At 52.1% G+C, this 115,343-nt stretch carries 88 protein-coding genes and 1 riboswitch (2 of these 89 cut by a window edge); of the genes, 46 read left to right on the top strand and 42 right to left on the bottom strand.

The annotated features are described in order from the left end of the window. Window positions 1–518, top strand: the 3' portion of a protein-coding gene (locus tag LWL52_RS19115; RefSeq protein ID WP_242923366.1) for a NifU family protein. 91 nt of this gene lie to the left of the window's left edge; only the last 518 of its 609 coding nucleotides appear in the window; the start codon falls outside the window, past its left edge; the stop codon is at window positions 516–518. Window positions 519–1,563: 1,045 nt separating this feature from the next. On the opposite strand, the gene secDF is transcribed toward LWL52_RS19115, so the two are convergent. The 6 genes from secDF to LWL52_RS19085 all read right to left on the bottom strand — a co-directional run bounded on the left by secDF (window position 1,564) and on the right by LWL52_RS19085 (window position 7,946). Continuing rightward, window positions 1,564–4,557: a protein translocase subunit SecDF gene (gene secDF / locus LWL52_RS19110; protein WP_242923364.1), complete on the bottom strand. Its 2,994-nt coding sequence runs from the start codon at window positions 4,555–4,557 to the stop codon at window positions 1,564–1,566. Window positions 4,558–4,727: 170 nt separating this feature from the next. Continuing rightward, window positions 4,728–5,096, bottom strand: coding sequence for an RNA methyltransferase (locus tag LWL52_RS19105; protein ID WP_242923361.1), 369 nt, complete (start codon window positions 5,094–5,096; stop codon window positions 4,728–4,730). 42 nt (window positions 5,097–5,138) lie between these two features. Beyond that, window positions 5,139–5,831: a potassium channel family protein gene (locus LWL52_RS19100; RefSeq protein ID WP_242923359.1), complete on the bottom strand. Its 693-nt coding sequence runs from the start codon at window positions 5,829–5,831 to the stop codon at window positions 5,139–5,141. Continuing rightward, window positions 5,828–6,448, bottom strand: a complete 621-nt coding sequence (gene udk, locus LWL52_RS19095; RefSeq protein ID WP_242923357.1) for a uridine kinase — start codon at window positions 6,446–6,448, stop codon at window positions 5,828–5,830. The genes LWL52_RS19100 and udk overlap by 4 nt, the downstream gene beginning before the upstream one ends. An 82-nt stretch (window positions 6,449–6,530) precedes the next feature. Then, window positions 6,531–7,109, bottom strand: coding sequence for a non-canonical purine NTP diphosphatase (locus LWL52_RS19090; protein ID WP_242923355.1), 579 nt, complete (start codon window positions 7,107–7,109; stop codon window positions 6,531–6,533). Window positions 7,110–7,433: 324 nt separating this feature from the next. Then, on the bottom strand, window positions 7,434–7,946 hold the full coding sequence (locus LWL52_RS19085; protein WP_242923353.1) for a phosphoribosyltransferase family protein: 513 nt from the start codon (window positions 7,944–7,946) through the stop codon (window positions 7,434–7,436). Window positions 7,947–8,125: 179 nt separating this feature from the next. Here LWL52_RS19085 and LWL52_RS19080 point away from each other — a divergent pair, with 179 nt between their 5' ends. The 9 genes from LWL52_RS19080 to LWL52_RS19040 all read left to right on the top strand — a co-directional run bounded on the left by LWL52_RS19080 (window position 8,126) and on the right by LWL52_RS19040 (window position 16,679). Beyond that, window positions 8,126–8,371, top strand: a complete 246-nt coding sequence (locus LWL52_RS19080) for a type B 50S ribosomal protein L31 (protein ID WP_242923351.1) — start codon at window positions 8,126–8,128, stop codon at window positions 8,369–8,371. A gap of 78 nt (window positions 8,372–8,449) precedes the next feature. Then, on the top strand, window positions 8,450–9,658 hold the full coding sequence (locus LWL52_RS19075) for a GlmU family protein (RefSeq protein WP_242923341.1): 1,209 nt from the start codon (window positions 8,450–8,452) through the stop codon (window positions 9,656–9,658). A gap of 123 nt (window positions 9,659–9,781) precedes the next feature. Then, on the top strand, window positions 9,782–10,906 hold the full coding sequence (locus LWL52_RS19070; protein ID WP_242923339.1) for a DNA polymerase III subunit: 1,125 nt from the start codon (window positions 9,782–9,784) through the stop codon (window positions 10,904–10,906). Window positions 10,907–11,003: 97 nt separating this feature from the next. Continuing rightward, complete coding sequence (gene hemC / locus LWL52_RS19065; protein ID WP_242923338.1) at window positions 11,004–11,957, top strand: hydroxymethylbilane synthase; 954 nt, start codon at window positions 11,004–11,006, stop codon at window positions 11,955–11,957. 211 nt (window positions 11,958–12,168) lie between these two features. Then, window positions 12,169–12,819 (top strand): peptidylprolyl isomerase, encoded by a 651-nt coding sequence (locus LWL52_RS19060; protein WP_242923336.1) that lies wholly within the window; start codon window positions 12,169–12,171, stop codon window positions 12,817–12,819. Between the two features lie 3 nt (window positions 12,820–12,822). After that, window positions 12,823–13,740 carry an SDR family oxidoreductase gene (locus tag LWL52_RS19055; RefSeq protein ID WP_242923334.1) on the top strand — a complete coding sequence of 306 codons (918 nt, stop codon included), beginning with the start codon at window positions 12,823–12,825 and terminating at the stop codon, window positions 13,738–13,740. Between the two features lie 161 nt (window positions 13,741–13,901). After that, entirely contained in the window at window positions 13,902–15,554 is a 1,653-nt protein-coding gene (locus LWL52_RS19050; RefSeq protein ID WP_242923332.1) for a sodium-dependent transporter, read from the top strand. Between the two features lie 9 nt (window positions 15,555–15,563). Beyond that, window positions 15,564–15,725, top strand: coding sequence for a hypothetical protein (locus LWL52_RS19045; protein ID WP_242923330.1), 162 nt, complete (start codon window positions 15,564–15,566; stop codon window positions 15,723–15,725). Between the two features lie 9 nt (window positions 15,726–15,734). Next, a complete protein-coding gene (locus LWL52_RS19040; protein ID WP_242923328.1) occupies window positions 15,735–16,679 on the top strand; it encodes a ComEA family DNA-binding protein in 945 nt (314 codons plus the stop codon). Window positions 16,680–16,799: 120 nt separating this feature from the next. Here LWL52_RS19040 and LWL52_RS19035 read toward each other — a convergent pair whose 3' ends face one another. The 7 genes from LWL52_RS19035 to LWL52_RS19005 all read right to left on the bottom strand — a co-directional run bounded on the left by LWL52_RS19035 (window position 16,800) and on the right by LWL52_RS19005 (window position 23,527). After that, window positions 16,800–17,672: an NAD(P)-dependent oxidoreductase gene (locus LWL52_RS19035; protein WP_242923326.1), complete on the bottom strand. Its 873-nt coding sequence runs from the start codon at window positions 17,670–17,672 to the stop codon at window positions 16,800–16,802. A 114-nt stretch (window positions 17,673–17,786) separates the two neighbouring features. After that, window positions 17,787–19,103, bottom strand: a complete 1,317-nt coding sequence (locus LWL52_RS19030; protein ID WP_242923324.1) for a sensor histidine kinase — start codon at window positions 19,101–19,103, stop codon at window positions 17,787–17,789. Between the two features lies 1 nt (window position 19,104). Next, entirely contained in the window at window positions 19,105–19,779 is a 675-nt protein-coding gene (locus tag LWL52_RS19025; protein ID WP_242923322.1) for a response regulator transcription factor, read from the bottom strand. 30 nt (window positions 19,780–19,809) lie between these two features. Next, window positions 19,810–20,736, bottom strand: coding sequence for a hypothetical protein (locus LWL52_RS19020; RefSeq protein ID WP_242923320.1), 927 nt, complete (start codon window positions 20,734–20,736; stop codon window positions 19,810–19,812). A 66-nt stretch (window positions 20,737–20,802) separates the two neighbouring features. Continuing rightward, complete coding sequence (locus LWL52_RS19015) at window positions 20,803–21,834, bottom strand: hypothetical protein (protein ID WP_242923318.1); 1,032 nt, start codon at window positions 21,832–21,834, stop codon at window positions 20,803–20,805. Window positions 21,835–22,134: 300 nt separating this feature from the next. Continuing rightward, window positions 22,135–22,518 (bottom strand): NUDIX hydrolase, encoded by a 384-nt coding sequence (locus LWL52_RS19010; RefSeq protein WP_242923316.1) that lies wholly within the window; start codon window positions 22,516–22,518, stop codon window positions 22,135–22,137. Between the two features lie 112 nt (window positions 22,519–22,630). Further along, on the bottom strand, window positions 22,631–23,527 hold the full coding sequence (locus LWL52_RS19005) for an alpha/beta hydrolase (protein WP_242923314.1): 897 nt from the start codon (window positions 23,525–23,527) through the stop codon (window positions 22,631–22,633). 236 nt (window positions 23,528–23,763) lie between these two features. Between LWL52_RS19005 and LWL52_RS19000 the strand changes: the two genes are divergently transcribed. Beyond that, window positions 23,764–27,714, top strand: coding sequence for an AAA domain-containing protein (locus LWL52_RS19000; RefSeq protein ID WP_242923312.1), 3,951 nt, complete (start codon window positions 23,764–23,766; stop codon window positions 27,712–27,714). Here the strand turns inward: LWL52_RS19000 and LWL52_RS18995 are convergent. After that, complete coding sequence (locus LWL52_RS18995) at window positions 27,692–28,807, bottom strand: toxin-antitoxin system YwqK family antitoxin (protein WP_242923310.1); 1,116 nt, start codon at window positions 28,805–28,807, stop codon at window positions 27,692–27,694. The two genes, LWL52_RS19000 and LWL52_RS18995, sit on opposite strands and share 23 nt — an antisense overlap. Before the next feature lie 105 nt (window positions 28,808–28,912). Here LWL52_RS18995 and LWL52_RS18990 point away from each other — a divergent pair, with 105 nt between their 5' ends. Both LWL52_RS18990 and LWL52_RS18985 read left to right on the top strand, forming a co-directional pair. Continuing rightward, window positions 28,913–29,776 carry an NHL repeat-containing protein gene (locus LWL52_RS18990; RefSeq protein ID WP_242923308.1) on the top strand — a complete coding sequence of 288 codons (864 nt, stop codon included), beginning with the start codon at window positions 28,913–28,915 and terminating at the stop codon, window positions 29,774–29,776. A 129-nt stretch (window positions 29,777–29,905) separates the two neighbouring features. After that, a complete protein-coding gene (locus LWL52_RS18985) occupies window positions 29,906–30,781 on the top strand; it encodes an SDR family oxidoreductase (RefSeq protein WP_242923306.1) in 876 nt (291 codons plus the stop codon). A gap of 139 nt (window positions 30,782–30,920) precedes the next feature. Here the strand turns inward: LWL52_RS18985 and LWL52_RS18980 are convergent, their stop codons facing one another. Further along, window positions 30,921–32,363, bottom strand: a complete 1,443-nt coding sequence (locus LWL52_RS18980) for a hypothetical protein (RefSeq protein WP_242923304.1) — start codon at window positions 32,361–32,363, stop codon at window positions 30,921–30,923. Window positions 32,364–32,472: 109 nt separating this feature from the next. Here LWL52_RS18980 and LWL52_RS18975 point away from each other — a divergent pair, with 109 nt between their 5' ends. Beyond that, on the top strand, window positions 32,473–32,751 hold the full coding sequence (locus LWL52_RS18975) for a hypothetical protein (protein ID WP_242923302.1): 279 nt from the start codon (window positions 32,473–32,475) through the stop codon (window positions 32,749–32,751). Between the two features lie 462 nt (window positions 32,752–33,213). After that, window positions 33,214–33,405, top strand: a complete 192-nt coding sequence (locus LWL52_RS18970; protein ID WP_242923300.1) for a cold-shock protein — start codon at window positions 33,214–33,216, stop codon at window positions 33,403–33,405. Between the two features lie 79 nt (window positions 33,406–33,484). Here the strand turns inward: LWL52_RS18970 and LWL52_RS18965 are convergent, their stop codons facing one another. The 3 genes from LWL52_RS18965 to LWL52_RS18955 all read right to left on the bottom strand — a co-directional run bounded on the left by LWL52_RS18965 (window position 33,485) and on the right by LWL52_RS18955 (window position 36,585). Further along, window positions 33,485–34,579, bottom strand: coding sequence for an endonuclease/exonuclease/phosphatase family protein (locus LWL52_RS18965; protein WP_242923291.1), 1,095 nt, complete (start codon window positions 34,577–34,579; stop codon window positions 33,485–33,487). A 175-nt stretch (window positions 34,580–34,754) separates the two neighbouring features. Then, on the bottom strand, window positions 34,755–35,240 hold the full coding sequence (locus LWL52_RS18960; protein ID WP_242923289.1) for a gliding motility lipoprotein GldH: 486 nt from the start codon (window positions 35,238–35,240) through the stop codon (window positions 34,755–34,757). Continuing rightward, the gene (locus LWL52_RS18955) at window positions 35,233–36,585 is read right to left on the bottom strand and encodes a PSP1 domain-containing protein (protein ID WP_255749858.1); all 1,353 of its coding nucleotides are present in this window, start codon (window positions 36,583–36,585) and stop codon (window positions 35,233–35,235) included. The genes LWL52_RS18960 and LWL52_RS18955 overlap by 8 nt, the downstream gene beginning before the upstream one ends. 374 nt (window positions 36,586–36,959) lie before the next feature. On the opposite strand from LWL52_RS18955, the gene LWL52_RS18950 reads away from it, so the two are divergent. Further along, on the top strand, window positions 36,960–38,420 hold the full coding sequence (locus tag LWL52_RS18950) for a lipopolysaccharide biosynthesis protein (RefSeq protein WP_242923287.1): 1,461 nt from the start codon (window positions 36,960–36,962) through the stop codon (window positions 38,418–38,420). A 21-nt stretch (window positions 38,421–38,441) separates the two neighbouring features. Here the strand turns inward: LWL52_RS18950 and LWL52_RS18945 are convergent, their stop codons facing one another. Next, window positions 38,442–39,599 (bottom strand): zinc-dependent alcohol dehydrogenase, encoded by a 1,158-nt coding sequence (locus LWL52_RS18945; RefSeq protein WP_242923285.1) that lies wholly within the window; start codon window positions 39,597–39,599, stop codon window positions 38,442–38,444. Window positions 39,600–39,801: 202 nt separating this feature from the next. Between LWL52_RS18945 and LWL52_RS18940 the strand changes: the two genes are divergently transcribed. Continuing rightward, window positions 39,802–40,671, top strand: coding sequence for a GNAT family N-acetyltransferase (locus LWL52_RS18940; protein ID WP_242923283.1), 870 nt, complete (start codon window positions 39,802–39,804; stop codon window positions 40,669–40,671). 138 nt (window positions 40,672–40,809) lie between these two features. Beyond that, window positions 40,810–41,136: a DMT family transporter gene (locus LWL52_RS18935; protein ID WP_302467800.1), complete on the top strand. Its 327-nt coding sequence runs from the start codon at window positions 40,810–40,812 to the stop codon at window positions 41,134–41,136. Window positions 41,137–41,189: 53 nt separating this feature from the next. Here the strand turns inward: LWL52_RS18935 and LWL52_RS18930 are convergent, their stop codons facing one another. The 5 genes from LWL52_RS18930 to rsfS form a co-directional block, all read right to left on the bottom strand. Continuing rightward, window positions 41,190–42,002, bottom strand: a complete 813-nt coding sequence (locus tag LWL52_RS18930) for a hypothetical protein (RefSeq protein ID WP_242923281.1) — start codon at window positions 42,000–42,002, stop codon at window positions 41,190–41,192. Continuing rightward, a complete protein-coding gene (locus tag LWL52_RS18925; RefSeq protein ID WP_242923279.1) occupies window positions 41,992–42,762 on the bottom strand; it encodes a UDP-2,3-diacylglucosamine diphosphatase in 771 nt (256 codons plus the stop codon). Before LWL52_RS18925 ends, LWL52_RS18930 begins: the two co-directional genes overlap by 11 nt. Further along, window positions 42,746–43,396, bottom strand: coding sequence for a LutC/YkgG family protein (locus LWL52_RS18920; protein WP_242923277.1), 651 nt, complete (start codon window positions 43,394–43,396; stop codon window positions 42,746–42,748). Before LWL52_RS18920 ends, LWL52_RS18925 begins: the two co-directional genes overlap by 17 nt. A 13-nt stretch (window positions 43,397–43,409) precedes the next feature. Then, window positions 43,410–45,548 (bottom strand): ATP-dependent zinc metalloprotease FtsH, encoded by a 2,139-nt coding sequence (gene ftsH / locus LWL52_RS18915; protein ID WP_242923275.1) that lies wholly within the window; start codon window positions 45,546–45,548, stop codon window positions 43,410–43,412. A gap of 67 nt (window positions 45,549–45,615) precedes the next feature. Next, entirely contained in the window at window positions 45,616–45,990 is a 375-nt protein-coding gene (gene rsfS, locus LWL52_RS18910; RefSeq protein ID WP_242923273.1) for a ribosome silencing factor, read from the bottom strand. 54 nt (window positions 45,991–46,044) lie between these two features. Here rsfS and LWL52_RS18905 point away from each other — a divergent pair, with 54 nt between their 5' ends. The 5 genes from LWL52_RS18905 (at window position 46,045) to rlmB (ending at window position 52,953) form a co-directional block, all read left to right on the top strand. Then, on the top strand, window positions 46,045–46,791 hold the full coding sequence (locus LWL52_RS18905; protein WP_242923265.1) for a biotin--[acetyl-CoA-carboxylase] ligase: 747 nt from the start codon (window positions 46,045–46,047) through the stop codon (window positions 46,789–46,791). A 373-nt stretch (window positions 46,792–47,164) separates the two neighbouring features. Then, window positions 47,165–47,743, top strand: coding sequence for a T9SS type A sorting domain-containing protein (locus LWL52_RS18900; RefSeq protein WP_242923263.1), 579 nt, complete (start codon window positions 47,165–47,167; stop codon window positions 47,741–47,743). A 122-nt stretch (window positions 47,744–47,865) separates the two neighbouring features. After that, window positions 47,866–50,820, top strand: coding sequence for a glycosyltransferase family 117 protein (locus tag LWL52_RS18895; protein WP_242923261.1), 2,955 nt, complete (start codon window positions 47,866–47,868; stop codon window positions 50,818–50,820). Window positions 50,821–50,908: 88 nt separating this feature from the next. After that, complete coding sequence (locus LWL52_RS18890) at window positions 50,909–52,150, top strand: GWxTD domain-containing protein (RefSeq protein WP_242923260.1); 1,242 nt, start codon at window positions 50,909–50,911, stop codon at window positions 52,148–52,150. Then, complete coding sequence (rlmB, locus tag LWL52_RS18885; RefSeq protein WP_242923258.1) at window positions 52,123–52,953, top strand: 23S rRNA (guanosine(2251)-2'-O)-methyltransferase RlmB; 831 nt, start codon at window positions 52,123–52,125, stop codon at window positions 52,951–52,953. The genes LWL52_RS18890 and rlmB overlap by 28 nt, the downstream gene beginning before the upstream one ends. Before the next feature lie 118 nt (window positions 52,954–53,071). Here rlmB and LWL52_RS18880 read toward each other — a convergent pair whose 3' ends face one another. After that, window positions 53,072–54,148, bottom strand: coding sequence for a mannose-1-phosphate guanylyltransferase (locus LWL52_RS18880; protein WP_242923256.1), 1,077 nt, complete (start codon window positions 54,146–54,148; stop codon window positions 53,072–53,074). 4 nt (window positions 54,149–54,152) lie between these two features. After that, window positions 54,153–55,124: a KpsF/GutQ family sugar-phosphate isomerase gene (locus LWL52_RS18875; protein ID WP_242923254.1), complete on the bottom strand. Its 972-nt coding sequence runs from the start codon at window positions 55,122–55,124 to the stop codon at window positions 54,153–54,155. A gap of 66 nt (window positions 55,125–55,190) precedes the next feature. On the opposite strand from LWL52_RS18875, the gene recQ reads away from it, so the two are divergent. After that, window positions 55,191–57,371, top strand: a complete 2,181-nt coding sequence (gene recQ / locus LWL52_RS18870; RefSeq protein WP_242923252.1) for a DNA helicase RecQ — start codon at window positions 55,191–55,193, stop codon at window positions 57,369–57,371. Between the two features lie 243 nt (window positions 57,372–57,614). After that, window positions 57,615–58,904 carry a phosphoribosylamine--glycine ligase gene (gene purD, locus LWL52_RS18865; protein ID WP_242923250.1) on the top strand — a complete coding sequence of 430 codons (1,290 nt, stop codon included), beginning with the start codon at window positions 57,615–57,617 and terminating at the stop codon, window positions 58,902–58,904. A gap of 69 nt (window positions 58,905–58,973) precedes the next feature. Here purD and LWL52_RS18860 read toward each other — a convergent pair whose 3' ends face one another. From LWL52_RS18860 to LWL52_RS18835, 6 genes are all read right to left on the bottom strand, one after another. After that, window positions 58,974–59,387, bottom strand: coding sequence for a BrxA/BrxB family bacilliredoxin (locus tag LWL52_RS18860; RefSeq protein ID WP_302467802.1), 414 nt, complete (start codon window positions 59,385–59,387; stop codon window positions 58,974–58,976). 292 nt (window positions 59,388–59,679) lie between these two features. Continuing rightward, entirely contained in the window at window positions 59,680–61,938 is a 2,259-nt protein-coding gene (locus LWL52_RS18855) for a glycoside hydrolase family 20 protein (protein WP_242923246.1), read from the bottom strand. Between the two features lie 56 nt (window positions 61,939–61,994). Beyond that, the gene (locus LWL52_RS18850) at window positions 61,995–63,290 is read right to left on the bottom strand and encodes a sugar MFS transporter (RefSeq protein ID WP_242923244.1); all 1,296 of its coding nucleotides are present in this window, start codon (window positions 63,288–63,290) and stop codon (window positions 61,995–61,997) included. An 85-nt stretch (window positions 63,291–63,375) separates the two neighbouring features. After that, complete coding sequence (locus tag LWL52_RS18845; protein WP_242923242.1) at window positions 63,376–64,251, bottom strand: ROK family protein; 876 nt, start codon at window positions 64,249–64,251, stop codon at window positions 63,376–63,378. 132 nt (window positions 64,252–64,383) lie between these two features. Further along, window positions 64,384–66,303 (bottom strand): glucosamine-6-phosphate deaminase, encoded by a 1,920-nt coding sequence (gene nagB, locus LWL52_RS18840; RefSeq protein WP_242923240.1) that lies wholly within the window; start codon window positions 66,301–66,303, stop codon window positions 64,384–64,386. A 125-nt stretch (window positions 66,304–66,428) separates the two neighbouring features. Continuing rightward, window positions 66,429–67,499, bottom strand: a complete 1,071-nt coding sequence (locus LWL52_RS18835; protein ID WP_242923238.1) for an ROK family protein — start codon at window positions 67,497–67,499, stop codon at window positions 66,429–66,431. A 601-nt stretch (window positions 67,500–68,100) separates the two neighbouring features. Between LWL52_RS18835 and LWL52_RS18830 the strand changes: the two genes are divergently transcribed. From LWL52_RS18830 to LWL52_RS18810, 5 genes are all read left to right on the top strand, one after another. Further along, window positions 68,101–71,427, top strand: coding sequence for a SusC/RagA family TonB-linked outer membrane protein (locus LWL52_RS18830; protein WP_242923236.1), 3,327 nt, complete (start codon window positions 68,101–68,103; stop codon window positions 71,425–71,427). Between the two features lie 25 nt (window positions 71,428–71,452). Next, complete coding sequence (locus tag LWL52_RS18825) at window positions 71,453–73,210, top strand: RagB/SusD family nutrient uptake outer membrane protein (RefSeq protein WP_242923234.1); 1,758 nt, start codon at window positions 71,453–71,455, stop codon at window positions 73,208–73,210. A gap of 242 nt (window positions 73,211–73,452) precedes the next feature. Next, window positions 73,453–76,959, top strand: a complete 3,507-nt coding sequence (locus tag LWL52_RS18820; RefSeq protein WP_367615723.1) for a VCBS repeat-containing protein — start codon at window positions 73,453–73,455, stop codon at window positions 76,957–76,959. Window position 76,960: 1 nt separating this feature from the next. Next, window positions 76,961–77,506, top strand: a complete 546-nt coding sequence (locus LWL52_RS18815) for a hypothetical protein (protein WP_242923230.1) — start codon at window positions 76,961–76,963, stop codon at window positions 77,504–77,506. A 114-nt stretch (window positions 77,507–77,620) separates the two neighbouring features. Next, complete coding sequence (locus LWL52_RS18810; RefSeq protein WP_242923228.1) at window positions 77,621–78,571, top strand: FG-GAP repeat domain-containing protein; 951 nt, start codon at window positions 77,621–77,623, stop codon at window positions 78,569–78,571. Between the two features lie 116 nt (window positions 78,572–78,687). Here LWL52_RS18810 and LWL52_RS18805 read toward each other — a convergent pair whose 3' ends face one another. Continuing rightward, window positions 78,688–80,046 carry a vanadium-dependent haloperoxidase gene (locus LWL52_RS18805; RefSeq protein WP_242923226.1) on the bottom strand — a complete coding sequence of 453 codons (1,359 nt, stop codon included), beginning with the start codon at window positions 80,044–80,046 and terminating at the stop codon, window positions 78,688–78,690. Between the two features lie 505 nt (window positions 80,047–80,551). On the opposite strand from LWL52_RS18805, the gene LWL52_RS18800 reads away from it, so the two are divergent. Then, the gene (locus LWL52_RS18800; RefSeq protein ID WP_242923224.1) at window positions 80,552–83,827 is read left to right on the top strand and encodes a ThuA domain-containing protein; all 3,276 of its coding nucleotides are present in this window, start codon (window positions 80,552–80,554) and stop codon (window positions 83,825–83,827) included. An 86-nt stretch (window positions 83,828–83,913) separates the two neighbouring features. Here the strand turns inward: LWL52_RS18800 and LWL52_RS18795 are convergent, their stop codons facing one another. Together LWL52_RS18795 and LWL52_RS18790 are read right to left on the bottom strand one after the other, a co-directional pair. Further along, on the bottom strand, window positions 83,914–84,864 hold the full coding sequence (locus tag LWL52_RS18795; protein WP_242923222.1) for a sugar phosphate isomerase/epimerase family protein: 951 nt from the start codon (window positions 84,862–84,864) through the stop codon (window positions 83,914–83,916). A 104-nt stretch (window positions 84,865–84,968) separates the two neighbouring features. Continuing rightward, window positions 84,969–86,900 (bottom strand): glycoside hydrolase family 3 protein, encoded by a 1,932-nt coding sequence (locus tag LWL52_RS18790; RefSeq protein WP_242923220.1) that lies wholly within the window; start codon window positions 86,898–86,900, stop codon window positions 84,969–84,971. 134 nt (window positions 86,901–87,034) lie between these two features. On the opposite strand from LWL52_RS18790, the gene LWL52_RS18785 reads away from it, so the two are divergent. Both LWL52_RS18785 and LWL52_RS18780 read left to right on the top strand, forming a co-directional pair. Further along, on the top strand, window positions 87,035–87,790 hold the full coding sequence (locus LWL52_RS18785; protein ID WP_242923217.1) for an NUDIX hydrolase: 756 nt from the start codon (window positions 87,035–87,037) through the stop codon (window positions 87,788–87,790). Window positions 87,791–87,891: 101 nt separating this feature from the next. Beyond that, the gene (locus tag LWL52_RS18780; RefSeq protein ID WP_242923215.1) at window positions 87,892–88,413 is read left to right on the top strand and encodes a TlpA family protein disulfide reductase; all 522 of its coding nucleotides are present in this window, start codon (window positions 87,892–87,894) and stop codon (window positions 88,411–88,413) included. A 59-nt stretch (window positions 88,414–88,472) separates the two neighbouring features. Here the strand turns inward: LWL52_RS18780 and LWL52_RS18775 are convergent, their stop codons facing one another. Continuing rightward, window positions 88,473–89,234: a creatininase family protein gene (locus tag LWL52_RS18775; RefSeq protein WP_242923213.1), complete on the bottom strand. Its 762-nt coding sequence runs from the start codon at window positions 89,232–89,234 to the stop codon at window positions 88,473–88,475. A 336-nt stretch (window positions 89,235–89,570) separates the two neighbouring features. Here LWL52_RS18775 and LWL52_RS18770 point away from each other — a divergent pair, with 336 nt between their 5' ends. Both LWL52_RS18770 and LWL52_RS18765 read left to right on the top strand, forming a co-directional pair. Then, window positions 89,571–90,440 (top strand): creatininase family protein, encoded by an 870-nt coding sequence (locus LWL52_RS18770; RefSeq protein ID WP_242923211.1) that lies wholly within the window; start codon window positions 89,571–89,573, stop codon window positions 90,438–90,440. A gap of 125 nt (window positions 90,441–90,565) precedes the next feature. After that, window positions 90,566–91,747: an acyltransferase family protein gene (locus LWL52_RS18765; RefSeq protein ID WP_242923209.1), complete on the top strand. Its 1,182-nt coding sequence runs from the start codon at window positions 90,566–90,568 to the stop codon at window positions 91,745–91,747. A 124-nt stretch (window positions 91,748–91,871) separates the two neighbouring features. Here the strand turns inward: LWL52_RS18765 and LWL52_RS18760 are convergent, their stop codons facing one another. From LWL52_RS18760 to LWL52_RS18740, 5 genes are all read right to left on the bottom strand, one after another. Further along, window positions 91,872–92,492 carry a DapH/DapD/GlmU-related protein gene (locus tag LWL52_RS18760; RefSeq protein WP_242923201.1) on the bottom strand — a complete coding sequence of 207 codons (621 nt, stop codon included), beginning with the start codon at window positions 92,490–92,492 and terminating at the stop codon, window positions 91,872–91,874. 51 nt (window positions 92,493–92,543) lie between these two features. After that, entirely contained in the window at window positions 92,544–93,512 is a 969-nt protein-coding gene (locus LWL52_RS18755; RefSeq protein WP_242923199.1) for a nitrilase family protein, read from the bottom strand. A 119-nt stretch (window positions 93,513–93,631) separates the two neighbouring features. Then, on the bottom strand, window positions 93,632–94,540 hold the full coding sequence (locus LWL52_RS18750; protein ID WP_242923197.1) for a ChbG/HpnK family deacetylase: 909 nt from the start codon (window positions 94,538–94,540) through the stop codon (window positions 93,632–93,634). A gap of 237 nt (window positions 94,541–94,777) precedes the next feature. Beyond that, entirely contained in the window at window positions 94,778–96,139 is a 1,362-nt protein-coding gene (locus LWL52_RS18745) for a RagB/SusD family nutrient uptake outer membrane protein (protein WP_242923195.1), read from the bottom strand. Between the two features lie 102 nt (window positions 96,140–96,241). Beyond that, window positions 96,242–99,253: a SusC/RagA family TonB-linked outer membrane protein gene (locus LWL52_RS18740; protein ID WP_242923187.1), complete on the bottom strand. Its 3,012-nt coding sequence runs from the start codon at window positions 99,251–99,253 to the stop codon at window positions 96,242–96,244. Window positions 99,254–99,683: 430 nt separating this feature from the next. After that, a riboswitch (SAM riboswitch) is annotated at window positions 99,684–99,786 on the bottom strand. Window positions 99,787–100,085: 299 nt separating this feature from the next. Here LWL52_RS18740 and LWL52_RS18735 point away from each other — a divergent pair. From LWL52_RS18735 to LWL52_RS18710, 6 genes are all read left to right on the top strand, one after another. Then, window positions 100,086–100,502, top strand: coding sequence for an RrF2 family transcriptional regulator (locus LWL52_RS18735; RefSeq protein ID WP_242923185.1), 417 nt, complete (start codon window positions 100,086–100,088; stop codon window positions 100,500–100,502). A gap of 110 nt (window positions 100,503–100,612) precedes the next feature. Continuing rightward, window positions 100,613–100,903, top strand: coding sequence for a DUF2061 domain-containing protein (locus LWL52_RS18730; protein ID WP_242923183.1), 291 nt, complete (start codon window positions 100,613–100,615; stop codon window positions 100,901–100,903). Then, entirely contained in the window at window positions 100,869–101,585 is a 717-nt protein-coding gene (locus LWL52_RS18725) for a phosphoadenylyl-sulfate reductase (RefSeq protein WP_242923181.1), read from the top strand. Before LWL52_RS18730 ends, LWL52_RS18725 begins: the two co-directional genes overlap by 35 nt. Window positions 101,586–101,592: 7 nt before the next feature. Next, window positions 101,593–102,498: a sulfate adenylyltransferase subunit CysD gene (gene cysD / locus LWL52_RS18720; protein WP_242923179.1), complete on the top strand. Its 906-nt coding sequence runs from the start codon at window positions 101,593–101,595 to the stop codon at window positions 102,496–102,498. Window positions 102,499–102,501: 3 nt separating this feature from the next. Further along, window positions 102,502–103,749, top strand: coding sequence for a sulfate adenylyltransferase subunit 1 (locus LWL52_RS18715; protein WP_242923177.1), 1,248 nt, complete (start codon window positions 102,502–102,504; stop codon window positions 103,747–103,749). Window positions 103,750–104,296: 547 nt separating this feature from the next. Beyond that, the gene (locus LWL52_RS18710; protein WP_242923175.1) at window positions 104,297–105,604 is read left to right on the top strand and encodes a tyrosine-type recombinase/integrase; all 1,308 of its coding nucleotides are present in this window, start codon (window positions 104,297–104,299) and stop codon (window positions 105,602–105,604) included. Window positions 105,605–105,739: 135 nt separating this feature from the next. Here LWL52_RS18710 and LWL52_RS18705 read toward each other — a convergent pair whose 3' ends face one another. After that, entirely contained in the window at window positions 105,740–106,747 is a 1,008-nt protein-coding gene (locus LWL52_RS18705) for a LacI family DNA-binding transcriptional regulator (protein ID WP_242923173.1), read from the bottom strand. Window positions 106,748–107,000: 253 nt separating this feature from the next. Between LWL52_RS18705 and LWL52_RS18700 the strand changes: the two genes are divergently transcribed. From LWL52_RS18700 to LWL52_RS18680, 5 genes are all read left to right on the top strand, one after another. Then, entirely contained in the window at window positions 107,001–110,024 is a 3,024-nt protein-coding gene (locus LWL52_RS18700; protein ID WP_242923171.1) for a SusC/RagA family TonB-linked outer membrane protein, read from the top strand. Between the two features lie 6 nt (window positions 110,025–110,030). Next, window positions 110,031–111,536 (top strand): hypothetical protein, encoded by a 1,506-nt coding sequence (locus LWL52_RS18695; RefSeq protein ID WP_242923162.1) that lies wholly within the window; start codon window positions 110,031–110,033, stop codon window positions 111,534–111,536. Window positions 111,537–111,581: 45 nt separating this feature from the next. Beyond that, window positions 111,582–111,986 carry a hypothetical protein gene (locus LWL52_RS18690; RefSeq protein WP_242923160.1) on the top strand — a complete coding sequence of 135 codons (405 nt, stop codon included), beginning with the start codon at window positions 111,582–111,584 and terminating at the stop codon, window positions 111,984–111,986. Between the two features lie 177 nt (window positions 111,987–112,163). Continuing rightward, window positions 112,164–113,234 (top strand): hypothetical protein, encoded by a 1,071-nt coding sequence (locus LWL52_RS18685; RefSeq protein ID WP_242923158.1) that lies wholly within the window; start codon window positions 112,164–112,166, stop codon window positions 113,232–113,234. 48 nt (window positions 113,235–113,282) lie between these two features. Continuing rightward, window positions 113,283–115,343: the 5' portion of an amylo-alpha-1,6-glucosidase gene (locus LWL52_RS18680; RefSeq protein ID WP_242923155.1), read on the top strand. The gene runs 642 nt beyond the window's last position; the window shows 2,061 of its 2,703 coding nt (coding positions 1–2,061); its start codon is at window positions 113,283–113,285; its stop codon lies beyond the right edge, outside the window.

Here is a 115,343-nt window from a genome sequence, read left to right as displayed (position 1 = left end):
TGCCGGAAGGACAAAGTGTGGATTACCCGACGCTGGAAAGCGCGCTGGAGTCGCCGCTGGCACAGGAGCTTTTTAACTTCGATTACGTGTCGCGCGTGTTTATTGCCAGCAACTTTGTTACCGTAACCAAGAGCACGGAACTGGAGTGGGTAAAACTGATCCCCGAACTGCGTGCGTTCCTGAAATCATACATCGAGGCGGGCGGCCCGGCTTTTGTAGAAGGCTTTAAAGCCGGCAAGCAGCAGGCCACCGACCACGGCGATGCCTCTGAAGAAGATACTGCCATTGCTAAAAAAGTAATTGACCTGCTGGATAACTATGTGCGCCCGGCCGTAGAGCAGGATGGCGGTAACATTACCTTCAAGTCCTATGATAAAGGCGTGGTGACCGTGCACCTGCAGGGTTCCTGCAGTGGCTGCCCATCCGCTACCGTTACGCTGAAAGCGGGTATCGAGAACCTGCTCAAGCGCATGGTACCGGAAGTAACTGAAGTAGTAGCCGACGGCGTAACCATCTAAGGCAACTAGACCATTACAAGTATAAATAAGGCCAGCGCTGCAAAGCGCTGGCCTTGCTGTTTTATACCCTAATTTAAATGCTCTTTTCTGTTGGAGCTATACTTCACCCTAATCCTTCCCACAACAAGAGAGGGCTTTTAAGTTCTAAGTAGATAAGCACAAAAACCACTGTCATTATGTTAAGAATCTTGGTAGAAGGAAGCTTAAGCTTTTGCGGCTTGCGAGCGTAGGGGCCTTCTTCTAATAAGATCCTTTCAGGATGACAAAAAGTAGAACTTAACGGTCCTACCCCACAACAGGAGAGAGAGCCTGGCTCATGTGTAACAAAAGCCATCACCCTGCTGTCATCCCGGTGTTAGAGGCTATCTGAGGTACCGATATTGCTTTTGTGTGTACCGGGTCCAACCACCCCTAACCCCTCCTTGTCTAAGGAGGGGAGTCTGCTATTACTTTAGTAAAGTATAAATACTATAGTTGCTTTTCAGGATTCGAAAGAAAAGCATGAGGCTATACTTAATGAAACTTGCTATAGTAAGGACATGCTCCCCTCCTTAGACAAGGAGGGGTAGGGGTGGTTGGATCAGCTAAAGGATACAATTTTACTTCAGCTATACTTCCAGTAGCCAGGACTTCATCGCCCTTGCACCAGGATCAACCGCAACAAGTGCTGATCTGCGACTTTCAGGATGTGAAAAAGAAAGAGCCTGGTTTACAAAAGTAAGTATTAGCATTATGGCATCTGTGGATGTTTAACACCTCCCTACCCTCCTCAAGGAGGGAGTCTGTAATTGCTAATTTACAAGTATAAGCTCTGTTGGTTTGGGCTGTTGCGAAAGGAGTCACTCCCTTTCTCATGCTGTCATCTCGACGCAAGGAGAGATCTGTTACTCATTCTTGGAAGTGTTTTGAACAGATTTTTCCTGTCATTTCAAAGACAGTTGCCTTTTAGCTTTTGGGAGTTGCCTGCCTGCACCTGCTACTAAACAAAAAAGCCCGGAGCTACTGCCCCGGGCTTTTTTGTTTATACTTGAAAAACTGCTTATGCTTAGTGCGCTACTTTAGCACTGGCAACCGGCGTTTCTTCTTCTTTCATCGTATCTACCACAATCGGTGATGCAATAAACAGGGAAGAGTAAGTACCGAACACCACACCGATTAGCATCGCGAACGAGAAACCGCGCAGCACTTCGCCCCCGAAGATGAAGAGCACCAGCACTACCAGGAACACGGTAGAAGAGGTGATGATGGTACGGCTGAAGGTACTGATCAGGGCCGGGTTCACCACATCACGCACGCGCAGGCGTGGGTTATCGTGCATATACTCGCGGATACGGTCGAAGATTACCACGGTATCATTGATAGAGAAACCAATAATGGTCAGGATCGCCGCGATAAATACCTGATCGATCTCAAATGAGAAACCAAATAGGTCACAGATAGAGAAAATGGCAATGATCATCAGCGCATCGTGCAGCAAGGCCACCACACCGCCCAAACTGAACTGCCACTTCCGGAATCGGATCATCACGTAGATAAAGATACCGGCCAGCGCAAGCACTAATGCAATCAGCGCTGTGTTCTGAATATCATCGGCAATACTGGCGCCAACTTTAGAGGTACTCAGGATTTGTGGGTTGAGGTTGCTGTATTGCTGCAAACCCGTCATTAAGGCTGCTTTTACCTGCTGGTCTGCTTCAGTGCTCTCGTCATTTGCCAGCCAGCTGGTCGTAATCTTCAGGCGGTTAGAGGCGCCGAAGGTTTTTACTTCTGTTCCTTCGTTTTTAAAGTCGTCTACTAGTGCCGTACGTACGCCGGTAGCCGGAACAGCCTGGTCAAAGCTAACTATGTATGAGCGGCCGCCCGTAAAATCTACTCCCAGGTTAGGACCGCCTTTTATGGCCATTGCCACAAATCCCAGTACAATAATAGTAGTAGAGAAGATGTAGGCTGGTTTACGCCATTTCAGCACATCAAAGTTCACATTGCGGAACATGTTGTCTGCCAGCGCGGTAGAGAAGGAAAGCTTCTTGCCGTTTTTGAAAGTTGCCTCAATGAAAAGTCGGGAGATGAATACCGCTGTAAAGAAAGAGGTCACGATACCGATCATCAGCGTAATGGCAAAGCCTTTTACAGGGCCTGAACCGAAGAAGTACAGGATAAAGCCTACCAGGAAGGTGGTTACGTTGGCATCAAAAATGGTCATGAACGCATGGTCGTAGCCTTTGTTGATCACCTCGCGCATGCTCAGCCCTTTGGCGGCTTCCTCGCGCATACGCTCAAAAATCAGTACGTTGGCATCAACAGCCATACCCAGCGTGAGCACGATACCGGCGATACCAGGCAAGGTAAGGGCAGCACCAAATTGTGCCAGCACACCCAGGATGAAGAATACGTTGAAGATCAGAGCCAAGTCGGCAATAAAACCGCCACGGCTGTAGTAAGCGATCATGAATATCACCACCAGCAGCAAGCCGGCAACAGTAGAGATCAGACCCTGGTTAATGGCTTCCTGACCCAGTGACGGACCCACTACGGCCTCTTCTACAATGCGGGTAGGCGCTGGCATTTTACCGGCTTTCAGAATGTTGGCAAGGTCCTGCGCTTCTTCAATGGTAAAGTTACCAGTGATAGAAGAGTTACCACCTGTAATCTCGCCCTGTACAACCGGGGCAGAGTATACATAGTTGTCGAGTACGATAGCAACCTGGCGGCCTACGTTCTCACCTGTCAGGCGGGCCCATTTCTTGGCGCCTGTCGGGCTCATGGTCATGGTAATTTCCGGACGGCCGTTCTGGTCATAGTCCTGGCGGGCATCGTTGATCACGTCGCCACCCATCGGGGCTTTGCCGCCACGACCTTTCTTAATGGCATAGAACTCTACAAACTGCTGCTTGTTGTCGCCTGTGATCGGCTTCACGCTCCACAAAAACTTCATGTTTGGAGGGAAGATGGCGCGTACTTCTGCACGCTCAAAAATGTCATTGATACGGGCTGTGTCGCGAACGTTCGCGCCAAGGCCACCAGGCATCTGCGTGAACAGGCTGGCCAGCACACCGGTTTGGGCTGTCTGGGCCGAGTCGAGTGTGGCAGTGTCGGTTTTAGGTTTGGTATCAGCAGCGGCAAGAGCGGCTGTATCGCCACCGGCTGACGCCTGAGCCAGCACATCCTGAGCTGTGTCGTTTTTGGCAGCAGCGGCAGCCAGAGCATCATCCTGCTTGGCCGGTTTGTTGTCGGCTTTGGCTACGTTCAGTTTGCCGGCCTGCTGCTGCTTGGTCAGGTACTCGTTCAGCTGCATGAAGTATGGGCTATACTCCTGTGGCGACCATACTTCCCAGAACTCCAGGTTAGCCATACCTTGCAACAGGTTACGCACGCGGTCCGGGTTGTCAATGCCTGGCAACTCGATCTGTATACGGCCCGAGCCTTTCAGGCGCTGGATGTTGGGCTGGTTCACACCAAACTTGTCGATACGGGTGCGCAGGATGTTGAAAGAACGCTCGATGGCATCTTCCACTTCCTTGTCTATCACGGAGATCACCTCGTCGTTGCTGGACTCATAGCTGATCTTGCCACGGTTAGCTGTGTTGGAGAAGATGCGGCTCAGTTTGCCGTTTGGCTCTATCTGGCGGTAAGCTTCGCCGAAAAGCGTGGTAAAGCTTTCCTGGCTGTTCTTCTGCAGCTCCTGGGCACGGGCCAGTGCTTTCAAAAAGTTCGGGTCTTTGCTGTTGCCCGACATGGATTTAATGATCTCTACCGGCGATACTTCCAGCACCACGTGCATGCCGCCTTTTAGGTCGAGGCCAAGGCCGAGCTCGTTCTCCTTTACTTCCTGGTAGGTGTAGTTCAGAAACACCGGCTCTTTCCATACCGAGTCGAGGTAGGCTTGTTTTTTGGACATGTCTACAATGCCCTGGGCGTTGGTGGCGTAAGCTTCTGCTTTGTTCTGCACGCTGCGCGCCACAAACGAAAATGACAGGTAGTACAGGCACAACGCCGATACAATCACTGTCAGAACGATGATAATGGATTTATTCCGCATTTTTGGTTTATAAAAATGTATTAAAGAAAGTAAGTGACAATTCAGAACACGCCATACCTGCTTCTTAGGCAACTATAAAGTATACCTAAGCCGTTCCTGCAAAACAAAATTTTTACAGAAATCGAGCGGTTAGCTGTGGTAAAAAATAAAGGAGGGAGAGAATAGTGCTGCTACGGAGCGTTGGGCTGTATGGTAACCGGGAATAGCTGAGCTACAAAACCAGTGCCCGCCGGCACAGCCGAACTGGCCGTTAAAGCCTCGTCGGTAGGGACGGCAAAGTCGGGCAGGGGAAGCGGTTTTAGGGCTTGTTGCAGGTTTAAGGCCACAAAAGAGGTGGTTGCCTCCAACGAAACCGTCTGCTTTACCAGGGTTCTCTTTTCGTTTTTCTGCGTTGTACCGGCCTCCGCCTGCTGCTGTGGCTGGGGGGCTGCATGGCTATAGCCAACAACCTCGTGCCCGTTGAGCATCAAAGCCCAAAGCAGTGTGAGCGACACCAAAAGATGTCTGACGAAGCTGGATATGGTAGTGGTACGCGGCATGTGGAAAACAAATGTAACGGGAATTATTTAAAAAAGAAATCCCTAGCGGTTTATATCTATAAACCGCTTTACATCCTGCTTCTTGCCGATAAGTATCAAAATATCAGTAGGGTAGATAACCGTATCGGCTTTGGGTACGCCAATGATGTGCTCTACCTGGGTAGGCTTGCCATCCTGGATCTCCTCGAAAAAGCGCTTGATGGTGATCATGTTGATGTTATACTTCTCGCGGAGCGAGATCTTGACCAGGCTCTTGTTGGCAATGCCTTTCGGGGCATTGATCTCGACGATCTCGTAATTATCGGGCAGGGGCAGAAAGGTACGGATACTGGGCTGCAGCAGGCGTTCGGCCACGGTTTTGCCTACTTCGCCCTCCGGCGAGAGGATCTCCTGCACGCCCAGCTTTTCGAGGATACGGTGCTGCTGTTTGTTAGAAGCCCGCGTAATCACGCGTTTGATGTTGAGTTCCAGCAGGTTTGCGGCCGTAATCAGCAAGGCTTCAAAGTCTTCGCCTATGGCTACTACCACCGCGTCCATGTCCTGCACGTTCTGGGCTTCCAGCGCCCGGATGTCGGTGGCATCCAGGGCCACGGCATAGGCTACTTCGTCCTTTATATCTTCCACATGCTCGGGATCGTTGTCGATAGCCAGCACCTCGGCGCCGCGTTCTGCCAGTGTCCGGGCAATGGAGTTGCCAAAAACACCCAATCCAATTACCGCAAACTTATGCCTCATACCTTTATTTTTGTGTTAAGGAACGTGGTGAGTACCTCCAGGCCCTTTTCAAAGTTGTTATTGTTGGGGATAATGAGATCAGCGTCGTTCTTGTACGGCTTGATGTATTTCTCGTAGGTAGGCGCTACGTGGTTGGTGTAGCGGTACAGCACATCGTCCAGGTCGTAGCCCCGCTCTACCTTGTCACGCACGATACGGCGCTGCAGTTTGATGTACTCCTTGGCATCAATGTATACCTTCAGGTCCAGCAGGCGGGCGATCTCCTCAAAGTAAAAAACAAAGATGCCCTCTACCACCACAATAGGCGCCGGCCGGAACTCGAGCTGCTTTGGCACTACGTTGGGGTTGTTAAACGTATACTCGGTGCGGTAAACGGTCTGGCCCTGGCTCACTTTCAGAATATCCTGTGCGTAGGCTTCGTCGTCGATGCAGGAAGGAAGATCAAAATTGATCACCCCGTTCGGGTCAGTGGCCTGGTGCTCGCGGGCTTTGTAATAATTGTCCTGCGAGATGAGGCACACGTTCTCGGGCGCGAACGAAGTGAGGAGCTTGTTCAAAAAAGTAGTTTTTCCTGAAGCACTGCCTCCTGTAATCCCGACGATAAATGGCTTTTGCATTGGAGCTATGGTTTCAGACTACAAAATTAGGCTTTTCAGCCGGAAGTGGCCAAAGCCGGGCACAATTAATTTGCGCGGGTGCCTACAGGGCTTTAAGAAAGGCCACCAGTTGCTGCACGGCGCGGCCGCGGTGGCTGATGGCATTTTTTGCTTCAGCACTCATTTCAGCAAAGGTGCGGTCGTGGCCTTCGGGAATAAAAACCGGGTCGTAGCCAAAGCCTTTGTTGCCTTGCCAGTTGTCGGTAATGGTGCCTTCCACGATGCCTTCGAACTGGTGCTGTGCGCCATCCAGTATGAGGGTGATGCTGGTGCGAAAGCGGGCCCTGCGGTTTAGCTTGCCATCGAGGTTGTGCAGCAGCAGGTTAATGTTGTCTGCATCGGAGCGTTGCGGGCCGGCATAGCGGGCCGAGTAAACGCCAGGCGCTCCCTGCAGGGCTTCCACTTCCAGGCCGGTATCGTCGGCAAAGCAGCTCACGTGGTAATTGTCCCAGATATAAGCGGCCTTTTGTAGCGAGTTGCCTTCCAGCGTATCCTGTTCCTCGGGCAGTTCCTCGTGGCAGTCAATGTCCTGCAGGCTCAGCAGGGTATAGGTGCCTTCCAGCATCTGGCTCACTTCGGCTAACTTATACTTGTTGTTGGTGGCAAAGCAAAGCTGTTTCATGTGTTGTTGTTTGTTGCGCGTTATTCGTTAATCGGAAGTATGGCGGTTTTGATTGTTGATTGTTGAATTGTTGATTGTTAAATAAGCTCTGAGGTCTCACATAGGATCTTCCGAATTTGTAATCCGTTTTATACTTCCGAACGGCTCTGAAAGCATACTATGATCAGAGTGTAAATCACGGTAGCAACCTTTTCCGGATTACAAACTCACAAGAGCAACGTAAAAAACTGCCAAAGCGCATATTTGCCAGATTGTCGGAGGAGTATCTCCGAACCAACCATTTAATCATCCAGCAATTCAACAATCAACAACCAGCAATTATACTTAATGCAGGTAGGCCCCGAATTCCTCTTCGCGCAGCACCACCTGTACGTGCTCGCGCAGGGTGGTGGCCAGCGAGTAGCCAGTATAGGTGGCCGCTACCGGGTATAAGGTATGGTGGCGGTTCACAAGTGTGGCTACTTCCAGCTTGCGGGGGTTAAGCGGTAAAAGGGCATTCAAGGTATAAGCCAGTGTTTTGCCTGTGTTCAGCACGTCGTCTACCAGCACCACCACTTTGCCGTCGAGCTCGGTTTGCGCCGGCTCCAGGGCTGCGGGCATGGTCAGTGGCGAGGCTTTGTCCAGCGTTACTGAAAGCAGTTGTACTTTTATGGGCGCTATTTCGGCCAGCTTGCGGGCCAGCAGCCCGGCCAGGGTATAGCCGTTTGGCTGGATGCCGGCCAGCACGAGCTCCTGCTCTTTAAAGTTGTGCTCGTAAATCTCGTATGCCATGCGCGTGAGCTTTTGCTCGATCTGGGCCTGATCCAGTATGCGGGTCTGGTGGTTTGGTGTCGTCATAAAAGGAGGCTGTGGTTGCCCACCTGTCCGGGCGAGTGGGTAGGCAAATTTAACAAGATATTTGGACCTCGGGACGTTTGCAGCCGTAAAATAATTTGGGACATAGCGTTTTACTTTCAGAAAATCTTTTTAAATTTGCAGTCCGAAAGAGAAATTAAGGTTAATTAACGTTTATACTAATGAAACAAGGCATTCACCCAGAATACAGAGAGGTGGTTTTTCAGGATACTTCCAGTGATTACAAGTTCATTACCCGTTCTACCATGAACTCGAATGAGACAATTACGATGGAAGACGGCAAAGAATATCCTGTGATCAAAGTAGAAGTTTCTTCTGCTTCGCACCCTTTCTACACCGGTAAAAACATTTTCTTGGATACTGCTGGTCGTGTGGAGAAATTCAACAAGCGTTATCAGAAAAAATAAGCGGATATTTCCGGTTAAAACGTTTCAAAAAAGAGGTCTTCCCGAAATTATCGGGAAGACTTTTTTATTTTTGCCTTTATGAACGTCATTCTCTTCTGTGATCCGGTGCTGCAGCAAAACCTGTTGCCCTTTACCTTTACCCGCCCTGTAGCGGAAATTCGGGTAGGCATTCTTACTATTGCCGAAAAATGGGGACACAGCGCCGGCGCGTCGGTGTCTTACCTCACCCGGCCTTATTTGCAGCAAAAGTATGCACTGCAGCATAGCACACAGAACTTCTACGTGAACGGGGCCTTGCTACCCACGCCGGAGCTAATAGCCGAGATCCGATCGCTGAAGCTGGGAGAAGCCCTGTTTAGCGGTAATACGCTGCTGGCCCTGAATGGCGATAATCTGAACCTGCATTCCTACAACGACCTGCTGGCCAGTGCTACTAACAGCCGCCGCGAGTGTGTGGCTGACCCCCGGCTGGTAGGCGAAGTATGGGAGATATTTGGGCAGAACGGCGAGCAGATCCGAAGTGATTTTGCGCTGCTGACAGCCGGGCGAAAAAGTCAGCCTGTAAATGATAAGTATACAGCCGTATATGGCGAGGACAATATCTTTATAGAAGAGGGCGCCAAAATCAGGGCAGCGGTGCTGAATGCCGAGGATGGGCCCATCTACATTGGCCGAAATGCCCAAGTGCAGGAAGGCGCGCTTATCCGCGGGCCGTTTGCGCTCTGTGAGGGCAGCCAGGTAAGTATGGGAGGCAAAATGCGCAGCGATACCACCATCGGGCCTTTCTCCAAAGTAGGGGGCGAGGTGAGCAACTCCGTTATTTTCGGCTACTCCAGCAAAGGCCACGATGGGTTTCTGGGCAATTCGGTGCTGGGCGAGTGGTGCAATTTAGGGGCCGATACCAATACCTCTAACCTGAAGAACAACTACGCCAACGTTAAGATCTGGAACTATGCCAAAGGCGGCTTTAAAGATACCGGGCGGCAGTTCTGTGGCCTGATTATGGGCGACCACAGCAAGTGCGGCATCAACACCATGTTTAATACCGGTACGGTGGTGGGCGTGAGCGCCAATATTTTCGGTTCCGGTTTCCCGCGTAATTTTATACCTTCGTTTAGCTGGGGCGGCAATGCCGGTTTCGAAACGTACCAGCTGCGTAAGGTGTTTGAAGTAGCCGAGAAAGTAATGGAGCGCCGCAATAAACCCCTGGACGAGACCGAAAAAGCGATCCTGACCGACGTCTTCAACCAAACGCAACAGTACCGCGTGTGGGACGCCAAAGCGTAGCCTTTTAGACAAAAGACTATTGGACAAAAGACTATTAGATAAAGGACACAAACAGAGAAGTCCTTCGTCTTTTGTCAAAGAGTCAACTCGTAATTCTTAATTCATAATTCGTAATTAAACAAAGTGCAGTTCTCACAGATCATAGGCCATCAGGAAACAAAGCAGCTGCTGCTCCAGTCGGTGCAGCAGAACCACGTGGCGCATGCGCAGCTGTTTCTGGGGCAGGAGGGCAGTGCCAACCTGGCACTGGCGCTGGCCTATGCCACCTACATTAACTGCGAGGCCAAGCAGCCCCACGATTCATGTGGAACGTGCGGCAGCTGCGTGAAAATGAACAAGCTGGTGCACCCGGATTTCAACTTTGTGATGCCGGTTACGACCACCAAAACCGTAAGCAAGGAGGCGCTGAGCCAGAAGTTCATAAACGAATGGCGCGCGTTTATACTTGCCAGCCCATACCAGGGCCTTAACGAGTGGATGCAGTACATCGGCGCTGAGAACAAGCAGGGTAACATTTCCAAAGAGGAAAGCCGCCAGTTGGTAAAGCTGGTCTCGCTGAAGGCGTTTGAGGGCGACTATAAAATTGTGGTGATCTGGCTGCCCGAGCTGATGCATCCGGTGGCAGCCAATGCGCTGCTTAAGTTGCTGGAAGAGCCGCCGGCCAAAACGCTGTTCCTGCTCGTCTCGCAATCAGCCGAAAAGCTGCTGGCCACCATTACTTCGCGTACCCAGATCGTGCAGGTGCGGAATTATACCGAAGCCGAGGTGGTCACTTACCTGCAGCAAACCTTTAACACCGACCAGAACACAGCCAACCAGATCGCGCAGCTCGCCGAAGGTAACCTGAATGCGGCCGCCAAGCTCACCTCCGAGATCAGTAGCGATTACTTTGCCTTCTTTCTGGAGTGGATGCGCTATTGCTACAGCTATAAGTTTGGAGAGGTGATCGAGATGAGCGAGAAGTTCCAGACGCTGGGCCGCGAGAACCAGAAAAACTTTCTGCTTTATGCGCTTAACCTGTTCCGCAAAGTGATGCTGTACGGCGTGGATGCGTCGCTGATCTCGTTTCTGCCGCCGGCCGAGCTGGACTTTGTACAGAAATTCTCTAAGATTATTACTGACGCCAATGCCGGCCAGCTAGCCGACGAACTGAACCAGGCACATTATCATATCGAGCGGAATGCCAACCCAAAAATGGTGTTTGTAGACAGCTCCATCCAGATGGCGGGCTATATGCGCGGCCTTTAATTCATCGTTGTTCGCTTAGCGTTGCCCGTTCATTTTTTGTGAATGGCTGGCGCACCGGATAAGGAACAACGCAAAACGACTAACGAAATAGAATCTCATGCAAAACGATATAAAGAACACGACCATTCGTATTGGCACCCGGGGCAGCAAACTGGCCCTGTGGCAGGCCGAAGCCGTGGCAGAACAGCTGCAGGCCGCCGGCTTTAAAACCGAGCTGGTGATCATCAGCACCAAAGGCGACCAGGTATTGGATAAATCGCTGGATAAGATCGGCTCGAAAGGTGTTTTTACTGAAGAACTGGAAGTAAGCCTGCGCGAGGGAAGTATAGAAGTGGCCGTGCACAGCGCCAAAGACGTACAGTCGTCTATTCCGGAAGACCTGGAGCTGATCGCTTTTATGGAGCGGGAGAAGGTGAACGACGTGCTGCTGTCCTATAACCCCGATTTTACTTTAACGCCGGAGAGCACTGCCATGATCGGTACCTCGTCTACGCGCCGCAAAGCGCTGCTTAAAAAGTATTACCCGGGCGTTGCCACGGCCGAGTCGCGGGGCAACCTGCAAACGCGCCTGCGCAAGCTCGAAGAAGGACAGTTTGAAGCTTTGCTGCTGGCTTACGCCGGCGTGGTGCGCATGGGCTACGACCACCTGATCGTGCATACCTTTCCGGTAGAGGAGTTTGTGCCCGCCGCTGGGCAGGGGAGCGTAGCCATTGAGTGCGCCAGGAGCCTGGATGCTGATCTGAAAAAAGGACTCAAACAAGCCCTCAACCACACCGATACGCATATCTGCCTGCTGGCCGAGCGCGCGTTTCTGCGCACCATGGAAGGCGGCTGCAGCATCCCCTCTTTTGCGCTGGCCCACCTGACCGAGCACGGCGTAAGTATAACCGGCGGCATAGTGAGCCTGGACGGGCAAACGCTGCTGAAGGAAACGTTGGCCGGCCCTACCGTGATGGCCGAGGAACTGGGCGAAAGCTTGGCAAATACGATCCTGGTAAACGGAGGCGACGCGATATTGCGAAGTATAAAAGCAATGCGGGGCGAAGTATAACGCAATTCTCCCTGCCTGATGAAATCCCCGTGTGGCCGAAAAAAGCGCTGCACGGGGATTTTGTTTTTAGCCCAGCCTGGGGCGCAAAAACAGCCGTTGCCAGCAAATCAATTGGGTATCCGCTATAAAATCACCCCTGAAAGTGCTAAGTTTGGGAAACAGCCTGGTATAGGCACAAAAGAATTCGAATCATAAAACAGGTTATTGACAGATGAAACTGCTCAAAAGTATAGCCCTGGCCGTGGCATTGGCTGCCATGGCGCCGGCAGCCGTAATGGCCCAGAAAGTAAAAGGAAAAGACCAGCTCATCAGCATCTCCACGCCGCAGGGAGAAATTAAACTGGTGCTGTTTGAGGATACGCCCCAGCACCGCGACAACTTTCTGAAGCTGGCCCGAGAAGGCTTTTACAACGGCACCACGTTCCACCGCGTGATCGACGGCTTTATGATTCAGGGCGGAGACCCCAACACCAAGGATGCCGATCCGGCCAACGATGGCACCGGAAACCCTGGCTACACGGTGCCGGCCGAGATAAAACCTGAACACAAGCATGTATGGGGCGCCGTAGCGGCCGCACGGCAGGGCGATTTTGCCAACCCCACGCGCGCCAGCAGCGGCTCGCAGTTTTACATGGTGCAGAACCACGAAGGCACGCCCATGCTGGATGAAGCCTACACCGTTTTCGGGCAGGTGGTGGATGGCTTGGAGGTGATCGATAAAATTGCGCAGTTACCCAAAGACGGCCGCGACAAACCGCTGAGCGAGGTGAAGATGACGGTAAAGGTGGAGCAGGTAAAGAAAAAGAAGATCGCCAAGAAGTATAAGTATAACTACGCCACGCAATCGCTGGATAAGAAGTAAGCCATGAAACGAATACTGATTACGGGTGCTAACGGGCTGCTGGGCCAGAAACTGGCCCAACTGCTGCTGCCTCAGCAGGACGTAGTCTTGCTGGCTACCAGCCGGGGAGAAAACAAATTGGCCCAGGTGCTGCCCACCCTGCCATTCCAAAGTATGGACGTGACAAACCCGCAGCAAATAGACGAAGTGGTGAGTGCATTCCGCCCCACGCACATTATCCACACGGCCGCTATGACGAATGTGGACGAGTGCGAAAGTAACCAGGCAGGCGCCCTGCTGCTGAACCGCGATGCGGTAGCGAACCTGGTAGCGGCCTGCGAAAAGTATAACGTGCACCTGATCCACGTATCCACCGACTTTATATTTGATGGCGAAAACGGCCCCTATACCGAGGAGGCCAAAGCCCGCCCTGTAAATTTTTACGGCGAGACCAAGCTGCAGGCAGAAGAGATCGTGAAAAAGGCACGCTGCAAATGGGCTATCCTGCGCACCGTGCTGGTGTATGGGGTTGTGCACGATTACGGGCGCAGCAACATTGTGCTCTGGGTGCGCGACAGCCTGCAGGCCGGCAAAGTAATTAAAGTGGTGACAGACCAGCTGCGCACCCCCACTTTGGCCGAGGACCTGGCCATGGGCTGCTGGCTGGCTGCCAAACACGATGCGCAGGGCATTTACAACATCTCCGGCAGCGAAACACTCACCCCCTATGACATGGCCCTGCAGGTGGCCGATCACTTCGGGCTGGATAAAGCGTTGATAGACAAAGCCAGTGCGGCCACTTTTTCGCAGCCAGCCAGGCGCCCGCTGCGCACCGGTTTCGACATCAGCAAAGCACAGAACGAGCTCGGATATCAGCCCCATACTTTCCGGGAAGGCATCCGACTAGTGGCCACGCAGGCAGCAGCGCAACCCGGTCTGTAAACAGCCAAAGCCCTTCGGTAGGGAGGCTTCTAACAGGCCGTAATATTATAAATATACGATTTTTAATGGCACTGTCGGAAGCTTTGCCTATATTAGAAACTTTAAATTCATCATACCAGCTACAACCAATCCAACTAAACTAAACACTTCTACCTTATTTTATGAGTGCTAACAAAGAATCATGGGGCTCCCGCATGGGTCTCATTCTTGCCATGGCCGGCAATGCGGTAGGTCTCGGAAACTTCTTGCGATTTCCGGTGCAGGCAGTGCAAAACGGCGGCGGTGCCTTCATCATCCCTTATCTTATCTGCTTTCTGGTCATGGGGATTCCCCTCCTCTGGATCGAATGGTCTATGGGCCGCTTCGGGGGCAAGTTCGGGCACCATTCCACTCCTTTTATTGTGGATACCATGCACAAAAACCGCCTGTGGAAGTATATCGGCGTGTTTGGCATCTGGACTAACATTGCCGTGGCTGCCTACTATTGCTACATCGAGTCCTGGACCCTTTCTTATATGCTCCACTCAGTGGTGGGCACTTTTAAAGGGATGGACCAGGAGGCTGTGGCCGCTTTCTTTAATTCGTATGTCAGCATAGGGGATTCCACGCTGGGTATTCCGCTGGAGCCTATTTTCTTTTATGTGCTTTGCCTGTTCCTGAATACGTACATACTCTCGCGCGGACTTGCAGGCGGGGTGGAGCGTGTAGCCAAAGTAGGTATGCCCCTGCTGATCCTATTCGGAATTTTCCTGGCCTATAAAGGCGTAACTATTACGGCGGGTGTGGATGGCGCCATCAACGACAGCGCGGTTGGCCTTAACTTCCTCTGGACGCCAAACTACGACAAGCTGTGGTCTCCCAGCGTGTGGCTGGCTGCTGCCGGGCAGATCTTCTTCACCTTGTCGGTCGGAATGGGCACGGTGCAATGCTACGCTTCTTATGTGCGCTCTAAAGACGATATCGCCCTGAACGCTATGTCCGCAGGCTGGATGAACGAGTTTGTGGAAGTGGTGCTGGGCGCTGCCATTGTGATCCCGATCTCAATCGGTTACCTGGGCATCGATCGCGTAACGGAACTGGTGCAGCTGGGCGGCCTCGGGCTGGCCTTTAAAACGTTGCCCTACCTGTTCCTGCAGTGGGGGGATGTGCTGGGTGCCATTTCCGGCGTGATGTGGTTCGGACTGCTGTTCTTTGCAGGCATTACCTCCTCGCTGGCCATGGGCACGCCTTGGATGGGCTTTATGCAGGACGAATTTAACTGGAAACGAAATACCGCTGCCTGGTCGTTTGGCCTGGTGGTGCTGTTGCTGGGTTTACCCACGGTGCTGTTCTTTAAGTATGGCGTGTTCGACGAGTATGATTACTGGGCTGGAACCGTGTCGCTGGTTGTGTTTGCTTTATTCGAGACCATCCTGTTTGCCTGGGTGTTCGGTATGAAGAAAGGCTGGCGCGAAATCACCTCTGGCGCCGACATCAAAGTGCCTAATATCTACAAGTTCATCATCAAGTTTATTACGCCGCCGTTGCTGCTGTGGGTGTTTATTGGCTCGCTGATTACCCCAAAAGGTGGCGACTGGGGCAAAGCCCTTGCCGGCAACTGGGAACTGGATGATAGCTCCATCATCAAGAAAATAATGAACAGCAGTTTGAAAGACCAACTGGCAGCAGCTACCGATCCGGCGCAGATACAGCATCTGCAGGATACGCTGTTCTATACCAACGCCTCGCGTATTCTGCTGGTGGGCGTGTGGCTGGCCATTGCGCTGCTGGTGTATATTGCGTATAAGAAAAGAGTTAGGGAAGGAAAAATTTAAAAAGCTGCTATGAACACATCTGCCCTTATGGTGATGGTCCTGACCATCACGTTGGTTACCGGACTGACAATATTCTTTTTTACCAAGGTGTTAAGCACGCCTCCGAAGCCCGAGCCGGATTCATACCTGGATAACGACGACGAACCGGACCGCCAGCAACCAGCCCGCTAGGCTAACGCCATGAAACAGCTCCGGCGTTGGATCCGTCGTTATTTCGGCTTTTCGCAAGGCGAGGTAAACGGCTTTCTGTGGCTGATAAGTATAATGGTGCTGCTCACGGCAGCACCATTTCTTTTTGATTGGTTTTACCGGCCATCGCCAGGCAGCACCGCCGCTGCCGACAAGCAAACGCTCGATAGCCTGGTAGCGCAGCTGGAGGCAAAGCAGCCCCTGCGCCGGAACAAGTATAACGTGGCTACCGTAGCGCTACGGCCGTTTAACCCCAACACCCTGTCGGTGGAGGAGTGGCAGGCCTTCGGATTGCCCAAATACCTGGCGCAGCGCATCCTCAATTACCGCAAGAAAGTAGGCGACCTGACCTATAAAGCCGAACTGGGTAGGATATACGGCCTGCCTGATTCGGTTTTTCAGCGGCTCTACCCTTACATTCAGCTGCCGGAAAAACGCCCTGACAAGTATGGCAAGCGCCAGGAGTATGCCCGCAACACACCATCGCCTTATTCCCAAAAGAAGGCCGCTTACCCGCCACGCGAGAAATTTATACTTGCCCCATTCAACATCAACACCGCCGATACCGCTCAGCTCAAGCAGATACGCGGCATCGGCAGCAAGCTTTCGGCCCGCATCGTCAAGTATAGAACCGGGTTGGGGGGCTTCCATAGTATGGCGCAGCTGCGGGAAGTATATGGTCTGCCGCCTGAGGTGGTGGACAGCCTGCACAAGTATGCGTTTGTCCCCGATGCCTACACGCCGCCGCAGCTAAGTATAAACGCAGCCACCGCCGACGAACTGAAGGCGCATCCATACATCTCCTCCAACGTGGCCCGCGCTATGGTGGCTTACCGCGAGCAGCACGGCAGCTTTCGCAACCTGGAAGAGCTGCAAAAGATCAAGCTCATAACCCCGGAACTTTTCGAGAAGCTGCGGCCTTACCTCACACTATAATCGCTGCCCAGAAGCATTTCGGGGGCTCCTGCGAGCGTATGTGGTAAAAGCCGCCGCTATAGGTAAAAAAAGAGGCGCAATCTTGCGCCTCCCTGATTCCTATACCTGGTTTATACTTCTTTATTTTTCTTCATTCGGCAGGTATACGCGGTACACGGCGGTAAAATCCTCCTCTCCCAGGCCTTGCTGCTTTGCCTGTGCATACAGCTCTTTGGTGGCCTGCAACGAAGGGAGCGCTATGTTCTGCTCGTAAGCGGTGATGCTGGCCAGGTGCAGGTCTTTGTGCGTCCACTCAAGCGGAAACTGGGGCGAGAACTCGCGCTCCAGAATTTTAGGCTGTTTTAGTTTAAGGTATGGCGCGGCGGCCGGGCCATTGAGCAGGGTCTTGCAAAGCATCTCCTCCGAAATACCCAGCGCGGTGCCTAGTCGAAGTGCTTCGGCAAAAGCCGTCATGGCGTGTGCCAGCATCATGTTGTTGGCCATTTTCATGCCTGCGCCTTGACCGGGAGCGCCCACATGCACCGTTTCTTTGCCCATCACATCCAGCAATTCCTGCACCTGCGCAATATCAGCCGCTTCGCCTCCGATGAGGAAAATGAGATCCCCTTTTTCGGCGGGACCTGCCGTGCCCGATACTGGCGCATCGAGGTAGCGCTGGCCCATTTTTTTGGCATGATGAGCCATTTTTATGGTGAAGGAGGGATTTACGGTGCTGCAGTTCACCCAAAGCGAGTTGCCGGGCAAGGCTTTCAGAAACCCATCATGGCCCAGCGCCACTTCTTCCACCGCTTCCGGTGTCGAGAGCATCGTGATCACCAGCCGGCACTGGCGGGCCACATCTTCCGGGGTGTTTGCCCGCGTAGCTCCCTGCTTTACCAGGGCATCCGCCTTGGATTGTGTTCGGTTATAGACCACCAGCTCGTAGCCGGCTTTCTGTAAATTAGCGGCCATGCGGCTGCCCATAATGCCTAATCCTATAAATCCTACTTTCATAGCGTTCGTTCTTGTTTACGGCTTAAAGATACTGAATCCTTTATGCGGTAAAACAGCGGATATAGTTTTGGAAAAGGAAACCGGCACAGCTTTATACTTAGGCTAGTGCTTGCGTCAGGTGTTCGGAAACCGGAAGCAGAAGGTGGTGCCTTCTCCGGGCTCGGAGGTAACCGAAAGCTTGATGCGGTGGAACTGGGCGATGGTCTGCACAATGGGAAGCCCCAGGCCGTGGCTTTCGCCGTCGGGGGCGTGCAGCCGTTTAAAGCGGCTGAAAATGTGGGGCAGCTGCGCGGCTGCAATGCCAACACCCGTATCGGTTACGCATAGTTCGTACCCTTTTTTAGCAAGGCGACCGGTGAGGATTACTTTCCCGCCGGGGCGGTTATACTTGATAGCGTTGTTTACTACATTAAAAAGCATGGTGAATAGCAGCGACTCGTTTGCCTGCACCAAGGTCCAGTCGTCGGATAAGTCCATTTCCAGTGCTACTTCCCGGGCTTCGGCGCGGTCCCTGATCTCTTCCACAACCTCCCCGACCAGCATTTTAATTTCTACTTCCTCGTTTTTGAGATATTGTTCGTTCTCTATGCGCGAGATCAGCAACAGTGCCTGGATGATGCTTTTGAGGCGGTGCAGCGTGCGCTGGTTATCCACCAGCTTTATGAGCAGGTGTTCCGGGGTGTCGGGGTCGGCCAGCAGGTTTTCCATGCGGTTCTGCAGGATCGAGACCGGCGTGAGCAGCTCATGGGACACGTTGCCGATAAACTCTTTTTCCTTCAGAAAGGCCGCCTGCACCTGGCCCATCATGTTATTGATGGTATCATTGAGGTACACGAAATCGGTGGTGGTGCTGGCTAATTTGGTAGGCTGAAAGGTGCTGGGGTGGCCGATGCGCTGCAGCCGCCGGATGATGAGCAGGAGCGGGCGCAGCAGTATTTTGGTGAAAGCCAAATCCACGAAGGCAGTCAGCACCACCACCACGACTAGAAAGATAAGCGCATACTGCTGCAGGATGTCGATACTTTCGCGGATGGTGGCAATGCTGCGGCCGATCTCCAGCAGGTAGGTCTGGTCGGCGATCTGGAAGGTCAGGCTCAGCACGCGGTAATCCACTACCTCGCCTTCCACTTTGCGCAGGCTGTTACCGATGGAGTCGACTTCCAAGCCGGGCGCCACTTTCTCCATCGAGATAAATTCCTCTTTTAAGAGGTTATAACTCCCGTAAGCGCTGTTGTCGCCCTCCAGAATAAAGTTCTCGATGCCTTGTTCCTCTACCATGCGCAGCACCTGTTCCTTTTGCTCCAGCAGGCGCTGGTCGGTATTATGCAGGGCCACCCTGTGGATAAGGGGCGGCAGTAGTACGACCAGCAAAAGAAAAAGGATGATCTTGGAAAGGGCGCTGAAAAGCGTGAGTTTGGATTGTAGCCGCATGTCAGGTAGTTAGCCGGTAGCCTACGCCGCGCACGGTTTCCAGCCACTCGTCGGTAATATAGGCGGCCAGTTTTTTGCGGAGATTCTTGATATGCACATCAATGTAGTTGGAATCGTAATCATCTTCCAGCAGGTTGCCCCAGATGTGCTCGGTTAGCTGCAGCCGTGTCAGGATGCGGTTCTTGTGCAGGAGCAGGTAATGCAGCAGGTCAAATTCTTTCTTGGTGAGGCTGATCTCGGTGGCCTGGTGTGTGACGCGGCGGGTGCTGTGGTCGAGCTCCAGGCCATGAAAGGCCAGCACCGACGATTTGATCTTGAACTTGCGGCGCAGCACGGCCTGCATGCGGGCCTGCAGCTCGAGCAGCGAAAAAGGCTTGGGCAGGTAATCATCGGCACCCAGGTCCAGGCCCTCGATGCGCTCTTCGAGCGAGCCACGCGCGGTAAGTATGAGAATGGCCGGTTCATGATCCAGCTGCCGGGCTTCCTGCAGCAGCGTCAGGCCGTTGTAGTCGGGTAGGCCCAGGTCCAGCAGAATGAAATCATACAGGTTTACGGCAATCTTTTCAGAAGCATCCCGGCCGGTCGCGGCCCAGTCGCACTTATAATGCTCCTGCGATAGAAAATGCACCAACTCTTTTGCCAGGCTGGCTTCGTCTTCTACGATCAGTACATGCATCAGTATAAATCAGCTAAGGGTGTAAGGATGTTAGAAAGTATAGCTTGCTTTAAAGGTATAAAAAGACTGCGCTGTGGACTCATCGCCCTCCAGCAGGTTTACTGGGATGGAATAGCGCCATGAAGGCTCCAGTTCAAAATTCCCCAGCGATACCACGACCGGCAACAGAAATTCATAGTTGAGCAGCTGAAAGCGGTGCACCGTGGTTGTGGTAGTTGTGGTGGTGGTGCCGCCATTGTTGCCACTATTGCCATTGCCGGGCTTCAGCGGGTCCAGGATGCCGCCGATGGCGCCGCCCACGCTTTTCTTGTTCTGCTCCGTGATAGTATGCGTTTCTGAAAATTCCTGCGTGCCGCCTGTCAGGCTGATCTTGGGGTCCAGGCCAATAGCGCGTTTCCCTTTCCAGAGCGGATTGAGTGCAATATAGCGCGAGTTTTCCAGCACCACAAACACATCGCTGCTGCCCCCGAACACATAGCTGCTGGTAAGGGCCGTGTACAGGATCTTCCAGTCCACAGCAGCATTGGCGGTAAGGGCATTGGCGGTAACGGATTTCACAAGCGGCGTATTCTCGCTGAAGATAAAGCGTGAGTAGCTGATGTTACCCGTAGCCCGCGGCGAGATCTTAAAGCTGTAGCCCGCCGACACATCCGTTTCATCAATATAATCTTCGGTGTTAAAGAGCTGGTAGGTGGTAGCGGAAGCCCAAAGCCCGGTGTTGTGCACATACGAGACCGTGGCCGCCACATAAGGGTATTGTTTGGCTGTGTTGCGCCCGTAAAACGAGGAGTTATTCGCCGTCTCCAGGCTCACGGTCCACCAGCCTTTCTTCGTCACAGAATCTGCCGGCGTGGTATCGTCGGGCTTTACCGGCGTAAGGATAGGTGTGGCTGTTAGCCGGCTCCCCGAGAGCAGGATGCATCCCAGCAAGAGCCATAATGCAAGTTGTGGTTTCATATCGGATGTAACTACCGGCAGCCTGTGCAAATGCCAGGCTGCCGGTAGCTAAGTATAAAGGGTGAATTAGTTTTTACCAACTTTGATGATGGAACCGGCTTTCACCGCACCTGTTACTTTCACCGGTTTCACAGCGCCACCAGCCTTCAGCACACGTGCCGGGCGGCCTGCACTTACCGGACGGCCGGCTGTAACGACGCGGGCAGCACCTGTTGCTTTAACGGCTGTTTCTGCTGCAACATCGCCATCCAGTTTCACGGGTTTTTCCTGGCGACGGGCAGTGGCTACCTCTTTCACCGCTTTTCCTTTGGCGTTTACCTCTGTTTCGGTGGTCTGGGCTACATCTACTACAGCCTGGCCCTGGTTTTCCTTCACTTCTTTAGGCGCTTTGTCTTTTGGTGCTTTAGCGGGTTTACCATTTTCCTGCTGTGGCGCTTCAGGTGCTTCTGCCAGCGTCAGGGCTTTTGCATTACCGGCAGCTTCGCTTACCAGTTTGCCATTTGCAGCGGCAACGTTGCTCACCAACTGGCCCTTGGTCGTAGTGGTCGCTTCTGCGCTGTGTGCCACCTCGGCTACTGCCTGGCCATGATTTTCGGCTGCAGAGGCTGTTTCTACGGCAGTAGTGGCTTCGGTGCTGATAGCAGCGTCTGTTGTAAGGGCGGCGCTGGTAGCGGCGGCTTCTGCCAGGGCTTTGCCTTTGGCGTTTGCTGTGGCAGCCGTGCGCTGGCTGGCTTCGGCTGCTACAGCAGCTGTTGCCTGGCCTTTCGCGCTGGCTGTTACAGCTGTTTGCGCTGCGGCCTCTGCGGCAGCCTTGCGCTGCTTACGCAATTCTCTTTTGGATTTTTTAGCCTCAGCCTTTGCATCAGCGGCTTTTGCCTGACCGGCTTGCTTCATTGCGGTTGCATTTACAAGCGCACCTTCCTGGGTTATGGAAACCGAGCCTGAGGTCTGGCTGGCTGCGTCGGCATTTTTGTTCTGGCCATTGGCCGAAGCCTGGGTGGTGCTCTGGGCACTCACGTTAACTTGTGTAGCAGAAGTCTGGGCGAAGGCAGCGGCAGCACTTAGTACGGCGGCGGCTATAAGGGTTAGTTTTTTCATTTGTTCAGATCGTTTTTTATAGTTTATGATCCAAAACTATACTGTCAAGATGAAGAGAAAATGAAGAAACACTTTTTTTGAAAATTTTTTCAAATTTTTTTGAGAGGAGGAATAAAGGGTGCCTGAAAGCAGCGGATATGTTATGCTGCTTAAACCTGTTGAAGGAGATAAGAGAAAGTGCTAACCAAACTATTTTGTGTAGGTGTGGCTTCCTTATACTTTCCGGGCTTGCTGCCGGCGCAAACAAACGGTGAGATACCTTTTAAATAAAGCGGAACAGGTGGAGGGCAAGGAGTAAGCTTATTCCCTCAGCATTGTTTCCAGCAGGGTTTGGGCTTTTTCCAGTACCTGCCGCTCACTTTTAAAAGCCAGCATGCCGATGGCCTCAGGCAGGTTTACCCAGCGGGCTTCGTTTACTTCCCAATCGTGGTCTGTTACCTGCCCATGCTGGTAAGCCAGCAGGAAAAAATGTACCTGCTTATGGAAGCGCACGCGCTGCCTGCCTTTGTCGCCCACGTACCAGTATGCAATCGTATCAATTTTCTGGACCAGGGTAGTGGTTATGCCGGCTTCTTCGCGCACCTCGCGCACAGCGGTAACTTCCGGTGTCTCGCCCGGGTCTACCAACCCTTTGGGCAGCTGCCACCGCGCCTTCGCGCCGACACTGATCAGCGCAACCTCCACACCCGTGGCACTTGCCGGGTAAGCTACGCCGCCCGATGATACCTGTTCTACAATGGGCAGCTTTGATTTATTGGGGTCGGGTTATCCTGCGCTTCAGCCATACCCGGGTATATCATTTCCGAAGCAGAAAAGTTACAGGGATGGCCAGGCGTTCGCGCCAGGAGCGCTCGCTGTGCTCGGCCCCTTCGAACCGGCGCGTTACCCAGTTTTTACTGCCATACCCTTTGCCTTCCAATACACTGTCGATGAGTTGCTGATGAGGTGCATACCAGGCATCAAGCGTTTGGGTACCGTAATCAAAGTATAAACGGGGCTTGTGGCGCGTGGGCAGCTGTTGGGCCAGGTAGGCGGCCATGGCATGGGTAAACGCCGGGTTGTTTTCTTTTAGCGTAAAAGGCCAGTGGGTAGAGAGACAGGCTGCGCCGCCAAATACCTTCGGGTATTCCAGCACGCCATACAACGAAATCAGGCCGCCCATGCTGGAGCCCAGCAGGTAGGTGTTGTTGCGGTCTGGCCTAGTGCAATATTTTTTGTCGATGTAGGGTTTGAGCTCCTCTACTATAAATTTGAGGTATTCGTCGCTCAGGATCTTATCGAATTTATACTCCTGCCGCAGTTGCTGTTGGGCGCTATCTGGCAGCAAGGCAAAGGGTTTCTGCGGGCCATACTCATAAAAGCGGTGTGCCGTGTTCCAGATGCCCACTACGATGCAGTCTTTTATTTTACCTTCCTGCATCAATTGCGACAAAGTTTCGTCTACCTGCCATTCCTGCCCGGCATACGCCGTTTCAGGGCTGAACAGGTTCTGCCCGTCCTGCATATACAGCACCGCATACTTCTTACCGGGGTTTTGGCCATAGCTTTCCGGCAGCCACACATCCACCTGCCGCGGCGCTACATACCTGGAAGGAAAGCTTTCTATCCGGACAAGCTTTCCTGGGCCGGTGTGATTTTGCACAATAGGAGAAAAAGAGAGCGACAGAAGCGCAGCAAGCAACGAGAGGAGCATAAAGTGAAGCGTTTATACCTTAAATTTACAGCTTTGCCAAAGCCGGCGCAAATCGTTTTCGGTTACTGCTTTTTTCTGCGCTTCCGCATACGGGCGATTTGAAGCGGCCGAAGGTCGTTTCCGGTACGCAGCGCCGCCACGGAGGCGTAAATTACCAACACAACGCAAATCCTGTTAACTTGCTTCTTTTTTAAAAGACTTACGTTAATAATTCTTCGTTAACGTGTCAGCTATCCATGAAGAACATCCTCAAAAATTATAGACGCAGGCTGCTCAACCTCGGCTCCGGCAACAGGGCCCTGGTCTTGCTGCGCCTGTCACGGGAGATGCACCTGGATGTGGAGACGCTGAACTTTGTAACCGGCGAACCGGCCTTTGGAGTTATCGAAAAGCTGTTGTCGGGTAAAAAGCGGATTGCCCTGAGCCCTTATGCCGATAGCCGGCAGGTTCCGGTGGCCGCTATCAGCCAGCGCCTGCGCTACGTGAAGCGCAAGGCCGAGATTATTTTTGAGGAGCGTGGCAGCCGCGAGTTATACCTTGGCTGGCCGTTTGTGCAGGGCAAGTTCTCCGATGGCACGGCCGTGCGCTGTCCGTTGCTTTTCTTCCCGGTGCAGCTGCAGGTAAACGCCGCGCAGCAGTGGGAGCTGGTGCCCGATGCCGCGCAGCCGGCGCAGTTTAACCAAAGCTTTCTGCTGGCCTATGCGCACTACATGGGCACGCCGCTAGCCGAGGAGCTCACGGAGCTGGATTTGAGCACGCTGCCGCAGCACCCGCTGGAGTTCCGCACGCAGGTATACGAATTACTGAAGACCCATCAGCTGGAACTGAATGTGGGGCGCGAGTTCTTTACCGACAAGCTCCACCCTTTCCGCGACTATAAAAAAGCTGATTACGAAGAACCACTGAAGCCCGGGCAACTATCCCTGGAGCAGGAAGCCGTGCTGGGCATTTTCCCGCAGGCAGCGTCTTTTCTTTTGAATGATTACGATGCGCTGTTGCAGCGCGATGATCTGCAGGAGCTGGAAGACCTCTTTCCGGTGCCCGATGCAAGTATAAGTAGCAGCACGCAGGCCCAGCATACCTTTACCGCTTTCACCCTCGATGCCTCGCAGGAGGCGGCATTGCAGACCGTAAAGCAGGGTCGCTCGCTGGTGGTGCAGGGGCCGCCGGGCACGGGCAAATCGCAGCTCATCTGCAACCTGGTGTCGGACTTTACGGCACGGGGCAAGAAGGTGCTAGTCGTAAGCCAGAAGCGGGCGGCGCTGGATGTGGTGTACCAGCGCCTGTCGCAGAAAGGCCTGGGCGCTTTTGCCGGGTTGGTGCACGACATCAACGCCGACCGTAAACCCATCTTCGCGCAGCTGTTGCACCAGATCGAGCAGCTCGACGATTATAAAAAGCAGAACCTGGCGCTAAACAGTATTTACACCGACCGGGCGTTTCTGGAAGTAGGCCGTGGCATAAACCGCTGCACCGAAAAGCTTGCCGCTTTTAAGAAGGCGCTCTTCGATAGTAGCCGCTGCGGCTGGTCGCCGAAGGAGTTATACCTGCGGAGCAATTTGCAGGAGCCGCACCTGCCGCTTTCCTCCAGCTTCCGCTACTTCACGGCCGATATCCTGACAGAGTTCCTGCCGCGCCTGCGCCAGTACCTGCAGCAGGCGGTTACGTTTGAGCAGGAGGATTTTATCTGGCGCGAGCGGCGCAGCATGAAAGGCTTTGGCTGGCCCCAGCGCCTGCAGCTCGAGGAAACCATACAGCAACTGCCGCAGGAGTATAGCCAGCTGCAGAAAAGCATCAGCGAGCTTAGCGGCAATACTTTTACGCTGGAGCAGCTGCCTCAGTACACGGCGGCGCTGCCGGCTTTAACCGAGCTGCAGCGGCTGTTAGCCTTGCCCGACGTGCTGCCCGCCCTGCATGCCTTGCGGCAGGCGCCGGTAAAAGCGCCGGAGCTGCAGCAACAGGTAAAAAGCCTGCGCGATGTGTACCGCTCCACCCTGGGGCCCGATCTAACCGTGCCAGTGGCGCAACTGGCAGGTATAAAAAAGGCGATCAAAGCGTATGCCGACCAGCAAAGCCAGCTGCTGGGAAGTATAAACTGGTACTTTTCGCCGGAGAAGAAAGTGCTCAAACAAGCGCTGGCCCTGTACAACTGGGAGCTTACCGAGGAGAATGTCGCCCGGCTGCTGCAGCGCCTGGAGGTGCGCCAGCAGGCCGAGGAACTGATGCAGCGCCTTAACGCCAGTATAAAGTATAACCTGCAGCTGTCGAACACAAGCGAGAAAGTGCTGCAGAAGCTCGACACCCTGGAGCAGGCGCTGGCTGTTCAGAAGCTGCTGCGGCAGCTGCACCGAGACAAGGTGCTGCACGAAAAGCTGCTGCCCCTGGTCGATCTGCCGCAGCACCTGGCCACGCTCACCAGCACCCTCGATGCGCTACAGAGCAAGTATAAAAACTGGTTGCTGTGGCTGCCCGAAGCCCAGGTGAAGCGCCTCATCACGCAGGAGCAGCATGGTGCCCATTTGATGCAAGCTTTGCCGGCTCACTTTGAACCGCTGGTAGCCTACGACACGCTTTTTTCCTCGTTCCTGGAAGCCGAACGTGAGATCATGCTGCAACTGGTTTCCCAAAGTATAGGCTCGGAAGAAGCCGGAGAAAAACTTTTCCTCAACAGCCTCTACCTGGCCTGGCTGCACGAACTGGAAACGCAGCACCCGGAACTGCGCATGCCCTCCAACGGCGAGCTGGACAGGGTGGAGGCGGAACTGCAGCAACTGCTACAGGAAAAGCAACGCCTGAGCCAGGAGATCGTGCTGGCGCAGTTGCGCGAGCAGGCCTACAAACACATCGAGCTCAACCGCCTCGGCAATGCAGTTACCTACCGCCGTTTGCAGGCGCAGGTCAGCAAAAAGCGCAGCCTGTACCCGCTGCGCAAACTCTTCGCGCTTTTCTCCAACGAGATGCTGGACCTGGTGCCCTGCTGGCTGGCCTCGCCCGAAACCGTGTCGGCGGTGTTGCCCCTGGAAGCGTGTTTTGATTTGGTGATCTTCGACGAGGCCTCGCAGTGCTATGCCGAAACCGGCCTGCCGGCCATGTTGCGTGCCCGACAGGTGGTGGTGGCCGGCGACCAGCAGCAGCTACAGCCATCGGACCTGTACCGCACCCGCTGGAGCGCAGCCGGGGAGGACGAAGTGGAAGAACTGTCGGCCGAATCGTTGCTGCAGCTGTGCAGTTTATACTTGCCGCAGGTTATGCTCACGCAACATTACCGCAGCCGCTATCCCGAGCTGATCGATTTCTCGAACCGCCACTTCTATCATCAGAAACTGGAGCTCATACCCGAGCTAGAAGATGCCAACGCGCGGCGCCCGGCCATTCAGTTTATGAAGGTGCACGGGCTGTGGCAGGACAATGCCAACGGGCCGGAGGCGGAGCGGGTGGTGCATCTGGTGCTCAAACTACTGGAAGAAGGCAAAGAAGAAATTGGGGTAATCACCTTTAACTATACCCAGCAAATGCTGGTGCAGGACCTGCTCGAAGACCGCGCCACTGCCCTGGGGGTAACCATCCCGCCTTCGGTGCTGGTCAAGAACATCGAAAATATTCAGGGCGATGAAAAGGAAGTCATCATCTTGTCGGTAGGGTATGCGCCGGACGGGCAGGGACGCATGGCCATGCAGTTTGGCAGCCTGAATCAGGCCGGAGGCGAGAACCGCCTGAATGTGGCCATTACGCGCGCCAAACAGCACATTTTTGTGGTGAGCAGCATCCGGGCCGAGCAACTGCAGGTAGACCACACGCTGCACCCGGGGCCCAAGCTGCTGAAGGAATATCTCCTGTATGCGCAGCAGGTCAGCCGCCGGTATTTCCAGTATCATCCTAAAAAAGAAAGTATACCCGCCGGGGTGCCCCTGCTGAAGGAGCGCCTGCAGCAGCAGGTAAAGACACTGCAACAGGAGGTGCCCTTTGCCGACCTGACGCAGGTAGTGGCACAGCAGTATACGGGGGTGGTGCTCACGGACGACGACCTATACTATACCAACGCGTCGGTGCGCCACGCCCATGCCGATGTACCGCAGTTACTGCAGCAGCGGCACTGGCCCTACGTGCGCGTGTACAGCCGCCAGTTCTGGGAGAATCCGGCAGCCATGCTGAATCATCTGAAAGTTATTTCGCCGGTACGGGATTAAGGGGGAGGAACCGGTAGTTGAATGAATAGAAGCCTTTTTCAAATTTAAAGGTAATTGTAAACTTTTGCCTGGTAGGGGTACCATTGACCAAAGCAGGTTCCAACGAAGGCAACTTTCCCAGGGCTCTTACCAAGCCGGTTGCTATTTTATCATTAAATGCATTTTTATACCGCATATTAACTAATCTGCCATCTTCGGCTATTTCTCCTTCTATGTTCAGCATGGATTCATAAGGTTTAAGATCAATGCCACTTAGATAAGCGTCTGCAACTCTTTGTATTGCATAACTGTATGCCTCTAAGCCTTCCCGGTACTGCGCACTAATCAGGAGCTTTCTGGGCGCGGGGTTGCAGGGTGTGCTGGAGATAGCCATTTGCTCAGCAGTTAGAAAGGGAAGCTCCTGCATGTTGAACCACATTATGCGAGACTCATCTGTGTAATCACCAATTGGTCCAGTACCTTTCATAAATTTACCGTCTTTAAACTTTTCGCTGGCCTGCATTGTACTCGATCTGTCGTAGGGCGATGTTGCTGTCCAGGTGCCCACAGGTTTTCCGTTTAGAAGCTTCCCTTTCCAGATAATACTGCTTAAAATTATTTGATGCTGGCCTGTTCCGTTGGTCACTGTCTGTATGCCGTTGCTGTTCCAGGCATCGGTTATGGTGATGCCGCTATCTGAAGCGATAAAGGTTAATCTGGGCGTGCCAACTTCATAAAAGAAGCGCCATTCTCCGCTAAGCTTGTTTTCTTTAAAGCTGCCCTGCGCCTGAAGTTTCCCGTTGGGGTGGTAAGACGTAAATGCCCCCTCTTTCAGACCTCCCGGTTTGTAAGTACCTTCGGCAATCACCAAGGCAGGATTTGTACGGCTAACATCTTTAAACCTGCCATAGAAAGAGCGTTGCTGTGCATTATAGCGCACCTGTCGCATGATCTGGGCACAGCTGTCCTCTACTAAATAGTATGCGGCATCAAAAGGAATGTGCAGGCTGTCGCTACCGTATCTTTTTAGAGAGATGCTGCGCTGTAACGGCTGCTGGGCAAAGGTGTTGAAAGCTAAAAATAAAAGAAATGAGCCGAGTAAAGTTGCTCTCATAGAAAGTGGGTAAAACTGTTGAAGGCCAACATAAAGTAAATATTCAGATATTCTTATAATCTATATACTTAAAGAAGCGTAGCTTCCTGTAAGTAACCCCTGCTCATGCTCATCAAACTTTTCACCTTGTATGTATACCTGCAGGCAACGCTCTGCGGCTGTGCTCCCGACAAACGCCACAGCGATTTTGTGCGCCTGCGCAAGGCGTATAAAGTAGAGGTAACTAAGATCGGCCGGCTAGACCGCCGCATTGCGGAAAGCTCCGGCCTTGCCGCTGCTTCCGACAGCACGTTCTGGACGCATGGCGACGGGGGCACAGCCAATGCGCTATACCTGGTTAACCTGAAAGGAGAACTGCTGCAAACCGTGCCGCTGCCGGTAGTCAACCAGGACTGGGAGGAACTCATGTCCGACAAAAAGGGAAATCTGTACATCGGCGATTTTGGCAACAATGCCAATACCCGCCGGAACCTGCAGGTATACCGCGTGCTGCCTGAAACGGGCACCGTAACGGATACGATCCATTTTAGCTATGCGGACCAGGCAGCCTTTCCGCCGCCGCGGGAGTGCCGCAACTTCGATGCAGAAGCTTCATTCTATGCCCACGACTCGCTATACCTGTTCACCAAAAGCCGGGCATTGTGGCAACGGCAGACCACCCGTTACAGCTTGCCGGCCAAAGCAGGCAGGTATGCGCTGGCGCCGCAGGAGTCGCTCCGATTAAATTCGCCGCTTACGGCGGCCGCCATCTCTCCTGATCAGCAGCAGTTTGCCTTGCTGGGCTATGGGCGTTTATACTTGTTCGAGGTGCTGCCGGGAGCCGGTATTTCCTTTAAGGGCCAACGTTATTGTCTGCCGCTGGGCCGCACCGGGCAAGCCGAAGCCATCTTGTACCTCTCGCCACAGGCGCTGCTACTTACAAACGAAAAGGGCACTTTATACCTGGTCACGCTGCACCCGCGGCCGTAGCTTTTACCATCATCCTAAGTGGTTCTTCTTCTCCCTGCTTTCCATACCCTGAAGTATAATTAGACAGGTGCTGGTTGCACTAAAAGCCGGGCGTTGCCGTAGTAGGAACTATACTTAAGCATGTATTTCATGAAACATACTACAATATTGGTAACGGGTGCAACAGGCACCGTGGGGCGGGAGGTCGTGAAACAACTCTCGATGCTGGATGGCAACCTGGTACGGGTACGCGCCGGCGTGCATTCGCTTATAAAAGGGGAGAACCTGCGGCGATTGCCGGAAGTGGAAGTGGTGGAAATGAACTTTGAAGACCCCGCTTCCCTCCATGCAGCCTTCACCCATGTAGACAAAGTGCTGCTGATCACACCTTTTACTGAGGACCAGGTGCAAATGCTAAAAACGCTGGTAGACGAAGCAAAGAAAAGAGGCGTGCAGCACATTATCAGGCTCTCGGCAATGGGTGCAGACGCAAGCCCCGGTATTACGCTGGGCCGCCAGCACCGCGAGATGGAAAAGTATATCGAAGCCAGTGGCATGGCTTATACTTTCCTGCGGCCCGCAGGCTTTATGCAAAACTTTCTCAACTATGCGGATTCCATCCGACACCAGGGCAAATTTTATCAGCCCACCGGCACGGGCAAAGTAGGGTATATTGATGTCCGCGACATCGCCACCGTTGCCGTGGAAGTGCTGACAGGCAGCGGCCACGAAGGCAAAGTATACGAGTTGACAGGCCCGGAAGCTATATCAGGGGAAGAAGTGGCGCAGATCTTCAGCAATGTATTAGGCAAACCGGTTGCGTTTGTGGATGTGCCCGAGGAGGAGGCGCGAAAAGCCATGCTGGAGCATATGCCAGCCTGGATGGTAGATGCCTTGCTGGAACTGAATAGCATTTACAAAGCAGGTTATTCCAGCGCCACAACCGATACGGTAGAAGAGGTAACAGACCGGATGCCCCATGCTTTTGAGCAATTTGCGCGCGATTACAAAGAGTGTTTCGAGTAGCAGCAACGGCATAACCAAGGCATTATTTTGGCTCAGATCAAAGCAGTTGCTATACTTGCCCACATTCTTTCCAGACGAATTAAAATAAAAAAGCCACTCCCGGAAGGAGTGGCTTTTTTGCTACATGGAAGTAGTTGGTTTAGTCTCTGTCCATATTACGGTAGCGGTCGCTGCGGCGGCTGTCATGACGATCGGAGTCGCTGCCTGAACCCTGCTGGCCGCGATAGTTCTCACGGGAGCTGGAGCCCTGGTTGTCGCTGTAGTAAGACGTGCTGCTATCCATAGAACCATATCGGCTCTGGTCGCCACCACGGCCGCCCTGCTCATAGCCACCTTGGCGGTAGTTGCTGCTGCCTGATCCCGAACCGGAGCTTAAGCCGGCGCCGGAACCATAGCCTGAACCGGAACCATAACCATAGCCTCCGCTCATGCCGCTGCTTCGGTTGCTGTCGCCGTAGCCGCCCTGGCTGCGGCCGGAGCTACCATAGCCACCCTGGCCATAGTCGCTGCCCTGCGAGCCATATCTTGAAGAACGGTATTCATCGTTATAGGATCCGCCACGGGAGCCGTAGCCACCCTGGCTGCCATAGCCGCCCTGCATAGAGCTTTGTGAATCCCAGCCTCTTGCTGAGCCCTGGTTATCGCGGTCATACTCGCTCATGCCTCTGGATGAGCCGTAGCCCATAGAGCCATAGCGGTCCTGGTCTCCGTAGCCTGATCTGCCTGAGCCATAACCGCCCTGGTTGCCGTAGCCACCTTGCGAAGAGCCGCCATAGCCACCTTGTGATGAACCATAACCGCCCTGTGAGCCACTATGTCCGCCATAACCGCCCTGAGATGAACCATAGCCTCCTTGGCCATAGTTCCCCTGTGAGGAACCGCCGTAGCCCCCGAAAGAGGAGCTTCCCTGGCCACCACGGTTCTGGCTGCCGTAGTGCTGCTGGTTACCCTGGTGTCCTCCCTGGCCGCTCATACCGCTCTGATAGCTACCATAGCTGCCTTGCGAGGAGTTGCCCTGTGTGCCAAAAGCACCGGAGCTGCCGCCAGAAGTCATGCCACCCTGTTGGTCGCCTTCTCTGTCCTGGTAGCCACCCTGCATGCCGCCCCGGCTGGCACCAAAATCCTGGTCCTGGTAGCGAACGCGGTTGCCTTCCATTCCGCCCTGGTTGCCATAGTTATAGCCGCCTTGCGATCCCTGTGCCTGTGAGCCATAGTAACCGCTTTGGTTGCCCTGGCCGCTCTGGCCACCGCTATAGCCGCCCTGCGAGGAGCCACCCCATCCGCCTTGGTTTGACGAAGAGGAGCCATATCCCTGGCCGCCATAGTTGCCCTGCGAAGAACCACTATGAGAGCCGCTTTGGCTACCATAGCCACCCTGAGAGGAACCATAGCCTCCCTGGGAGCCATAATCTCCCTGATACCCATAGCCACTCTGGCCGCCATAGTTGCTGTTCTGCGAGCCATAGCCGTACCCGCCCTGGCTGCCATAGCCACTCTGCCCCTGGCTGCTGCCATAGTGCTGGTTATGGTCCTGGTTGCCCTGGCTGGAGCCCTGGTAGTTTTGCTGGGAGCCGCTGCTCATAGAGCCATAGCTGCCATACTCGGAGTTCTGGTTAGAGCTGCTTCCGCTACTTCCCTGGCTGCTTTGCGAGGAGCCTGCACCAGAGGTATCTGACTTAGAACTGCCGCTTTTGCTGCCGGAACTTTTTAAAGAGGAAGATTTAGCTTTTGGAGAAGACGATGACTTGGATCCTGAGTCGGAGCTGCCAGCTTTGCTGTTGCTGCCTGCCTTGTCGCTGCTCTTAGACGAGCTGCTGGAAGAACCGCTTGAAGCGGAAGGTGAGCTGGAGCCGCTGGAACTGCCAGAGCCTGTACTTAACGTGTTGCTGTTGCTGTTGCTGCCAAAGCTGCTGTTGCTTGTGTTATCTGATGATGAAGACGGGTTGCTGGATGAGGAGCTTCCTGACTGATTGGAGCCTTGGTTGGAGTTTTGATTGTTTTCTGAGTCTTTCATAGTTCTGATCTCCTTAGATTAAGTTTGACATTAAGTTTGTTGCACCATACCCCCTCATTTCGTTTCGCCACAGGGGTGGCAGATGTGGCTTTCGATTTAGTTGCCCTTACACCCTAAGAACTTGTAACAGATGATCTTTTTTGGTGTAACAGAACGTTTTAGCTATACGAACCACAGGTAACATGGTTATTGCAGGGGCCTAAGTTGCAGCCGGGTAGCAGGCTGGTGCAACTGTTGTAACATGGGGCGTGGGCATGGCCGGGAAAAGGGAGAAGCGCGATACGGACAGTGCCTGTTTTTGAGTGGAGACAGCAGCGTAAATGCCTATAAGATATGCTGTTATAAATTTATGAGAATGTAGTTAGTATTTCCGGAGGAATTATTAACTTTGCTTCATTATTTTAAAAAATTGTTTATAATGAAAACAGGTAAAGTAAAGTTCTTCAACGTTTCAAAAGGATTTGGTTTCATTGTCGCTGATGACACTAACCAAGACATCTTCGTGCACCAGACTGGTCTGATTCACGAAATTCGTGAAAATGACCGTGTTTCTTTCGAAGTGAAGGACGGTAAAAAAGGATTGAATGCAATTAACGTAGAGCGTATCTAAGTTAACCGGAATATACTGCCGCTAAGGCAACATTCATCTATTTTGACCCGCTCAGGCAACCCTGGGCGGGTTTTTTCTTTTAGCTGCCTGTGCCGTTCTTTCTTTCCGCGTCCCGTTCCTGCCCTTTTTCCAACCCGTCCTGAATCAGCTCACGTGCTTCCTGGCGGTCTGCCAGGTCGGCTACCGGGTGCTCCTGTTCGTGCTCTTTTTGCGGCTCAAAATTAAGGGTAATAGCCACCGGAAAATGATCGGAGCCAAACTTGGGCAGGCGACGCAAGCTTACTAACCGGAAGGCAGGGTTATAGAAAACATGGTCCAGCGGGTAGCGGAACAGGGGGATAAAGGCATTGTAAGTATTATAAAAGCCACGGCCCACACGCGGGTCAAGCATCGTGCTGATTTCTTTGAATAACTCCGTGGTCCGCGACCAGGCCACATCGTTTAGGTCGCCGGCGACAACGCAGGGCAAGGGGTTCTGTTTTACTTCTTTGGCAACCAGCAGTAACTCGGCTTCGCGGGTCTCGGTGTCCTGCAGGAAACGGGGCGGCCGGGGATGCACGGTGTAAAGGCCAAACTTATCGCCGCCTGGCAATACCACAGTGGCGTAAAAGGATGGGATATCATCTTCCACCAGAAATCTTACTTCCGGTTCTTCCAGCTTAAACTTACTCCAGAACAACATGCCATAGGTATTGTTGATCGGCTCTTTTATGGCGTAAGGATAGCGCTTCTCCAGCTCATGCCGCACACTTTGGTACCATACTTCATCGGGCTCATTCATCACCAGCATATCCGGGTCTTCGTGCAGCACCAGTTGGAGGAATTTCTGATGTTTTTTATTGATCATGCGCACATTGGCCATCATCAGCGTGAAAGCATTGTTAGGCTTTTGCTGCTCAGTGCGCAGGGCCTCGACTTTTACCAAGGGCGTGAAATGAAATACAAACCGCACCTCGTTGAGCACCGCCAGCACCCAGATGGCCAGTATCGCCATCTCGGCTGTGCCGTACAGGCCATACAGGGCGATAAAGGCGATAAGGGTTATTGTAAGCAGCACCGCTACATGAAAGCGGGGAAAATCCAGCACGCGTATCCACCATTTGGGAGACTTGATCAGCGACAGAAAGGAGAAAAGGGTAAGTATAAAACCGAAAATTATAAGGGCAATCTTCATTTGCTCCGGGCGCTTTAAAGTGTGTGTATGCAATACTCAGGTAACTACAGTTTTGTTACCAGCTACTTTCCGTACGTAGTTGTACAGGATGGGAAAGACCCGGGCCGCTTCAGCAAAAAAGCCGCCTGCAACAGTAGTTGCAGGCGGCTTTTATCTTACAGGCAGCTGATCTGCATCAGCTTTTACTGCCATCTGCTTTGGCTACGCGCACGCCAACTGACTGCACATAGGGCAAAGGATCGCGGCGCATGTACTGGGTAAGCCGGAGCTTGTAGGTGCCCACTTTATCGAACGTCACATTCTTCAGCACAAGCGTCTGCAGGTCGTATACATCAGACGAGCCCTTGCCCAGGGGCTTGCCTGTTTTGGCGTCCATCAGCAGCAGTTCGTGCAGGTCTGCCGACAACTGCTTGCCATCAGGGCCAAGCAGCTGGTGGCGCACGTACAGGTTATAAAATTCATACTGCAGCGAGTAGCGCACATTAAAGTAGATGTTGTAGGCCTGGGTCGTATCCTCAATCTCGAAGGTAAACACCGGGGCATTGTCTATGGCCCATTTGCCTTTTGCAAAATCTACGTTCTGTTCAAACACCCGCTTCGGATCACAGCCCATAAGCAGCAGCAGGAATGCGGCTGCAAACACAACTAGCTTTTTATGCATCGGTCCGTGGCGGTTTATTCTGATCTGGTCTTCTACCCTTAAACGGCTTTCTGCTGCGGCTTCGCTGCTGTTGCCCATCCTGCGGTGTAGCAGAAGGAGCTGTAGGCTGGGAGTTGTCAGCAGGTTTGGGAGCGCCTTCTTTCCGCTCACGCGGTGGTCTGTTTTCCCGTCGTTCCTTCAGTTCGCCACCTTCCCGGTTGCCTTTGTTGCGGCTCTTAAAGGGCTTCTGCCTGCCTGGCCGCTGGGCCTGGTCGCCCTGAGGCTCCGGCCGGTTAGCAGGTCTGGGCGCAGCAACCACTGCCCGGTCATCGGCCGCTTGCGGCTGCTGTGGCGCGGAACTGTCAGTAGGTCGCTTTTTCTTCTTCTTTTTCTTTTTGCTCTTAAACTTATCGTCCAGGCGCTCCAGATTGCCTTCCACCTGGGCCACAAACTCATTTTGTTTCGGCTCTTCCGGTGCTTCGGCCAGCAGCATCTCTACCACTTTGCCGGCGGCATTTTCCTCCAGAATTTCCTGCACGCGGGCTACCGGTACCGGGTACCAGTTGTTGTCGCCTTTGTAGCCGAACCACATCATTTTCTTAAAGATGTCTGTTTTCTGCAGGATGGCATCGCCCTGGCGCGTTTGCAGCGGGCGGTTTACTGTCGGGATATCCTTGAGCGCCGCCATGTAGGTTTCCAGCTCATAGTTGAGGCAGCACTTTAGGCGGCCGCACTGGCCCGACAGCTTGCTGGGGTTGAGCGAAAGGTTCTGGTAACGCGCCGCGGTGGTGGACACACTCTTAAAGTCGGTGAGCCAGGTAGAGCAGCACAGTTCGCGCCCACAGGAGCCGATGCCTCCCAGGCGCCCGGCCTCATGGCGCAGGCTGATTTGGCGCATCTCGATGCGTACCTTAAACTCTTCGGCCAGTTTTTTGATCAGGTCCCGGAAATCCACGCGGTCATCGGCCGAATAATAGAAGGTGGCTTTTGAACGGTCGGCCTGGTACTCCACATCCGAGAGCTTCATCTTCAGGCCTAGCTGCTGGATGATCTCGCGGCCACGGTACATGGTGCCGCCTTCCAGATCGCGCACTTCGTTAAACTTCTCCATGTCGCGCTCGGTGGCAATGCGGTAGATGGTGCGGATCTCTTCGTTGTTATCTACCTTTTTCTTGAGCATCTGCAGGCGTACCAGCTCGCCCTTCAGCGACACGAAGCCGATGTGGTGGCCATTGGGCACGTCAACCACCACGGCATCGCCGGTGGTGAGCTCCAGTCTGTTTATGTTGCGGAAGAAGTCTTTACGCCCTCCCTTAAATCGTATCTCTACTATGTCAAACTCCTCAAACGACGTTGGCAGGTCCATGTCGCTGAGCCAGTCGAACACATTTAAACGGTTACAGCCTCCCGTGCTGCACCCGCCGTTGCTTTTGCAGCCTCCAACAACCTCGGTGCCATCGGCACTGGTTTTCTTGGTGCCGCATCCGCCACTAGAACATGAATTACATCCCACTTTTATATCTCCTTATATAGCTAGGCTATTCTTGTTTTCTTTATCCGTTAATTAACAAATATAATAAAATTTTAAGCTTTTTCTTTTTCAGCCTCTAAATGTACACGTATGGCAACAGCCAAAGGACGCTTTTGGTGCACTTCCGCTTTGAAAAGGCTTGTGGTGGCCAGCGATAAAATGATACCGGCCTTTGCCGCAGGCTTGGAATTAAAGTATAATTTTAAGCAATGCTTCGGAAACTCCTCTCTCATGCGGCTATTTACGGCCTGGCGGCCCAAGTGCCCCGGATTGCCGGCATTTTTACGCTGCCCATCATCACCCGTTACGTTACTTCTGTTGATTATGGGGTAGCCGGTGTGGTAACGGCGTATGTAGGAGCCCTAGGGATGCTGCACTCGCTGGGGCTGTCGGTGGTGCTGGTCCGAAGCTATGCCCGCTACCCCACGCGCTATAAATTTATCTGGCGGCAGCTGCACGGTTTTCTGATGTTGTGGTCGGTGGTGTTCGGGCTGCTGCTGGCCGGCGTGCTCTATGTGGCCGTGCCCGATATGGCGGCCAGTCACCGCTGGGCCATTGTGCTGTTGAGCGCTGTGCCGCCTGCTTTTTTCTCCACCACCCAGTTTCATACCTCACTGTTTTACCAGATGCAGCAGCGTCCGCTGCCGGTGGCGGTGCGTTCGTTTGTAGTAGGCGTGGTAACGGTGGCGCTCAATATTTATACCATCGCTTACCTGCGGATGGGGTACATGGGGTGGTTCTGGTCGAACTTTGCAGGGGCTATGCTGGGATTTATACTTAACAGTTATGCTTTTTACTGGAAAGAGCAGATGTGGCCCATCCTGCGGTTCAGGTGGTCGCGAATAAAGCAGTCGCTGCGGGTGTCGCTTCCGTTGGTGCCGCATCACTTTTCTTTTTTTATGCTCGACAGCTCCGACCGGCTGGTGATGGATGTGTTGGGTGTGCCGGTGCCGCGGATCGGTTTTTATAATATTGCCTCCAGCTTTGGTTTATACTTCTCGGCCGCTTCCGAGGCCATCGTGCAGGCAGCAGCGCCCTTTTACATGCAGTTTTATGGCCGGGCTGGCGACAAAGAGGGCGCACAGCAGGCCCGGCAAATGACCTTTGCCCTGCAAGTGCTTTTTCTGCTGGGCACTTTTGTGCTCTGTTTGTGGCTGCGCGAGATCTTCGTGCTGCTAATCCGGAACCGGGAGCTGCAGCAGGCCTACCCGCTAGCCATCATCATCCTGATGGGGTATAACTACCGGCCCATGTACCTGGCGGCCATGAACCTGCTGGTATACCGCGAACAGACAAAGGTACTCTGGAAGGTGTCTGCCATCGCAGGCCTGGGTAATGTGGTGCTCAACCTGTTGCTGGTGCCCGTGTATGGCATACAGGCGGCGGCTTTTACCACGTTTGCGGCCCTGATGTATATGGGCTATGCGGGTTACCTGCTCAAAGAGTACCGGCAGGCCCGGCTGGTGCGCTACTTCCCGGCAGCGTGGCTGCTGCTAACGGTGGGCACGCTGCTGGCCGCCTACTTGCTGGCGGATATCGCGGTTCTCTACAAAGTATGGCTTACAGTGTTTGCCGGGCTTGCGCTGGGCGCAGCAGCACTCGTGTATAGCAAAATGGCAGGTATAAAAAAGCAGGATACCACGACGGGCACCCTGCTTCCGGATAGCTAAACGGACACGTTAAAGTATAAATCAGGGCTTAAGCACTACTTTTACGCAATCGTCCTGTTTGTTGCAGAAGATCTCGTAGGCATGCGTGGCCTGGTCCAGTGGCAAGGTATGGGTGATAATGTCATCCAGCTTGATCTTGCCACTGTCCACCCACTGGTACAGCTCATCTATAAATTTCTGCACCGGCGCCTGGCCCATTTTGAGGGTGATGCCTTTGTCGAAAAGCTGGTAGAGCGGGAAATTATTATAGGGCGAGCCATACACCCCCACCACCGAAACAATGCCGGTCCGGCGCACGGCATCAAAGCACATCTGCAGGGCATTCATCGTGCCTTTTTCCATGCGCACCACGCTGGCGGCGCGGTCCAGCAGCGAGCGGTCCGCTTCCATACCCACGGCATCGATGCAGACATCGGCACCGCGTCCTTCGGTCATTTCGCGGATCGTTTCCACAACATCCACATTTTTAAAGTTTATCGTTTCGGAGCCTGCCGACCGGCGGGCCATTTCCAGGCGATACTCCTCCTTGTCGATGCCGATCACGCGCTTGGCGCCGCGCAACCAGGCTACCTTCTGCGCCATCAGGCCTACCGGCCCGCAGCCAAATACCGCTACCGTTTCGCCGCCTTTAATTTCGGCCCAGTGCACGGCCGAATACCCGGTTGGGAAAATATCTGTCAAGAACAGCACCTGCTCGTCTGTCAGGTGGTCGGCCACTTTATAGGGCCCCACATCGGCAAAAGGCACGCGCACGTATTCGGCCTGGCCACCGGCATAGCCGCCATACAGATCGGTGTAGCCATACAGGGCGCCTCCCTTGCCCGTTACCAGGCCTCCTTCCGGCCCGTAATGATCGGGGTTCGAATTCTCGCAATGCGGAAAGTGGCCGTGCTGGCAGAAAAAACACGTGCCACACGAAATCGGAAAAGGCACCACTACCCGATCGCCAACTTTCAGTTTCTTTACAGCAGGGCCAACTTCGGCTACAATGCCCATAAATTCGTGGCCGATGACCATGTTTTCAGGTTGCGGGATCATGCCGTTGTAGATGTGCAGGTCGGAGCCGCAAATGGCCGTGGAGGTAACTTTGATAATGGCGTCGCGTGGGTCCTGTATCCTGGGGTCTTCAACGTTATCTACCCGGATATCTTTTATCTTGTGGAATACGGCTGCTTTCATAGCTTATAGGTTTAGGTTAGGTGGCCGGCTGCTTTAAAGTGCGTGGCCGGATAGTAATTCTATCTAACGGCGTTAGGCATAGCTGGTTACCTGGCGCGCACGTATGGGGCAAGCTGTTTTTATGCAGGAAAGTACCAAGAGAATGCGTATACTATACTTTGTTTTTATCTTTTTCGGTCACCTATCAGCTTCGTTCATCACCATGGAAGATCTTACCTTTTCCTTCCTTTCAGAAAAGCAGCTGCCCGGGCTGCGGCAGACATTTCTGCAGGCCTTTGCCGATTACCTGGTGCCCATCCAGCTCAGCGAGGAGCAGTTTAAGGCAAAGGTGCAGCGCGAGGGCATTCGGGCATCTTTCTGCGTGGCTGCCTTTGTGGGCAATGAGATGGTGGGGTTTATACTGACCGGCGTGGGTGCGTGGCAGGGCAGGCCCACAGCTTACAACGCGGGCACCGGGGTGCTGCCGGCATTCCGGGGGCGCGGCCTTACCTGCCAGTTATATCAGTTCCTGCTACCCAAGCTGCGTGAAAGCGGTCTGGAGCAATGCCTGCTGGAGGTACTGCAGGAAAACGCCCCGGCGCTGAAGAGCTATGAGCGTACGGGTTTCCGGATTACGCGCGCTCTGGATTGTTTCCGGGCCCCCAAGCATACTTTGCTGCTGCAGGCAGATGAGCCGGACGATATTGTGCTGGTGCCGGCTGAAAAGACAGCAGAAGCTACCTACCGGAGGTTCTGGGATGTAGCGCCAAGCTGGCAAAATGACTTTGAAGCGATCAAAAGGAGCGGCGCCGCGTGTCGTACACTAGAGGCCCGCAACAGCCAGCAAGAAGTGGTGGGCTATATTGCTTTTTTTGAAAAGAACGGGGCCGTGGCGCAGCTGGCAGTTGGGGAGAGCTGGCGGGGCAGGGGCATCGGCTCGGCCCTGCTGCGACAGGCCATGCAGCAGACGGAAGCACCGGCTATCCTGTTCATCAACATCGAGACCAGGGCAACAAGTATGATCGCCTTTCTGGAACGGCGCCATTTCTCCCGTGTTTTAAAGCAGTATGAAATGCTATTGCCTATTGTTTAACCCTGCATTAACATCGCCAAAGAAACAGCAGCATGCCTTGCCGGTGTAGCAGGCAGCGCGCTAGGGGTAGGCAGGAATATCCTGTAGAGGGGCAGCACAGATTCTGTATCTTTGCATCAAATTAAATGAATCTGAAAGATGAATATGGCGTGGGTATACCTGTTGCTGGCCGGCATATGCGAAATAGGCTGGGCGTTTGGCCTGAAGTATAGCGAGGGCTTTACCAAACCTCTTGTAAGTATTGTAACCGTGGTGGTCATGATCCTGAGCTTTGTGCTGCTCGCCCAGGCTATGAAACAGCTCCCGCTGGGCACAGCGTATGCAACCTGGACGGGCATCGGCGCAGCCGGTACCGCTATTTTGGGGATGGTATTTCTGAACGAGCCCCGCGACCTGCTCCGCATCCTTTGCCTTTTGCTGATTATTGCAGGCGTGCTGGGCCTTAAATTCCTCTCTAAAGCCTGATCGCGAAGCGGACCGGAACGTTTCCCGAGCCGAACTGGTACTTTTAAAGCTGCTTAGTCAACCGTGTAAATATCTGCCGCCTTGGAGGTGAACAGGAATACCTGCTTTCCGCTGAGCAGGGCTGCCAGGTAAGGCTTTTGCGCCGGCAGGGCTAGCGTGCGTTCTTCCGAAGTATAAAGATCCAGAAAGTGCAGTGCCCCATTCTGTACAAAGTATAGCTCGTTATTGCGGAACCCGATATAAGAGACTCCTTTGTAAGGCAGCTTCTTTTTGTAATTGCCCAGGTTATCAAACACAAAGATCCCACCATTGTAGTCGAGCAGGTATACCATGTTCTGGTACTCGCGTAGCTGGCGCACATCAAAGCGCTCTTTGTCCAGAATCAGGTTCAGGGGTGTTTCAATCGTGGTTTTGCCCAGACGCATGTCCAGCTTGCTCAGCGTAAGGGTGGTTTCGTCGAACAGCCAGAAAGCATCGTCGGCTGCCAGTGCGGCCGCTTTAGCGGTTCCCGGGTAATTCAGGTCGGCTAAGGTGATGCTGCTGATGGGCCGCAGAAAGCGGTCGAGGAGCAGCAGTTGCTGGCGGTCCTGGTAAAAGAGCAGCAGCTTGAGGGGGTTCCAGGCATCAATGCTGCTGATGCGGCCGCGGGTTGGAGGCGAAAAGGTGTCCAGCGGGCGGCCCAGCGAGTCGAGGCGCAGCAGGTTATTGCGGGCATCCAGCAGGTATACATGGCCATTGCGGTCCTGTGAAATGGCGGTAGGCGAGCTGCTCGGCAGGCTGTGGCTGAAACTGAACGACAGGCCCTGGCTATGTGCAGCCGGCAGCAGCAGTCCCCAAAGGATCAGCAGGTAGAAGCTAACCTTCAAAGGTTTCGAGTTTTAGTGTTTCCCCATCAAATACGGCATACGTGCAGTAGTTCACCCATTCGCCTAAATTAATGTAGCGGCTGTCGCTGCCGATGGGCAGGTCGAGCGGCAGGTGGCGGTGCCCGAAAATATAATAATCGTGGTGGCGGTCCGCTTCCACTTCGTTGCAATACTGTATCAGCCACTCGTCTTCGCCTAAAAAAGCTTCGTCTTTCTTGATATTGCTGATGCGGCTCTTCCGCGACCATACATTAGCCACGCCAATGCCCAGGTTCGGGTGGATGCGGGCGAACAGCCACTGGCAGGCTTTGTTGTTAAACACCTTTTTGAGAAGCTTGTACGTGTGGTCGCCAGGACCCAGGCCATCGCCATGGCCGATGTAAAACGTTTTGCCGCCATACATGGTGGAAACCGGCTGGCGCACGATCGGAATGTTGAGCTCCCGGGGAAAGTAATCGAACATCCACATGTCGTGGTTCCCCGTGAAAAAGAAGACCGGAATACCGGCATCGGTAATTTCGGCCAGTTTTCCCTGCAGCCGCACAAAGCCTTTGGGGATGGCATGTTTATACTCGAACCAGAAATCAAAAATATCGCCTACCAGGTAAATGGCGGCGGCATCGGGACGTACCTGCTCCAGCCAGCGGACAATTTTCTGCTCGCGCGCCCGGCTGGTGGTGGCGTCTGGCACGCCTAAATGGAAATCGGAGGCAAAGTATACTTTCTTGCCCGGTGGCAGTGGATTAATGGGGGAGGTCATCGATCAGGAAAAGGACGAGCTGCCGGGGGCCATGGGCACCCATTACTAATGTTTTCTCGATATCGGCGGTGCGGCTTGGGCCGCTTACCAGCGTTACCATCGAAGGGAAGTTTTCTTTGTGCCGGTTGCGGATATGCTTCAGGCCATCTTTAATATCGGGCACCAGCTGGCTTGCCTTGGCAATCACCAAATGATTTTCAGGATAGATGCTGAGCCGGCGGCCGGCGGCGTTGGCAGAGCTGATCAGAATGCTGCCGGTACGGGTAATCAGCGCTTCACACGTGGTCAGGCCGGCATCTGCCTGGGCAATAAAGTTTTCCTCGTCGCTTACAAAATCAATACCGGCATGGACCAGGATGCGCTGGATGTTAGGCTCCCACACAAACAGGTTCTGAAGCTGCTGCTCTTTTTTGTAGACATACAACTGGTCGAAAAAGTCTTCCTCGTTCTCGCAGTAGATGAACACGCCACTGTTGTTGATAAAGTTCTGCGCAAACTCCACCGACATATCCTCTGACACGGGGGCGTGCAGCGGCGAGGTGAAATCCGGGGTAGGAGGCAGAAAAGGCGCCGACTTAGCCAGCGCCTCTCTTACTCTTCTTAATACTATTTCTTTGGTCTTTGCTTCGTACATGCCTGCTTTTGCATCAAGCCGTTCTCGAATTTACAGGGTTATCCTGGGCCGCAGCGCCGTTTTCCAGCGGCGTGCCGGGCACAGCGCCTTCCTGCTGCTCCGGATGCGGAGTCTGGCCGCGCTCTTCCGGATTTTCTATCTGCGGATGGAGCTGCTCCACTTCGCTCAGGGTTTCGCTACGATCAGTACCAGCCGTATGCGCCTGGTACGTAGTCAGCGCCGCAAACGGGCGTGGGCCAACCAAACGCTCTAGGTCGCTCTGGAACAGGATCTCTTTCTGCAGCAACTCCTGCGATACAATTTCTAACTCTCTTTCTTTCGAGATCAGCAACTGCTTGGTACGCTGGTAGGCGGCATCAATGATCTTGCGCACCTCTTCGTCAATAGTCTGGGCAGTGGCTTCGGAGTATGGTTTGTTAAACGAATATTCCGCGTTCTGCTTCGAATCGTAGAACGATACGTTGCCGATCTTGCTGTTCATGCCATACATGGTCACAATGCTGTAGGCCATTTTGGTGATACGCTCCAGGTCGCTCAGCGCGCCAGTCGAGATCTTACCAAACACAAGCTCTTCTGCTGCGCGTCCGCCCAGGGCCATGCACATTTCGTCGATCAATTGCTCGGTCGTGTACAGGAACTGCTCTTTAGGTAAATACTGGGCATATCCCAGCGCAGCTACACCGCGCGGCACAATGCTTACTTTCACCAACGGGTCGGCATGCTCCAGGAACCAGCCGGCAATAGCGTGGCCCGCCTCGTGGTAAGCCACAATCTTTTTCTCTTCCGGCGAGATGATCTTGTTTTTCTTCTCCAGTCCACCGATCACACGGTCAATGGCATCGTTGAAGTCCTGCTGGTCCACTGCTTTTTTGTTACGGCGGGCGGCAATCAGGGCAGCCTCATTACAAACGTTAGCAATTTCGGCACCGGCAAAGCCCGGTGTCTGGGCAGCCAGTTTGCGGGCATCCACATCGGCGGCAAGCGTCAGCGGCTTCAGGTGCACGTTAAAGATCTCGGTACGGCCGTTAATATCCGGCTTGTCGATGCTGATCTGGCGGTCGAAACGACCTGGGCGCAGCAAAGCGGAGTCCAGGGTGTCGGGCCGGTTGGTAGCAGCAAGTATAATTACGCCGGAATCGGTGGCGAAACCATCCATTTCTACCAGCAACGAGTTCAGCGTATTTTCACGTTCATCGTTTCCGCCTGGTGCCTGGCCGCGGCTACGGTGGCGGCCAATGGCATCGATCTCATCAATAAAGATAATACACGGCGCCTTGGCTTTGGCCTGCTTAAAGAGGTCGCGCACACGGGCAGCGCCCACGCCCACAAACATCTCGACAAAGTCGGAGCCAGAGAGCGAGAAGAACGGTACCTCGGCTTCGCCTGCAACGGCTTTGGCCAGCAAGGTTTTACCTGTTCCTGGAGGGCCTACCAGCAGGGCACCTTTCGGTATTTTGCCACCAAGTATGGTGAACTTGGAAGGGTTCTTGAGGAACTCCACGATCTCCTGTACTTCTTCTTTTGCCTCTTCCAGGCCAGCCACGTCCTTAAACGTGATCTTTACCTTATTCTCGGCATCAAACAGGGCCGCTTTGGACTTGCCGATGTTGAAGATCTGGCCGCCTGCGCCTCCCGCGGTTACACGGCGCATCAGGAACCAGAAGCCGAACAACAGCAAGATCAGGAAGCCCCACTGCAGGAAGAAATCCGCAAAGCCGGTACGCGTGGTAACGGTGAGCGGCACCTGCTGGTCGCGCGGCGTTTGGGCCTGCAGCTTGTCGAGGTCTTCTTTAAAGATCTCTGGTGTGATGATCTGGAAATGATATTGCGGGCCCTGGTCCACGGCAATGCTGCTGCGGTCCTGAAGCTCAGTTTTATACTTTTCGTTCTGAAGCGCCTCGTCCTTGAGGTATACTTCCACCGTCTTGTCGTTAACGATCGTCAGTTTCCGGACATCGCCGCTGAGCAGCATTTCCTCAAAGTCCTTCTGGGTGGTCTCTACCGAGGAGTTGCTTTTGTTAAGCCAGGTTAAGCCGAAGATGATCAGGATCAGCACCGCCAGCATCCACAGTTGCATGGTGGGGCGTGGGGGCGTATTCGGGATGATCGGTTTCTTCTTTTTATTAGTATTCCCTTTGTTATTCTCTGCCATGAATGTTTAATTTCTGATGTATGAAAACACCGGCCAATACGAAAAGTTTACGTAGGTCCGAAATTGTTTAAACAGACGCTACGTGCTTAATGCTGGCATCGCCCCAAAGCTCTTCCAGGGCATAAAACTCCCGTTTGTCCTTTAAAAAAATGTGTGCGACCACATCCACATAATCCAGCAACACCCATTCGTTATTGGTGCGGCCTTCGCTTTGCCAGGGGTTCTGCCGAACAGCCTTGAAAATTTCTTCTTCTATGGAAGATGCGATGGCATCGAGTTGGGTATCGGAGGTGGCGGATGCTATGACGAAGTAATCGGATACAGCGTTTTTGAGTGATTTAAGGTTAATAACGACGATATCGGAGGCTTTCTTCTCCTGCATGCCTTTTACAACCAGTTCTGCCAATATGTCTGAATTAGCCTCAACCTTGGTTTCTTTCATTTGAGCTACTTAAATTTGAACTACAAAAGTACTAAATTCTACTTAAAAATATGTATGCCTGATACGCTGTTTATGGGCCAGCAGCTATATTTTCTGCCGGTTTGTGCATCCACTAACTCAGAGGCGCAACAGCTTCTTATCAAAAATGAAGCCACAGAAGGATGCCTGGTGCTCACAGCGCAACAAACCCAGGGGCGCGGGCAGCGAGGCAACACCTGGGAAGCCGCGCCGGGCAAAAATATCACGCTCTCGGTTGTGCTCTCGCCCTCCTTTGTAGCTGTCCGCCACCAGTTCTTTCTCAACATGGCCGTGTCGCTGGCTGTGCTGGACCTGCTGCAGGAGCAGGGGCTGGCGCAGGCCCGGGTAAAGTGGCCAAACGATTTATACTTTGAAGATAAGAAACTTGGCGGAATTCTGATAGAGAACACCATCAACAGCCAGTCTTTACAACATAGTATCGTCGGGATTGGTTTAAATGTGAACCAAATGGCCTTTAGCCACCCTAAGGCTACCTCGCTGGCCTTATGCCTGGGGCGCGAGTTGCCTGTGGACAAGCTGGTGGACCGGCTGATGGAGTTATTGGAGAAACGCTACCTGGCGCTCCGCAATGGCCATACGGCTCGGCTCAAGTATGAGTACCTGCAGGCGCTGTACCGTTACCAGGAGACGCACGACTTTCTTGTGGACAACGCGCGGGTGCAGGGCCAAATTGTGGGCGTGGACGAAGATGGCCGGTTAGCAATGGAAATAGCCGGCCAGTTGCGTTATTTTTCTTTCAAGGAGATCGCATTCGTGATCTGAGTCCCGGCGGCTAACGTGCCAGATTGTCGCACCCTTCCTTTTTCGTCAAAACAGAGCTGGTAAAAACGGGCATTTGAGTGAAGCCAGGTTTATACTTACTCGGGTGCCTGTTGCCCGTTCTGCAAAAATAGCGGCGGCTTACATTAGGGCTGGCGCAATTATTGATAAGGAACATGTTGTAAGTAGCCGTAGCCTGTCTGCAAATATTTTGTAGCATTATCCGGCTCAATTGCAAATATTTCAAAAATTATATTTATTGTTTTAAGTATTTTAAACTATCTTTGATTGTTATAGAGAAAAGAGAAGTTAAACGAAAGCAGAGGCCTTCTATATGAGAATTTTTACTAGAAAGATATTTTTAGCTGCCACTTTTATGGGAGCTTACCTGTTGGGAGTTGTGGGCGAGGCGCATTCTAAAGAGATTTCAAGAGAAGCGGTAGCAGGTGTTTCCCCGGTTTATAAGGGGGGCACCACGGTTTGGAAGCTATACCCCGAGCAACACTCAGAACTGATTTTGTCGGCGCAAAATGCCCGTCCCCACCTGCTTACCAGCGTAGAAGAGCACTCGTGTTCCAAGATCTATGCTTCGGCGGTTGGGCAGGTATTTCATACTGTGGAGCTGAAGGCAGAGAAAAGCATGTATGCTGCCGTGAGTCTGGCGGCCCTGGCGCCTAGCCGCAACCTGGTAAAGGAGTTGCCTTCCATTAACGCGTATCCTAACCCTTCGCGCGGCATCACATTGTTCTCGCTGAACCAGACAGCCAACGCCAGCTATAAGATCCGGATATCCAATACCATTGGCCGGGTAGTAACCAGCGCGGAAGTGGCCCCGGCCAGCGCCAACACGGTGGTGCAGCTGGATATGAGCAGCCTGCCATCGGGGGTGTATTTTTACAGCCTGCTGGTGAACGACAAAACCGTAGAAACCAAGCGACTCATACTTCAGAAATAACGCCTGGCCACAGGCAAAGCATCAGAAAGCCGGCTCAAAGCCGGCTTTTTTATTTTTAACTTCTAAATTTAAACTCAGGCTTAACATTATTTATTATTTTCGGGGCTGAATCAATAATCGCTATGACAGATTATCGCAAGATAAATAATATTGTAGGCTGGGTCGTGTTCCTGATCGCAGCTGTGGTGTATGTGCTCACACTGGAGCCAACGGCCAGCTTCTGGGACTGTGGCGAGTTTATCGCCAGCTCGTATAAGCTGCTGGTGCCGCACCCGCCGGGAGCGCCGCTCTTTTTGCTGGTCGGCCGCATGTTCTCGCTGTTTGCCAGCGATGTGACCCAGGTAGCCTGGTGGGTGAACCTGCTCTCGGGCCTGTGCAGCGCCTTTACGTCCCTGTTCCTGTTCTGGACTATTACGATCTTAGCCAAGCGCATTATGCTGAAAGAAGGCCAGGCGCCAACGGCTGCCAACATCCTGCTCATCATGGCGAGTGGCGTGGTGGGAGCGCTGGCCTATACTTTCTCCGACTCTGCCTGGTTCTCTGCCACCGAAGCCGAAGTATACGCCATGTCGTCGTTCTTTACGGCCATTGTGTTCTGGGCTATGCTCAAGTGGGAAGCAAAGGCAGGAGAATCTACCGCCGATAAATGGCTTATCCTGATTGCCTACCTGGTAGGCCTTTCCATTGGCGTGCACCTGCTCAACCTGGTTGCCATCCCGGCACTTGCCTTTCTCTACTACTTCCGCTTGTATAAACCCACTTTCTGGGGAGGCGTGATCGCTTTCCTGATCAGCGCGGTGGTGATTGCCGTGATCATGTGGGGCATTATCCCGGGGCTGCCTTCGATGGCCGGCGATGTGGAAGTGTTCTTTGTGAACAGCCTCGGCCTGCCTTTCGGCTCCGGCGTGATCGTGTTCGTGCTCATCGTGGTGGTGGCCATCATCGTGGGTATCCGTTACTCGATCACAAAAAACAACCGCATCCTGAACACTGCTTTGCTGAGCCTGGTATTTGTGCTGATCGGCTACTCGTCGTATATGATGATCCCGATCCGCTCAAGCTACGAACCGACCATCGACGAGAACGACCCGGATGATATCCTGAGCGTGGTGGCTTACCTCAAGCGCGAGCAGTACGGTGACCGGCCGCTAATTTACGGTCCGCAGTATAATGCCCAGCCGGTGGACCAGGAGGAAGGTGCCCCGCGTTATTTAAAAGGCAAGGACAAGTATATCGTAACGGGCCACAAGATCGAGCCGGTTTATGATAGCAAAGACAAAACGCTGCTGCCCCGCATTTACAGCGACCAGCCGCAACATATAGCCGAGTATAAGAAATGGGTGGACCTGCGCGAAGGCGAAATGCCGACGTTTGGTCAGAACCTGAGCTTTTTATTCCGTTATCAGTTGGGCCACATGTACTGGCGCTACTTTTTATGGAATTTTGCAGGCCGTGAAAGCGATGTGCAGAATGCCGGTGTGCTGTGGTTCGGAAAAGACGGCCCCAATATTCCGGACCGCGTGCTGGAGAGCAAAGCCCGCAATTGTTTTTACCTGTTGCCGCTCATAGTTGGTATACTTGGGCTGATCTACCAGGTGCGCAAAAAAGAGCGCGATGCGTTTGTGATCGGCCTGCTGTTCTTCTTTACCGGCATCGCCATTGCCTTGTACCTGAACCAGCCGCCTACCGAGCCGCGGGAGCGTGATTATACCTTTGCCGGCTCTTTCTACGCCTTCAGCATCTGGATTGGTCTGGGTGTGCTGGGCGTGGCTGATCTGCTGGAAAAAGTGCTTAAGAACAACATGGCCAAAGCAGGCCTGACTACCGTGCTCTGCCTGAGCGTGCCGTTGATAATGGTGGCCGAAGGATGGGACGATCATGACCGCTCGGGCCGTTACCAATCCGTGGATTCTGCCAAAAACCTGCTCGATTCGTGTGCGCCAAATGCCATCCTGTTTACCAATGGCGATAACGATACGTTCCCGCTGTGGTATGCCCAGGAGGTGGAAGGTTACCGGACCGATGTGCGCGTGGCCGTGCTGAGCTACCTCAACACGGACTGGTACATCGACCAGATGAAGCGCCAGTCCTACAAATCGGCGCCGTGGCCGCTGTCGCTGGAGAACGAGAATTACCGCCAGGGTACCAACGATTACCTGCCATACGTGGAGCGTCCGCAGGTAGCTGCCGGCATCGACCTGAAGCAGTTTATCAAGCTGGTGAAGGAAAACCACCCGGCCCTTCAGGTGCAGTATGGCGCGGGTACCACGCTGCTGACCATGCCTACGCACAACTTCTTTTTGAATGTGGACAAGCAAAAGGTGCAGGAGATGGGCTTTATTCCGGCCGAAAAACAGGCCGAGATAACCGACCGTATGCAGTGGACCATCAACAAGTCGCTACTGGAAAAGAAGCACCTGATCATGCTGGATTTGCTGAGCACCAACGACTGGAAGCGCCCGATTTACTTCTCTACCACCGTGAACAGCGCAGACTTTATTGGCTTGTCGCAGTATTTCCAACTCGACGGACTGGCGTTCCGGGTAGTGCCCGTGAAGACCGCCAGCGAGGAGCAGCAGGGCTATGTGAACAAAGAGGTGATGTATAACAACCTGATGAAGAAGTTCAGCTTCCGCAACTTTGATGACCCTAACATTTTCTACGATGAGAATTACCTGCGCTTCTCGGCCAATGCCCGCGACAAGTTTGCCGAGCTCGCCAAAGCATACCTGAAAGATGGCAACCTGGCCAAAGCCAAGGAGGTGACCGACTACTGCTTTAAAGTAATGCCGGGCAATTCCCTGCCATACGACTACTATACACCGCAGTTTATCTCCATCTTAAACCAGGTAGGCGAGAAGGAGAAAGCCCGCCAGGTGCTCGACGAGATGGCTAAAAGTTCGCAGCAGGCACTGGATTATTACTTTGTGAAAGGATCGCTGTTCGATACCGAGATCCAGACCAATATGGTGATCCTGCAGCAGCTGGTAAACGAGGCACAGGCAATTGGCCTCCAGGACCGTGCCGAGGAGCTGCAGCAGCAGTTTATGCAGTACCTGCAGCGCATGCGCGGCTAAACAAAAACAGTTGTAAATCAGTAATAAAAGCCGGGTTGTGCCTCACAGCCCGGCTTCTAGTTTTCGGGCTTACCAAACTCCAGTTAGAATGAAGTATATCCTGATCCCCTTCTTTCTTTTTATGCTGCTGCTAAGTGCCGGTTGTGGCAGTCCGGTATCTTCCGGCCGGCGGCTGGAGCCGGTAAGTATGGCGCGCCCGCCCCGGCCCGAGGTTACCATGCTGCACCGCTTTTATGCGCGTGGCGACAGCTTATACTTGTTCCTGCGGTTCGAAGATGTGCGGCAGGTGCTGGCGGTAAGCCAAACGGCCAAGAGCCTCTACTATAGCGTGCGGGCCGGTGCAACCGAGCGCGATGCCGTGTTAGCCACCGATTCGGTGAACATTGCTAAAGCGGGCCAGGTAGAGGGGCAGGGCGTGCTAGTGCCTTTAACGCTGCCGCTGCGCTTGGTACAGGAGCCCAACGTGCTGCACCTGCAGCTATGGCAGCACCTGAGCGCAGGCGAGCGCCTGCAAACCAAGTATAGGTTGCCCTTGCAGGCCGCTATGGGAGAGAAGCATTTTATAGTGATGCAATCCGCCAGTAACAGGCCCCTGTTGCAGGACTATACCACCACCACCACGCCCTTGCTGCTGCAGAAGTATGGCCCGGAGGCGGGCCTGCTGGAAATGCAGCGCTTTGAGGCCGATTTCACGCCGGCACTGCCGCCCATGTCGGCTCGGCAGGAGGTGGTGCCGCGCACCATTTCAGTAGCGGAAACAAAAACGGTGGTGCCAGGCGATACTTTTTACCTGCAAACACCCGGCCTTTACCTGCTTGCGCCGGGCAGCAAATTTGCAGCAGGCATCCTGGCGCAGCCCAATGCCTTTCCATTGGTAACGATGGCCAGTGAGCTGCTGCCACCGCTCATTTATCTCACTACCACCGCGGAGCGCGAGGCCCTGTTGCGGGAAACGGACCCCAAAGCAGCCGTGGACCGGTTCTGGTTAAAGCTGGCCGGCGACAAAAGCAAGGCGCGGGAGCTGATCCGCACCTACTATGGCCGGGTAGAGACCGCTAACAAGCTTTATACTTCGCACAAGGCCGGTTGGGCCACTGACCGGGGTATGATCTACATCATCTATGGCATACCCAGTGATGTAAGCCATGTGGGCAACACCGAGAGCTGGATCTACCGCGATTCGGAGACCTCGCCTTACGTGAAGTTCGTTTTTACCAAAAAAGAGAATAACTTTACCGGAAATCATTATGAGCTGATACGGCGCCCCGAATACGAGGAGAGCTGGTACAGCACAGTAGCCAAATGGAGAGCAGGTATAACAAAAATGTAGGCAGCCGCTACGGTAGCCCCAGAACACCCCGGGAAGAGAAGATAGAAATGATTTTCGGCTCACGGCCTATTTTAGAAGCCATGCTAGCCGGTAAAACATTAGAGAAAATATTTCTGCAGCGGGGCTCCCGCAACAGCACCACCGACGAGATCACGGACCTGGCCAAAAAGTTTGATGTGCCGGTTGCCTCCGTACCCGTAGAGAAACTTAACAATCTCACCCGAAAAAATCACCAGGGAGCCGTGGCGTTCCTGTCGACCATCTCGTATGCGCCGCTGGCCGAGATCGTGACCTCCCTGTTTGAGCAAGGCAAGAGCCCACTGCTGCTTATCCTGGACCGCATTACGGATGTACGCAATTTTGGCTCCATTGCCCGCAACGCCGAATGTATGGGCGTAGATGCCATTGTGATCCCGAGCCGCGGCGGCGCACAGATCAATGCCGATGCCATTAAAACCTCGGCCGGGGCGCTGCACCTGGTGCCCGTTTGCCGCGAGCCAAACCTGAAAGACACCCTTGATTACCTGAAGGATTACGGCGTGCAGATAGTAGCCTGTACCGAGAAAACGGAGCAGAGCCTGACGGATAACGAAGTGGACATGACAGGACCCACAGCCATAATCATGGGAAGCGAAGAAGACGGTATTTCGCCGGAGTACCTCAAGCGCGCCGATGCCCGCCTGCGTATTCCGCTCATGGGCCAGATCGGCTCGCTAAACGTATCGGTAGCGACTGGCATTATTTTGTATCAGGCCATGAGCCAGCGCCTGCACGATAGCAGCAACTCCGGCCAACCAAGATAGACGTGTTTTATACTTGTAACAAAAAGCCCCTGCAACCAACAGCTGCAGGGGCTTTTTTAAGACCGATTTACGAAAGCAATATTTTTATACTTGCCTGAATACGTAATTCGTAACTAACTTAAATATAGTCGGCGCCTTTCTTCGACTTGGCGTCTGCCATAAACTCCTTTACTTTTTGCTCTTCTGATTTTTTGCAGATCATCAGCACGTTGTCGTATTCGGCTACGATGTAATCTTCCAGCCCCTGCAAAACCACCAGGCGCTCTTTGGGCGTTTTCACAATGCAGTCGCGGGTTTCGTAGAGCAGCACCTCGCCGTCTATCACGTTGCCGTTCTCGTCTTTGTTGTTGATGGTATAAAGCGAGTTCCAGGTGCCCAGGTCAGACCAGCCCATATCGGCCAGCAGCACATATACGTTGTCGACTTTCTCCATAATGCCGTAATCGATAGAGATGTTGCGGCACTGGGAGTAAGCGCGGGTAATAAAGTTCTGCTCTTCGGGCGTGTTGAGGGCGCTGGCGCCTTCTTCAAAGATCTCGGAAATCTCGGACAGGTACTGGCGGAAAGCCCGCAGGATACTTTGCACGTTCCAGATAAAAATGCCGGAGTTCCATACAAAGTCTCCGCTGTTGAGGAACATCTGCGCTAGTTCCAGGTTCGGCTTTTCGGTAAAGGTCTTTACTTTCTTTATACTTTTGGTTTCATCGTTGATGTACTGGATATAGCCATACCCGGTGTCTGGCCGGCTTGGGGTAATGCCCAGCGTGATCAGTACATCGTCTTTGGCCGCAGCTGCTACTGCCTTGTTGATCACGTCCGTAAACACCTGTTCTTTCAGCACCACGTGGTCGGAGGGAGCCACCACCAGGTTGGCATTGGGGTTGAGCAGGGAAATCTTGTAGGACGCGTAAGCAATGCAGGGGGCCGTGTTGCGGCCAACAGGCTCTAGCAGCACCTGATTGTCGCTGAGTTGCGGCAGTTGCGCTTTTACCAGGGACTCGTAGTCTTTGTTGGTCACCACAAAGATGTTTTCAGGCGGACAAATATCCTTGAAGCGGCGGGCCGTCATCTGCAGCATGCTTTCGCCGGTGCCCAGCACATCATGAAACTGCTTGGGGTAATTAGTCCGGCTGAAAGGCCAGAAGCGGCTTCCGATGCCGCCAGCCATAATCACTACGTAAGTGTTGTTATCCATGTCGTTAAACGAGTCCTTCTTTTAATAAATCGTGTAAATGTACAAAGCCCTCAAAATTACCAGATTTTGTGACAATAAGCTGCGTTATACTTTTATCTTGCATTATAGCCAGCGCTTCGGCCGCATACTGGTCGGGTGCGATCGTGAGCGGGGAAGGCGTCATAATGTCGGTGGCACGGATTCCTTCAATGGAAGCAAAGTTGTTGAGCATACGGCGCAGGTCTCCGTCGGTTATAATGCCGACTAACTGCCGGGAGCCTTCCTTTACAACTGCTGTGGCGCCCAGCCGTTTAGAAGAGATCTCTATAATAATCTCTTTCAGGGTGGCGTTTTCCTCTACGTGCGGGGCCTCATTCTGCGGGTATACATCGCCTACCATCAGGTAGAGCTGCTTGCCCAGGGAGCCACCCGGGTGCAGGCCGGCAAAATCGGAGCTGCTGAAGCCGCGGGCTTCCAGCAGGCAAACAGCCAGCGCATCGCCCAGTGCCAGCGCAGCCGTGGTGCTGGTGGTAGGCGCCAGGTTATGGGGGCAGGCTTCGCGCTCTACGTGGGCATTAAGTATAAAATCGGCACACTGGGCCAGGTAGGAGTCTGTGCTGGACACCATAGCTGCCAGTTTGGAGCCTTTGCGTTTTAGCAGCGGAACCAATACTTTTATTTCCGGGGTGTTGCCGCTTTTGGAAATACAGATCACAAAGTCCTCGGGCTGGATCATGCCCAGGTCGCCGTGGATGGCATCGGCGGCATGCATAAAAATTGCCGGGGTTCCGGTGGAGTTGAGGGTAGCTACAATCTTGGTGGCAATGTTGGCGCTTTTGCCGATTCCCGTTACCACCACGCGGCCTTGGCACTGCAAAATAGCTTCGACGCATTGGGTAAAGCCTTCGTCGATAAAATCAGCTAGTCTGGCGATTGCGTCAGCTTCTGTATGCAAGACTTTTTTTGCAGTTTGAGTGATGTTATTAAGTAGATTCAAATTAAATTTGTATTAAATGTGCTCTCAACGGGTACGTTGCACCAGGAATATTTTTTGCAAGATTACATGTCGGTAAAACAAGAGGTAAATCTCAAGAACAAATTAAAGGAAGTTTTTGGCTATAGTCAATTCAGAGGCAATCAGGAGCTGATAATAAACAACATTATCAACGGCAAGAATACCTTTGTCATTATGCCAACGGGAGCAGGCAAGTCGCTGTGCTACCAGTTGCCTGCGTTGTCACTCCCGGGCACGGCCATTGTGATATCGCCGCTTATTGCCCTGATGAAGAACCAGGTAGACCAGCTGAACGCTTTTGGGGTGAACGCCCAGTTCCTGAACTCTACCCTGTCTAAGTCAGAGATCAACAAGGTTAAAAAAGAGACCCTGGCCGGGGAGGTAAAGCTGTTGTACGTGGCGCCGGAGTCGCTTACCAAAGAAGATACCATCGAGTTCCTGCGCAACTCCAACATCACGTTTGTGGCCATCGACGAGGCGCACTGCATCTCGGAGTGGGGGCATGATTTCCGCCCGGAGTACCGCCGCATCCGCGGCATCATCGACATGATCGGCAACCTGCCCATTATTGCGCTTACGGCCACGGCTACCCCCAAAGTACAGCTCGACATACAGCGTAACCTGCAGATGGACGAGGCTTCGGTATTTAAATCCTCGTTTAACCGCACCAATTTATACTATGAGGTGCGCCCTAAGCATAACACCAAAAAGCAGCTCATCCAGTATGTGAAGCTCAACAAAGGCAAGAGTGGCGTGGTATACTGCCTGAGCCGCAAAAAGGTGGAGGAGATTGCCGAGCTGCTGCGCGTAAATGACGTGAAGGCGCTGCCGTACCACGCCGGGCTGGATGCCAACGTGCGCATGCATAACCAAGATGCTTTCCTGAACGAAGATTGCGACGTGATCGTGGCGACTATTGCTTTTGGTATGGGCATCGACAAGCCGGATGTGCGTTTTGTGATCCACTACGACACACCGAAATCCATAGAAGGCTATTACCAGGAAACAGGCCGCGCCGGCCGCGATGGCCTGGAAGGCAACTGCCTGATGTTCTACAGCTACGATGATATCATCAAGCTGGAGAAGTTTAACAAAGACAAACCCGTTACTGAGCGCGATAACTCCAAGCTGCTCTTGCAGGAGATGGCCGCTTATGCCGACTCGGCCGTGTGCCGCCGCAAGCAGTTGCTGCATTACTTTGGTGAAGCCTATGAAAAAGACTGCGGCTTCTGCGATAACTGCCTGCACCCCAAGGAGCGTTTTGAGGCCCAGCAGGAAGCGCAGCTGGCTCTGAAGGCTGTGCAGCAAACCGGCGAGCGCTTTAGTATCGACCACCTGACGGCTGTGTTGACGGGGCTGCGCAATCAGTACGTTACCAGCTACGACCACGACAAGTTGGAAGTATTTGGCGCCGGCAAAGACCAGGATGTGCAGTTCTGGAGCTCTGTGCTGCGCCAGGTGTTGTTGTCAGAATACCTGGAGAAGGATATTGAGAACTTCGGGATTGTGAAGCTGACGCAGAAAGGCCTGGACTTTATTCAGAACCCGCATTCGATTCAGTTGACCAAAGACCATAACTACGAACAGGAAGTGAAAGCCGACGAAGAGAAGGAAGAGACGCAAGCCGCTGCCGGACACGACGAAGTGCTGTTTGATCTGCTTAAGAACCTGCGTAAAAAACTGGCCAAGGAAAAAGGCCTGCCCCCTTACGTGCTGTTCCAGGACCCGTCGTTAAAGGAAATGGCCACTGTTTACCCGCTAAACAAAGAGGACCTGGCCCACATTGCCGGCGTAGGTATGGGCAAGGCCCAGAAGTTCGGCAAGCCCTTCCTGGACCTGATCACCAAGTATGTAGAGGAAAACGATATTGTGACGGCGGCCGATGTAGTGGTGAAAACCACGGTGAACAAATCCAAGATCAAGATCTACATCATCCAGCAGATCGATAAGAAAGTGGACCTGGAAGAGCTGGCAGCCTCCAAAGACCTGACCATGCAGGAACTGATAGAGGAGATAGAGCATATCTGCTACTCGGGCACCAAGCTGAACCTGAATTACTACATCAACAATATTCTGGACCACGAGCGGCAGGAAGAGATCTACGATTATTTTATGCATGCCAGCACCGATAACATCAGCGTAGCCCTGCAGGAACTGGGAACAGATGATTATACCGAGGAAGACCTGCGCCTGATGCGCATCAAGTTCCTGTCGGAGTATGCCAACTAAATGAGCAATTGTTAATTGTTGATTTTTGTTCAGCAAGATGGATATGAAAGACCGCTGCCATGTGTAGCGGTCTTTTCTTTTATACTTATATACTTAGCTCCGGCCAACTTGAACCCGCTTGCAAAGTATAAAACCTACTTTGTGCTGTAAGAGCAAGTATAAATTTATAACTTCGCAGTATATCGCTCTGCTGCACAACAATGGAGCACAAACAAATAACAACCCGTAATTAGCCCTTATACCATGAACGTTTTGATTATTGGGTCCGGCGCCCGCGAGCATGCCATTGCCTGGAAACTAAGCCAAAGTGAGTATTGTGAACAGGTCTTTGTAGCGCCCGGCAACGCCGGAACAGCTGCTTTTGGCACCACGGCCGCCGTGAACATCCATGACTTTAACGAGCTGGCAAAGTTTGCCACCGACTTTAACATCATGATGCTGGTAGTAGGGCAGGAGAACGCGCTGGTTGAAGGCATTCATGATTTTTTTCAGAGCTCGGAGTATTTGAAGCACATCCTGGTGGTGGGCCCAAAAAAGGCAGGGGCGATGCTGGAAGGAAGCAAGGATTTCTGCAAAGAGTTTCTACAGAAGTATAACATCCCCACGGCCGCTTACAAAACCTTTACAGAAGCCACTTTCCGCGAGGCTGTGGACTATGTGCGCAACCATACGTTTCCGGTCGTGATTAAAGCCGATGGGCTGGCGGCCGGCAAAGGCGTGATCATTGCCCAGAATTTTGAAGAGGCAGTAGATGCGCTGGAAGACCTGCTCCGCAACAAGCGCTTTGGCAATGCCAGCAGCAAAGTGGTGATCGAAGAGTACCTGCAGGGCATCGAAGTATCGGTGTTTATCCTGACCGATGGCAAAGAATACGTGCTGCTGCCCGAAGCAAAAGATTACAAGCGCATTGGCGAGGGCGATACTGGCCTGAACACCGGCGGCATGGGCGCCATCTCACCGGTACCATTTGCCGATGAGGCCTTTATGCAAAAAGTAAAAGAGCGCGTGATCGAACCGACCCTGCGCGGCATGCAGGAAGAGCAGCTGGATTATACCGGTTTCCTGTTTATTGGCCTGATTCGCGTAAACGGCGAGCCTATGGTAATAGAATTTAATGTGCGCCTGGGCGACCCGGAAACGGAGGCCATCCTGCCGCGCATCAAATCCGATTTGTTCGAGCTATTCCGGGCCTTGCACGACCACAAGCTGGGCGAGTTTAAGCTGGAAGTGGACCCACGCACAGCAGCCACGGTTTTCCTGGTGTCGGGCGGCTACCCCGAGGGATTTGAAAAAGGCAAGGAGATCAGTGGCCTGGAGCAAGTTGCAGCTGATGTGATGGTCTTTCATGCCGGTACGGTGCTGGAAAATGGCAAGCTGTTGAGCAATGGCGGCCGCGTGATTGCGGTAACAGCTCTGGCCGATACGCGGGAAGAAGCACTGGCCAAAGCCAATGCCGCTGCCGAGACCATTACCTGGAAGGGCCGCTACTACCGCCACGATCTGGGCTTTGATCTTAAAAATATACCTGCTTAAGGCAGCAGTTGCCCTTAAAACAGAAAGGCCGGTTCATGAACCGGCCTTTCTGTTTATACTTGCTTGTTACTAGCAATATGCTTCGAACGCACCCTGCAGGTTATCTACAATGCGGTTCAGGTCATTGCCTTCAATGTGGTAGCGCTCAATCATGTGTACCAGCTCGCCGTCTTTGAACAAGGCAATAGACGGGGAAGAGGGCGGGTAAGGCAACATGTGCTCACGGGCTTTGGCTACCGCATCCTGCTCCATGCCGGCAAATACGGTTACCAGTTTAGCAGGGCGCTTATCTGACGAAGCCACTGCCATTTTAAGGGCTGGGCGCGCTTTAGAAGCAGCACAACCACAAACCGAGTTTACCGCTAACAGCACAGTGCCTTCTTCCTTTAACGCCTGCTCCACTTCGTCGGCCGTCATCAGTTGCTCAAAGCCGATAGAGGTCAGGTCCTCACGAATCGGGGCAACCATATATTCAGGATACATTCCCATAATCATCACTATTAAAATAATAAAAGATACAACTGCAAAATTAGTGAAATTCTTTTACAAATAATACTTTGAGCAATAAGCGCTTTGGCTATCAACTGCACTCCTATTAACAGCAAAAGCTGGGCCTGTTTTAATCGACTTCCAAATCTGTCAGTTATACTTTTAACTGCCCTTTGCGGCAGAGGGCAGCGCATATGTTACCGGATCACGGGGCTGCTAAAAGCAAAAGACCTTTCGGCGAGCGGCCGAAAGGTCTTTTAACTAAGTTAGAGTGGGAAAGGGGCGCTTAGTTTACCTGAATTTCATCCAGGAAGAGCCACGTTTTTTCGCCGGCACCCTGCTTGCCTTCCGGCACGGTCTGCATGTTTTTTACTGCAACTTTTACAAAGCGGGTGTTAGCCGGTTTGAAGTTAACCTTCATAATGGCTTTGGTGCCGGCTACTTCCGATACCGCGTTTGCCGTTCCGAGTGGCTTAAAGGTTACCCCGTCAGAAGAGCCGTATACTTCCACGCCTTTAGGCGGGTATACGTATGTGCCGCCTGCGTTCAGGGCATGGATCACCACATTGTTGATCTGCTGCGCGCTGCCCAAGTCAATGGTGGCTTCCAGGTCGCTGCCTGAGAAACCTACGGTAGCCTGGTCGCGGCCGCCTTTCTCATTCACGATGCCGTCTATCAGCGTGAAAGCGCCATTGCCCGGGAAATACGTGGAAGGCTGCTCACGCAACGTGATCTGCTTTCCGGTGGCTTTGTTTACATTCACTTTGATTGTAACCGAATCCATCAGCTGGTTATCCTTGTAGTATAAACCGGTAACCTGCGAAGATTCTTTTAACACGATCGGACCGGAATAAGGGGTTTCAGCCTGCTTGCCTTTGATGGTGTAGACCAGTTTGCCCAGGTCCTTTTTCGCATCCATCTTCACGGTTACACCCTGGAAGTCTGCGGAAGGCTGCACATTAGCCGTAATATCGTAGTAGGCATTGCTGTAACGGGCACCCCATAGATCATAGCGTTTAAACTGGGTCAGCAACCGCTTCTCAAAGTCTTTGTAATCCTTTTTCTCCGGTGCGGTCCAGAGCACTTCGCTCAAAGCACTCATCCTCGGGAAGATCTGGTATTCTACTTTGGCCGTGTTGCTCATGTATTCGGTCCAAACGTTGGCCTGAGCGCCTAAAACATACTTGGCCTGTTCGGCAGTCAGTTCTTTGGGGATGGGTTCGTAGCTGTAGGCTTTTTCGATGCTTGTAAAGCCGCCAATTGTCACCGAGTCTTCGCGCTGGCTCTGGGCATGGTCGAAGTATACGTGAGTGCCCGGCGTCATGATAACGTTATGGTGTTGCTGGGCAGCCGCAATGCCGCCTGCTTCGCCTCGCCAGCTCATTACAATGGCGTTTGGAGCCAGTCCGCCTTCAAGTATCTCATCCCAGCCAATTATAGTGCGGCCTTTGCCGTTGATATACTTCTCCATGCGCTGGATAAAGTAGCTCTGCAGTTCATGCTCGTCTTTCAGGCCTTCGTCCTTGATTCTTTTCTGGCAAAGCGGGCAGATTTTCCAGTTTGACTTCGGGCTTTCGTCGCCACCTACGTGGATGTACTTAGACGGGAAAATAGCCATCACCTCATCCATTACATCCTGCAGGAATGTGAAGGTAGAATCTTTGCCGGCGCAGTATACGTCGTCAAAAATACCCCAGGTGCCTTCTACTTTATATGGGCCGGTGCCGGGGCAACCTAACCACGGGTAAGAGGCAAGCGCAGCACTGGCGTGGCCAGGCATTTCTATTTCAGGCACTACCGTAATGTGGCGGGCAGCGGCATACTTCACGATCTCCTTGGCTTCGTCCTGGGTATAAAAGCCGCCGTAGCGGGTGTTGTCTACCCCGGTTCCGGGATAACGGCCAATGATGGTGCTGTTACGATAAGCGCCTGTTTTGGTCAGTTCCGGGTACTTTTTGAACTCCAATCGCCAGCCCTGGTCTTCGGTCAGGTGCCAGTGGAAGTAGTTCATCTTGTGCAGGGCCAGGTAGTCGATATACTTCTTGATAAAGGAAATCGGGAACATGTGGCGGCCTACGTCCAGGTGCATGCCCCGGTAATCAAAGCGCGGCACATCTTTTATGGCCACTGCCGGAATAACCAGCGAGGTGCTTTTTTCTACCGGCAGCAACTGGATGAGCGACTGCAGGCCATAGAACGTACCGGCATAGGTATCGCCTTCAATCGTTACGCCGTCTTTGGTAGCCGTTAAAGTATAACCGTCTTTTGCCGGGGTGCCCGCAGGCTTGTGGGTGGCAAAGCGGATGAAATTATGCTTTCCCTTCTTTTTGATGTCCAGCTTAAAACCGTATACCTGCTGCAGGTAATCGTTGAGGAAGTTGGCAGCATCACGGTCTTTCTTATCCTTTACTGCAATCACGGTGTTTTTGGTGATGGTAAAGGTGCCGGGCATTTGCTGCACGCTGGCCGGCTTCGGGATAATCGAAATTTCCTGGGCTGTGGCCACCTGGGCAATCAGCAGAAAAAGGAAAAAGAATCTTTTCATACTTTTTTCGTTTTTGATGAAGAGGAAACCTTGCAAAAGGTCGTTTTATACTTGGGTTAAGCTGTTCTTATTTTATGGCCATAGGTAGCAAAATACCAGATCACCAAGTAGCAAGGCACCATTACCCAGTATGCCTGGTGCGGGTTAAGCATATCGGCCAGGCCGCCATAAGCCAGCGGAAGAATGGCGCCGCCGGCGATGCCCATGATCAGCAGCGAGGAACCAATCTTGGTAAAGCGGCCCAGGTCAGCAATAGCCAGGGGCCAGATAGCCGGCCACATCACCGCGTTGGCCAGGCCCAGCAGCGAGATAAACAGCACCGAAATATAGCCGTCGGTAAAGAGGGCCACCAGCACAAACGCAATGCCCAGCAAAGCTGCTAACTGCAGGGCTTTGGCCTGCGAAATATACTTCGGAATGGCTACAATGCCGATCACATAGCCTACCAGCATAGCGACAAGCGTGTAGGTGGTAAAGAACTTGGAAGTAGACAGGGCAATGCCCTGGGAAGCGCCGTAACTGATCACGGTATCGCCGGCCATTACTTCCACGCCCACATACAGGAAGAGGGTGAAGGCGCCAAGCAGCACATGCGGAAACTGTAAAATGCTTTTCTTGTGGGTGTTGGCAGAGGCAACCGCTTCGTCTTCGTGGTCGGTATCCACCTCAGGCAAGGTAGAGAACGATACAAGTATAGCCAGTAACACCAGGATGCCGGCCATGATGAGGTATGGTGTGATTACTTTAGTGGCCAGTGCATCGAGTTCCAGGGCCTGCTGAGCTGCGCTCATGCTGCTGAGGCTGTTTACCAGCACGTCGGCATTTTCCAGCACGATAGCGCCCAGGATCAGCGGCGCGAGGGCTCCGGCCACTTTGTTACAGATACCCATGATGCTGATGCGCTTGGCAGCACTCTCGCGCGGACCAAGTATGGTTACGTAGGGGTTTACGGCGGTCTGCAGCACGGCCAGGCCGGTGCCCTGTATAAACAAACCGATCAGGAACAGCACATACGTGCGCGACATGGCGGCCGGGATAAACACCAGCGCGCCCACGGCCATAATGCCTAGCCCCACAGACATACCGCGTTTAAAGCCGGTCTTTTTCAGCACCCAGGCCGACGGTATAGCCATCACTAGATAGGAGATGTAAAAGGCAAAGGCCACCAGGTACGATTCGAAGTTATTGAGCTCGCAGGCAATGCGCAGGTAGGGGATCAGAACGGAATTCAGCCAGGTTACAAAGCCAAAAATGAAAAACAGGGCGCCAATGATCAGCATCGATCGCATGCTGCCCCCACTTTGTGAGGCCGGTATTGCCCTTTCCTCGGTTAATATTGATTTTTGTGCCATGGCTTACAGGTGCTTTAAGAATGAGATTGAAAGAAGAGTTGCGTGCTGCATAAGATCGTACTTTGTCAGGTTAGGGAATAGATTATCAGGGTTGCGAGGCAAATGCCTGTGCGGTTTGCTTCATCTGGAACAAGGCTGCAGCACCTAACAGGGCGGCATTATCGATAGAAGATGGGGCAACCACCAGGCGCGCTGTTACCCGTTTAAACGGGAACGCCTGCAGGCGGGCTTGCATGGCTTCCTCAAACAGGTGGAACGAGCGGCTGACCGAACCGCCCAGAAAGATAGCTTCCGGCGAGAGCGTGTAGAGAACCAGGTGCAGGGCATTGCCCAGGTGCTCACCATAGGTACGGAAAATTTCCAGCGCCTCCTTGTCTCCCTGCTCGGCACGCTGCTTTACCGTGTTCCCGTCCAGGCCATACTTGCTTGTAAAGAAACTGCCGCTGCAATAAGCCTCAATGTTCTTGTCGAGGTAGGGGATGCACCCGAATTCTCCTGCGCTGGAGAGAGTACCGGTATACAGGTTATTATCTATGATGATACCTGCGCCCAGCCCGGTGCCGAGTGTGATGCCCACTACATTCTTAAAGTCTTTGGCCTGGCCGTACATCTTTTCGCCTAACACAAACATGTTGGCATCGTTGCCCAGATACACGGGTACCTGAAAGTGATCTTCCAGGTGCTTGCCCAGCGGCACTTCCTGCCAGGAGGGAACATTGTTAAGGTCGTATACCACGCCGGTGGTGTCATCTACCAGGCCGGGTACGCCAATGCCGATGCCGGCTACCTCATCATCCATCAGTTGGGCCACTCCCTGCACAATCTCATTTAATACCTGCGCCTGCGATCCCTGTGCCGAGGTCGGTACTTTTCGCTCTGCTGTAATGGCGCCGTCCTGCACAATACCCACGTGGATCTTGGTGGCTCCAATGTCGATGGCAATAATTTTTTTCTTTGTCATGTTGCGTTCCTGAGCGGTTCCGGTAATACCGGCGCTCTTCTACTTATGCTGTTTTATACTTATACTATCAGGTGTGATTATGCTCCGCAGGCTGCTATCCAGTTTATAATTTAGCTCTGGCAGCCCCGGCGATCAGAAATGGAATCTAACGAAAGCTTCCATGGCTTCATAATCGGCCAGGCCCAGGCTGTCGTAATTGCGGGCCGTTTCGCGGTTTCGCTCTTCGGCTCTCACCCAGAACTCGCGTTCATCATCTCCCGGGAAAACCGGGCGGTCTTTCTGCGACTGGTGCTTAAAGATAGCATTCCTTTTTCGTTCCACCTCCTGCGGCGAGAGCGGCACAGCCATCTCGATCTCGTAGGTCTCGAACTCGTGCCAGGCACCGCGGTACATCCACAGCCAGCAGTCTTCCACCCAACTCTCGGTCTTGCGCAGGCGTTGCAGGGCTTCGACCAGAATCCGGAAGCAAACTATGTGCGTGCCATGCGGGTCTGCAAAATCGCCAGCTGCAAACAACTGGTGCGGTTTTACCTTTTGGAGCAGCTCCATGGTCAGTTCTATGTCTTTATCGGTTACCGGGTTTTTGCGGAGCTTGCCTTCTTCGTAAAAAGGTAGCGCCATAAAGTGGATGTTCTCGTCGGGCAGGCCCACGTAACGCGCACCTGCAATGGCCTCGCTCTTGCGGATAAAACCTTTTACGTTCCGCACCTCCAGCGTATCGGGCTGGTTAGGTTGTTTGGTCTCAAAAAAGGCGCGCATTTCGTTGTAGATTTCCTGCAGGCGGCAACTGTCTTCCCCGATGCTCTTGTCAAAGTCAACGGCAAATTCCATGTAGCGGAGCACATCATCATCCCATACAGCTGTGTTGCCCGATGTTTGGTAGGCTACATGCACCTCATGGCCCTGGTCTACCAAACGCATAAACGTGCCGCCCATCGAGATCACATCGTCATCGGGATGGGGTGAGAAAACAATAACCCGTTTTTTGTCAGGCACAGCGCGTTCCGGGCGTTGCGAGTCGTCGGCCTTGGGTTTGCCGCCGGGCCAGCCGGTGATGGTATGCTGCAGTTTGTTGAAAATATGGATGTTGATGTTATAAGCCGGTCCTTCCTGCACGGCCAGCTGCGCCATGCCATTATTGTTATAGTCTTCTTCGGTGAGCTTGAGGATAGGCTTTTTGAGTTTTTCGGAGAGCCAGATAACGGCTTTTTTAGTTAGTTGCTCGTCCCACACGCAGTCCTTTACCAGCCAGGGCGTGTTAAAGCGCGTCAGTTCGGAGGCGGCATCAGCATCGAGTACAAACTCCACGTTATCCGAAAGCTGCAGGTAAGTAGCCGGCACCTCGCCGGACATTTCGCCTTCCACTGCTTTTTTGATGATAGGGGCTTTTTTACCGCTCCAGGCCATCAGGATAATTTCGCGGGCTTTAAAGATAGTGCCAATACCCATGGTAATGGCTTTGGTGGGCACGTTCTGCTTTCCGCCAAAATCACGCGAGGCATCGCGCCGGGTCAGATCATCGAGCGTTACCAGGCGGGTGCCCGAGTTGGGCGCCGAGCCCGGTTCGTTGAATCCGATGTGACCGGTACGGCCAATCCCCAGTATCTGCAGATCGATGCCGTGCAGGGCCTCAATTTTACGCTCGTAATCCAGGCAATAAGCCGTGATCTCGTCTTTTGGCAGTGTTCCGTCGGGAATGTGAATGTTCTCCCGGGGAATGTCCACGTGGTTGAACAGGTTTTCGTTCATGAACGTGACGTAGCTTTGGGCTGCGTTCGGGGCCATGGGATAATACTCGTCCAGGTTAAAAGTGATAACGTTGTGGAAGCTCAGGGCTTCCTCGCGGTGCAGGCGCACCAGCTCGGCGTATACTTCTATAGGTGTGGCGCCGGTTGCCAGGCCTAAAACGGCCTGTTCACCCCGTTGCTGTTTGGTGCGGATGAGGGTTGCAATGCGTTGGGCCACCTTTACCGAGGCAATATGCTCGTTTGGATATACCGTTACCGGAAGTTTTTCAAAGCGTGTCTCTTCAAGAAGGTTTAATCTGGCCATAGTTTAAGCAGGTATAAAGTATATTATTGTATGTATGGTGTTGCGTATGTATGCTGTTGTTGCCGGTTTGCACAAGGCTTTTCCAGAAAGTATGCGGATGCTACTGGCCGCATTTTGTGTTTCGCTTATCTGGCCAGTTCTATCTGGCTCTCAAAAATATTTTCCATCACCGTTGCCACAGAGCCCATAATGCCGGCATCCGGGCCCAGTTCAGACGAGGCAATGCTGGTGTTTTCGCGCAGCTGTGCCATGCAGTAGGTGTTAATAGCCTGTTGAATAGGTGTGGTGATGAATTGCTTTGCTTCAGCGATCTTGCCTCCCAGTACGATAAGCTCGGGATTAAAAAGCTGGATCAGGATGGCGATTCCCTTGCCCAGGTTCATGCCAACTTCCGACAAAAGATTAATGGCATACTGATCGCCCATAACTGCTGCCTCTATAATAACGCTTGGCTCGATCTGCTCCAGTTCCTGATCCGATAGTTTGTTGAGCAGGGAGCTTTGTCCTGCTTTAATACCCTCTTTTGCCATACGGGCCAGCGCTATGCCAGAGGCAACCGTTTCCAGGCAACCGCGCTTTCCGCAATGGCACAAAACGCCATCTTCTATCAGCGGAATATGCCCGAACTCGCCGGCAAAGCCCGAGGCGCCTCCCCGAAGTTTACCATCCATAAACACGCCTAGACCAATGCCCCAGTCCATCGAAAGCACCAGCACATCTTTTCGGTTGCTGGCCAGTCCAAACCGGTACTCCGCCAAGGCAGCGCTCTTTACGTCGTTCTGAATATAAACCGGCTTTTTAAATTTTTTCTCCAGCAACTGCTGCAGCGATTCGGACCCGGGTGGCGTGCGTAGATACGTAAAATTGCATCCCGCTCCGGAAGATACCAGACCCGGCATGCTGATGCCGATACCCATGAGCTTGGCTGTGTCGATGCCCGAGGTTTGGATCAGGTGGCTGGCGTGCTCATAAAGCTGGCCTACGGCGCGCAGGTCCTTGGAGATGGTAATAGGAAAGGTGTGTATTTGGGTGATATTATTGTTGTTATTGTCGAAGATGGCCATGCGGGTTTTAAACCGCTCCATGTCGATGCTTAGTACAAACAGCGAATTGTCCTTTAGGCCATAAAGATCTGGTTTGCGGCCGCCTACGGATTTGCCCCGGCCCTGCTTTTCTACCAGACCTTCGGAAATCAATTCATTCAGTAGCCCTGTGGAGGTGGGAGAGCTGATTGTGAAGCGGTTGCATAAATCAGTGTTCGTTTTTGGGCCTTTTACGTAAAGATGCTTGATTATCTTTAATTTCTGCAAGTGCTTCTTCCGGTCAATATTATTTAAGCTATCCAGGTAGCTTCTTTCTGTTAGCAAGGATACCATTCTATAGGCTTAAGATATTTAGATCAAATACAGCATATAATTTGGTAACTCCAAAAACTTAACTAAAAAAATTATTTAACTATCGCTTGTTGCTCTATTAAATAATTTTTTTCAAAGTAGGATAGCTGTTTATTTTAATATTCCGTAGTGGTTATTTTAAAGTATCCCGAAAGGTTTTTGCATAAAAAAATAATTTGATAAGTGGGTTTTATCAATTTTTATTTTAATCTTTCAGGCGGCAATCAGAATAAGTAAGTAATCACCTTCAAAAAGCGAATAAACGAGTTATTCTGGCCTGCTCTCCCCGTAATTTCTTTTAGTCTGTTTGAAAATATTCTTATGTGTCTGTTTTATAATAGAGTACACAATGTGATGTATTGTTAGCAGCAACCAACGTGTTTCCATTCTCAACCAATAATGTATGAAAAAGAATTACTTCAATACTTGGGCGCTCTCAAGGAGCAACCATTTTAAAACGGTGCCACAAAAAAAGGTTTTTGCCTTGCTTGTGGCTGCTGCGTGCCTGGCACAGGGGCCTGTGCAGGCAGGGACAACAACTCCGGGGATGTTTACTGCTGCTTATAACACAGCAGAAGACATGGTACAGGCAACGGAAGTTAGCGGAAGAGTAACAGACGAAAATGGTGCCGGTGTACCTGGGGCTACCGTGGTAGTGAAGGGCACAACCACAGGTACGGCGACAGATGCGAATGGTAATTTTACGCTGAAAGTGCCTAATGGTAACGGCACCCTGGTAGTTTCCTTTATTGGCTACAAAACTCAGGAAGTACCGATCAATAACCGCTCTACAGTAGATATCAAGCTTGGTACGGATGCTCAGGCATTGCAGGAAATTGTAGTTACAGGTTACGCTACACAGGAGAAGAAGGATCTGACCGGGTCTGTAGCCATTGTAGATGTGAGTGAGATGACCAAACAGCCCGCTGGCCAGGTTACCAGTATGTTGCAAGGCAGGGCTGCCGGTGTTACGGTGCTTGGCTCAGGGCAGCCAGGCGCAGGTCAGCAGGTGCGGATACGCGGCTTTAACACATTCGGCAATAACAGCCCGCTTTATGTGGTAGATGGTGTTCCAACGCAAAATATCAACGATATCAATCCAAATGATATTGAAACGATGCAGGTGTTGAAAGATGCCGGATCTGCCTCTATTTATGGTTCACGTGCCGCTAATGGGGTTGTTATTATAACAACTAAAAAAGGAAAAGATAAAGTTACGGTGCAGTACGATGGCTATTATGGTACGCAACGACCACCTGAAGGCAATGTATGGGATTTAGCTTCGCCACAGGAAATGGCTGACTTGAACTGGCGCGTAGCTAAAAACGAGGAACTGTATGGCACCGGCGCCACTCCCGTGCTACCTGATTACTTGGTAGCAGGTACAGTAACAGGTCTTATGGAAGGTGATCCGAGGGTAGACCCGTCGCTTTACAAAGTGAATCCATTTTATACCGGTGGCAGTGGCGAACTGGACACATTCTATCGGATTGTGAAAGCGAACAAACAGGGTACCAACTGGTTCAACGAGATCTTCAGCCCGGCCCCTATCACAAATCACAACATAGCTGTGAGTGGCGGCGGTAACCAGGGTAGCTTTTATTTCTCCGCGAACTATTTCGATCAGCAGGGAGCGCTGTTGAATACCTACTTCAAACGGTATACTGTTCGTGCTAACAGTACCTATAATGTGCGGAAGAATATCCGTGTAGGAGAAAACCTGGCTTACTCTATCATCGACAATCCACAGATTGGCGGTGGAGAAAACCCTATCAATATGGCGTATCGGGAGCAAACAATCATTCCGGTATATGATATTATGGGCAACTTTGCCGGCTCGTTTGGTAGTGGATTAGGAAATGCCCGCAACCCGGTTGCGCAGCTTTCCCGAATTGCGAACAATAACGTGCTGAATAATCGCTTGTTTGGTAATGTGTTCGCCGAGGTGGACCTCTTCAATGATTTTACGGCCCGAACCAGCTTTGGTGGCGAAATGTATAACAACAACAGCCGCTCGTTTACCTATCCTGAATATGAAGGTGCTGAAAACAATACCTTCAATCAGTTTAATCAGGATGCAAGCAACGGCTATAACTGGACCTGGACCAACACGCTGGCCTACAAAAAGAATTTCAATGATGTCCACAACCTAAATGTGGTAGTTGGAACCGAGGCTTACAATAACTTTTATAACAACCTTGGAGGTTCTACGCAGGGCTACTTCTCATTTGATCCTAACTTTACCACGCTCAGCACCGGATCCGGTACCCCGACAAACTACAGTGGCAGAGGTGAAGATGCTCTCTTCTCTCTTATCGGTAGAATAGACTATAGCCTAATGGACAAGTACCTGCTGGGATTTGTCGTGCGTCGCGATGGCTCTTCGCGTTTCCAGAACAACCAATACGGCACATTCCCGGCTGTAAGTGCCGCTTGGCGTATTTCGCAGGAAAGCTTTATGCAGGGCATCTCCTGGATTACGGATCTCAAGATCAGGGGAGGCTATGGTGTAATGGGTAACCAACTCAACGTAGACCCGGCTAACGCTTTTACCACTTATGGTTCTAACAGAAACGTTACGTACTATGATATTAGTGGTACCAATAATTCTGTGGCGGAAGGTTTCAGACGGACACGCATCGGTAATCCGGATGCCAAGTGGGAGTCAGACATTAACAGCAACATTGGTATTGATGCAACCATCCTGAACGGAGCTTTGGATATTACGGCTGATTATTACGTGAAGGAAATCAAGGACCTGTTATATAACCCTGAAATCCCAGGTACTGCCGGTAGCGCCACGGTTCCGTTTGTGAACATTGCCCGAATGCGCAACAAAGGCTTTGATGCTGCTGTAACCAGCCACGTAACTGTCACTTCAGATTTCAGATTAGACATAACGGGTACTATTACTACATACAACAACAAAATCCTGAAGGTGTCGAATGGGGCGCAGGCTTTTGATCTGGAATCGCGTCGCTTTAACGGCAGCAACATTATCCGCAACAGAGTAGGAGATCCGATGAGCTCTTTCTTCGGTTACCAGATAGAAGGCTTCTGGGATGATGAGTCAGAGATAAACAATGCGAATGAAGAGGCAAAAGCCGTCACGGGTGATACTTCCGCTATTTATCAATCTGGTATCGGTATCGGGCGCTTCCGTTATGCCGACACTAACGGAGACGGTTTAATTACGCCGGACGATAGAGTGATCTTGGGCAGTCCGAACCCGAATTTCACATATGGACTAAACATTGCCGCAACCTACAAAAGCTTTGACTTCAGTATGTTCCTATATGGTAGCCAGGGCAACGAAATCTGGAACCAGGTAAAATGGTGGACAGATTTCTATCCGAACTTCCTTGGTGCAAAAAGCAAAACAGCTGTATATGATTCCTGGACGCCTGAGCATCATGATGCCAAAGCTCCTATCCAGGAGAACGTTGGTTCCTTTAGTACAACAAACGTTCCTAACTCCTACTATGTGGAGAACGGCTCCTACCTGCGAGCTAAAAATGCGCAGTTGGGTTATACCTTGCCAACAGGCCTGACCAGCAAGTATGGTATAGAGCGGTTCCGGGTGTATGTGCAGGCAGCTAACCTGTTTACCATCACCAAATATTCTGGTGTCGATCCGGAAATTAGTGGTGGTACCACAGCTTTTGGTATAGACGAAGGGAATTATCCTAACATGCGTCAGTATCTGTTCGGAGTAAATGTTTCCTTCTAACGTGTCTTATTTTAATATTTTTCATATGAAAAGGTTTAAATATATAGTTTGCGGAGCTATTATGGCAACGCTGCCGCTGATATCCTCTTGCGAGGATGAATTTCTGGACAAGCCTGCCATCGGTGCCCTAAGTGACCAGGTTTTAGCCAATAAAGCAGGTGTGGAGAAACTATTGATTGGTGCTTACGGTGCTCTCGATGGCATCGGCATTGGTAACTGGGAAACATCCCCTACCAACTGGGTGTATGGCAGTGTAGCTGGAGGAGATGCTCACAAAGGCAGTAACGGTGCCGACCAGCCGGGCATTAACCCTATTGCAACATTTAGTATAGACCCGAGCAATGGCTTTATTAACCTTAAATGGAGGGCTATGTACGAGGGAATATCCCGCACCAACTCTGTGCTAAACTTGCTAAGTAAGGCGGAAGATGTTACGGAAGGCGACAGGCAAAGAATTGAAGCAGAAGCACGTTTCCTGCGTGGGCACTACTACTTCGAATTGAAGAAGATGTTTAACATGGTGCCTTGGATCGACGAAACAACTACTGACTTCAACCAACCGAACAACGTGGATATTTGGCCTAATATCGAGGCTGATTTCCAATTTGCGATGGACAACCTGCCTAATACCCAGGCTGAAGTGGGGCGAGCTAATAAATGGGCTGCGGCTGCATACTTAGGTAAGGCCTATATGTTCGAACACAAGTTTGCGGAGGCAAAGGCTATTTTCGACAAGGTTATTTCGGAGGGTGTAACCTCTAATGGCTTAAAGTATGGCTTAGTGGATAAGTTCAAGGATAACTGGACTGCTTCTGCCGAGAATAACAAAGAGTCTGTGTTTGCCATTCAGATGGTAGCTAATGATGGTACCAACGATATTGCAAATGCTAATCAGGGCGAGATGCTAAACTATCCGTACAATAGCCCTTTCCGTTGCTGTGGTTTTTACCAACCGACCTTAGACCTGGCGAACTCGTACCGCACCACGGCACAAGGTCTGCCTGAGCCAGATTCATATAACTCAGATGCACTTAAAACTGATCAGGGAATTGGCTCAGATCAGTCGTTTACACCAGATCAGGGTCCTGTGGATCCCCGTTTGGACTGGACAGTTGGCCGTCGTGGTATTCCTTTCCTTGATTGGGGACTGCATCCTGGTTCAGCATGGATTCGCGAACAATCCTCTGCCGGTCCGTATTCTTCTGAAAAGCACGTTTACTGGCAGGCCACAGCAGAAACATATTCCGACCAGCACTCCTGGGCTCCAGGCTCAGCCATTAACGTACTTGTTATACGCTTTGCCGATGTCCTGCTAATGGCCGCAGAAGCCGAAGCGCAGTTAGGGAATCTGAGTCAGGCGGAAACTTATGTGAACATGGTGCGTGCCAGAGCTGCCAGACCAGAGAACGTTGTCAATACCTACAAGAATCCGGCAAAACCACTGGAAGGTTTTACAAGCACTCCGGCGGCGAATTATAAAATTGCCACTTATGCTGACGGATATTTTAGCAGCATTGGACAGCAGAAAGCTCTAGAAGCTATCTACTTTGAGCGTAAGCTGGAATTGGCGCTGGAAGGCCACCGTTTCTTCGATCTTGTGCGCTGGGGTATAGCTGATAAGGTTTTGAATAACTTTTTCAACTATGAGGGAAGCAGGATTCCGGATGTGAAGGAAGGTAATTTTGTAAAAGGCAAAAATGAATACTTCCCTATTCCACAGCGGCAGATTGATCTACAGACAGTAGATGGTGTATCAGTGCTTACGCAAAATCCTGGCTATTAAGCGGGCCACCTTCTTTTAGTTTTACCTTCAACTGGAGGAAGAATAAGAGTAATTTGAATTTAAGTATAAGGGCAAGGGTAAACCTTGCCCTTATTTTGTATATTGACTTTAGTTATGAACCAAAATAATAACTACTTGGCTTTGTAGCTTAGTGGATGATTTATACTGCCTCTGCCTATTTGTCTTCCTGCTTCCTTATGCGTTTTACTAACACTCATCAGCTTGTAACACTTATCTTAGCCGTGCTTCTGTTGCCTGCCTGTAAACAGGAAGAGCATCATCTTTTCGAGCGGCTGCCTGTTGAGCAGACCGGCATTGCCTTTTCTAACCGTATTCAGGAGTCGGACACAATGAATGTGCTTCAGACAGAATATATCTATAATGGGGGTGGCGTAGGAATAGGGGACTTCAATAATGATGGCCTGCCGGATATATATTTTACGGGCAACATGGTCTCTAACAAGCTATACCTCAACAAAGGCGATTTTAGGTTTGATGACATTACTGTGAAAGCGCATGTGACCGGCGAAGGAAAATGGTGTTCCGGGGTAGCTTTGGTGGATATCAACAACGATGGCTGGCTGGATATGTATGTAGGCGCCACCATGAAAAAGGATTCCCTTAGCCGGGCAAATCTGTTATACATCAACAATGGCTTGGATAAGAATGGGGTGCCCACGTTTACGGAAGCAGCCGCCAGGTATGGCATAGCAGACACTGGCTATACGACCAATGCTGCTTTTTTTGATTATGACAAAGACGGCGACTTAGATTTATATGTGGTCATTAGTGTGATCAACAAGGGTGTGCCGAGTAATTACCGAAAAAAGATCACCGACGGGTCGGCGCAGAACACGGACCGGCTGTACCGCAACAACGGCAACGGAACGTTTACCAATGTATCGCGTGAGGCAGGAATTTTAATTGAAGGCTTTGGATTGGGCATAGCCATCAATGATATCAATCTGGATGGCTGGCCGGACATTTACATTACCAACGACTATCTCTCCAACGACCTGCTTTATATCAACAACCAGGACGGGACATTCACAAATAAAATAGCCGATTACATTAAACACACCAGCTCCTCGGCCATGGGTAACAGCGTGACAGATATTAACAACGATGGACTAGTGGATATCCTGGCACTGGACATGCTGCCAGAAGGCAACAAGCGCAAGAAAATGATGTTGATGGCAAACAACTATGCCACTTATCTCAACAACGATATCTATGGCTACCAGTACCAGTATATCCGCAACACGCTGCAGCTTAACCAGGGAATAACCCCAAAAGGACACCCGGTTTTCAGCGAAGTCGCTCAGATGACGGGCCTGTACCAAACAGACTGGAGCTGGACACCTTTAGTAGCAGATTTTGACAACGACGGGCTGCGGGATGTGATCATCACCAATGGTTTCCCTAAAGACCTGACTGACTTAGATTTCAGAGTATACCGCAACGGGCCAGCTGGTGCAGTAGGGGGGAATGCGTTCCTCGTAGACTCTATGCCAACTGTTAAGATATCGAACTATGCCTATAAAAATAAAGGCGATGTTTCCTTTAGCGATGAAACCAAGAACTGGGGCCTGGACATACCTTCTTTCTCGAACGGGGCAGCTTATGCCGACCTGGACAATGATGGCGACCTGGACTTTGTGGTAAACAACATCAACGACAGTGCCTTTGTGTACCGTAACAGCCTGTATACTTCTAAAGAGAGCGCTCCAAAAAACCATTATTTGCGGGCTAAATTCAAGGGTAAGGCTCTCAATGGCGCAGGTCTGGGTGCTACGGCCACCATCTACTATGGCAAAGGCCAGGTGCAGCTGCACGAGAACAGCGTGTACAAAGGGTACCTGTCGTCTGTGGAGCCGACAGCCCATTTTGGTTTGGGCAAGGTGCAGCAGGTAGATTCGCTGAAAGTTGTATGGCCGGATGGCTCTACCCAGCTTCTCCGGAACATAAAGGCGGATCAGGTACTGGTGCTCGATCAGAAAAATGCCGGGGTTGTTAAACCAGTGCAAAGATCCGCAGGTCAGCAACTGGCGTTTAAAGAGGTTGCTACCGCCTTAGGGGTCACCTATAAAAGCGAAGAAGAGGATGAAATAGATTTTAACTGGCAACGTACGCTGCCGCATAAACTCTCGCAGCTCGGCCCGGGTATTGCGGCCGGCGATGTAAACGGCGACGGGCTGGATGACTTTTACATTGGCGGGGCTGCCGGCAAAGCAGGAGGCCTGTTTACGCAGCAGCCGGATGGTACTTTCCGGTTGGCGAAAGGAAACCTGCCCGCAGGCAAAACAGGGGAGGACATGGGCGTGCTGCTGTTTGATGCTGATAACGATGGCGATCTTGACCTGTATGCCGCCAGCGGCAGCTACGAGTTTCTAGAAGGCGCCCCGCAGCTGCAGGACCAGTTATACTTAAACAATGGCAAAGGTAACTTTATACGCGCCACGGATGCGCTTCCGGTGTTAACTGCCAGTAAGTCCTGCGTGAGAGCCGCAGATTATGACAAGGACGGTGATCTGGACCTGTTTGTGGCAGGCCGGGTAGTGCCCGGCAAATACCCGCTGGCCCCGCAAAGCTACATCCTCCAAAACAATAAAGGCCGCTTTACGGATGTAACCGCAACGGTGAGCCCCATGCTGAAGAACCTGGGCATGATCTCGGACGCCCTTTGGTCTGACTTTGACGGCGATGGCAACGTGGACCTGGTGCTTGCCGGGGAGTGGCTGCCGGTCACGTTTCTACAGAACAAAAACGGAAAGTTCAGCAACGTGACCAAAACAACCGGCGTTGCACTTTATACGGGTTGGTGGAACAGCCTGGCTGCGGCAGATTTTGACAACGACGGCGATATAGACTATGTGGCGGGCAACCTGGGCCTGAATACCAACTACGTGGCCTCGGCTAGCCAGCCGCTGAGCATCATTGCCAAGGATTTTGACAGCAACGGAAGTTTAGATCCGGTGCTGGCCTGCTACCTCAAAGCCGAAGACGGCACGATGAAGCCTTTCCCGATGCACACGCGCGATGACCTGAATGCCCAGATGCCCCGCACCCGAAGTATATTTCCGCGCTACGTTCATTTTGCCAAAGCCACCATCGATGAAGTGATCCCGGCAACAGAGCGGGAAGGCGCTGTGCAGATGCAGGCTACCCACTTCCAGAGTAGCTACCTCGAAAACCTGGGCCAGGGCAAATTTAAATTGCGCGTGCTTCCGAAAGCTGCCCAGGTAGCGCCCGTGTATGGCATGCAACCCGATGACGTAGACGGTGATGGCAACCCGGACCTGCTCCTGGTTGGCAATGATTATGGAACAGAGGTGTTTACCGGTCGCTACGATGCATTTACCGGCCTTTATCTGAAAGGAAATGGCAAAGGCGGGTTTTTACCAACACCACTTTCAAAAAGCGGTTTCTTTGTGGATGGCGATGCTAAAGGTATGGCGCAGGTATTTGGCGCTAACGGGCAAAAGCTAACCCTGGTAACCCAGAATAACGATAGCCTGCGCATCTTTGCTTCTACTAGTAAACCAGTAAGGCAAACCAAAGTACTAGCCCTGCAACCGCTGGATTGTCTGGTGACGATCACTTACAGAAACGGTAAAAAGCAGGTAAAGGAGTTCTACTACGGCCAGACATACTTGTCGCAGTCGTCGCGCAAGCTGCCCCTAACACAGGATATGGCCTCGGTAGAAATAAAGGATTTTAGCGGCCACAGCCGCCAGGTACAACTTTAGGATGCAATTTGCCAGACTCTTTGTAGCGGTAGCGCTGTTGAGCAGTTGCTCCGGCAGCCCGGATCATACGTCAGCAGCTGAGGGCGGGCAGGCAAACCAGCAACCTGTCAGCCTGCCTGATACCACCGAAACGCTTCACTTAAACGGGCAGCAACTGGCGCAGGCATATTGCCGGGCCTGCCACGCGTTTCCGGAGCCTGCGTTGCTGGATAAAGCAACCTGGCAGGAAGGTGTTTTGCCGCAAATGGGACTTAGGTTAGGAATAAACCCTTCGGGCAGCAGCCTCTACATGAATAAGCCGCCTGAAGAGGTGACCGAGCTGATGCAGGCAAAGATATTTCCGGAGCGGCCGCTGATGGCGCAGCGGGACTGGGACAAGATTGTGGCTTACTACCTGCAGCATGCACCCGACAAACTTACTTTACCGGCAACACCCGCCGTAGCACCCGCGCTGGCGGATTTTACTGTCATCACCCCTGTCTTGAACAAAGGGAAGTATGCGCTGACCACGCTGGTGAAGTATGAGCCGGCGGCACAGGCGCTTTGAGTGGGCGACCTGCGCAACTGGCTCTTTCAACTAAATAAAAATCTGCAGGTAACAGACTCTGTGCAGCTGGCCTCTGCGCCGGTGGATGTAGTAAAATAAAACGGAACCTACCAGGTGCTGACAATCGGCCACATGAACCCGTCGGATGTAAAGCAGGGGCAGCTTGCCCAAGTCACGGGTCCCTTTAAGGATGCTGTTCCTGAGCTGCAGCTCCAGGGCCTGCGCCGCCCGGTAAGTATGACGAAAGCTGACCTGGATGGCGACCAGTTAGAGGACCTGATTGTGTGCCAGTACGGCAATAACCTGGGTGCGCTGGTTTGGTACCGGCAGATAAGCCCGGGCAAGTATAAACCTGTTGTGCTGAAAAACCTGCCCGGCGCCCGCAAAGCAGAGGTCACTGATCTGAATGGCGATGGGCGACTGGATGTGGTTGCTATGTTTGCACAGGCCACGGAGTCTGTCAAGGTGTTTTATAACAAGGGAAATGGAGCTTTTGAAGAAAAGACGCTGGTGCAGTTTCCGCCGGTGTATGAGCTGAGTTACTTTGAACTGGTGGATTTTAACAAGGATGGCCATCTGGACATCGTGCTCTCCAACGGCGACAATGCAGATTACTCTCCCGTGCTCAAGCCATACCATGGTATCCGGGTACTGCTGAACAACGGCCAAAATACCTTCCGTGAAAGTTTCTTTTACCCGATGCCAGGTGCATCCAAGGTGCTGGCACGCGACTTTGACCAGGATGGTGACCTGGACCTGGCAGCCATTTCCTTTTTCCCTGATTTTAAAAACGCGCCTGAAAAAGGATTTGTATACTTGCAGCAGCAATCAGACCATACTTTTAAGGCCAGCACGTTCCCTCAGTCCCAGACAGGCCACTGGCTTACCATGGAAGCAGCCGATTACGACCAGGACAATGACCTGGACCTTATACTTGGGTCGTTTATTTACACACCTGCGCCACCTGCCATACAGCAGAAATGGATGAAAGAAGGGCCTGCTATACTTGTGCTGCAGAACAACAGCAAGCAGCCAAAAAGCAAAGTGGCAGTTGTAAAGAAATAAGGTTCAGGAAAAGCGAAAATCCAGCTAATGCTGAATTGGTTTTATGCTAATGTAAACAGAAAGAGGGCCTACCGGGATAGTATAACCGGCAGGCCCTCTTTAGTAAGTATAAACGCTTACTTAATGCTAAGCTGCGCTGTTTTATCCGTTTTGCGGGTGTGCAGCTTTGTCAGAACAAAGTTGCCGATGGCTTTTCCCTGCGCTGCGCCAAGGTCGCAGGCCGGGAAGAAATGGATGCCGCCATACACGCGGCTGTTGCCTACTTCTATAGCGGCCTGGTTAAAGGAGCTGAACTTACGGGGAGGCAAGCCGATCGCCATCTGGGTGGAGTCTACAAATGCAAAAGAATCCCCGAACTCGTGCGTAAGCACGGTCGCGACAGCCGCCGAAATAACGCTGTGGCCGCTCGGAAACTCCGGAAAAGGAGGCGTTTGCAATATTGGTTCCCAGTTCTCGTCTATGTAGCGGTTAATATAAGTAACGGGGCGGATGGAGTTCAGCTTGAATTTGGAGTCCCAGCAGCTGATAAAGCCATCTGACATAGCCGTTGTTACCAGCACATAGGTTTCAGCGGCTTCCATCAAACTGAGTTTCTTTTGCCGGATAGCATAATTGGTGATAGAGACCCAATGGCCCGGAGGCGTTAACTTCTGCTTGAAGTAGGTAACATGGCCTTTGGTATAAGACACATTCGGGTTATCGTCCCAGAAGCGGGCAATAAGCAACTTTTCGTCATCTATGTTTTTTACCAGTTCATACACTTTCTCGGCCTCTTTATGGAACGGAGAGGAAGCCGTAGAATCAAATGGCGCCGGTAATTCCGGTTTAAAAGCGGCAGCAGAGTCCATCAGAAAAGGACGGATCTTGTTCCAGTGCGGTTCTATGGCTGTGGAATAATCCGGGGCGGTGGGCTGCCATGCATCCGGCTTTTTGGTAAGGATATGGCGGGTAAGTGCCCGGGTCTCTTTGTAGTTGTCTTTTTTGGACCAGGCCAGAATGTGCTCTCCCACCTGGCGGCCATAAGCGATAGAATTAGCGAGTACCTCTTTTTTGATACCGATCGCCCTGATCTGATCCAGGTACTGATCTTCATACTTTTGCAGATTGGCTTCTACCAAAGTAAGTTTTTTGCCAACCGTGGCAAATGCGATCACGCTGGAAGCCGGGTAATAGATCTCCTGGCCAGGTGCAGGTTTGGGCACGGCGGTCAGCCCGTTCAGCTGTCCTTCCAGCGACACGTAGGTCGGGTTCCCCGGTACCAATGCTTCGTAGGCAGCAATGTTGGGGTAAGTATAAAGGCGGCTGGCAACAGGCGGCGAAAAGATATCCTTGATAATGATCTCACTTAGATGGTCATTCCAGGCAAGGAGCTGCGTGCGCGAAAAGTTGTCAAGCGCTGCCTGGTCCTGCTTTTCCTGGCAACTGAATAAAAAGGGGAACACGAAGAGCAGGCACAGATACGTAACACGTCTCATGCGATGGGTAGGTTAAGGTGAATAGGTTGGCTGAATTTAAACAAATTTTTGAAAACTATTACTTTAAACCAGCATTGTGCATGTTTTATATACAGCAACAGTTTTTAGTCAAAATCAAGAACCTGGTAAGTATACAAGGATAGCAGTTTTGACTTAAATAAAGTTCATTAAAACATTAAATAACACAAGTATAAAGCTGGGCTTCACGGCAGCACGTAGGGTATAAGCGCCTAAGTAGAAGCAATGAGCGGCTAACAGGTATAAAATGCCAGTCCAATTGGTGAACTCAGGCATTAAATTGAAAGTATAACACCGGATTCTACAGTTTGTACTTGCCAGAACTACAAACTATTCCTAAATTGACTGTACGAATGTCTTCTTTAATTTAAGCATAAAACTACGTTAAATGATACGAGTGCACTCTTCTGTAAAAGCAGGCAGTTCCTGTCTTTTCTTGCTTTTTGCCTTCCTTATTTGCAGTTGTTCCGGCAAGAGACCCGACAAAGTGCTCATTTTCTCTAAGAACACCGCCGGGCAGCAAGCCTCAAACCAGGCAATGCAGGCGCTTGCCGCTTATGTTTCAGAGAACAAGATCACGGCCGATACTACTTCCAATCCCGCCTATTTTGCAGAAGACTCGCTTCAAAACTACGGTGCGGTAGTGTTCCTGCATACTTCGCAGGATGTGCTCAATACCCGCCAGCAAAACGAGATCGAGCGCTTTGTGCAGGCCGGCGGCGGCCTGGCAGCCATACATGTTCCGGGCAGTTCCCGCTACCAATGGCCCTGGTTCAACAAAATGCTGGGCGCCACCTATAACAAACAGCCCGACAGCCTGGCAACTGTTTCGACCGTTAGCCTGCAAGTGGCAGGAGAGGAGAAGCCGCTCACCGAAGGACTGCCTAAAAGCTGGACCCAGTCCGATGCGTTCTACAACCTGTCGGACCTGAGCCCCGAAGCCAAGGTGGTGGTGCAAACGCAGCAGAAGGCGCCTGTGTCGTGGTACCGGGCGTATGATGGCGGCCGCATGTTTTATACTTCCGCCGGCGGCACGCCCGACAGCTACAAAAACAAGGATCTCCTCAAGCACCTGCTGGGCGGTATCAAGTATACGCTGGAAGGCCCTGCACTGAATTACGAGCATGCCTACACCGAGCAGGTGCCCGAAGACAACCGGTTCCTGCAGGTGGTGCTGGATACCTACCTCCACGAGCCGATCGAAATGGAGATCATGCGCGATGGCCGTGTTTTATTTATCGAGCGCCTGGGCACCCTGAAGTTGTATGAGCCGGAGAAGAAAGCCACCCGCGTGATAGCTAACCTGGATGTGCACACCGAAGGCAATTACGAAGACGGTTTGCTGGGCCTGGAACTGGACCCGAATTTTGAAAAGAACAACTACATTTACCTCTACTACTCGCCGGAAGGCGATAAAGCCGTGCAGAACCTGTCGCGCTTTAAGCTGCTGGGCGGCGACAGCCTGATCATGCGTTCGGAGAAAGTGGTTCTGCAGGTGCCGGTGCAGCGCGAAACCTGCTGCCACTCGGCCGGCAACGTATACTTTGGGCCCGACGGCTATTTATACCTGACCACCGGCGACAATACCAGCTCCAAAGAGTCGGATGGCTTTACGCCTATCGATGAGCGGCCGGGCCGCGGTCCTTTTGATGCGCAGAAATCTTCGGGTAACACCCACGACCTGCGCGGCAAGATACTGCGAATCAAGGTGCAGCCGGATGGCTCTTATACTATCCCGGAGGGTAACCTGTTTCCCAAAGATGGCTCCAAAGGACGTCCGGAAATTTACGTGATGGGCGCCCGCAACCCTTACCGCATGACGGTAGACAAGCGCGGCTATGTATACTGGGGCGATGTAGGCCCGGATGGCGGCGTTGCCAATGAGCGCGGGCCGCTGAGCCAGGACGAGTGGAACCAGGCCCGTCAGCCGGGCTATTACGGCTGGCCATACTTTGTAGGCGACAACAAAGCCTATGCTGATTTTAACTTCGCTACCAACGTGGTGGGCCCCCGCTTTAACCCGCAACAGCCAGTAAACGAATCACCGAACAACTACGGTTCCAAAATGCTGCCGCCGGCGCAAAAAGCCATGATCTGGTATCCGTACGGCGAGTCGGAGGAGTTCCCGATGCTGGGCACGGGCTCCCGCAGTGCCATGGCCGGGCCGTTTTATTATGCGGGCAACTATAGCCCTTCACGTTATAAGTTTCCGAAGTACTACGATAACAAGATGTTCATTTTTGAGTGGGCGCGTGATTGGGTGAAAGTACTGACGTTTAATGAGCAGGGTGACCTGCAGAAGATCGAACCGTTTTTGCCAACCCAGAAATTTGCCCACCCGATCGATATGAAGTTCGGGCGCGACGGCGCGATGTATGTGCTGCAGTATGGCGCCAATTATTTTGCCCGCAACCCCGATGCCACATTGGTGCGCATCGAGTATGCCGAAGGCAATCGCCAGCCAGTTGCCCAGATCAGTGCGGAGAAAACCGTTGGCGCGGCGCCTTTCAAGGTAAAGCTCTCGGGCAAAGAATCGTTTGATTATGACAAGGAGGATGCGCTGACCTATGCCTGGCAGTCAGGTGCCGGCGAGGAATCTTCGGAAGCGGCCCCCGTTTTCACTTATACCAAGCCTGGCGTTTACCGCCCTAAACTGACCGTTACGGACAAGGAAGGCGACAAAGCGACAGCCGAAATGCAGATTAAAGTAGGCAACGATGTGCCCGAGGTAGCCATTGCGGTGGCCGGTAACCGCAGTTTTTATTTCGACAACAGCACCCTGAACTACAAAGTGAATGTGCGCGACAAAGAAGACGGGCAGCTGAACCAGGGCATCGATCCTGGCCAGGTAAACTTTGCCATCGATTACCTTTCGGAAGGCAACGACCTGGCCCTGTTAAGTTCCAACACCGGGAATGCCGCAGGAGGCTCTGTGAAGTTTATCCGGGGCAAAACCCTGGTAGCCGGCAGCGATTGCCAGTCGTGCCATGCCCTGGACGAGAAATCCATCGGGCCATCGTTTAAAGCTGTCGCGGCAAGGTATAAGGGCAATGCCGCAGCCGAGCCGATGCTGGCCAAAAAGATCATTACGGGCGGAAACGGCAACTGGGGCAAAACGATGATGGCGGCTCACCCGCAGCTTTCCCAGAAAGAAACAACCGCCATGGTACAGTATATCCTCTCGCTGGCAGACGGGGGGCAAAGCAGGTTACCGTTAGCCGGCAGCTATACTTTGAAAGAGCACACCGGCGAAGCAGGAACCTACGTGATCTCGGCCAGCTATACCGACAAAGGCAACAAAGTAACCGGGCCACTCACCGGCCGCCAGGTGGTCATGCTGCGCAACCCGCGCGTGCAGGCCGAGGAATTTGATTCCTTCCGTAATGTAGGGCGCCAGCAGCCGCATGGCGACGGCGCTTCGGTGGTAAGCGATATCAAGGATGGCTCTTATATCTCGTTTAAAAACATTGATCTGACAGGTATAAAAGCGCTGCATTTCCAGTTGATGTCCGGTAAAAACGGCGGCACCATTGAAGTGCATGCCGGCGCGCCGAATGGCAGGTTGGTAGGCACTGCCACCTTCGCTCCGGGTACCGAGGATGGAGCCTGGCGCACCGTGGCCTTGCCGGTAAGCACCCGTCCGCAAGGTGTAAACGAGCTGTTCTTTGTGTTCCGTAACAAGGAGGTGAAAGACAGAAGCTTTATGCAGCTGGATTGGGTTTACTTTGATGCCGGCAGCGGCCCGCGCGTAGCAGCCAAATAAGTTGCTGGCCATTGGCGCATAAATTAAAAAGGCTCCCCGTGTAAAACGGGGAGCCTTTTTAATTTATGGTGTTTATACGTTGGGGCTTAGCTCAGCACTTTCACCAGGTTGTTGTAGCTGGTCGTGATGCTGATCAGCGGGTTGCCCGGCGTCTGGTCCTGCTCTACAAAGTAGTATTTCATACCGGCCACATCTGCTTTGTCGAAGATGCGCTTAAAATCGATGGTGCCGTTGCCTACTTCGGTAAAGAACTTTTTATCGGTATTATCCATGTCCTTAACGTGCCACATCGGGAACCTGCCCGGGTGCTGTTCGAACAAGGCTACCGGATCGTTGCCCGATTTGGTGGCCCAGTAAAGATCCAGCTCCATACCTACCAGGTCTTTGTCCGTCTCGGCCAGAATCAGGTCGTAAGGGTGCTGGCCTTCCAAGGTTTCAAATTCAAAGTCGTGGTTATGGTAGGCAAATTTCAGCCCTGCTTTTTTACAGGCCTCGCCAGCACGGTTAAACAGCTCAATGGCCCGCTTATACTGGTCAATGGATTTGCGCTCGCTCGGGAACATAAAGGCGCAGGTCAGGTAATCCTGTCCCGATTCGGCGGCCATGTCTACCAGCTGCTGCAGTCCGTTGTTCAGCGTCAGAAATTCCGGTGGCAGGGGCGCCTCCTGTGGCAACTGGTTGCCCGGAAGCACGTGGCTGCTGCGCAGTTTCATGCCCATGTCCTCGGCCATGGCAGCAAATTCCCGGGGTTTCATGCCATAGTAGTGGCCCGATTTACCGGCAGCCGATTCGAGGTTCTTGTAGCCGATGGTAGCAATTTTCTGCAGGGTGCCCCGCACGTCCTGGTCCATCAGTTCGCGCACTGTGTAAAGCTGCAGGCCAACGGCCAGCTTCTTGCCGGCGGTGGTGCTGTTTTTGCGGCCTCCTTCGGCCTGGCTGCTATCTTGTGAGACAGCACTGCCGGCGCAGCCGGGCAGCAACAGGCTGCCGAGTGCCAGGGCGCCTGTGGTCTTAAAAAAGTTTCTTCTGTTTAGCATGGTGCGTTGATACGGGTTGTTGATTCTGACAGGTTACCGGCTTTTTTGTAAAAAACAAAGCGCAGCTGGTAGTATCGGCTTACGATATAGAATATAGAAAGATATTAATAACGTAATCCGAATCCAAACTTATACAAGGGGTCTTTGGAGTCGTAGGGCAGGTCTTCCTTTTGGTTGCGCACGGCCTCCATCGACGAAGGTAGCTCAAAGGGCAGTTTGCCTTCGGGCTGGGCTTTGCCGAAGATCACATCCAGCACGGCGGCATCGCTGGCGCCGAAGTTTGCCAGCAGGCCTTTTGCCTGGCGGCTGATCTCGGGGATCACGGCCGGGCGGTCGAGGTAAATGTCCACCACCGTCGGTACCGTTTTGAGCAGCTGGAGGATGTCAGCCTTTTCCTTGCCTTTAAAATCCAGGTCGCCGTGGTGAAACCCTTTGGCAAAAGGGTTCTGCGTCTCTACCGGGTACCAGGGCGCTTTGAGGCGAAGTATGGCAATATCCGCTTCCTTCGGGTTCTCGACCACAGTACCATACTGCGCTGCCACTTTGGGGTCCACATTCTTTACGTAGATTTTTAGCTTGCCCGGCTGCAGCGGCAGCACCTTGCCCTCGTTCTTGAGCAGGGTCATGGCGCGGCGCTGCGAGGCTTCGCCGGCTGCTTTAAAGGCGGGGTTGCTGAGCACTTTTACGGCATTCTCCACATCCACATAGGGGTTGTCGAAGAGGCCGAGCTGAAACTTCTGGCGCAGCAAGCGGCGCACCGATTCATCTAGGCGCGCTTCGGTCAGCTTACCGGCTTTTACCAGTTGCACCACTAACTCAGGCAGGCTCTCGCCGCCAAACTGGTCCACACCGGCATCAATGACTTTCTTCACCCGGTCTTCGGGGCTCAGTTTTTCTACGCCCCAGGCGCGGGCCGGCCAAACTGCCACGCCCATGTTCACATCCGTGATCAGGCCCCAGTCGGTGCACACCACGCCATCGAATTTATACTTGTTGCGGAGCAGCCCGGTAATAATGGCTTTGTTAAACGAGAAGGCCACGTCCTCATCTGTCTGGCCGGTGGGCACGCCATAGTAAGGCATAATGGCGGCAGTGTTTGCTTCAAAAGCCGCTTCGAACGGGATCAGGTGGTAAGCAAAGTTATGGCCCGGGTATACCTGGCCTTTCTGAAATTCGAAGTGCGGATCGAGGCCTTCTTTTTGCGGGCCGCCACCGGTAAAGTGCTTCGTCATGCAGGCCACGCTGTTAGGTCCCAGCTGCTCGCCCTGGAAGCCCAGGATGTAGGCTTTGGCCATGCGTGCGGTGAGCTGGGCATCTTCGCCAAAGGTGCCGCTGATGCGGGGCCAGCGCGGTTCGGTGGCCAGGTCTACCTGCGGGTGCAGGGCCTCTCGCATCCCCACGGCCACATACTCCTGGCGGGCAATGTCGGCAAACTGCCGGGTTAGTTCCTCGTCGCCGATGGCGCCCAGGCCCAGCGGTTCGCACCACTGCGAAAAGCCGGTAGCGGCCATGGAGAAGATCGTTTCGCTGAAATGGTTGCGCGGGTCCGAGGCAATGGTAACAGGGATGCCTAGGCGGGTATTTTCCGCTACTTTCTGGATGGCGTTATACCCTGTGGCCAGCGCACGGGTATCAGGTACCTGCCAGAAGTTAAAGTGGTTCATGTGCTTGCCGTCTATGGATTCGGCAGCGGAGGGCAGGGCAGCGGCAAATCCTTTGGCTCCGGGCTGTTTCTCAATGGTGCCATCGGCATTGATCACCGTGCCGTTGATGAACATCATGCCAGCTTTCTCCTCCAGCGTCATCTGCGCCAGGATGTCGTTTACGCGGGCTTCCACTGTTTGGGTGCTGTCCTCATACACATCCATTCTGCCATTCTTGTTCAGGTCGCGGTAGGGGGCTGCGGTGGCCTTGGTAGTTGAGGCTGTTGGGCTGCCGGAGGCACTGGGAGTGCTTTTGCTGTTGCTGCAGGCTACCCCAGTAAGCAGCAGCAGCGCTACCGGAAGCTGCTTTACCATTCGTTTTGTTACGCTCATGTTAAATGGTTTTGTAGAAATATTTGTTTTCTTTGTGTCTTGCTGACGCAATGTAAAATATTTTCTGGTTTTGGAATACTTTCCGGATGGTTTAATTTCGTGCCGGCAGCCCTAAGGCACCGACAGGTAAAAAGATGGACGATATACTTCAGAACGGGCATAAACTGTTGCACCCTGGCTTGTCAGTGGATTGCGTGATCTTTGGCTTCCATGGCAACCAGCTTAAGGTGCTTTTGCTGCGGATGAAGCATGCCGCCCAATGGGCGCTACCGGGCGGCTTTGTCCGCAAAGAAGAGGATGTAGACGATGCCGCCGTCCGGGTACTGCAATCCCGCACCGGCCTGGAAGACGTGTTCCTGCGCCAGTTTTACCTGTTTGGAGAGGTAGCCCGCAGCGAGCCAAATTTAAACGGAGAGATGATGGTCCGGCAGGGGAAAGCACCGGATCAGGACCATTGGCTGCGGCAGCGTTTTGTTTCGATGGGCTATTACGCGCTGGTCGATTTCCAAACGGCCGTTCCCAGGCCCGACCCGATTTCCGATGCCTGTGCCTGGTGGGACCTGCAGCAGGTGCCTGTCCTGGCGCTGGACCATAGCCAGATACTGGCCAAAGCCCTGGAGACACTTCGCCGCCAACTGACCTACCAGCCCATCGGCTACAACCTGCTGCCTGAGAAATTTACCATGCCCGAGCTCCAGAAACTCTACGAAACCATTTTAAACAAAGCGCTGGACCGCCGGAACTTTCAGAGGAAAATGCTGGGTTATGGCATTCTGAAGCGGCTGGAGGAACGTAAAAGCGGAGGAGCACACAAGGCGCCCTACTTATATTCGTTTGATAAAGAAAGATACCAGCTGGCCCTGCAGGACGGCTTGCAGCAGGGCTGGTAACATAGCCTGGTACTGGCCGAAAGACGTAGGCGCCCTTGCTGGCTTTGCACGATTATAATTTTAACTTTAGGATCTGTTTTAATCCAGGGAAAAGAAAGAGAATGAAAAAGATACTGATTTCGGTGGTGGCTGCCCTTGTGGTGGTAACGGCCATATTTTATGTGATCCTTAAAAAGAATGCCGCAAAAGAGCAGGAGGCTGCCCCGGTAGTGGCTAAAAATGCTACAAACGAGCTGCCCTGGTTGCCGATGACGAATGCGGACGGCACCCGGTTTATGGCCCACAGCCTGAAAGGCAAAACGATCCTGGTGCTTTTTCAGCCGGACTGTGACCATTGCCAGCGCGAAGCAACGCAGATAAGCGAGCACCTGGAGGCATTTGCGCCTTACAATGTATACTTTGTATCGGATGCCGGTGCCCCGCAGCTCCTTAAATTTGCGCAGGATTACAAACTGGCGGGCCAGCAGAACATCCATTTTACCTCTGCCACGGCCAATGATATTTATGAGAACATGGGTTCTACGCCTGTTCCGGCCATGTATGTGTTCTCAGAAGAGGGGAAGCTGGTAAAGTCTTTTATCGGGGAAACACCTATCGAAGTGATCCTGCATTATCTAAAATAGCGCAGCTAAAGAAAAAGAGCGGGCCGCCTGTCATCTTCTGACTGGCGGCCCGCTCTTTTTTATTCATAAAGGTCGTTGAGCTTGGCCTGGGCCAGGTCTACAAAAAGGCGGCTCATTTTATTTGTAACGTCCTCAAAAAAGCGTTCGCCTTTCTCTTTGGTCGCTTTCTTGGGGTTACCTACGCCGGTATCTTCTGATATCTGCGACCAATTGCGCTCTGCCCATGCCCAGCCTTCGCGGTAGGCCTGAATGCGGGGCTTTTTAGAACGACCCTCGCCGGCCTGCTCTAGGGGCAGCACCAGGTCCGGTCGCAGGTGCAGCAGCAGGCTCGTTTCCATCTCATCGGCATGGTCGCCGGCATTTTCGAAGTACTCTGACTTGTTCATAGATTGAAACCAGTTGCAGCTCGAAAGGAACATATCCGGGTACTTTAAGCCAAGCTCCCGCAGGATGTTCTTAAAGTCGTTGCCGCCATGGCTGTTGAGTATAAGCAGCTTCCGGATGCCCTGGCGGTTGAGCACCTCCAGCACATCGTTCAGCACAGCAGCCTGCGTGCTGGGGCTCATGTTAATATCCAGCAAAATATCGGTTTGGCCGGTGTTTACCCCAAACGGAATGGTAGGCAGTACAATTACCCGCGCACCTGCTTCCCAGGCTTTGCGCGCCGCTTCGGCAGCAATGTAATCCGATTCGATCACGTCGGTACCGTAGGGCAGGTGATAATTGTGCGCTTCGGTGGCGCCCCAAGGCAAAACGGCCACCTCAAAAGGCTCCTTTTTGATCTCTTTCCAGTTTGTTTCTGCTAAAATATAGGGTCTCATAGAAGTATAGTTAGTTTAAAAGATAACGAAGGCTGCCAAAGCAGTTGCGCCGGCTAAGGTAGTATAAACGCGCTAATCAGCCGAAGAATTTTAGCAGGTATACTTACCACGCTTATACTTTCTGCAGGAGCAGAAGGGCAGGGTGTGCCTGCTAACACCAGGTACACGATCATCAGGGTACCAGTGTTTTACAGGTAATTGGTAATTATTTAGGTTGACAGCGTATAGATAAATAAAAAAATCAAAAAAGACTTTTGAATAACATAAGAAAATTATACATTCACAAGAGCGATTACTCACTTCTATACTTTTCGGCTTATACTTACTTCTATGATTATGAAACTACCAGGACTCCTATTAGTACTGCTGGTACTCACCACGGGTGCCATAGCACAGAATATTCCGGCCCGCTGGGACGAGCTGACGGCCAGCGACTGGCCTGTTGCACTGGAGAAATCTTCCCGCACGTGTATTCTTCCGATTGGTATCCTGGAAAAGCACGGCATGCAGGACCCCATTGGCTCAGATCTGATCCATGTACGGGAGTGGGCCGCGCGCGCTACAAAGAACGAGTATGCCGTTGTGTTCCCTGACTATTTCTATGGCCAGATAAATGAAGCGCGCCACCAGCCCGGTACCTTCTCGCTGCCCAACCGCCTGGCCTGGGACCTACTGGATGCTACCTGTGAAGAAATTGCCCGCAACGGCTTTAATAAGATCGTGATCGTGAACGGGCACGGCGGAAACCCGGAACTGCTGCGTTACTTTGTGCAATCGCAGCTTGACAAGCGCCGCAACTATGCCGTGTATTTCTTCGACCCGGAGCCAAGTCCGGAATTTGTGGCAAAAGAAAAGAAGATGCGTAAATCGGACCCGGCCGGCGACCAGCATGGCGGCGAAACCGAAACCTCCAGCCTGTTATACTTGCGTCCGGACCTGGTAAAGCAGGAGCGCGCCAAGCAGGAATCGGGTGAGAACCTGAAGCGGCTCTCGTTGCCAGGCTTATACACCGGCATCTGGTGGTATGCCAGCTACCCCAACCACTATGCCGGGGAGGGCGAAAAGGCAACCAAGGAACTGGGCAAGCTGCTGGTAGACGAAAAAGTGAATGCTCTGGTAAAAGCGCTGAAAGTGGTAAAAGCCGATACCAAAACGCTGGAGCTTCAGAAAGAGTATTTCGACAAGGTAGACAAGGTAGGTAAATAGCAGTTAGTCAGTTGTTTAAACACCTTTGCGCCTGATGCATACGTATAAAGTAGCGCACATCAGCTTACAGACTTCTTGTCGGGGAGATGAGAAGATAACGGGAATTTTCATCTAACCAATTTCATATGAATAAGCTTTTTACAGCAAGTACTGCCCCGGTTACCGATGCCGGTCTGCTCCGGGAATCGCCCCGCCAGCGCTATCTCTCGCTCGATGTGCTGCGGGGCATGACGATCGCGCTGATGATCGTGGTGAACACGCCCGGCAGCTGGCAAAATATCTACGCGCCTTTTGAGCACTCTCCCTGGCATGGCTTTACCATCACGGACCTGGTTTTTCCCACATTCCTGTTTGTGGTAGGCAATGCCATGAGCTTCAGCATGCGCAGGTTTGAACGGCAGGACGAAAGCGCTTTCCTCAAAAAAGTGTTTACCAGAACGGCGTTGATCTTTTTGGTAGGTCTTTTTCTGAATGCCTTTCCGTTTGTGACCCATACTGATTCGGGCGAGCTGGCGATGATCAATTTTGCCGACGTGCGGATTATGGGCGTATTGCAGCGCATTGCTCTGTGCTACGGCATTGCCGCCCTGGTGGTGCATTATTTTAAAGTGATCGGGGCGATCGTCTTCAGTGTTATCGCGCTGTTGGCGTACTGGGCCATTATGTATTACTTTGGCACCCAGCCTGATCCTTACAGCCTGGAAGCCAATGCCGCCCTGAAGTTCGACCTGCTGTTTATCGCGCCTAAAAACCTGTACCATGGCTACGGCATTCCATTCGATCCGGAGGGATTGCTTAGTACGCTACCGGCAGTCGTAAACGTGATCGGTGGATTTCTGGCAGGCCTTTTCATCCAAAAAAACGGCAATAACAGCAATACGGTGCTGAAGCTGCTGGTGGCGGGCATTGTGCTCACTATTGTGGCGCGCGTATGGGACATGTCTTTCCCTATCAATAAGCCTATCTGGACCAGCTCGTATGTGCTCTATACAGTGGGCATCGACCTGGTGGTGCTGGCTGTGCTGATGCTGGTCATAGAAGTAGCCAACCTGAAAGGATGGACGTATTTCTTTGAGGTGTTTGGCCGAAACCCGCTCTTCATTTATGCCATGTCGGGCGTGCTGGTCGATGTGATGGGGATGATCCGGATTGATGGCATGGGGCTGAACGGCTGGCTCTACCAGCATGCTTTTGCCACATGGCTCGCACCAAAAAATGCCTCGCTGCTGTTCGCCGTATGCTATATGCTGGTGCTGTGGCTTATTGGCTATGCAATGGACAAGCGAAAGGTCTACATCAAAGTATAAAGAAGTATGTACGAGGCGGGGTTAGCTTAAAGTATAAACTCATCCTGCTGAAGGTATAAATTAAAAGCATCAGGCCGGTTGCAACGTATGTAGCCGGCCTGATGCTTTTTTAGTAGTCGCCTGCTCAGGATGAGGAAGCTGCCAGCTGCTCTACCAGCGCCAACCGCTTCACAAGGGAGCCTTTTTCTAACACAGTACCCGGCGAGAGCACAGCGTTCGCACCGATCTTACAGTTATCCCCAACCAGTGCACCAAACTTCTCCACCTGGGTGGCAATAATTTCTGCCCCGGCCACTACGCTGATGCGCTTGTCTTTTCTTTCGTTGTAATGATTTGCAATGATGGCACCCGCCTCAAAATTTACGTTGCTCCCGATAAGGCTGTCGCCGATAAAGTTGAAATGTGCTATAGCGCTATGGTGTAGCACAATGCTGGTTTTTACTTCGCAGCCTGTGCCTATGGTTGAGCCTTTGCCCAGGTATACGCCGCCTCGCAGATAGGCATTTGCACCTATAAAGCAGCCTTCCCCAATAATCACGGGTGCTTTCAAAACCACGTTGCTCTCTACAATAGCCGTTTTATGCACCGCAACCCCATCCCTGATAACATAGGCCGCATCAAGGTGGGGCAGCATTTCCTGCAGCAACCCGGCCAGGTTCTGTGTGACATGCCAAGGCAGCCTATCTTTCTGCGTTGCAAAAATACCGGAGAAGCCGGCAATATACTTGTCAATGGCGAGGGGCATAGGGGGTAAATTTGAACATGCAAAAGCGCAACGTATACATCACAGCCTTCTTTATACTTTGTCTTGGGCCGGTGCCTTCTCCGAGAGCCAGACGGGCTTGGTTTCCGAGGTATGGTCTGCCCCGAGAATGGCGCTGTAGAGCTCCGGCCTTCTGGCGTTTTTGTAGCGGTAGCCGCCGGCCAGTGTGAGTTTGTCTTCGGTGACCGTGGCCACGGTAATGTCGTTCTCAAAGCTCTTTAATTCCGTCAGCACCTCCCCGTAAGGGTCCAGGATCAGGGCGTTACCGTTCTTGAGATGTTCGCCGTCATAACCGATGGGGTTAGAGAAGACGTAGTATACGCCATTGTCAAAGGCGCGGGCAGGGAGCCAGCGCATGAGCCAGCGCCTGCCTTTGGGCCCGTCGAACTCCAGCCGTAAGGGCACCGGGTCTGTGTGCCGGGCCTGCCACAGTTTGTCGTCTACGTAACCGCGGCCGGGCATAGCAGAAGGTGTGCACATGGTAACATGGGGTGCAAAAATGATCTCTGCTCCCAGTAGGGCCGTGGCCCGCACGTTCTCCACTACATTATTGTCGTAGCAGATCAGGATGCCGCATTTCCAGCCCTGCAGCTCAAACACAGTATAGGCAGAACCTGCAGACAGGTATTTACTAATGAACGGATGGATCTTGCGGTGCCTGGCCACAAAGCCGTTCTGGTCTACGCATACATAGGTGTTGTAGAGGGCATCATCCTCGATCTCGACCAAGCCGGCTAAAATAGCAATGTCATACTTCTGGGCCAGCCCGATAAGCTGTTGGGTGCTTTCACCAGCGGGAACCTGCTCGGCCAGGGCCACAACTTCTTCTCGCGTCAGGTCTTTCAGGAAAGTATAAGCGGTGATGGACATTTCGTGGAAGCTGACCACGTCGGCGCCACGGGCTTTTGCTTTCGCCGTCAGTTCTTCGATTACGGCCAGGTTGTAGGCTTTATCACCATCTTTGGGCTCGAATTGCGCAGCGGCTATGGTAAGTGTTCTCATTTTGTTTTTAAGAGCGCTATGATTAAAGGTGTATTTTACGCGCAACTTGGCCGTAACACCTTTTTTATACTTGTGGATGTGGGTTATAGGCTTTTGTCGGAAGTAAGTTTTGGTTGCCGTTAAGGGCGAACGAGCGGCGCTTTCATGCTGCTAAGCCCATTCGCTTTTATGAGATCGGCATAGGTCAGGAGCGTAAACTTTTTACCGATCAGGGGCTTAAAGGCCGGCGAAAGCAACATGTTCAGTTCGGTCTGGCGATGCTGGCTGGCTTTCGGTTTCCCGTCGCTGGTGTTCATCAGGTCGCTGTTCATATCCACTAATGCTTCCATTTCAGGGCTGCTCTGGGCCACATGCAGTTCCACTACATTCAGGCTGCCGGGTTGTAAGTTGTTTACGTAGGCCATAAACTCTTTGGCTTTGGTCTCGACCGGCACCGGCCACATGGTTTTGTACACCTCGCCAAAGTAGGTCGAAATGCCCAGTTTATACTTGCGGGCCAGCTTTTCAGTCACTGCCTGCAGCTCCGGAGTTGCCAGGGCCATGCCCATGTGCGGATCTACGTAGCTTATTTTCAGGCCGGAGTTTAAGGCTCTTTCGATCTGAGCGGTCAGTTCTTTTTCTACCTCATCCAGTTTGTACTTGCTGCTTAAGAAAGCTTCTGTTGAAGGCAGGAAGTACCCTAGGCTGTCTACCAGGCTTGGTGCGGCATTTCGCCCGGCTACCGGCCCCCAGCGGTAATTCTTCCACTCTGCATTAAGCGTCAGGTGCACGCCTACGGCTACATTGGGGTGGGCTTTCAGGATCTCCACCGCTTCCTGGTACCAGGGGCAGGCAAACATAACAGAAGCAGAGAAAGGCAGGCCCGATTCAGCCAGTTGCTTTACGCCCATGTTCACGGCGTGGTTCATGCCAATGTCGTCGGCGCGAAGCAGCAACGCGGGCACCTTTGCTTTTTGCGCGTGCGCAGCAAAGGGCGTATAAACGGTAACAAACAGCGCAAGCGCTACCAGCAAGTATAGCTTTTTCATATGGCTTTGGTTTAGGGGGTATGCCTGATACTCCAATAAGTATGAATAAGATACAACTTTGGCTGATGATACAAAAGTTTGCGGCTGCTATACTTTCAGCAGCCATGCTTTGCAAGTAAGGCGCTATTGGCACATACTTCCCCATGCTTATTTTCCTATAGTATAAAACAGAAAGGTGGCTTGCCTCTAGGTACAAATAACTACAAGCAAGCCACCTTCTCTCTTTAAAAGATCAACTCAATAGCCCGGGTTCTGATCCGCAGGATCCAGGTCCGGATCAGCTAGGATCTCGCTGTTGGGGATCGGGAAGCGGAATTTGTTCGGGTCCGTAATGCCCAGCACCGCTGCTGCCCTGCCGGTGCGGATCAGGTCGAACCAGCGGTGGCCTTCGAAAGCCAGCTCCACTTTCCGTTCCAGCTCTACTGCCAGCAGCGCCGCGCCAGTGTCTGTTGCCGCCAGCGGGGCTAAATCCGCGCGTTCTCTTACCGTGTTCAGGTCAGCCAGGCCGCCGCTCAGGTTGGATTGCTTTAGCCGGGCTTCCGCACGAATGAGATACTGCTCGGCCAGCCGAAGGACAAAGGCGCCGTCATCGCCCGTACCGATCTTGCTATACTTCTGCCCGTAAACGATTTCTTTCCCGTTGTTTACCTGAGAGCCGATCAAAGCGCTTCTGGCGCCTCCCACAGCCGTATTCTGCAGGTCCGCCGTAATGCTGGCCGAAGGCTTCCATTCATAGCGGCCGCCTTTGCTGCTGGGCAGCCAGTAGTTGGCATGGGCGTTCCGGTCGGCGTTGTCGTAGGCGAGTTCCAGTATACTTTCCTCCGTCAGTTTTCCGGTGTAAATGGCGCTGTAGGGTTTTACCAGTTTCGCATTCCCGCTCCCGATCACCAGGGTCGCGTACTCTTCGGCTTTCGCCCATTGCTGCTGGTACAAGTATAACCGGGCTTTCAGCGCCCACACTGCTTCTTTCGAGGCCCTGGAGCGAACCGTTAAAGCTGGCAGTAACGTTTCGGCCTGCTCCAGGTCTGCCAGCACCTGCTCATAGGTTTGCTCAAGCGTAGATCGTTTAATACCCTTACCGCTTGTTTTGTTTGTGGTAGGTTGGAGCACCAGCGGCACGCCGCCCCAGGCCCGGCCCAGGTCAAAATAAGACAAGGCGCGCAGGAAGTAAGCTTCTCCCAGGATCGTCTGGCGCTGCGCATCGGTCAGGCTTCTGTCCTGGATGGCGGGCACTTTTTCGATGATGGTATTGGCGACATTGATCACCCGGTAGATCTGCGCCCAGACAGACTTGATGGAGCTGTTCTCGGCCGGAATGGCATTCAGGTCGAACTGCTGGTAAAAGTTGTAGGAGCCCGACCAGTCCACTTCATCAGCAGATAAGTAGGCGAGGGCCGGGTACTCAAAGCCATAGTAGCTGTTGCTTTGCAACTCACTATAGGCCCCCAGCAAAGCCGCCTCAGCGCCCCGCTTATCGGTGATGGCCTGTTCGGAGGAAATATCCAGGCGGGGTGCTGGCTCCAGAATGTTGTTGCAGCCTGAGAGCGATACCAGCAGGGCCAGGGCGAGGGTTTTATAGTTTGTGAATATGTTCTTCATGGTTGTTGTCAAATTTAAGAGACGCTGTCTCGTTCGGAAGCGTCAGATCACCGGTTTTCAGGTATAAAAAGTCCTGTGAGCGTCCTGCTGCTTTTGTCTGTTTTAGAAAGTTACATTTAAGCCTGCCTGCCAAGTTCTTGGCTGCGGCACCACGGCATGGTCGATGCCGCGCACGTTCTGGTTGTTGCCGGCCACGTTCACTTCCGGGTCCAGGCCGCTGTAGTTGGTGAGCGTCCACAGGTTGGTGCCCGACAAATACACGCGGAGGTTGCCGATCTTATACTTGCCGAGCGCTTCGGAAGGCACCGTATAGCCCAGCGTAACAGAACGCAGGCGCAGGAACGAGCCATCTTCGATAAAGCGGCTGCTGGGCAAGGTATAGTTGGTGCCGGTTTTGGTCAGGCGCGGCACGTCGGTCACATCGCCGGGTTGCTGCCAGCGGTCGAGCTGGCCTGGCAGAAAGGTGATCGAGCCGTTGCGCGTACCGCCGTGCTCCATAAAGAAGCGGTTCAGGTTCAGAATGTCGTTGCCATACTCAAAATAGAACAGGGCACCCAGGTCGAAAGCTTTGTAGCGGATGGTGTTATTCAAGCCGCCAAAGAAATCCGGTGCCGCGTTGGCCACGATCTGGCGGTCAGCCACCGTGATCTTGCCATCCTTGTTCACATCGTCGTACACGGCATCGCCCGTCTGCGGATCCACATACAGCTGCTTGTACACCCAGAAAGCATACACCGAACCGCCTTCTTCCATGCGGATCCAGTCGCGGGAGTGCTGGTTGATGGGGATGGGCAATTTCTCGATCTTGTTCACGTTGCGGGCAATGTTGAGGCTGGTGGTCCAGGAGAAATCATCACGTTCGATGTTGGTAGAGGTGATATTAAGCTCAACACCTTTGTTGCTGATCTCACCCAGGTTCTCGAACACACTGCTGAAGCCCGTCTTCTCCGGCACCGGCACTTCCAGCAGCAGGTCTTTGGTATACTTGTTATAGTAGTTGGCTTCCACTTTCAGTCGATTTTGCAGCAGGGCCAGGTCCAGGCCAATGTTCCACTGGCGCGTGGTTTCCCACTTCAGGTCCGGGTTGGCCAGCTGCTGGTGGCTGATGCCGGGCTGCCCATCGTAGTTGCGGCCCGCCCGCCACAAGCCAAGCGAAGCAAAGTCGTTGATGCCGTTCTGGTTACCGGTCAGGCCGATGTTGGCGCGCAGCTTGATCAGATCGAAGGGCAGGTCCTGGGCAAAGGCTTCCTCGGAAACGATCCAGGAAGCGCCCAGCGACGGGAACACGCCCCAGCGATTGGACGCCCCGAAACGGGAAGAAGCATCGGCCCGCACGCTGCCGTCTATGCTATACTTGTCTTTGTAAGTATAACCGGCCCGGGAGAAGAACGAGATCAGCCCATTTTGGCTCGAGTTGGTCGAAGCGGTCTGCAGCGAAGAAGAGGCGATCTCCTGGAAATCATCGCTCGGGAAGTTGCGGCCTGTTAGCGAGAGCGTATTATAGCTGGTCTGCTGCACTGTGTTTCCTAGTATCACGTTCAGGAAGTGGTCATCGCCCAGGCGCTTGTTATACGTGAGTAATTGCTCGTTTAGCAGCGAGGTTAAGCGCGTATCAACTCGGCTGGCGTTACCAGCCGGCAGGCCCACACTGATCTGCGTGTTGTTGTATACTTTGTCGGAATACCCGTTGTAGTCGATGCTCCAGCTTGATTTAAAGGTCAGGCCATCCAGGAGCTCATACTCGCCATACACGTTGCTGATCAGGCGGCTGCTCTCTCCTTTGATGTTGAGGTTATCGATCAGGGCCAGGTGGTTATCAAAAATGGAGTGGCGGGCGTAGGAGCCGTCCTGGTTAAAAACCGGCAAGTAAGTGGGAACATACAAAGCCGAGTTGATCACGCCCTGGGCACTGTCGTCGTTGCGGCTCTGGTTGCGCTTGCTGTACGAGATAGAGGTGCTGGTGCCAATGGTCAGGCGCTCGTTTACCAGGTGGTCGTAGTTGAAGCGGCCGCTGAAACGCTCGAACGCGGCGGGCTTTACAATGCCCTCCTGCTTAAAGTAGCCGCCGCCCAGAAAGAAACGGTTCGACTCGCCCCCGCCCGATGCCGACAGGTCGTAGCTTTGGGTTTTGGCGGTCCGGAACACATCCGGAATGCGGGAATACGTGGTCTGCTCTGTCGGCAATCCAAAACCGCCTTCACTTTTCGGGCGGAACGGAAGCGTGGCCGGACTGCCGCCGTCGTTCAGGTGGGTTTCGTTGATGAGCTCCGCTTCCTGCTGCGCGTTTACGGTTTCGTAGATCTTCGGCGCTTTTGCTACCCCAAAGTAGGTCTGGAAATTGATGCGCGTACCGGCATTTGTTTTGCCGCGCTTGGTGGTGATGAGCACCACGCCATTGGCGCCGCGGGCTCCGTAAATAGCGGTAGCGTTGGCGTCTTTCAGGATTTCGATGCTTTCAATGTCAGCCGGGTTCAGGTCAGCCAGCGGGTTGGTGGTTTGCCCGCCCAGGCTCAGGCCTGAAAGTGACTGGTTGTTGATGAACACGCCGTCTACTACATAAAGCGGCTCGTTGCTGGCGTTGATGGAGGTGTTGCCGCGGATGCGCACAAAGATGCCGCCGCCCGGCGTGCCGCTGGCAGCCGCGATCTGCACCCCCGAGGCTTTACCTTGCAAAAGCTGGTCTGGCGATGGCGCCGGAATGCCTTTCAGTTCCTGCGGATTAACAGACGTCACGGCGCTGGAAACTGCCTTCTGCGATTGCGTGCCGTAGCCCACTACCACCACTTCATCCAGCGCTTTGGTATCTTCCAGCAACGTTACGTTCAGGGCCTGGCCATCGGCTTTTACTTCTTTTAAAGTATAGCCCAGGCTGGAGATAAGGAGCGTCTGGCCTTTTGCCACGGCCAGGTTAAAGCTGCCGTCTACGCCGGTAACGGTGCCCTTGTCGGTGCCTTTTACCTGCACGCGGGCACCAATCAGCGGTTCGCCGGTTTTGGCGTCTTTTACCACACCTTGTGTTAAGGTGTCTTGTGCAAACGCTTCTGCCCCGAGGCCCAGGAACAGGCCAAGCGCCAGGAGCAGGCGCACGAATTTATGTGTGAGTTGTTTTTGCATATTACGGTTATTAATTGGACAAAGTGTTGCCATCCTGCAATCGGGGCGACTGCGGTTAAGGCGGGTTAAGAATTTATTTTAAGGGATTAATGCAACAGCGTGCTGTTAGCTACAACAGCTACACATTCGCAGGGGCATGCGCGCCGGTGCAATAGCCGGGATGGAAATAAAGCGTTTGCTGTAAGTAGGAGCCGGTGCAAACGTGCACGGCAGTAGCTGGGGTAGCGTATTGCCCATGGTAAAGAGTGTTAGTAAGTATGAAATAAAAACAGACGTATCATTCCTGGCACAGAGCAGTGCAAGAATGGCTTTACAGGAAATAGAGGCAGATTAACAGCAACAACAGCACAGGAACGCAGCAGGCGCTGCAGAAGCGAATAAGGCTGTGGGGGTAAGAACCGGGGTTGTGTTTTGCTTGTTCATTGGTTTAAATTTATAGTTCCCAAAACTGGGCAGGAGTTAGCACCTTTCCGTTTCACCGGAGGTTGCTAGAGGGTCGCGGAGCCTGCTCTCTTACCTCTTCTTTATAAATCTTGATAAAGATGCTGCAAAGATAAGGTCGGATTTTCTTGTAATGCAAAACATTTTTAAAATATTTTCCCTGAAAGATTAAAATAAAATTTTATTGCCTGGTTTGAACTTGCCTTGCTAAAATACAAAAGGCTTTTGCCTTTTACCGCCGGCCTTCGCGCAGAAGTGCCACACAATCTTCCGAATAAAAGGGTATCCTAAGGAAATAGTTTTTAGCTTTGAAGTGGTATTCTTTTCATTACCTGAATGCCGCTCGGGCTTCATCCTATTACAGTACTTCATCCTATTACAGTACTTTCTAATGTTGTCGAAAAAGACGAAATATGCCTTTCATGCACTCAGTTACCTGGCCGAAAACCAGGAGAAAGGTGCTATTCTGATACAGGAGATCGCTTCAAATAAAAAGATATCCCAGAAGTTCCTGGAAAGCATCCTGCTCGACCTGAAAAAGGCCGGTATACTAGGCAGCAAGAAAGGCAAAGGCGGCGGCTATTACCTGATCAAAAAGCCCGAGGAAGTTACGCTGGCCAAAGTGATCCGCTTACTTAACGGGCCGATTGCCTGGCTGCCTTGCGTTAGCCTGAACTATTACGAAAAGTGCGCCGACTGCCCCGATGAAGCCACCTGCAACATGCACCTGATCATGTGCCAGGTGCGCGACCAAAGCCTGAGTATCGTGGAGAATAAAACCATTCTGGATCTGATTTCAACCAAATAACTGTATTTCAGCTACTTGCGATTTAGTTAGCTAACTTTCTGCGTTCTTTTTCATTTATTACCCTACTAAGTTTATAGATTTTATATACTTTTAGGTCTCAAAGGAGCGCTATGCTATTCGATCACTACCTGAAAAAAGCCTTTGGCGGCAGGCACAATCCGCTAACCGACAGCAAATTAAAGAGCGTGGCGAAAGCCGTTTCGTGGCGCATCTTAGGCACATTCGATACCATCGTCATCTCTTATATCATAACGGGTAAACTCCGGATGGCTTTTTCGATCGGCTCTATTGAGGTATTCAGTAAGATCGCGCTTTACTATGTGCATGAACGCGTCTGGGAACGGTTTACAGTAAAAAAACAAGTACATGAGCTTAAAAGACAAGATACCCTCGCTGCTTGAGGCGCTCGCCGGGCTGCCTCTATCGGAGATGCTGGCTTTTATAGGGCAGGCGTTTCCAGGTAAAGTTGCTTTTTCCACAGCGCTGGGCCAGGAAGACCAGGTGATCACGGATGCCATATTCTCTGAGAAGCTGCCGGTCAGAATCTTCTCGTTGGATACCGGCCGCCTGTTTCAGGAAACCTACGACCTTTGGGCCCGAACCGAGCAGAAGTATAACAACAAAATTGAGCCATACTTCCCCAGGACGGAAGACGTGGAAGCACTGGTTAGCAAGCAAGGTATAAACGGATTTTATGATGCTGTGGAAAACCGGAAAGCCTGTTGCCATACCCGCAAAGTGCTGCCGCTAACCCGGGCGTTGCAAGGCGTGTCGGTCTGGGTAACGGGCTTACGAGCCGGCCAGAGTGCGAACCGCAGCAATTTCAGTTTGCTAGAGTGGGACGAGGCGTTCCAGGTCATCAAGTGCAACCCCATCATCAATTGGACTTTCGACGAGATGCTGGCTTACCTGAAAGCGCATGAGGTGCCCTACAACACGCTCCACGACCAGGGCTATGTAAGTATAGGCTGTGCCCCTTGTACCAGGGCGATCCTTCCGGGCGAGGAGCCACGCGCCGGCAGGTGGTGGTGGGAGCAAACCCAGAAAGAGTGCGGACTACATGCAAATTACTTTAAAAAATAAGACGGATATGGCGATACATGCTGGTGTTTTTCCGAGAGAACTGGAAGATGAAGCGATCTATATTTTAAGGGAAGTAGCGGCACAGTTTGAAAAGCCTGTGCTCCTGTTTTCCGGCGGAAAAGATTCTATCACGCTGGTCCGGCTGGCACAAAAAGCCTTTTATCCGGCTAAAATACCTTTCCCTTTATTACACGTTGACACCGGGCATAACTTCGAAGAAACCATTAAGTTTCGCGATGAACTGGTGGCAGAACTGGGCCTGGAGCTGATCGTGCGCTATGTACAGGATAATATAGACCAGCAAAAAGTAGTGGAAGAAACCGGCAAATATGCCAGCCGCAATGTGCTGCAAACGGTCACCCTGCTGGATGCGATCGAGGAATTTGGCTTTGATGCCTGCATTGGCGGCGCCCGCCGCGACGAAGAGAAAGCCCGGGCAAAAGAGCGGATCTTCTCTGTGCGGAATGATTTTGGCCAGTGGGATGCCAAAAAGCAGCGCCCGGAACTGTTCGATATGTTGAACGGCCGGATCAGCCACGGCGAAAACGTGCGGGTATTCCCGATCAGCAACTGGACCGAGCTGGATGTGTGGAACTATATCAAAGAAGAAAAGCTGGCTATACCTTCCATTTACTATTCTCACTTCCGGCCCACGTTTGAGCGGGATGGCCAGTTACTTCCTTTCTCTTCCTTTATTCAGGTAATGGCCGACGAAACGATAACGCCCCGGATGGTGCGCTTCAGAACCGTGGGCGATATGACCTGTACGGCTGCTGTAGAATCTACTGCCGTGGAGATCGACCACATCATAGAAGAGATCTTAAGTGCTACCGTGTCGGAGCGCGGTGCCCGGATAGATGATAAGCGCTCGGAAGCGGCGATGGAAAAAAGAAAGCAAACCGGATATTTTTAAGGTATGGAAGTTCTCAAAATAGCAACCGCAGGTAGTGTGGATGACGGCAAAAGCACGCTGATCGGCAGACTCCTGTTCGAAACAAATTCAATTACAACAGATAAGCTGCAGGCCATCGAGGCCAGCAGCAAAAAGAAAGGCCTCGACTACACCGATCTTTCGCTGCTGACTGATGGCCTGATAGCGGAGCGGGAGCAAGGTATCACCATCGATGTGGCGCATATTTATTTCGCCACGCCGGCCAGAAAGTTTATCATTGCCGACACGCCGGGCCACTTCGAGTATACCCGCAACATGGTTACCGGCGCCTCTAATGCCAATGTCTCCATGATTTTGGTGGATGCCCGCAATGGCGTGGTAGAGCAAACCTTCCGGCATTTTTATATTTCGTGCCTGCTGCGCATCCCGCATGTGGTGGTGTGTGTCAACAAGATGGACCTTGTGGGCTATTCGCAGGCCAGGTTTGAGGAGATCCGGGACGCGTTTATGCGTTCTGCTGAGAAAGTGATGTTCGAGGGGCAACAGGTGAGCTTTATTCCGGTCTCCTCGCTGTATGGCGAGAACCTGACAACGCATCCTGAAAACATGCCTTGGTACGAGGGCGAGCCGCTGCTTGCTTTGCTGGAGAACATCCCGCTGGAGCAGCACCTGGCAAAAGAAGAAAGCCGCTTCCCGGTGCAGTATGTGATCAGGCCAAAATCAGAAGCGTTTCATGACTACCGGGCCTATGCGGGCAAGGTTGCCAGCGGCTTGCTGCGCAAAGGCGAACGCGTGGTGGTGCTGCCAAGCGGACAGCAAACCACGATTGCCCGCATAGAGAAGTATGGCCGCGAAATAGAAGCAGCCCAGGCAAAAGAATCGGTTAGCATTCTGCTGGAAGATGATGTGGACATCAGCCGTGGCGACATGATCGTGCCGGTAAACCAGCTGCCCCAGCAAGGTCGCCTGCTGGAGGCCACGATCTGCTGGATGGATAAGAAACCGCTTCGTGTGGGAGGTACCTACCTGGTACAGCACGGCGTAAATATAGCGCGCGCCAAAACAAGTGCCCTCACCAATCTGATAGATGTGGTTACGCTGGAGGCAAAAACAGCGGTAACAGAGCTCAACCTGAATGAAATAGCCGATGTGCAGCTAAAAACAGCCAAAGAGGTCTTCTACGATGCCTTTACGGATAATAAAGCCAATGGCAGCTTTATCCTGATCGACGAGCAAACGAATGCCACGGTAGGAGTGGGGCTGATCCGGTAAGCTCATACTTGTTTCGGGCGCTGCAGATCTAAGATAGCCGGTAAACAGCTATGCTTTCCTGTAGCCAAAGCGCCTTCATTTTGATTTTGAATTTCTGGCGAAAACAAAAGAGCCGCAGTTTAAACTGAGATGTTTAAGCTGCGGCTCTTTTGTTTAACCTGTCAAGTATAAAACGGAGTTTTAGTGTTTTCCTGCTTTCCTGCTTTAGGACTAGTAAGGTGTTTTAGAACGAATAGGCTGGCGTGAAGAGCAGCCGGTTGATACAGACCTCATGAAAGTATACCTAGGCTGGGGATAATTGCATGCAAACAAAAAGACCTGTCTACTTTCGTAAACAGGTCTTTTTCGGTGGTCGCGAAGGGAGTCGAACCCCTAACCTTCTGATTCGTAGTCATGACAATAGGTTTTATTGCTGTTCTTATATATCTATAAAAACTGTGTTTTTGGCTGTTTAAGGCACTTTTTGCTTCTCTTTGTTTACTGTTGTTTCTTGTTATTTTGCGTGTTTGTGTGCAAATTGTGTGCACATAAAATAATTTGCACACACATGGTACCTGTACTTACTTCCATCATGCTGGATACCAGAAGGGCTTTAAAAGGCGGCTCCTTCCCGGTAAGGTTAAGGCTAACCTATCAACGGCAGCGCAGATATTATAACACCAGCTATTCCTTAAGTGAGGAGGCGTTTGCTAAAGTTCAGGCTGAAAAACCAAAAGGGAAATATAAGGAGCTGCAGATTGCTTTTCAGGCGATAGAGCAGAAGGCCATTGGCATCATCCGTGACTTGGACGTCTTCACATTTGAGCAGTTTGAAAAGAAATATCTGAATGCTGCTGCCAAGAATGATGTATTTACAGGCTTTGAACAGCAAGTCAAAAAGCTAGCAAAAGAAGGCAGGGTAGGGACAGCCAGCAGTAATGAAAGTGCCAGCTTCTCGCTGCTGTCTTATATTCACAAGGAGCCTATCACCAGGAACAAGGGCTTATCCAGAGCTAAAGCAATCGAGAAAAGAGAAACCCTGCTGAAGAAGCGGAAGCCCTTAGCATATTCCGCCGTTACGGTAGATTTTCTGATGGGGTATGAGAAGTGGATGCTTCAAAACGGCAGTTCCATCACTACGATCGGTATCTACCTGCGGGCACTTCGGGCTATCTATAACAATGCTATCGCAGATGGAGAGGTGAACGCTGCGTTGTATCCGTTTGGCAAAAGAAAGTACCAGATACCTTCCGGACGGAATGTGAAGAAAGCCTTGACACTAGCAGACATCGAAAAGATATTCACTTATCAGCCTGCCTTGGAGAGTGAAGCACGTGCACGGGACCTGTGGATCTTTTCCTACCTGTGCAACGGGATAAACGTGAAAGATATAGCGCGTTTAAAGTACAAGCAACTCGATGAGGAGAAAATCACTTTTATCCGGGCCAAGACGGAGCGGACCAGCCGGCAAAACATGAAAGCGATTACGGCAATGCGAAGCCCGGAAATAGATGAGATTATCAGCAGATGGGGGAATAAACCTGCTTTCGGTGATGCGTATGTGTTTCCGTTACTTGAACCGGCGTTATCAGCCGAGAAGGAACGTGCAAAGATTCAGCATGCAACCAAAACAATAAATAAGTACATCAAACGGGTAGCGGCCGCAGTTGGCATTGAGAAGAATGTGAGCACATATACGGCCCGGCATTCTTTCTCTACTGTTCTGAAGCGTGCAGGTGCGCCTATAGAGCTCATATCGGAATCCCTTGGCCACTCGAATCTGAGGACCACAGAAAGTTACCTGGATAGCTTTGAGGATAATGTTAAGAAACAGTTCGCAGCGCAACTAACTGCGTTTAAAAATGTAGGCAAATAAGATTTGAGCAATAAAAGGCTTTGCCCAGGTATGATATGCAAATATGGGTGAAGCTTCGGAGTAACTACATTCGCTTAATACTTAACAGTGTCCGGGCAAAACAGAGGTATACGACTGAGTATTTTATGTTCTCTTTCAAGTAGAAGATCGAACAATAAGTTCACTACTCAGAACTTTCTGATGAAAAGTACTGGACTTTTGCTCAATTTCATCAATCAGCAGTTGTGTGGCCAGTTTCCCAACCTCAAAGCTTGGCTGCATAACAGTTGTTAATGGCGGATAGACCACTTCACTGACCGGATCATTATTATAGCCAACTACAGCGACATCTTCTGGTACTCTGTATCCCAGCTCTTTCAGGTATTTGATGCATAGAATGGCAATGGAATCATTAACGGCAAATATGCCATTCGGCTTATCATCAAGGTTGAATAAAGCATGAATCTTTTCCATCGCATCGAACTGAAAATCTTCGCAATGCAAAATATATTCGTTATTAACTGGGAGGTTATACTTTTTTAGGGCATCTATATATCCGTTCATGCGGTCAATAGCAATAGAGAGGTGCTTAGGGCCTGCAATGTGTGCTATTTTTGTACTTCCCCTCTGGATCAGATGCTCCACCGCCAGAAATGCGCCCTCATGTTGATTGACCGTAACTTTTGTGGCCTCAATATCCTCAAGTGCCCTATCAAAGAAAACAACGGGTATCCCTCGTTGCTGCACTTTCCGAAAAGTCTCTACATCGCTGGTACTTTTAGAAACGGACACAAGTAAACCGTCAATTCGGATAGAAACCAACTTCTTGATGCGAATTGCCTCCTTCTCGGGCGATTCGTCTGATTGGCAGAACATAATGTGGTAGCCCTTAGCATCAGCAGCTTCCATCATGCCAGACAGCGCGTTTGCAAAATAACGGGCCGCAATTACTGGCAATACCACCCCGATAACCTTAGTCTGTTTATTCACCAGGCTTCTTGCAATGAAATTCGGTTCGTAATTAAGCTCCTGAGCAAGGGCAAGCACCTGCTTTTTTGTTTCCGGGTTAATATCCTGTACATCTCGCAAGGCACGGGAAACAGTGGATACAGAAAGCCTCAGCTTTCGCGCCAGATCTTTGATTGTGACTTGTTTATTTAACATTTTCTGTTGGTAGTAGGGTGAGCAATCGACTAAGATCGTTTTTGATAGCTGAGCGGAATAGCGAGAGTGCTCCTGGTAGATTGTTTGACAATAATGATGATTGTAAAACTATTATCAAACAATTGCAAAAAAAAGATCTTGCAATGCGTGCTCTGCAAACGTTACCGGAAACGTTATCTTCAATTAGTCATATATCCATATGTTAAAAGTGATAATCAAAAGACTATATTTGATTAAATAAAACATGAGAGTTATGGCGAAAAAACTTTTACTCACAGTTACTTCTGTTTTTTTCATGATCCTGTCTGTAACAACAGCCTTTGCTCAGCAAAGGCAAATAGCAGGGGTGGTAACAGCTGGTCAGGATAAATTGCCTGGTGCTGTTGCCAGAATCAAAGGGAAAGATTTAGCAACGTCCACAGATGCGAATGGAGAGTTCCGGTTAACCGGTGACTTCAAGTCGTCGGATGTTTTGGTTGTATCCTATGTAGGGTATGTGCCAAAGGAGATACCTATCGGAAACCAGGCGCAGTTTAAGGTGAGCCTGGAACCGGATAACAAAGCCCTGGATGAAGTTATTGTAACAGGTGTTGCCACGGGCACACCAAAGAAGAAGCTAGGTTTTGCAGTCACAAAGGTTGATGCTGAAACCTTGCAAAAAGTACCTGGCACTGACCCGGCAGCGGCACTGCAGGGGAAGGTTGCCGGTGTAAAGATTACCAAAACCAGCGGGGCGCCCGGCTCCGAGAGTGACATACAGTTGCGGGGGGTGAAGACCATTTTCGGCTCTTCCAATCCCCTTGTTATTGTAGATGGTGTTTTAACAACCGGAGGGCTGGCAGACATTAACGTACAGGATATCCAATCGATGGAAGTATTGAAGGGAGCTGCAGCATCATCGCTTTATGGTTCCAGGGCTGCCAACGGTGTTATCAGCATCATTACCAAGCGGGGCAACTCCCTGGCGGCAGGCAAGACCGAGATAGGGGTACGTAGCGAGTATGGCCGCAGCTTTATGGGCTTTGTTCCTGAGAAATCTTCTGCCACCAACAGAATCATCAAGAACAATGAGGAAACCGGTGAGCCCGAAGTAACCAATGTGGGGGCTGATGACCAGATAGTGGACAATGTATACCCCAAAACTTACGATAACGTAAAGCAGTTCTTCAATCCGGGTAGCTATCTCACAAACTACCTGTATTTCAAAGGGAACTCCACTAATAACCGCCTATCAGCATACTCTTCCATTGAAATGACAGATGAGGCAGGCGTAGTGAAATTGGTGAAAGGCCTGGACAGAACAAACGTAAAGCTAAACCTGGATTATAGTCTGACCGATAAGCTCGATTTCACGACCTCCAACTTATATGCACAATCATTAGCTGATAACCGGGCATCGGGCGTATTTGGGCAACTGATGAATACAGACCCTAACGCTGATCTTTACGCGCAGAACGAGGATGGAAGCCCCTACAAGGTAAATGTAAACACGATTGCGCAGGCAGCGAATCCCCTTTACAATATAGCTAATTCAGTAAACGATGCGCGTTCAGAGCGTATGTTGAGCTTTTTTGCTTTGAAATACCGTCCGCTGGAATTTCTGTCTTTCGAGGGTTCTTACGGTACTGACCGCACCCGTTCCGAAAGCTTTTACCTAAGCCCCAAAGGCCGCCTGGATTATAATCTGAATCCCAGCAAAGGCAGTATCTCCCGAAGCAATGCCATTGGCAGGAGCCAGACAGTGCAGTTGGAAGGGTCGTTCTTCAAACAGTACGGTGATTTCAACACCCGTTTCAAGGGGCAGTATATGTACGAGTCGGAAAACAACAGCTACCTGAGCGCAAGCGGTACCGACCTGGGTGTAACAGGCATGGGGCTTACTACCATCGACCTGGCGGCAACCAAGTATGCCAGCTCTTTTGCTTCCAGAACAGTGGCAAACAACCTTGCTGCCCTGACCATGATAGATTTCAAGGACAAGTATATTCTGGACGCTTTGGTGAGAAGAGATGCTTCCTCCAGATTCGGTCCGGAAGTACGTAACCAGATCTTCTACCGGGTGGCCGGTGCCTGGCGTGTAACACAGGATTTCAAGATCAACGGGATTCAGGAGTGGAAGCTGCGGGCTTCTTACGGGGTATCAGGTTTGCGCCCTCCCTTTGAGGCGCAGTACGAGACGTATACCCTGGAGAACGGACTTACCTCTTCGCAATACACCCTGGGTAACAAATACCTCAAGCCCTCCTTCTCCAAGGAGTTTGAAGCCGGCACGGATATCTTCTTCCTCAACCGCTTTAACTTCAGCATGAACTACTCCAGAGCCCGGAATACAGACCAGATTCTGAAAGTGCCGCTTCCGGCGCTTGCCGGTGCGCCGTACAGATGGCAGAATGCCGGAGAGGTGCTGTCGCATGCCTTTGAAATGAGCCTGGGCGGCGAAATCATCAAAAATGAGGCCTTCAGCTGGGAAGCGTCAGCAACTTTTGACAAGATCAGACAAAAGATCAGCAAGCTGGACAGTGAGCCTTACTACCTGAATGGCACCCGTTTCAGGATTGAAGAAGGGATTGAGTTCGGAACCTTATACCTGGACAAATTTGCCAGAAGCCTGGATGAGGTGCGCAACCAGGTGCCCGCCGGAACGGATGTGAACGATGTGTTTGTGCTGAACAACCAGGGGTATGTGGTTCGAAGAACCGAAATAGGCACCGTGAACGAGAAGGCCGTGAAGGTAAGAGACGACAAGGGCAACATTGTGGCGCTACCTACCGCTAATTTCACCCCCGACTTTAATGTAAACCTGGCCAATACCTTCCGCTACAAGAAGTTCTCCTTGTACGGCCTGATTGCATGGCAGCAGGGGGGCAAGGTATACAACCACTCTGTCAGGTACACAACCGAACCAAAGTTTCTGGATCAGTCGGGCAAACCCTGGAACGAAGTGAAGCCTCTGAAATACCTGGATAACAGCGGTCAGGAAGGCGGTTTGCTGGGTTGGGATAACGATAACCTGATCTTTGATGCCACTTTTGTCAAGCTGCGGGAAGTGTCTTTGGGCTACGACATTGCCGGGTTGGAGAAGTATGGGTTTCATAATGTCCGCTTCAGTATTATTGGGCGCAACCTGTTAACGTTCACCAAGTATCCGGGCTTCGATCCGGAGTCTGGTATGGGCAAAGAAGGTGTTGACACGAATGTGTTTAAATTCGACTCGAACGATTCATACCCTACTTTCAAAACCGTGAGCGGCTCCATTTCTTTCAACTTTCAAAAATAAACTGACATGAGAATTTTAAGATATTTTAAATATGCTGTCCTGGTATGTGTTTTATCTATAGCTAGCTCATGCTCGGATGTTTTTGAAGACATTAACGTTAAAAACGAGAACCAGCCCCAGACCTCGGACCTGAAGGACCAGTACTTTGCGCAGATCAAGAACGGCTACGGTGCCTGGTATAATGCCAGCATTGCTGCCAGCCCTGCCATCGGGTTTGCCAGTGCAGACATCGTTACGGCCGGCACCGCCAGCTGGGGATCGGGAACGATGTGGTTCAGGCCACGGACCCCTCTGTTCAACTCCCAGACACCTGACCCGGTCATCATCATCAACTTCGGGGCCTGGTATAACTACTACTCCGGCGTTCCGATTGTCACCAACGTGCTGCGCTCGCTCCAGGACCCGGAGTTTAAGATCATCATCGACAAAAAAGACTATACCAAACGCATTCAGGCACACGGGTACCTGTTGCAGGCCATGCTTTACGGAAACATCGCCTTGCTCTACGACAAAGCCTACCTGTTTACAGAAGACAGCGGAAGCGCCGAAGAATTTGATTACCAGGCGAACACCAAAAGCTACCAGGAACTGATCGCTTTTTCGCTGGACAGAATAGACAAAGCCATCGCCCTGTTAGAGCAGGACATCGATGATCCGGACCCGGAGGAGGTCATGCCGGGCGTCATGTTTACAAAAGCAGACCTGATAGCATTTGCCAACTCCATGGGGGCGCGTTTGCTGGCAAACTCACCCCGCACGCCTGAAGAAGCGGCCGTGATCGACTGGAGCAGAGTGAAAAGCTATGCAGAAAAAGGCATCACCAGCGACTTTAAAGTTCGCTACGATGAGGGCTGGCGCGGCAAAGTAATTAGCCGGGACAATGGCATGAACCACTTTGCCCTGTTTGACTACGACTGGATGCGGGTGAACCAGAAGGTGATCAACATGATGGCCCCTTCCGATCCTGCTGCAAAGTATCCCTGGCCCGAAGGTGTGATGTCGCTTGGTCCGGTAACAAACTCGCCAGACGCGCGCCTTAACGAGTACTTCACTTATTCCAATATCAACAACTGGTTTGCGCAAAGCCGGGTAAGCCGCCCTGGGTATGGCTGGTATATCCTTAGCGAGTATAAGTATACGCGTTATCAGGATGTGGTACGAACCGAGCAGGGCGTTGTAGACCATTACTTACAGGTAGAAAATGACACTTACCTGGCCGAAGCGAAGATACGATTGGGAGAAAGCGGGGCTGCTGAACTGATCAACAGGTCCAGGGTAGGCAAGGGCCACCTGCCACCTGCCACCGACAGCGACAGCGACCTGATGGAAAAGCTGTTTTACGAGCGCTATGTAGAGTCTGACCTGGTGTGGCTGAACCTTGGGTTTTATGATAAGCGCCGCCTTGGACAACTGATGCCCGGCTCAGCATATCATTTCCCGATACCGGCTGATGAGCTGATACAGCATGGGCAGAGCGTTTATACTTTCGGTGGTATCGGAAATGAAAAGTAAGCTTCTGCCATTGTTTTAAAATCCATTCAAAACTTAAAAGCGAAGATGATGAACAGCTATAAAAGTTTCTTTACAAAAATCAGCCATATGTTAATGGCTTTCCTAATGCTTCTTTCTGTTAGCAGCTGCGAACGTGATATGGATGAGGAAATTATTTCCATAACACCCCCTGAACTGCATGTTGTGGTGCATAACGGCACTGACCGGAACGCCAGGGTTGAAGGGGCCACTGTAAAGGTATATGCGTCTGAGCAGGATAGGGCAGGAGAATTAAACCTTGTTGCGCAGGCCATAACAGATGCAAAGGGCGAGGCAGTTTTTGGGAAAGATAAGTTTGTTAAAGGCGTGAATTACTTAACCATCAGCATAGCGGATGTGACGCTGACCGCACAAACGCCCTATATGCTTCAGAACGATGGCGAGACCCTCTTCTGGGTGTCAAAAAATTAAGGTGAGTTGTTAGAATGGAGACTACCTGTGTTCAGCTTTACTGCTGAGCACGGGTACTCACTTTTTTCCTCGCCCGGCGAGGTCATGCCGCTTAGTAAGATGTGCTAACCGGCATGAACGATCGTGCCGAAGCTTGGCGTCTCCTAAAAATCAAGTGCTACCCCTGAATAAATTATCATGCATAAAGTAATCTATACCTGCCTTTTTATACTGTTTTGCGCCGTTGGGTCAAATGGGCAGTCTTCTTACCCGAAGGCCGAACCTGTTACCGTGAAAGTGGCTGTTGTCATTCAGGATCCCAGAATTCCATCGATGGGCAATAAGCGGATGCACGAAGTGCTGACCTCCCCAGGCAACCGGTATAAGTGGCAGGATCCCAGAAAGCTCATGATAGATTACCGGGATAGCCTTAATTCGCTTAGTGGCGGTGCAGTAAACTACCAGATCGTAAACGTGTATGATGACAGCCAGCTTTTTACCCGTTTCGAAAACAGCGACAGGCTTCTCAGCCTGGACGAGATGGTTAAATTGCTTTCTGAGCCGGACTGGGCCACTTTAAAAAAGGAGAACACCAAATTCGACTACAACAAGCTGATCGAACACTACGGGTTTTGCGACATGCGGGACAAAGGCCAGATCAACGAAGTATGGGTATGGACTTTTCCCTACGGGGGTGCCTGGGAGTCTACTTTCGCGGGGAAAAACGCCTTCTGGCTCAACTCTGATCCCGTGCAGAACACCTCCTGTAATGAGCTTTTAACCATCATGGCCCTGAACTATGAGCGGGATATGTCGCTTGCGCTGGAAAGCTACGGACATCGTTTCGAGTCTATTATGCGGCAGGTATACGGCCGCTGGGACCACAAGGCAAAAGACCTGAACAACTGGGAGATCTTTACCTCCTATGACAAAATCACGCCCGGGAAGGCTTATATTGGCAACATCCATTTTCCACCAAACGGGCTAAAGGACTATGATTGGAAGAACCCGGCTCCAGTAAAAACATATGCTGATGCGTGGTTCAGCTATCCCGCGCTTGCAGCAGTGGAGCCGCGGGAAGTGACCTGTGCGGAGTGGGACTGTTCGCACCTGGGATACATGTCCTGGTGGTACCGGCACATTCCTCATTTTGCAGGGATCAATCCAGCAGATGGCCATTTGAACAACTGGTGGTATTACGTGGTGGATTATAACGCTGCCTTAAAGAAGGAAAGCCTCCTGAAAAAGAAACTTAAAAGCACCCGATAAGCTGCCGGCGGTTTCTTATCTTTTTACCAAAACCAATACTGCTCCCTGATGCGAAGGACCCTTATCCAACTTGTTATCTTTTTTCTGGTTGCCCTGCCCTCCTACGGCCAAAAGCCATACCTCTCCAACCTGAAGGCCACGAAAGATTTCCCGCTTTACGCTACCTATGCGGCGGCCATGGAGCGCTCCAATTTTGTGCTGGACGAAGGCTATGAGTTCAGGTATTATGCCGACTCGTTGGGTGTAGATTTTATAACGGACACCGGCGGAGATATTGGACTTGGCTTTAAGTTAAAAAATAAGTGGGTATACAAAGTGAAGGACATGTATAAAGCACCTGTCATCACGGGCAGTTACCCGGATATGGTAAGGTATGAGTTCTACCCCTTTCAAGGAATCAAAGTAGAAGCTTTTTTTGCCGTTCACAGTTCTACCGCTGCCCTGCTTGATATCAAAGTTTACAACGAGACCAGGTCAAAGGCCACACTATCGGTAGTGCCTTTTATGCGCAACAGCTACCGCGCCTTCCGCAATGTCCGCACAGCGGGAAAGATGATCACCTTTGATCATGAAGAATACCCGGATGGATGGACGCTGAGTCATGCACTTCCTTTTACCGATAGCATACAGAATGTCTTTCTGATCTCCGAAAAACCGGCCTTTGCAGGCTCGTTTAGTAGTGAGCACAACGAAGCCCCTGTTATTCCTTTTACAGTTGATTTAGCAGGTAAAACGACCTTGCAGGTAAACGGGAGAACCTATCTGCCGGGAAAAGTACGCATAACGGATGCCGGTAAAACCGTCAGGCTGCAGCTCTTTGTAAATGCAGATTACGCGCAGATGATCACCGAAAAAAGCCCTGTTCTAGGCGAAGCGCAGCCTGTGATTGATAACGGCGGATACTTCCGGCTCGAAACAGCCCTTCTCAACCCGTCAGCAAAGAAGTATACGATTGCCGCACAGTATGGCAACGGCATGAGCGGTGTTACATCGGGCGTGCTGGACGGGAAAACACAGCGGGCCGACGTGCATCTGGAGAAGCAGATTTTGCCGCCATCCGTGGGCGAGCCAACCGTGACGCTTACTTCGGGCGCTGTGGCCCTGCATTGGCAGCCGGTTAAAGCCGGCGTGCGCTATTCGGTGTACCGCAGAGACTATCCCGAAGGGGTATACAAACGGGTGGCGGACCGCATACAAGTCACCTCTTATACAGACACTCACCTAAGAGCAAACGGCGTTTATGGCTATGTAGTGGTTGTGCATGACGGAGACCAGATGAGTATTCATTCTCCGGAAGTGAACAACCTGCCTAAAACGGTTTTCGAGGCTTATGTGCAGGACGGCATCAAGCCTGCTTCGGGGGCAACGTATGCCAAGGTCGTTGCTTTTTGCAAGGAATTGCAACTGAAGCCAGGCAAACCGAGACAGCTCCGGATCGTGCGGGCCGTGGCCCCGAAGAAGGAGGACGGGAAGAAGCTGATGCAGGAGGCGCAAGCCTTGCTTGCACAGGATCTGACGAGCTACCTAAAGTATAATGAGCAGCTGTTCGCGAAAGCCCCGGCGCCGGAATTTGATAACCCGGAAAAAACAGCCCTTTACTGGAGCGCCAGCAATATGATGCGGCAGGTCTTCTATCCGGCAGAAGGAAAATCAGACTATAACTATTATGTCTTCTCGCGTGAGCCTACCTGGGGCTGGGGGCATGGGGGGCAGGTATTCCATGAAAGTATAACCATGCTGGCCTATGCCTATATCGATCCGGTTAGCGCCATGAACTCGCAACGCGTTTACCTGCAGCGGCAATATCCCAACGGGTACATCAATTACCGCACAGGCGCCTACCTGGATGAGATCATTGAATATAACGGGCAGCTTACTTCTTCTGCTCCCTGGTACTCGTGGCTAAACTGGGAGATTTACCGGATCACACAAGATGAGGCGTTTCTGAAAGACATGTATGGGTCCTCAAAAAAGTTCTTCGAGTTTTATGTCCGTAACCGGGATAGCGACAAGGACGGATTATGCGAGTGGGGAGGAGAAGCCATTCTTGAGTCTGTGCGGGATGCTCTGGTGGCTGTTTGGGATGAGGTGGGATACCCCGCCAACTTC

The sequence above is a fragment of the Pontibacter liquoris genome (assembly GCF_022758235.1).
In the GTDB taxonomy this organism is placed as follows: Bacteria; Bacteroidota; Bacteroidia; order Cytophagales; family Hymenobacteraceae; genus Pontibacter; species Pontibacter liquoris.
The sequence above is the reverse complement of the archived record's forward strand: the minus strand, read 5'-3'. Positions and strand labels throughout refer to the sequence as shown.

What these genes read in the sequence shown, in the direction of transcription:
- secDF (WP_242923364.1), bottom strand. Translation starts at nt 4,557, where the DNA reads ATGCGGAATAAATCCATTATCATCGTTCTGACAGTGATTGTATCGGCG.
- LWL52_RS19105 (WP_242923361.1), bottom strand. Translation starts at nt 5,096, where the DNA reads ATGCCGCGTACCACTACCATATCCAGCTTCGTCAGACATCTTTTGGTG.
- LWL52_RS19100 (WP_242923359.1), bottom strand. Translation starts at nt 5,831, where the DNA reads ATGAGGCATAAGTTTGCGGTAATTGGATTGGGTGTTTTTGGCAACTCC.
- udk (WP_242923357.1), bottom strand. Translation starts at nt 6,448, where the DNA reads ATGCAAAAGCCATTTATCGTCGGGATTACAGGAGGCAGTGCTTCAGGA.
- LWL52_RS19090 (WP_242923355.1), bottom strand. Translation starts at nt 7,109, where the DNA reads ATGAAACAGCTTTGCTTTGCCACCAACAACAAGTATAAGTTAGCCGAA.
- LWL52_RS19085 (WP_242923353.1), bottom strand. Translation starts at nt 7,946, where the DNA reads ATGACGACACCAAACCACCAGACCCGCATACTGGATCAGGCCCAGATC.
- LWL52_RS19080 (WP_242923351.1), top strand. Translation starts at nt 8,126, where the DNA reads ATGAAACAAGGCATTCACCCAGAATACAGAGAGGTGGTTTTTCAGGAT.
- LWL52_RS19075 (WP_242923341.1), top strand. Translation starts at nt 8,450, where the DNA reads ATGAACGTCATTCTCTTCTGTGATCCGGTGCTGCAGCAAAACCTGTTG.
- hemC (WP_242923338.1), top strand. Translation starts at nt 11,004, where the DNA reads ATGCAAAACGATATAAAGAACACGACCATTCGTATTGGCACCCGGGGC.
- LWL52_RS19060 (WP_242923336.1), top strand. Translation starts at nt 12,169, where the DNA reads ATGAAACTGCTCAAAAGTATAGCCCTGGCCGTGGCATTGGCTGCCATG.
- LWL52_RS19055 (WP_242923334.1), top strand. Translation starts at nt 12,823, where the DNA reads ATGAAACGAATACTGATTACGGGTGCTAACGGGCTGCTGGGCCAGAAA.
- LWL52_RS19050 (WP_242923332.1), top strand. Translation starts at nt 13,902, where the DNA reads ATGAGTGCTAACAAAGAATCATGGGGCTCCCGCATGGGTCTCATTCTT.
- LWL52_RS19045 (WP_242923330.1), top strand. Translation starts at nt 15,564, where the DNA reads ATGAACACATCTGCCCTTATGGTGATGGTCCTGACCATCACGTTGGTT.
- LWL52_RS19040 (WP_242923328.1), top strand. Translation starts at nt 15,735, where the DNA reads ATGAAACAGCTCCGGCGTTGGATCCGTCGTTATTTCGGCTTTTCGCAA.
- LWL52_RS19035 (WP_242923326.1), bottom strand. Translation starts at nt 17,672, where the DNA reads ATGAAAGTAGGATTTATAGGATTAGGCATTATGGGCAGCCGCATGGCC.
- LWL52_RS19030 (WP_242923324.1), bottom strand. Translation starts at nt 19,103, where the DNA reads ATGCGGCTACAATCCAAACTCACGCTTTTCAGCGCCCTTTCCAAGATC.
- LWL52_RS19025 (WP_242923322.1), bottom strand. Translation starts at nt 19,779, where the DNA reads ATGCATGTACTGATCGTAGAAGACGAAGCCAGCCTGGCAAAAGAGTTG.
- LWL52_RS19020 (WP_242923320.1), bottom strand. Translation starts at nt 20,736, where the DNA reads ATGAAACCACAACTTGCATTATGGCTCTTGCTGGGATGCATCCTGCTC.
- LWL52_RS19015 (WP_242923318.1), bottom strand. Translation starts at nt 21,834, where the DNA reads ATGAAAAAACTAACCCTTATAGCCGCCGCCGTACTAAGTGCTGCCGCT.
- LWL52_RS19005 (WP_242923314.1), bottom strand. Translation starts at nt 23,527, where the DNA reads ATGCTCCTCTCGTTGCTTGCTGCGCTTCTGTCGCTCTCTTTTTCTCCT.
- LWL52_RS19000 (WP_242923312.1), top strand. Translation starts at nt 23,764, where the DNA reads ATGAAGAACATCCTCAAAAATTATAGACGCAGGCTGCTCAACCTCGGC.
- LWL52_RS18995 (WP_242923310.1), bottom strand. Translation starts at nt 28,807, where the DNA reads ATGAGAGCAACTTTACTCGGCTCATTTCTTTTATTTTTAGCTTTCAAC.
- LWL52_RS18990 (WP_242923308.1), top strand. Translation starts at nt 28,913, where the DNA reads ATGCTCATCAAACTTTTCACCTTGTATGTATACCTGCAGGCAACGCTC.
- LWL52_RS18985 (WP_242923306.1), top strand. Translation starts at nt 29,906, where the DNA reads ATGAAACATACTACAATATTGGTAACGGGTGCAACAGGCACCGTGGGG.
- LWL52_RS18980 (WP_242923304.1), bottom strand. Translation starts at nt 32,363, where the DNA reads ATGAGCAGCGGCTCCCAGCAAAACTACCAGGGCTCCAGCCAGGGCAAC.
- LWL52_RS18970 (WP_242923300.1), top strand. Translation starts at nt 33,214, where the DNA reads ATGAAAACAGGTAAAGTAAAGTTCTTCAACGTTTCAAAAGGATTTGGT.
- LWL52_RS18965 (WP_242923291.1), bottom strand. Translation starts at nt 34,579, where the DNA reads ATGAAGATTGCCCTTATAATTTTCGGTTTTATACTTACCCTTTTCTCC.
- LWL52_RS18960 (WP_242923289.1), bottom strand. Translation starts at nt 35,240, where the DNA reads ATGCATAAAAAGCTAGTTGTGTTTGCAGCCGCATTCCTGCTGCTGCTT.
- LWL52_RS18955 (WP_255749858.1), bottom strand. Translation starts at nt 36,585, where the DNA reads ATGGACCTGCCAACGTCGTTTGAGGAGTTTGACATAGTAGAGATACGA.
- LWL52_RS18950 (WP_242923287.1), top strand. Translation starts at nt 36,960, where the DNA reads ATGCTTCGGAAACTCCTCTCTCATGCGGCTATTTACGGCCTGGCGGCC.
- LWL52_RS18945 (WP_242923285.1), bottom strand. Translation starts at nt 39,599, where the DNA reads ATGAAAGCAGCCGTATTCCACAAGATAAAAGATATCCGGGTAGATAAC.
- LWL52_RS18940 (WP_242923283.1), top strand. Translation starts at nt 39,802, where the DNA reads ATGGAAGATCTTACCTTTTCCTTCCTTTCAGAAAAGCAGCTGCCCGGG.
- LWL52_RS18935 (WP_302467800.1), top strand. Translation starts at nt 40,810, where the DNA reads ATGAATATGGCGTGGGTATACCTGTTGCTGGCCGGCATATGCGAAATA.
- LWL52_RS18925 (WP_242923279.1), bottom strand. Translation starts at nt 42,762, where the DNA reads ATGACCTCCCCCATTAATCCACTGCCACCGGGCAAGAAAGTATACTTT.
- LWL52_RS18920 (WP_242923277.1), bottom strand. Translation starts at nt 43,396, where the DNA reads ATGTACGAAGCAAAGACCAAAGAAATAGTATTAAGAAGAGTAAGAGAG.
- ftsH (WP_242923275.1), bottom strand. Translation starts at nt 45,548, where the DNA reads ATGGCAGAGAATAACAAAGGGAATACTAATAAAAAGAAGAAACCGATC.
- rsfS (WP_242923273.1), bottom strand. Translation starts at nt 45,990, where the DNA reads ATGAAAGAAACCAAGGTTGAGGCTAATTCAGACATATTGGCAGAACTG.
- LWL52_RS18905 (WP_242923265.1), top strand. Translation starts at nt 46,045, where the DNA reads ATGCCTGATACGCTGTTTATGGGCCAGCAGCTATATTTTCTGCCGGTT.
- LWL52_RS18900 (WP_242923263.1), top strand. Translation starts at nt 47,165, where the DNA reads ATGGGAGCTTACCTGTTGGGAGTTGTGGGCGAGGCGCATTCTAAAGAG.
- LWL52_RS18895 (WP_242923261.1), top strand. Translation starts at nt 47,866, where the DNA reads ATGACAGATTATCGCAAGATAAATAATATTGTAGGCTGGGTCGTGTTC.
- LWL52_RS18890 (WP_242923260.1), top strand. Translation starts at nt 50,909, where the DNA reads ATGAAGTATATCCTGATCCCCTTCTTTCTTTTTATGCTGCTGCTAAGT.
- rlmB (WP_242923258.1), top strand. Translation starts at nt 52,123, where the DNA reads ATGGAGAGCAGGTATAACAAAAATGTAGGCAGCCGCTACGGTAGCCCC.
- LWL52_RS18880 (WP_242923256.1), bottom strand. Translation starts at nt 54,148, where the DNA reads ATGGATAACAACACTTACGTAGTGATTATGGCTGGCGGCATCGGAAGC.
- recQ (WP_242923252.1), top strand. Translation starts at nt 55,191, where the DNA reads ATGTCGGTAAAACAAGAGGTAAATCTCAAGAACAAATTAAAGGAAGTT.
- purD (WP_242923250.1), top strand. Translation starts at nt 57,615, where the DNA reads ATGAACGTTTTGATTATTGGGTCCGGCGCCCGCGAGCATGCCATTGCC.
- LWL52_RS18860 (WP_302467802.1), bottom strand. Translation starts at nt 59,387, where the DNA reads ATGTATCCTGAATATATGGTTGCCCCGATTCGTGAGGACCTGACCTCT.
- LWL52_RS18855 (WP_242923246.1), bottom strand. Translation starts at nt 61,938, where the DNA reads ATGAAAAGATTCTTTTTCCTTTTTCTGCTGATTGCCCAGGTGGCCACA.
- LWL52_RS18850 (WP_242923244.1), bottom strand. Translation starts at nt 63,290, where the DNA reads ATGGCACAAAAATCAATATTAACCGAGGAAAGGGCAATACCGGCCTCA.
- LWL52_RS18845 (WP_242923242.1), bottom strand. Translation starts at nt 64,251, where the DNA reads ATGACAAAGAAAAAAATTATTGCCATCGACATTGGAGCCACCAAGATC.
- nagB (WP_242923240.1), bottom strand. Translation starts at nt 66,303, where the DNA reads ATGGCCAGATTAAACCTTCTTGAAGAGACACGCTTTGAAAAACTTCCG.
- LWL52_RS18830 (WP_242923236.1), top strand. Translation starts at nt 68,101, where the DNA reads ATGAAAAAGAATTACTTCAATACTTGGGCGCTCTCAAGGAGCAACCAT.
- LWL52_RS18825 (WP_242923234.1), top strand. Translation starts at nt 71,453, where the DNA reads ATGAAAAGGTTTAAATATATAGTTTGCGGAGCTATTATGGCAACGCTG.
- LWL52_RS18815 (WP_242923230.1), top strand. Translation starts at nt 76,961, where the DNA reads ATGCAATTTGCCAGACTCTTTGTAGCGGTAGCGCTGTTGAGCAGTTGC.
- LWL52_RS18805 (WP_242923226.1), bottom strand. Translation starts at nt 80,046, where the DNA reads ATGAGACGTGTTACGTATCTGTGCCTGCTCTTCGTGTTCCCCTTTTTA.
- LWL52_RS18795 (WP_242923222.1), bottom strand. Translation starts at nt 84,864, where the DNA reads ATGCTAAACAGAAGAAACTTTTTTAAGACCACAGGCGCCCTGGCACTC.
- LWL52_RS18790 (WP_242923220.1), bottom strand. Translation starts at nt 86,900, where the DNA reads ATGAGCGTAACAAAACGAATGGTAAAGCAGCTTCCGGTAGCGCTGCTG.
- LWL52_RS18785 (WP_242923217.1), top strand. Translation starts at nt 87,035, where the DNA reads ATGGACGATATACTTCAGAACGGGCATAAACTGTTGCACCCTGGCTTG.
- LWL52_RS18780 (WP_242923215.1), top strand. Translation starts at nt 87,892, where the DNA reads ATGAAAAAGATACTGATTTCGGTGGTGGCTGCCCTTGTGGTGGTAACG.
- LWL52_RS18775 (WP_242923213.1), bottom strand. Translation starts at nt 89,234, where the DNA reads ATGAGACCCTATATTTTAGCAGAAACAAACTGGAAAGAGATCAAAAAG.
- LWL52_RS18770 (WP_242923211.1), top strand. Translation starts at nt 89,571, where the DNA reads ATGAAACTACCAGGACTCCTATTAGTACTGCTGGTACTCACCACGGGT.
- LWL52_RS18765 (WP_242923209.1), top strand. Translation starts at nt 90,566, where the DNA reads ATGAATAAGCTTTTTACAGCAAGTACTGCCCCGGTTACCGATGCCGGT.
- LWL52_RS18760 (WP_242923201.1), bottom strand. Translation starts at nt 92,492, where the DNA reads ATGCCCCTCGCCATTGACAAGTATATTGCCGGCTTCTCCGGTATTTTT.
- LWL52_RS18755 (WP_242923199.1), bottom strand. Translation starts at nt 93,512, where the DNA reads ATGAGAACACTTACCATAGCCGCTGCGCAATTCGAGCCCAAAGATGGT.
- LWL52_RS18750 (WP_242923197.1), bottom strand. Translation starts at nt 94,540, where the DNA reads ATGAAAAAGCTATACTTGCTGGTAGCGCTTGCGCTGTTTGTTACCGTT.
- LWL52_RS18745 (WP_242923195.1), bottom strand. Translation starts at nt 96,139, where the DNA reads ATGAAGAACATATTCACAAACTATAAAACCCTCGCCCTGGCCCTGCTG.
- LWL52_RS18740 (WP_242923187.1), bottom strand. Translation starts at nt 99,253, where the DNA reads ATGCAAAAACAACTCACACATAAATTCGTGCGCCTGCTCCTGGCGCTT.
- LWL52_RS18735 (WP_242923185.1), top strand. Translation starts at nt 100,086, where the DNA reads ATGTTGTCGAAAAAGACGAAATATGCCTTTCATGCACTCAGTTACCTG.
- LWL52_RS18730 (WP_242923183.1), top strand. Translation starts at nt 100,613, where the DNA reads ATGCTATTCGATCACTACCTGAAAAAAGCCTTTGGCGGCAGGCACAAT.
- LWL52_RS18725 (WP_242923181.1), top strand. Translation starts at nt 100,869, where the DNA reads ATGAGCTTAAAAGACAAGATACCCTCGCTGCTTGAGGCGCTCGCCGGG.
- cysD (WP_242923179.1), top strand. Translation starts at nt 101,593, where the DNA reads ATGGCGATACATGCTGGTGTTTTTCCGAGAGAACTGGAAGATGAAGCG.
- LWL52_RS18715 (WP_242923177.1), top strand. Translation starts at nt 102,502, where the DNA reads ATGGAAGTTCTCAAAATAGCAACCGCAGGTAGTGTGGATGACGGCAAA.
- LWL52_RS18710 (WP_242923175.1), top strand. Translation starts at nt 104,297, where the DNA reads ATGGTACCTGTACTTACTTCCATCATGCTGGATACCAGAAGGGCTTTA.
- LWL52_RS18705 (WP_242923173.1), bottom strand. Translation starts at nt 106,747, where the DNA reads ATGTTAAATAAACAAGTCACAATCAAAGATCTGGCGCGAAAGCTGAGG.
- LWL52_RS18700 (WP_242923171.1), top strand. Translation starts at nt 107,001, where the DNA reads ATGGCGAAAAAACTTTTACTCACAGTTACTTCTGTTTTTTTCATGATC.
- LWL52_RS18695 (WP_242923162.1), top strand. Translation starts at nt 110,031, where the DNA reads ATGAGAATTTTAAGATATTTTAAATATGCTGTCCTGGTATGTGTTTTA.
- LWL52_RS18690 (WP_242923160.1), top strand. Translation starts at nt 111,582, where the DNA reads ATGATGAACAGCTATAAAAGTTTCTTTACAAAAATCAGCCATATGTTA.
- LWL52_RS18685 (WP_242923158.1), top strand. Translation starts at nt 112,164, where the DNA reads ATGCATAAAGTAATCTATACCTGCCTTTTTATACTGTTTTGCGCCGTT.